The 110641-nt window shown below is 71.8% G+C and carries 111 protein-coding genes and 2 pseudogenes (2 of these 113 only partly in view); 65 read left to right on the forward strand and 48 right to left on the reverse strand.

The genetic code is table 11. The features are described 5' to 3' along the window. Window positions 1-2291: the 3' portion of a hypothetical protein gene (locus ACGFML_RS24790; protein ID WP_393547117.1), read on the forward strand. Its footprint begins 2134 nt before the window's first position; 2291 of the gene's 4425 nt are visible here — the last part of the coding sequence; its start codon lies beyond the left edge, outside the window; its stop codon occupies window positions 2289-2291. Between the two features lie 115 nt (window positions 2292-2406). Here ACGFML_RS24790 and ACGFML_RS24795 read toward each other — a convergent pair whose 3' ends face one another. The 3 genes from ACGFML_RS24795 to ACGFML_RS24805 are packed head-to-tail and all read right to left on the reverse strand — an operon-like array spanning window position 2407 to window position 5296. After that, window positions 2407-3414, reverse strand: a complete 1008-nt coding sequence (locus ACGFML_RS24795) for an alpha/beta hydrolase fold domain-containing protein (RefSeq protein WP_393547119.1) — start codon at window positions 3412-3414, stop codon at window positions 2407-2409. Then, the gene (locus ACGFML_RS24800) at window positions 3414-4163 is read right to left on the reverse strand and encodes a glucose 1-dehydrogenase (RefSeq protein ID WP_393547120.1); all 750 of its coding nucleotides are present in this window, start codon (window positions 4161-4163) and stop codon (window positions 3414-3416) included. Before ACGFML_RS24800 ends, ACGFML_RS24795 begins: the two co-directional genes overlap by 1 nt. Further along, a complete protein-coding gene (locus tag ACGFML_RS24805; RefSeq protein WP_393547122.1) occupies window positions 4160-5296 on the reverse strand; it encodes an LLM class flavin-dependent oxidoreductase in 1137 nt (378 codons plus the stop codon). Before ACGFML_RS24805 ends, ACGFML_RS24800 begins: the two co-directional genes overlap by 4 nt. A 134-nt stretch (window positions 5297-5430) precedes the next feature. Here ACGFML_RS24805 and ACGFML_RS24810 point away from each other — a divergent pair, with 134 nt between their 5' ends. Beyond that, window positions 5431-6036, forward strand: coding sequence for a helix-turn-helix transcriptional regulator (locus ACGFML_RS24810; RefSeq protein WP_393547124.1), 606 nt, complete (start codon window positions 5431-5433; stop codon window positions 6034-6036). Here the strand turns inward: ACGFML_RS24810 and ACGFML_RS24815 are convergent. Beyond that, on the reverse strand, window positions 5964-6551 hold the full coding sequence (locus tag ACGFML_RS24815) for a flavin reductase family protein (RefSeq protein ID WP_393547125.1): 588 nt from the start codon (window positions 6549-6551) through the stop codon (window positions 5964-5966). The two genes, ACGFML_RS24810 and ACGFML_RS24815, sit on opposite strands and share 73 nt — an antisense overlap. Before the next feature lie 138 nt (window positions 6552-6689). On the opposite strand from ACGFML_RS24815, the gene ACGFML_RS24820 reads away from it, so the two are divergent. The 5 genes from ACGFML_RS24820 (at window position 6690) to ACGFML_RS24840 (ending at window position 12752) form a co-directional block, all read left to right on the forward strand. Further along, window positions 6690-8345, forward strand: coding sequence for a FadD3 family acyl-CoA ligase (locus ACGFML_RS24820; protein ID WP_393547127.1), 1656 nt, complete (start codon window positions 6690-6692; stop codon window positions 8343-8345). Beyond that, complete coding sequence (locus tag ACGFML_RS24825; RefSeq protein ID WP_393547129.1) at window positions 8342-9409, forward strand: acyl-CoA dehydrogenase family protein; 1068 nt, start codon at window positions 8342-8344, stop codon at window positions 9407-9409. The genes ACGFML_RS24820 and ACGFML_RS24825 overlap by 4 nt, the downstream gene beginning before the upstream one ends. Before the next feature lie 365 nt (window positions 9410-9774). After that, on the forward strand, window positions 9775-10104 hold the full coding sequence (locus tag ACGFML_RS24830) for an ArsR/SmtB family transcription factor (RefSeq protein ID WP_393547131.1): 330 nt from the start codon (window positions 9775-9777) through the stop codon (window positions 10102-10104). Beyond that, window positions 10101-10328: a hypothetical protein gene (locus ACGFML_RS24835; RefSeq protein ID WP_393547133.1), complete on the forward strand. Its 228-nt coding sequence runs from the start codon at window positions 10101-10103 to the stop codon at window positions 10326-10328. The genes ACGFML_RS24830 and ACGFML_RS24835 overlap by 4 nt, the downstream gene beginning before the upstream one ends. Window positions 10329-10472: 144 nt before the next feature. Further along, complete coding sequence (locus ACGFML_RS24840) at window positions 10473-12752, forward strand: MMPL family transporter (RefSeq protein WP_393547135.1); 2280 nt, start codon at window positions 10473-10475, stop codon at window positions 12750-12752. Here ACGFML_RS24840 and ACGFML_RS24845 read toward each other — a convergent pair. Genes ACGFML_RS24845 through ACGFML_RS24855 form a run of 3 tightly spaced genes read right to left on the reverse strand, consistent with a single transcriptional unit; the run spans window position 12696 to window position 15729 of the window. Continuing rightward, window positions 12696-13676 (reverse strand): acyl-CoA dehydrogenase family protein, encoded by a 981-nt coding sequence (locus tag ACGFML_RS24845; protein WP_393547137.1) that lies wholly within the window; start codon window positions 13674-13676, stop codon window positions 12696-12698. The two genes, ACGFML_RS24840 and ACGFML_RS24845, sit on opposite strands and share 57 nt — an antisense overlap. Further along, window positions 13676-14845: an acyl-CoA dehydrogenase family protein gene (locus tag ACGFML_RS24850; RefSeq protein WP_393547139.1), complete on the reverse strand. Its 1170-nt coding sequence runs from the start codon at window positions 14843-14845 to the stop codon at window positions 13676-13678. The genes ACGFML_RS24845 and ACGFML_RS24850 overlap by 1 nt, the downstream gene beginning before the upstream one ends. Next, on the reverse strand, window positions 14845-15729 hold the full coding sequence (locus tag ACGFML_RS24855; RefSeq protein WP_393547141.1) for an enoyl-CoA hydratase: 885 nt from the start codon (window positions 15727-15729) through the stop codon (window positions 14845-14847). The genes ACGFML_RS24850 and ACGFML_RS24855 overlap by 1 nt, the downstream gene beginning before the upstream one ends. A 65-nt stretch (window positions 15730-15794) precedes the next feature. Between ACGFML_RS24855 and ACGFML_RS24860 the strand changes: the two genes are divergently transcribed. From ACGFML_RS24860 to ACGFML_RS24880, 5 genes are read left to right on the forward strand one after another with little or no spacing between them, the layout of a single operon-like run. Next, a complete protein-coding gene (locus ACGFML_RS24860; protein ID WP_393547143.1) occupies window positions 15795-16985 on the forward strand; it encodes an acyl-CoA dehydrogenase family protein in 1191 nt (396 codons plus the stop codon). Continuing rightward, window positions 16982-17773 (forward strand): SDR family oxidoreductase, encoded by a 792-nt coding sequence (locus ACGFML_RS24865; protein WP_393547145.1) that lies wholly within the window; start codon window positions 16982-16984, stop codon window positions 17771-17773. The genes ACGFML_RS24860 and ACGFML_RS24865 overlap by 4 nt, the downstream gene beginning before the upstream one ends. Further along, on the forward strand, window positions 17766-18377 hold the full coding sequence (locus ACGFML_RS24870) for a TetR/AcrR family transcriptional regulator (RefSeq protein WP_393547146.1): 612 nt from the start codon (window positions 17766-17768) through the stop codon (window positions 18375-18377). The genes ACGFML_RS24865 and ACGFML_RS24870 overlap by 8 nt, the downstream gene beginning before the upstream one ends. A 12-nt stretch (window positions 18378-18389) precedes the next feature. Continuing rightward, window positions 18390-19547, forward strand: a complete 1158-nt coding sequence (locus ACGFML_RS24875; RefSeq protein WP_393547148.1) for an acetyl-CoA C-acetyltransferase — start codon at window positions 18390-18392, stop codon at window positions 19545-19547. Beyond that, the gene (locus tag ACGFML_RS24880) at window positions 19547-21118 is read left to right on the forward strand and encodes an FAD-binding protein (protein ID WP_393547150.1); all 1572 of its coding nucleotides are present in this window, start codon (window positions 19547-19549) and stop codon (window positions 21116-21118) included. The genes ACGFML_RS24875 and ACGFML_RS24880 overlap by 1 nt, the downstream gene beginning before the upstream one ends. 22 nt (window positions 21119-21140) lie before the next feature. On the opposite strand, the gene ACGFML_RS24885 is transcribed toward ACGFML_RS24880, so the two are convergent. The 5 genes from ACGFML_RS24885 to ACGFML_RS24905 all read right to left on the reverse strand — a co-directional run bounded on the left by ACGFML_RS24885 (window position 21141) and on the right by ACGFML_RS24905 (window position 25591). Further along, window positions 21141-22079 carry a tyrosine-protein phosphatase gene (locus ACGFML_RS24885; RefSeq protein WP_393547152.1) on the reverse strand — a complete coding sequence of 313 codons (939 nt, stop codon included), beginning with the start codon at window positions 22077-22079 and terminating at the stop codon, window positions 21141-21143. A gap of 124 nt (window positions 22080-22203) precedes the next feature. Further along, window positions 22204-23247 carry an NAD(P)H-dependent flavin oxidoreductase gene (locus ACGFML_RS24890; RefSeq protein WP_393547535.1) on the reverse strand — a complete coding sequence of 348 codons (1044 nt, stop codon included), beginning with the start codon at window positions 23245-23247 and terminating at the stop codon, window positions 22204-22206. 2 nt (window positions 23248-23249) lie between these two features. Beyond that, window positions 23250-23990, reverse strand: coding sequence for a CoA-transferase subunit beta (locus tag ACGFML_RS24895; protein WP_393547154.1), 741 nt, complete (start codon window positions 23988-23990; stop codon window positions 23250-23252). Then, a complete protein-coding gene (locus ACGFML_RS24900) occupies window positions 23987-24826 on the reverse strand; it encodes a CoA transferase subunit A (protein WP_393547156.1) in 840 nt (279 codons plus the stop codon). The genes ACGFML_RS24895 and ACGFML_RS24900 overlap by 4 nt, the downstream gene beginning before the upstream one ends. A 3-nt stretch (window positions 24827-24829) precedes the next feature. Then, complete coding sequence (locus ACGFML_RS24905) at window positions 24830-25591, reverse strand: enoyl-CoA hydratase family protein (RefSeq protein ID WP_393547157.1); 762 nt, start codon at window positions 25589-25591, stop codon at window positions 24830-24832. An 82-nt stretch (window positions 25592-25673) separates the two neighbouring features. On the opposite strand from ACGFML_RS24905, the gene ACGFML_RS24910 reads away from it, so the two are divergent. From ACGFML_RS24910 to ACGFML_RS24950, 9 genes are all read left to right on the forward strand, one after another. Then, window positions 25674-26471 carry an SDR family oxidoreductase gene (locus ACGFML_RS24910; RefSeq protein WP_393547159.1) on the forward strand — a complete coding sequence of 266 codons (798 nt, stop codon included), beginning with the start codon at window positions 25674-25676 and terminating at the stop codon, window positions 26469-26471. A gap of 1 nt (window position 26472) precedes the next feature. Further along, window positions 26473-27384, forward strand: a complete 912-nt coding sequence (locus tag ACGFML_RS24915) for an SDR family oxidoreductase (RefSeq protein WP_393547161.1) — start codon at window positions 26473-26475, stop codon at window positions 27382-27384. 195 nt (window positions 27385-27579) lie between these two features. After that, a complete protein-coding gene (locus ACGFML_RS24920) occupies window positions 27580-28362 on the forward strand; it encodes a 2-keto-4-pentenoate hydratase (protein ID WP_393547163.1) in 783 nt (260 codons plus the stop codon). 4 nt (window positions 28363-28366) lie between these two features. Next, on the forward strand, window positions 28367-29308 hold the full coding sequence (locus ACGFML_RS24925) for an acetaldehyde dehydrogenase (acetylating) (RefSeq protein WP_393547164.1): 942 nt from the start codon (window positions 28367-28369) through the stop codon (window positions 29306-29308). Then, a complete protein-coding gene (gene dmpG / locus ACGFML_RS24930) occupies window positions 29305-30342 on the forward strand; it encodes a 4-hydroxy-2-oxovalerate aldolase (protein WP_393547166.1) in 1038 nt (345 codons plus the stop codon). The genes ACGFML_RS24925 and dmpG overlap by 4 nt, the downstream gene beginning before the upstream one ends. Window positions 30343-30352: 10 nt before the next feature. Further along, the gene (locus tag ACGFML_RS24935) at window positions 30353-31489 is read left to right on the forward strand and encodes a Rieske 2Fe-2S domain-containing protein (protein WP_393547167.1); all 1137 of its coding nucleotides are present in this window, start codon (window positions 30353-30355) and stop codon (window positions 31487-31489) included. A 1-nt stretch (window position 31490) separates the two neighbouring features. After that, a complete protein-coding gene (locus tag ACGFML_RS24940; protein WP_393547169.1) occupies window positions 31491-31799 on the forward strand; it encodes a hypothetical protein in 309 nt (102 codons plus the stop codon). Further along, on the forward strand, window positions 31792-32829 hold the full coding sequence (locus ACGFML_RS24945) for a 2Fe-2S iron-sulfur cluster-binding protein (protein ID WP_393547171.1): 1038 nt from the start codon (window positions 31792-31794) through the stop codon (window positions 32827-32829). The genes ACGFML_RS24940 and ACGFML_RS24945 overlap by 8 nt, the downstream gene beginning before the upstream one ends. Window positions 32830-32969: 140 nt before the next feature. Continuing rightward, window positions 32970-33746 carry a phosphotransferase gene (locus tag ACGFML_RS24950; protein WP_393547173.1) on the forward strand — a complete coding sequence of 259 codons (777 nt, stop codon included), beginning with the start codon at window positions 32970-32972 and terminating at the stop codon, window positions 33744-33746. Here the strand turns inward: ACGFML_RS24950 and ACGFML_RS24955 are convergent. Further along, a pseudogene (locus ACGFML_RS24955) lies at window positions 33685-34473 on the reverse strand (hypothetical protein); the annotation flags it as partial. The gene ACGFML_RS24950 and the pseudogene ACGFML_RS24955 overlap by 62 nt on opposite strands. A 202-nt stretch (window positions 34474-34675) precedes the next feature. Between ACGFML_RS24955 and ACGFML_RS24960 the strand changes: the two are divergent. Next, complete coding sequence (locus ACGFML_RS24960) at window positions 34676-35281, forward strand: hypothetical protein (protein ID WP_393547175.1); 606 nt, start codon at window positions 34676-34678, stop codon at window positions 35279-35281. 184 nt (window positions 35282-35465) lie between these two features. Here the strand turns inward: ACGFML_RS24960 and ACGFML_RS24965 are convergent, their stop codons facing one another. After that, complete coding sequence (locus ACGFML_RS24965; RefSeq protein WP_393547177.1) at window positions 35466-36344, reverse strand: IclR family transcriptional regulator; 879 nt, start codon at window positions 36342-36344, stop codon at window positions 35466-35468. A gap of 238 nt (window positions 36345-36582) precedes the next feature. On the opposite strand from ACGFML_RS24965, the gene hsaA reads away from it, so the two are divergent. The 6 genes from hsaA to ACGFML_RS24995 are packed head-to-tail and all read left to right on the forward strand — an operon-like array spanning window position 36583 to window position 42549. Beyond that, entirely contained in the window at window positions 36583-37752 is a 1170-nt protein-coding gene (hsaA, locus tag ACGFML_RS24970; RefSeq protein WP_393547179.1) for a 3-hydroxy-9,10-secoandrosta-1,3,5(10)-triene-9,17-dione monooxygenase oxygenase subunit, read from the forward strand. Further along, complete coding sequence (gene hsaD, locus ACGFML_RS24975; RefSeq protein ID WP_393547181.1) at window positions 37749-38597, forward strand: 4,5:9,10-diseco-3-hydroxy-5,9,17-trioxoandrosta-1(10),2-diene-4-oate hydrolase; 849 nt, start codon at window positions 37749-37751, stop codon at window positions 38595-38597. Before hsaA ends, hsaD begins: the two co-directional genes overlap by 4 nt. A gap of 31 nt (window positions 38598-38628) precedes the next feature. Continuing rightward, the gene (locus ACGFML_RS24980; RefSeq protein WP_393547183.1) at window positions 38629-39525 is read left to right on the forward strand and encodes a VOC family protein; all 897 of its coding nucleotides are present in this window, start codon (window positions 38629-38631) and stop codon (window positions 39523-39525) included. Next, a complete protein-coding gene (locus ACGFML_RS24985) occupies window positions 39513-39998 on the forward strand; it encodes a flavin reductase family protein (RefSeq protein ID WP_393547185.1) in 486 nt (161 codons plus the stop codon). The genes ACGFML_RS24980 and ACGFML_RS24985 overlap by 13 nt, the downstream gene beginning before the upstream one ends. Then, window positions 39998-40876 carry a MaoC/PaaZ C-terminal domain-containing protein gene (locus ACGFML_RS24990; protein WP_393547187.1) on the forward strand — a complete coding sequence of 293 codons (879 nt, stop codon included), beginning with the start codon at window positions 39998-40000 and terminating at the stop codon, window positions 40874-40876. Before ACGFML_RS24985 ends, ACGFML_RS24990 begins: the two co-directional genes overlap by 1 nt. Further along, window positions 40876-42549, forward strand: a complete 1674-nt coding sequence (locus ACGFML_RS24995; protein WP_393547188.1) for an FAD-dependent oxidoreductase — start codon at window positions 40876-40878, stop codon at window positions 42547-42549. Before ACGFML_RS24990 ends, ACGFML_RS24995 begins: the two co-directional genes overlap by 1 nt. 65 nt (window positions 42550-42614) lie before the next feature. On the opposite strand, the gene ACGFML_RS25000 is transcribed toward ACGFML_RS24995, so the two are convergent. Further along, complete coding sequence (locus ACGFML_RS25000; protein WP_393547190.1) at window positions 42615-42833, reverse strand: ferredoxin; 219 nt, start codon at window positions 42831-42833, stop codon at window positions 42615-42617. 5 nt (window positions 42834-42838) lie between these two features. Continuing rightward, window positions 42839-44029 (reverse strand): cytochrome P450, encoded by a 1191-nt coding sequence (locus tag ACGFML_RS25005; protein WP_393547192.1) that lies wholly within the window; start codon window positions 44027-44029, stop codon window positions 42839-42841. A gap of 113 nt (window positions 44030-44142) precedes the next feature. Between ACGFML_RS25005 and ACGFML_RS25010 the strand changes: the two genes are divergently transcribed. Continuing rightward, on the forward strand, window positions 44143-44784 hold the full coding sequence (locus ACGFML_RS25010; protein ID WP_393547194.1) for a TetR family transcriptional regulator: 642 nt from the start codon (window positions 44143-44145) through the stop codon (window positions 44782-44784). Window positions 44785-44816: 32 nt separating this feature from the next. Here the strand turns inward: ACGFML_RS25010 and ACGFML_RS25015 are convergent, their stop codons facing one another. Continuing rightward, entirely contained in the window at window positions 44817-46946 is a 2130-nt protein-coding gene (locus ACGFML_RS25015) for an FUSC family protein (protein ID WP_393547196.1), read from the reverse strand. A gap of 203 nt (window positions 46947-47149) precedes the next feature. On the opposite strand from ACGFML_RS25015, the gene ACGFML_RS25020 reads away from it, so the two are divergent. The 3 genes from ACGFML_RS25020 to ACGFML_RS25030 all read left to right on the forward strand — a co-directional run bounded on the left by ACGFML_RS25020 (window position 47150) and on the right by ACGFML_RS25030 (window position 49835). Next, a complete protein-coding gene (locus ACGFML_RS25020) occupies window positions 47150-48607 on the forward strand; it encodes an SDR family NAD(P)-dependent oxidoreductase (RefSeq protein ID WP_393547198.1) in 1458 nt (485 codons plus the stop codon). A 136-nt stretch (window positions 48608-48743) separates the two neighbouring features. After that, window positions 48744-49316 (forward strand): hypothetical protein, encoded by a 573-nt coding sequence (locus ACGFML_RS25025; RefSeq protein ID WP_393547200.1) that lies wholly within the window; start codon window positions 48744-48746, stop codon window positions 49314-49316. A gap of 159 nt (window positions 49317-49475) precedes the next feature. Beyond that, entirely contained in the window at window positions 49476-49835 is a 360-nt protein-coding gene (locus tag ACGFML_RS25030) for a hypothetical protein (protein WP_393547202.1), read from the forward strand. Window positions 49836-49898: 63 nt separating this feature from the next. On the opposite strand, the gene ACGFML_RS25035 is transcribed toward ACGFML_RS25030, so the two are convergent. Next, a complete protein-coding gene (locus tag ACGFML_RS25035; protein WP_370454205.1) occupies window positions 49899-49976 on the reverse strand; it encodes a 50S ribosomal protein bL37 in 78 nt (25 codons plus the stop codon). Window positions 49977-50082: 106 nt separating this feature from the next. Then, window positions 50083-51282 carry an MFS transporter gene (locus tag ACGFML_RS25040; RefSeq protein ID WP_393547203.1) on the reverse strand — a complete coding sequence of 400 codons (1200 nt, stop codon included), beginning with the start codon at window positions 51280-51282 and terminating at the stop codon, window positions 50083-50085. 63 nt (window positions 51283-51345) lie between these two features. Here ACGFML_RS25040 and ACGFML_RS25045 point away from each other — a divergent pair, with 63 nt between their 5' ends. From ACGFML_RS25045 to ACGFML_RS25060, 4 genes are all read left to right on the forward strand, one after another. Then, window positions 51346-52530 (forward strand): MalY/PatB family protein, encoded by a 1185-nt coding sequence (locus ACGFML_RS25045; RefSeq protein WP_393547205.1) that lies wholly within the window; start codon window positions 51346-51348, stop codon window positions 52528-52530. 127 nt (window positions 52531-52657) lie between these two features. Beyond that, on the forward strand, window positions 52658-53845 hold the full coding sequence (locus tag ACGFML_RS25050; RefSeq protein WP_393547207.1) for a DUF1266 domain-containing protein: 1188 nt from the start codon (window positions 52658-52660) through the stop codon (window positions 53843-53845). A 213-nt stretch (window positions 53846-54058) separates the two neighbouring features. After that, entirely contained in the window at window positions 54059-54634 is a 576-nt protein-coding gene (locus ACGFML_RS25055; protein ID WP_393547209.1) for a hypothetical protein, read from the forward strand. Between the two features lie 153 nt (window positions 54635-54787). Next, entirely contained in the window at window positions 54788-55516 is a 729-nt protein-coding gene (locus ACGFML_RS25060) for a L,D-transpeptidase family protein (protein WP_393547211.1), read from the forward strand. 59 nt (window positions 55517-55575) lie between these two features. On the opposite strand, the gene ACGFML_RS25065 is transcribed toward ACGFML_RS25060, so the two are convergent. From ACGFML_RS25065 to gntA, 4 genes are all read right to left on the reverse strand, one after another. Further along, window positions 55576-55974: a thiol-disulfide oxidoreductase DCC family protein gene (locus ACGFML_RS25065; RefSeq protein WP_393547212.1), complete on the reverse strand. Its 399-nt coding sequence runs from the start codon at window positions 55972-55974 to the stop codon at window positions 55576-55578. Between the two features lie 129 nt (window positions 55975-56103). Next, complete coding sequence (locus tag ACGFML_RS25070; RefSeq protein ID WP_393547214.1) at window positions 56104-56607, reverse strand: hypothetical protein; 504 nt, start codon at window positions 56605-56607, stop codon at window positions 56104-56106. 134 nt (window positions 56608-56741) lie between these two features. Further along, window positions 56742-58550: a TIGR03767 family metallophosphoesterase gene (locus tag ACGFML_RS25075; RefSeq protein WP_393547215.1), complete on the reverse strand. Its 1809-nt coding sequence runs from the start codon at window positions 58548-58550 to the stop codon at window positions 56742-56744. 248 nt (window positions 58551-58798) lie between these two features. Next, on the reverse strand, window positions 58799-59458 hold the full coding sequence (gene gntA, locus ACGFML_RS25080) for a guanitoxin biosynthesis heme-dependent pre-guanitoxin N-hydroxylase GntA (protein WP_393547217.1): 660 nt from the start codon (window positions 59456-59458) through the stop codon (window positions 58799-58801). Window positions 59459-60050: 592 nt separating this feature from the next. Between gntA and ACGFML_RS25085 the strand changes: the two genes are divergently transcribed. From ACGFML_RS25085 to ACGFML_RS25100, 4 genes are all read left to right on the forward strand, one after another. Continuing rightward, the gene (locus ACGFML_RS25085; RefSeq protein ID WP_393547218.1) at window positions 60051-60923 is read left to right on the forward strand and encodes a polysaccharide deacetylase family protein; all 873 of its coding nucleotides are present in this window, start codon (window positions 60051-60053) and stop codon (window positions 60921-60923) included. Between the two features lie 670 nt (window positions 60924-61593). Beyond that, entirely contained in the window at window positions 61594-61854 is a 261-nt protein-coding gene (locus tag ACGFML_RS25090) for a hypothetical protein (protein WP_393547220.1), read from the forward strand. Window positions 61855-62210: 356 nt separating this feature from the next. Further along, window positions 62211-62741: an HPP family protein gene (locus ACGFML_RS25095; protein WP_393547222.1), complete on the forward strand. Its 531-nt coding sequence runs from the start codon at window positions 62211-62213 to the stop codon at window positions 62739-62741. 655 nt (window positions 62742-63396) lie between these two features. Further along, the gene (locus tag ACGFML_RS25100) at window positions 63397-66180 is read left to right on the forward strand and encodes a SpoIIE family protein phosphatase (protein ID WP_393547224.1); all 2784 of its coding nucleotides are present in this window, start codon (window positions 63397-63399) and stop codon (window positions 66178-66180) included. A 67-nt stretch (window positions 66181-66247) separates the two neighbouring features. On the opposite strand, the gene ACGFML_RS25105 is transcribed toward ACGFML_RS25100, so the two are convergent. Further along, window positions 66248-68083, reverse strand: a complete 1836-nt coding sequence (locus tag ACGFML_RS25105; protein ID WP_393547226.1) for a glycoside hydrolase family 15 protein — start codon at window positions 68081-68083, stop codon at window positions 66248-66250. A gap of 195 nt (window positions 68084-68278) precedes the next feature. Continuing rightward, window positions 68279-68581 (reverse strand): hypothetical protein, encoded by a 303-nt coding sequence (locus ACGFML_RS25110; protein WP_393547227.1) that lies wholly within the window; start codon window positions 68579-68581, stop codon window positions 68279-68281. A gap of 830 nt (window positions 68582-69411) precedes the next feature. Here ACGFML_RS25110 and ACGFML_RS25115 point away from each other — a divergent pair. The 6 genes from ACGFML_RS25115 to metC all read left to right on the forward strand — a co-directional run bounded on the left by ACGFML_RS25115 (window position 69412) and on the right by metC (window position 76618). Then, window positions 69412-70647, forward strand: a complete 1236-nt coding sequence (locus ACGFML_RS25115) for an ATP-grasp domain-containing protein (protein WP_393547229.1) — start codon at window positions 69412-69414, stop codon at window positions 70645-70647. A 176-nt stretch (window positions 70648-70823) separates the two neighbouring features. After that, window positions 70824-72092 (forward strand): radical SAM protein, encoded by a 1269-nt coding sequence (locus ACGFML_RS25120; RefSeq protein WP_393547231.1) that lies wholly within the window; start codon window positions 70824-70826, stop codon window positions 72090-72092. Between the two features lie 14 nt (window positions 72093-72106). Beyond that, window positions 72107-73321 carry an acetyl-CoA carboxylase biotin carboxylase subunit family protein gene (locus ACGFML_RS25125; RefSeq protein ID WP_393547233.1) on the forward strand — a complete coding sequence of 405 codons (1215 nt, stop codon included), beginning with the start codon at window positions 72107-72109 and terminating at the stop codon, window positions 73319-73321. Beyond that, on the forward strand, window positions 73285-74184 hold the full coding sequence (locus ACGFML_RS25130; protein WP_393547234.1) for a sulfurtransferase: 900 nt from the start codon (window positions 73285-73287) through the stop codon (window positions 74182-74184). The genes ACGFML_RS25125 and ACGFML_RS25130 overlap by 37 nt, the downstream gene beginning before the upstream one ends. Then, window positions 74184-75434: an MFS transporter gene (locus tag ACGFML_RS25135; protein WP_393547236.1), complete on the forward strand. Its 1251-nt coding sequence runs from the start codon at window positions 74184-74186 to the stop codon at window positions 75432-75434. Before ACGFML_RS25130 ends, ACGFML_RS25135 begins: the two co-directional genes overlap by 1 nt. After that, entirely contained in the window at window positions 75431-76618 is a 1188-nt protein-coding gene (gene metC / locus ACGFML_RS25140; RefSeq protein WP_393547238.1) for a cystathionine beta-lyase, read from the forward strand. Before ACGFML_RS25135 ends, metC begins: the two co-directional genes overlap by 4 nt. 134 nt (window positions 76619-76752) lie before the next feature. Here the strand turns inward: metC and ACGFML_RS25145 are convergent, their stop codons facing one another. Beyond that, window positions 76753-77256: a carboxymuconolactone decarboxylase family protein gene (locus tag ACGFML_RS25145; RefSeq protein ID WP_393547240.1), complete on the reverse strand. Its 504-nt coding sequence runs from the start codon at window positions 77254-77256 to the stop codon at window positions 76753-76755. Window positions 77257-77622: 366 nt separating this feature from the next. Here ACGFML_RS25145 and ACGFML_RS25150 point away from each other — a divergent pair, with 366 nt between their 5' ends. After that, window positions 77623-77928: a hypothetical protein gene (locus tag ACGFML_RS25150; protein WP_393547242.1), complete on the forward strand. Its 306-nt coding sequence runs from the start codon at window positions 77623-77625 to the stop codon at window positions 77926-77928. A gap of 328 nt (window positions 77929-78256) precedes the next feature. Beyond that, complete coding sequence (locus ACGFML_RS25155; RefSeq protein ID WP_393547243.1) at window positions 78257-80083, forward strand: hypothetical protein; 1827 nt, start codon at window positions 78257-78259, stop codon at window positions 80081-80083. A 10-nt stretch (window positions 80084-80093) separates the two neighbouring features. Here the strand turns inward: ACGFML_RS25155 and ACGFML_RS25160 are convergent, their stop codons facing one another. The 6 genes from ACGFML_RS25160 to ACGFML_RS25185 form a co-directional block, all read right to left on the reverse strand. Beyond that, the gene (locus ACGFML_RS25160) at window positions 80094-80576 is read right to left on the reverse strand and encodes a peroxiredoxin (RefSeq protein ID WP_393547245.1); all 483 of its coding nucleotides are present in this window, start codon (window positions 80574-80576) and stop codon (window positions 80094-80096) included. A 228-nt stretch (window positions 80577-80804) separates the two neighbouring features. Beyond that, window positions 80805-81722: a hypothetical protein gene (locus ACGFML_RS25165; protein ID WP_393547247.1), complete on the reverse strand. Its 918-nt coding sequence runs from the start codon at window positions 81720-81722 to the stop codon at window positions 80805-80807. A gap of 58 nt (window positions 81723-81780) precedes the next feature. Continuing rightward, window positions 81781-82959 carry a DUF2306 domain-containing protein gene (locus tag ACGFML_RS25170; RefSeq protein WP_393547248.1) on the reverse strand — a complete coding sequence of 393 codons (1179 nt, stop codon included), beginning with the start codon at window positions 82957-82959 and terminating at the stop codon, window positions 81781-81783. Between the two features lie 96 nt (window positions 82960-83055). Next, window positions 83056-83571 carry a helix-turn-helix transcriptional regulator gene (locus ACGFML_RS25175; RefSeq protein WP_393547250.1) on the reverse strand — a complete coding sequence of 172 codons (516 nt, stop codon included), beginning with the start codon at window positions 83569-83571 and terminating at the stop codon, window positions 83056-83058. Window positions 83572-83626: 55 nt separating this feature from the next. After that, on the reverse strand, window positions 83627-83770 hold the full coding sequence (locus ACGFML_RS25180; protein WP_393547251.1) for a hypothetical protein: 144 nt from the start codon (window positions 83768-83770) through the stop codon (window positions 83627-83629). A 144-nt stretch (window positions 83771-83914) separates the two neighbouring features. Then, on the reverse strand, window positions 83915-84766 hold the full coding sequence (locus tag ACGFML_RS25185) for a calcium-binding protein (RefSeq protein WP_393547253.1): 852 nt from the start codon (window positions 84764-84766) through the stop codon (window positions 83915-83917). Window positions 84767-85171: 405 nt separating this feature from the next. On the opposite strand from ACGFML_RS25185, the gene ACGFML_RS25190 reads away from it, so the two are divergent. After that, on the forward strand, window positions 85172-85324 hold the full coding sequence (locus ACGFML_RS25190; RefSeq protein WP_393547255.1) for a hypothetical protein: 153 nt from the start codon (window positions 85172-85174) through the stop codon (window positions 85322-85324). Window positions 85325-85363: 39 nt separating this feature from the next. Next, window positions 85364-85609, forward strand: a complete 246-nt coding sequence (locus ACGFML_RS25195; protein ID WP_393547256.1) for a hypothetical protein — start codon at window positions 85364-85366, stop codon at window positions 85607-85609. 190 nt (window positions 85610-85799) lie between these two features. Here the strand turns inward: ACGFML_RS25195 and ACGFML_RS25200 are convergent, their stop codons facing one another. Continuing rightward, a complete protein-coding gene (locus ACGFML_RS25200; RefSeq protein ID WP_393547258.1) occupies window positions 85800-86291 on the reverse strand; it encodes a peptidylprolyl isomerase in 492 nt (163 codons plus the stop codon). Window positions 86292-86533: 242 nt separating this feature from the next. Further along, window positions 86534-86710, reverse strand: coding sequence for a hypothetical protein (locus ACGFML_RS25205; RefSeq protein ID WP_393547260.1), 177 nt, complete (start codon window positions 86708-86710; stop codon window positions 86534-86536). Between the two features lie 210 nt (window positions 86711-86920). Here ACGFML_RS25205 and ACGFML_RS25210 point away from each other — a divergent pair, with 210 nt between their 5' ends. Then, complete coding sequence (locus tag ACGFML_RS25210; protein ID WP_393547261.1) at window positions 86921-88237, forward strand: glycosyltransferase; 1317 nt, start codon at window positions 86921-86923, stop codon at window positions 88235-88237. Window positions 88238-89062: 825 nt separating this feature from the next. Continuing rightward, on the forward strand, window positions 89063-89986 hold the full coding sequence (locus ACGFML_RS25215) for an aminoglycoside phosphotransferase family protein (protein ID WP_393547263.1): 924 nt from the start codon (window positions 89063-89065) through the stop codon (window positions 89984-89986). 73 nt (window positions 89987-90059) lie between these two features. Here the strand turns inward: ACGFML_RS25215 and ACGFML_RS25220 are convergent, their stop codons facing one another. Then, on the reverse strand, window positions 90060-90671 hold the full coding sequence (locus ACGFML_RS25220; protein ID WP_393547265.1) for an HD family hydrolase: 612 nt from the start codon (window positions 90669-90671) through the stop codon (window positions 90060-90062). Window positions 90672-91224: 553 nt separating this feature from the next. Between ACGFML_RS25220 and ACGFML_RS25225 the strand changes: the two genes are divergently transcribed. The 4 genes from ACGFML_RS25225 (at window position 91225) to ACGFML_RS25240 (ending at window position 93299) form a co-directional block, all read left to right on the forward strand. Beyond that, window positions 91225-91401, forward strand: a complete 177-nt coding sequence (locus tag ACGFML_RS25225; RefSeq protein WP_393547267.1) for a hypothetical protein — start codon at window positions 91225-91227, stop codon at window positions 91399-91401. 202 nt (window positions 91402-91603) lie between these two features. Next, on the forward strand, window positions 91604-92041 hold the full coding sequence (gene sufU, locus ACGFML_RS25230; protein WP_393547269.1) for a Fe-S cluster assembly sulfur transfer protein SufU: 438 nt from the start codon (window positions 91604-91606) through the stop codon (window positions 92039-92041). A gap of 226 nt (window positions 92042-92267) precedes the next feature. After that, the gene (locus ACGFML_RS25235; RefSeq protein ID WP_393547271.1) at window positions 92268-92564 is read left to right on the forward strand and encodes a hypothetical protein; all 297 of its coding nucleotides are present in this window, start codon (window positions 92268-92270) and stop codon (window positions 92562-92564) included. Between the two features lie 450 nt (window positions 92565-93014). Then, window positions 93015-93299 carry a hypothetical protein gene (locus ACGFML_RS25240; protein WP_393547273.1) on the forward strand — a complete coding sequence of 95 codons (285 nt, stop codon included), beginning with the start codon at window positions 93015-93017 and terminating at the stop codon, window positions 93297-93299. A 127-nt stretch (window positions 93300-93426) separates the two neighbouring features. On the opposite strand, the gene ACGFML_RS25245 is transcribed toward ACGFML_RS25240, so the two are convergent. The 5 genes from ACGFML_RS25245 to ACGFML_RS25265 all read right to left on the reverse strand — a co-directional run bounded on the left by ACGFML_RS25245 (window position 93427) and on the right by ACGFML_RS25265 (window position 97587). Next, window positions 93427-93858, reverse strand: a complete 432-nt coding sequence (locus tag ACGFML_RS25245; RefSeq protein ID WP_393547275.1) for an ATP-binding protein — start codon at window positions 93856-93858, stop codon at window positions 93427-93429. A gap of 437 nt (window positions 93859-94295) precedes the next feature. Continuing rightward, window positions 94296-94718: a TIGR03668 family PPOX class F420-dependent oxidoreductase gene (locus tag ACGFML_RS25250; protein ID WP_393547277.1), complete on the reverse strand. Its 423-nt coding sequence runs from the start codon at window positions 94716-94718 to the stop codon at window positions 94296-94298. 25 nt (window positions 94719-94743) lie between these two features. Beyond that, window positions 94744-95568, reverse strand: a complete 825-nt coding sequence (locus ACGFML_RS25255; RefSeq protein ID WP_393547278.1) for an LLM class F420-dependent oxidoreductase — start codon at window positions 95566-95568, stop codon at window positions 94744-94746. A gap of 706 nt (window positions 95569-96274) precedes the next feature. After that, the gene (locus ACGFML_RS25260) at window positions 96275-96997 is read right to left on the reverse strand and encodes a hypothetical protein (protein WP_393547280.1); all 723 of its coding nucleotides are present in this window, start codon (window positions 96995-96997) and stop codon (window positions 96275-96277) included. Between the two features lie 98 nt (window positions 96998-97095). Next, window positions 97096-97587: a MarR family winged helix-turn-helix transcriptional regulator gene (locus ACGFML_RS25265; protein WP_393547282.1), complete on the reverse strand. Its 492-nt coding sequence runs from the start codon at window positions 97585-97587 to the stop codon at window positions 97096-97098. A gap of 69 nt (window positions 97588-97656) precedes the next feature. On the opposite strand from ACGFML_RS25265, the gene ACGFML_RS25270 reads away from it, so the two are divergent. Then, a complete protein-coding gene (locus ACGFML_RS25270; RefSeq protein ID WP_393547284.1) occupies window positions 97657-98793 on the forward strand; it encodes a hypothetical protein in 1137 nt (378 codons plus the stop codon). A gap of 146 nt (window positions 98794-98939) precedes the next feature. Here ACGFML_RS25270 and ACGFML_RS25275 read toward each other — a convergent pair whose 3' ends face one another. The 4 genes from ACGFML_RS25275 to ACGFML_RS25290 form a co-directional block, all read right to left on the reverse strand. Next, window positions 98940-99323: a hypothetical protein gene (locus ACGFML_RS25275; RefSeq protein ID WP_393547286.1), complete on the reverse strand. Its 384-nt coding sequence runs from the start codon at window positions 99321-99323 to the stop codon at window positions 98940-98942. A 225-nt stretch (window positions 99324-99548) separates the two neighbouring features. Continuing rightward, window positions 99549-100013, reverse strand: coding sequence for an SRPBCC family protein (locus ACGFML_RS25280; protein ID WP_393547287.1), 465 nt, complete (start codon window positions 100011-100013; stop codon window positions 99549-99551). Between the two features lie 179 nt (window positions 100014-100192). Further along, on the reverse strand, window positions 100193-100684 hold the full coding sequence (locus tag ACGFML_RS25285; protein WP_393547289.1) for a hypothetical protein: 492 nt from the start codon (window positions 100682-100684) through the stop codon (window positions 100193-100195). Between the two features lie 54 nt (window positions 100685-100738). Next, the gene (locus ACGFML_RS25290; RefSeq protein ID WP_393547291.1) at window positions 100739-101293 is read right to left on the reverse strand and encodes a hypothetical protein; all 555 of its coding nucleotides are present in this window, start codon (window positions 101291-101293) and stop codon (window positions 100739-100741) included. A 392-nt stretch (window positions 101294-101685) separates the two neighbouring features. Here ACGFML_RS25290 and ACGFML_RS25295 point away from each other — a divergent pair, with 392 nt between their 5' ends. The 3 genes from ACGFML_RS25295 (at window position 101686) to ACGFML_RS25305 (ending at window position 103461) form a co-directional block, all read left to right on the forward strand. Beyond that, on the forward strand, window positions 101686-102012 hold the full coding sequence (locus tag ACGFML_RS25295) for a plasmid stabilization protein (protein WP_393547293.1): 327 nt from the start codon (window positions 101686-101688) through the stop codon (window positions 102010-102012). Between the two features lie 173 nt (window positions 102013-102185). Further along, window positions 102186-102920, forward strand: coding sequence for an HAD family hydrolase (locus tag ACGFML_RS25300; protein ID WP_393547295.1), 735 nt, complete (start codon window positions 102186-102188; stop codon window positions 102918-102920). Window positions 102921-102966: 46 nt separating this feature from the next. Next, window positions 102967-103461, forward strand: coding sequence for a hypothetical protein (locus ACGFML_RS25305; RefSeq protein ID WP_393547297.1), 495 nt, complete (start codon window positions 102967-102969; stop codon window positions 103459-103461). Window positions 103462-103676: 215 nt separating this feature from the next. Here ACGFML_RS25305 and ACGFML_RS25310 read toward each other — a convergent pair. Then, window positions 103677-103859, reverse strand: a pseudogene (locus tag ACGFML_RS25310) (hypothetical protein); the annotation flags it as partial. A 950-nt stretch (window positions 103860-104809) separates the two neighbouring features. On the opposite strand from ACGFML_RS25310, the gene tgmA reads away from it, so the two are divergent. Both tgmA and tgmB read left to right on the forward strand, forming a co-directional pair. Further along, window positions 104810-105001, forward strand: a complete 192-nt coding sequence (tgmA, locus tag ACGFML_RS25315) for a putative ATP-grasp-modified RiPP (RefSeq protein ID WP_393547299.1) — start codon at window positions 104810-104812, stop codon at window positions 104999-105001. Between the two features lie 6 nt (window positions 105002-105007). Next, complete coding sequence (tgmB, locus tag ACGFML_RS25320) at window positions 105008-105937, forward strand: ATP-grasp ribosomal peptide maturase (RefSeq protein WP_393547301.1); 930 nt, start codon at window positions 105008-105010, stop codon at window positions 105935-105937. 71 nt (window positions 105938-106008) lie between these two features. Here tgmB and ACGFML_RS25325 read toward each other — a convergent pair whose 3' ends face one another. From ACGFML_RS25325 to ACGFML_RS25335, 3 genes are read right to left on the reverse strand one after another with little or no spacing between them, the layout of a single operon-like run. Beyond that, on the reverse strand, window positions 106009-107232 hold the full coding sequence (locus ACGFML_RS25325; RefSeq protein WP_393547303.1) for a cytochrome P450: 1224 nt from the start codon (window positions 107230-107232) through the stop codon (window positions 106009-106011). Window positions 107233-107244: 12 nt separating this feature from the next. Next, window positions 107245-108597, reverse strand: a complete 1353-nt coding sequence (locus ACGFML_RS25330) for an NAD(P)/FAD-dependent oxidoreductase (protein ID WP_393547305.1) — start codon at window positions 108595-108597, stop codon at window positions 107245-107247. Beyond that, window positions 108594-108848, reverse strand: coding sequence for a ferredoxin (locus ACGFML_RS25335; RefSeq protein ID WP_393547307.1), 255 nt, complete (start codon window positions 108846-108848; stop codon window positions 108594-108596). Before ACGFML_RS25335 ends, ACGFML_RS25330 begins: the two co-directional genes overlap by 4 nt. A 177-nt stretch (window positions 108849-109025) precedes the next feature. Between ACGFML_RS25335 and ACGFML_RS25340 the strand changes: the two genes are divergently transcribed. From ACGFML_RS25340 to ACGFML_RS25350, 3 genes are all read left to right on the forward strand, one after another. Further along, window positions 109026-109691, forward strand: a complete 666-nt coding sequence (locus tag ACGFML_RS25340) for a TetR/AcrR family transcriptional regulator (protein ID WP_393547308.1) — start codon at window positions 109026-109028, stop codon at window positions 109689-109691. A gap of 127 nt (window positions 109692-109818) precedes the next feature. Continuing rightward, entirely contained in the window at window positions 109819-110493 is a 675-nt protein-coding gene (locus ACGFML_RS25345; protein ID WP_393547310.1) for a hypothetical protein, read from the forward strand. A 146-nt stretch (window positions 110494-110639) separates the two neighbouring features. Beyond that, window positions 110640-110641, forward strand: a 2-nt sliver of a protein-coding gene (locus tag ACGFML_RS25350; RefSeq protein WP_393547312.1) for a gas vesicle protein. The gene runs 313 nt beyond the window's last position; just 2 of its 315 coding nucleotides fall inside the window; only part of the start codon is in view: it crosses the right edge, with 2 bases visible at window positions 110640-110641; its stop codon lies off the right edge, out of view.

The raw sequence follows: 110641 nt of genomic DNA on the forward strand, positions 1-110641 counted from the left end.
GCGACGCGTCGTACGGGCCGCGCGGCTTCCCCTGGTTCGCGCGCGCGGCGCGGCACGGGCTGCTCGCCCCCGAACGGCTGGTCGACACCGCCCGCCCCGCGCTGCCGGTCCTGACGACGCTCCAGCAGGCCGGCGGCGACGACGAGGACGTCCACACGGCGGCCCGCCGGTCCGCCGTCGACCTCGCACGGGAACACCTGGCGGGCCACCCGGACGCCTGGGCCGTCGCGCTCCAGTTGCTCGGGACCTTCGCCGGCACGCTCGCCGAGCTGATCACCGTCGCCGCGCAGGTCGCCGGCCCCCGGCCCGACGCGGGGGAACTCGCCCGCCTCGACGCGAGCCGGCACGCTGCCGACGCCCGCACGGCGGCGCAGGAGCCCGCACCGACTCCGCCCGCGCCGCAGATGCACCCCGTCGACCGGCGACGCCTGGACGAGGCCATCGACACCGGTGCCGCGGTGGGTGCCGTCGACCTCCTGCGCAGCCTGGATCCCGAGGCGCCGGTGCCCACCGACCCCGACGTGCTCAAGTCCCTTGCGAGCACCCATGCCTCCGACATCCCCGGCCTCGTCCACCCGGACTGGCTGGCCGCGGCGTGCCGGGCGCACGCCGCGCCCGAGACCCTCGAGCTCCTGGCGGAACGGACGCGCCAGGGGCCCGACGGCCATCCCGGTACTACGGTCAGCGCGCTGGCGGCCTGCCGGAACGGACGGATCGCACCCAGCGCCATGGTCGCCCGGCGGCGCGCCGAGGAGCTGGACCCGCTGCCCAAGTCCTGGTTCTCCCGCGGCAAGGCCGCGGTGCCGCTGCGTGCCGCGCGCCACCTCGTCGCCGACCGGCTCGGCGCCGATCCCGTGCGATGGCTGCGCGCGCTCGCGGCCATGGACACCCCGGCGGCCGGGCGCCCGTTCGGCGACCTGCTGGAGTACGCCGCCGCCACGCCCACCGCCGCCGACGCGCCGTGGACCCCGATCCTGACCCCGGCCGCCGCAGGCCTCCTGCTGCACGCGGACACCGATGCCCTCGCCGCGGTGCTGCCCCGGCTGGACCCGGACGCGGCGACCACACTCACCACGAAGGCGTGCGAGCGCGGGCACGTGACCGACGCCCTCGTGGACCACTTGTTCGCCGCGGACGACCGGGCCGCGCTGCTGGTCCTGGCCAGGTCGGGGGGCAAGCAGTGCGACCGGATACGCAGGCTGCGGCTGCTGACCCTGGACGACCCCGCGGTCAACCACGCGCTGTACGGGGGCTCCTCGAGCGAGATCCGGCGGATCATCCTCTCCCGCCGGCCGCAGGGGAGCGCCGCCGGTGGCCCGGACGGCCTCCTCCCCCTGGCACCGCAGCTGCGGGTGCGGCTGCTCGGGAACTTCACCTTCATCGGGCGGAACTATCTGCACGAGTACCGCGTAGCGGTCGAGGCGGCCGATGCCGAGATCGTCGAGCACGCACTCACCTCCTGGGGCAAGCACGTCCCGCTTCCGGACCATCTCCTGGCCGCGCGCAACGCCCTGCGCCACGGTGGGCCGGACCACCTGCGCTCGCTGATCGACCGGGGGCTGCTGAGCGTCGGCGCCGCCAAGGTCGCCGCCAAGGCACTGGCCGCGCCCGACGGGGACGCGGTCCTGACCGCCCGCCTCGACCGGGAGTTGAGCCCACAGCGGCTCGTCACCAAGCTCCGGGCCGCCACGGGGTACAGCCGCGAGAGCGAGGAGCTCCTCGATCTGCCCTACGTCCGCGACTGGGACGTCCTGGTCCGCGCCCACCGAGAGCAGCCGTTCCCGCTGAACGCCTGGCACGCGCTCGGCCGGCTCCCGGACGCCCCCGAGGACGTCGCGGCGGATGCCGTCGTGCGCTGGTCCCCCATCCCGGCCCGCGCCCTCGCCGACGGCAGCGCCCGCCTGGCCCGCGCGGCCCTCGCCCATTCCGTCGGGCAGGACGAGCGCCCCGAATTCGCCGCCCTCCTGGACGCCTTTCTCGAACGGGGCCTCCTCACCGCCGACGACCTCCTGCACCGAACCGACGGCGCCAACCGCGTCCTGCACTACCTGGGCGAGACCGCGCTCCGCCAGGAACTGCCCACGCCGGTACGGTCCGTCACCCGAGCGGCCACCGAGGAGCTCGCCGCCCTCCTCACGCGGCACCTGGGCACCGACCGGGCGGCCTGGCAGCGCCTCTTCGCCGCCCTGACCCGCAAGGACCCCCACTGGCCGCCGATGCCGGGATCGCCGGCCACCGTGGGGGCTCTCCTGACGCACGTGGCCAAGGAGCCGATGGCAGGAGTGAGGTGAGGGCCGGATGCCTGCCGCCGGTGCCGGCACCGGCACCGGGTGGACGGCCGCCGCCACGTGGGCGCACCTCGTCAGCGGACGAGCCGGGGCGCGGCGCCCGCCCGGTGCGCTCCCCTCACGCCGAGGACCCGGCCGGCACCCCCGCGAGCCACTCGCTCGCCGCGTCCACGGCGGCCTCCGCCGCCGGCAGGAACCCCAGCGCCCCCAGGAAGCCGTGGAAGGTGCCGCCGTGTTCGTCGACCCGGGCCTCGACGCCCGCCGCGCGCAGGGCGAGGGCATAGGCGCGCCCCTCGTCCCGTAGCGGATCGCACTCGGGCAGGACCAGCAGGGCGGGCGGCAGGCCGGTCAGGTCCGGGGCGAGGCCGGGGGAGGCGTACGGGTGCCCGGGGTCGCCCCCGGGGCCCAGATACTGCTCCCAGTACCAGCGCATATGAGCCGTGGTGTGGAAGAAGCCGGTCGCGTAGGCGGTCGCCGAACCGCCGGTCAACCGGTGATCCAGGGCCGGGTAGAGCAGGAGTTGGGCGGCCGGCCGCCGACTGCCGCGGTCGCGGGCCATCAGGGTGACGGCGGCGGCGAGCCCGCCCCCGCTGGAGTCGCCGCCGACGACCACCCGGGCCGGATCGCAGCCCAGCTCGGCGGCGTGGGCGAGGGCCCACTGGGTGGCCGTGTACGCGTCCTCGGCGGCGGCCGGGAACGGGTCCTCCGGTGCGCGCCGGTAGTCCACCGACATCACCGACGCACCGCTGCGCAGCGCCAGTTCACGGCACAGGCCGTCGTGCGTGTCGAGGTCGCACATCACCCAACCGCCGCCGTGGAAGTAGCCGAGGAGGGGGCGGGGAGCACAGGCTCCGGTGGCGGGGCGGTAGAGACGGACGCGGATGCCGGGCGCTCCCGGCGGCCCCGGGACGGTCCGGTCCTCGACCGCGACGCCCTCCCGAGCGGGACGTGCGGCACCGGTGCCCGTGGCGCGGCGCAGGGACGCCGCGTCCAGCGGCCCGTGCCTCGGGTCGGGGAAGCCCGCCGTCATCGCGTCGCATATCCGGCGGGCGGCGGGGGAGAGCGGGTCGGGGGAGGGGGTGCCCGGGGAGGGGGTGCCCGGAGACGAGGCTGCGGTTGCGGTCATCAGGTGGTCAGCCCTCCGTCCACGGCGAATTCGGCGCCGGTGATGTACGCGGACGCGTCCGAGGCCAGGAAGCGGACCAACTCGGCCACTTCCTCCGGCCGTCCGATGCGCCGCAACGGTGCCCGCGGATACTCCTGTTCGCCACGTTCGGGCCCCAGGGCGCCCGCCACCATCGGGGTGTCGATCATTCCCGGGTGCACCGAGTTGACCCGGATCCGGTCGCCGGCCAGGTCGATGGCGGCCGACCTGGTCAGGCCGCGCAGCCCGAACTTGCTCGCCCCGTACGCCGCGTGCTGCGGCAGGCCCTTGAAGCCGGCCGTGGAGGAGATGTTGACGATCGAGCCGCCGCCCGCCCTGCGCAGCGCCGGGACGACCGCCTGGACGCCGAGGAACGGGCCGAGCAGGTTCACCCGGAACAGCAGCTCGAAGTTGGCCGCGGTCTCGGTGTCGACGGGAGCGGTGTGCCACAGGGCCGCGTTGTTGACGAGGATGTCGAGCCGGCCGAAGGACGAGAGGGCGGTGCCGGCGACGGCCGCCCACCCCTCGGCATCGGTCACGTCGTGCCGCACGAAGACGGCTGCTTCGCCCAGCCCGTCGGCGACGGCTCGGCCCTCCTCCTCGCGTACGTCGGTGAGCACCACGCGCGCGCCCGCTTCCGCGAACAGCCGCGCCTCGGCCGCGCCCTGGCCCCGCCCGGCGCCGGTGACCACGGCGACCTTGCCGTCCAGACGCTGTCCGTCGGCGCTCATGCGCGCTGCTCGAGGGCCCGGAAGTGCGGGATGACCGTCTCGCCCCACTGCCGGATGGTCTCCATGCACGCCTCCTGCGGCACGGTGCCCATCTGGATCAGGCACATCACCTCGTCCACCCCGATCGCGCGGAGCTGTTCGACATAGGCGATGGCGTCCTGCGCGGTGCCGTAGGCGTGCTGCGCGTTGTAGGCCCCGGTGTCGTTGGGGCGTGCCGGGATGTTCGCGTCGTGCAGCTTGGCGACCAGCCGCTCGCGGCCCTGTTCCATGGCCGCCACGTGGTCCGCCGCTTCGATGTCCTCGTCGTAGCCGGTCGGCGCGGGGCCGTTGCCGTACCAGTGGGCGATGGACTCGGCGAAGAACCGCTGGCCGCGGGTGCCGATCCGGTACGCGGCGGCGGCGTCGTCCAGTACGACGGTCGGGCACAGCGCCGAGAAGTGGTCGTTGACCTCGCCGGAGACCAGCCGGTCGCCGTCGCGGGTGGCGATCGCCTCGTCGTAGACCTTGCGCATCTCCCGGACGTCGTCGGCCCCGGCGAAGCCCATCACCAGTGCGCCGATGCCCAGTTCGGCGGCGAGCCTCAGAGTGTCGTGCTTGCTGCACGCCATGAAGAGCGGCGGGTGCGGGCCCTGGACGGGGCGGGGCAGGATCGCGCCGGGGCCGATGTCGATCGACCCGTGCCACTCGAACTGCTCCGTGCGCCAGGCGTTGGCGAAGATCCGCAGCGCCTCTTCCATCTGCGGGTAGGTGTCCTCGGGCCGGACGCCGTACATGGACATCTCCTGCTTGGTGGCGCCGCGCCCCGCGCCGATGTCGACGCGGCCGCCGGAGAGCACGTCCAGCATGGCGGCGCGCTCGGCGACCCGGACGGGGTGCTGGTAGCCGAACGGCATGGTCACCACTCCGTGACCGATGCGGATGCGGGACGTCCGCGCGGCGACCCAGGTGAGGAAGATCTCGGAGGCGCTCATGTGCGCGTACCGGGTCAGCGCGTGGTGCTCCACCGCCCAGATGCGGTCGAAGCCCATGTCCTCCGCGTACACGGCCTGTTCGACGCAGTCGTGGATGACCTGCCGTTCGTGTTCGGGAGTCGGATCGGCGAGCTGGGCCTCGAAGATCATCGAGAACTTCACGGGGAACTGCCTCCTGGAGACGCCGGATAGTTATTTCGAATAGGAATATGTCTAGCAGGAATACGAGGGCGAAGGAAGTGGGGTCGGTGATGTCCGGTCGGGGCGATCCGGGCGTGGACCGTAGACTGCGGAACGTGACGGAGAAGAAGGCGAGCGGGGCCCAGGCCGGCGATGGCGAGCGTCCGGCGCTGCCGGCGACGAGCTGGGCGGTCCTCGGGCTGCTCTCGTTCGGCGAGGAACTGTCCGGTTACGACCTGAAGAAGTGGTCGGACTGGTCGCTGCGCTTCTTCTACTGGAGCCCGTCCTTCAGTCAGATCTACGGCGAGCTCAAGCGCCTGGAGAAGGTCGGCTACGTCACCTCGCGGATGGTCGCGCAGGAGACCGGCAACCGCGACAAGCGGGTCTATGTGATCACCGACGAGGGGCTGGACGCGGTCCGTCACTGGGCCCGTGAGGCGTCGGTGGAGCCCCCGGTCCTCAAGCACGGCGTGATGCTGCGGCTCTGGCTCGGCCATCTGCTCGAGGGTGACCGGATGCGTGAAGTGCTCGGCCGGCACCGGGAGTACGCGGAGACCATGCGGCAGCGCGCCGAGGTCGATGCGGCGGGCGCCCGGGACAAGGAGGAGTGGGTCTACCCGTCGCTCGTCCTGAAGTGGTCGGAGCGCTACTACGCCTCCGAGCGGGATCTGGCCGATGCGATGCTCGCCGACCTGGACGAGATGGACCGCAAGCGCCCGTAGGTGCGGCGGAAGTAGAGCAGCGGGTCGGCGTCCCGCACCCGGCCGGCGGGGGCGAGGGCGGTGACCCTGCCCAGTGCGATGACGTGGTCGCCACCCGGCAGCGTGTCCACCAGGTCGCACTCGACGGTCGCGAGCGCGGCGGTCAGCAGCGGCGCGCCGTTCCGCCCGGGCCGCCAGTCGACCCCGGCGAACTTGTCCCCTCCGGTGACCGCGAACTGGCGGCACAGCGCCTGCTGGTCGGCGGCGAGCAGGCTGACCGCGAACCGCCCGGCGGCGCTGATCTCCGGCCAGGTGGTGGAGGTCTGTGCCGGGCAGAAGCAGACCAGGGGCGGATCGAGCGACACCGAGGCGAAGGACTGCACCGCCATGCCGGCCGGCCGTCCGTCGGGCCGGAGCGCGGCGACCACGGCGACGCCGGTGCAGAAGCTGGCGAGGGTGTCGCGCATCGCCGCGCCGTCGGCGGGGTGGACCGGTGGGGCGGGCGGCGGAGGGGTGTCGGGGGTGAAGGTGGGCACGCTGCCTCCCGAAGTTATTTCTACTAGGTATATGTCTAACCGAAACACTGTGATTGGATACCGGCCACGTCCGCACGTCAAGTAGGCGGCAGCGCGCGGGACCGCGGCCGCCACCTCCGAGCAAGGGAGCGGGAGGCCATGACCAGCGCACACGTCAACCAGCAAGGGCCGCCGGATCAGTTGGAGCCGGTCACCATCGCGCAGCTCACGCGCTACGCCGCCCGGAAGTACGGCGACCGGGAGGCCCTCGTCGACGACGAGGTCCGCTGGACCTTCGCCGAGCTGGGCGAGGAGACGGCCGCCGCGGCGCGGGCCGCGATCGCGCACGGTGTGCGGCACGGTGATCGGATCGCGGTATGGGCGCCCAACAGCCGGCAGTGGATCACCGCGGTGCTCGGCGCGGTCTCCGTCGGGGCCGTGCTCGTCCCTCTCAACACCCGTTACAAGGCGGCCGAGGCCGCCGACATCGTGCGGCGCAGCGGGGCGCGGTGGCTCTTCGCCGCACGCGGCTTCCTCGGCTGCGACTACGACACGATGCTGCTCGACTCCGGTGAAGATCTCGGGCGGTTGAGCGGAACGGTCGTCCTGCGGGACGACGGAGGGCCGTCGTCGGAACGATCCGGAGCAGGCCACCCGGCGAGCGTGGCCTACCGCGACTACCTGGCGTCCGGCCGAGAGGTCACCGACGCCGAACTCGCCGCCCGGACCGAAGCGGTCGACCCCGACGACCTCGCCGACATCCTCTTCACGTCCGGGACCACCGGACGCCCCAAGGGGGTGCCGGCCACCCACGGCCAGACCCTCCGCGTCTTCGGCGCCTGGTCCCGCCTGGTGACGCTGCGCGAAGGCGACCGCTACCTCCTCGTCAACCCGTTCTTCCACACCTTCGGCTACAAGGCCGGCATCCTCGCCTGCCTGCTGCGGGGCGTCACCATGCTGCCCGAACCCGTCTACGACACCGACCGCGTCCTGCGGCGCATGGCGGCCGAATCGGTCAGCGTGCTGATGGGCCCGCCGACCGTCTTCCACGGCCTGATCCACCATCCGGACCGCGACCGCCACCTGCTCACCGCGCTCCGGCTCGCCGGCACCGGAGCGGCGAGCGTGCCCGCGGAGCTCGTCCGGGACATCCGCGAGGAACTCGGCGCCCCGGACGTCTTCACCGCGTACGGCCTGACCGAATCGGGCGGAGTGGTCACCGTCTGCCCGACCGGCGCCGACGCCCGGACCCTCGCGCACACGGTCGGCCTCCCGCTGCCCGGCACCGAACTGCGCATCGTCGACCCGGCCGGCGACCCGGTGCGCACCGGTGAGCCCGGCGAGGTGGTCGTCCGCGGCTACCACGTCATGCGCGGCTACCTCGACGACCCGGCCGCCACCGCCCAGGCCGTCGACGCCGACGGCTGGCTGCACACCGGCGACGTGGGCGTCCTGGACGACCGCGGCTTTCTCGCCATCACGGACCGGATCAAGGACATGTACGTCGTCGGCGGCTTCAACACCTACCCGGCGGAGGTGGAACAGGTGCTGCGCGGGCACCCCGACATCGCCGACATCGCCGTCGTCGGCGCCCCCGACGAACGGCTCGGCGAGATCGGCGTCGCCTTCGTCGTCCCCGTGCGGGGCGCCGCCCCCGATCCCGGCGAGCTCACCGCCTGGACCCGCGAGCGGCTGGCCAACTTCAAGGTCCCGCGCCGCTATCACCTGCTGCCGGAACTACCGCGCAACGCCGGGGGCAAGATCCTCAAGGGCGAACTGCGCCGCACCGCGAGGAAGGGAGCGTCCGGCGCATGAGGCCGACCGGTGAACACGAGGAACTGCGCTCGGCCGTACGGGCGTTGCTCGCCCGACAACCGGACGCTTCGGCCTGGCGTCCGCTGACCGCGCAGATCGGCGCCGCGGGGTTGGCGGTGCCCGAGGAGTACGGCGGCGCCGGCTGCGGCGCCCTCGAGGTCCACGTCGTGATGGAGGAGCTGGGGCGCGCGCTGGCCCCCGTACCCTTCCTCGGTTCCGCCGTGCTGACCACCCAGGCTCTGCTCGCGTGCGGCGACCCGGCACGGTTGCCGGAGCTGGCCGACGGGAGCGTGGTGGGCGCGCTGGCCTGGGCGGAGAACGGCTCCTGGGAGCCGGCTGCGGTACGCACCGAGGCCCGCCGCGGGGTGGACGGCGCATGGCGGCTGACCGGGGTCAAGGAGCATGTCCTGGACGGGGCGGACGCCGGTCTCCTGATCGTGGCCGCCCGTACCGATGCGGGCCTCTCGCTGTTCGAGACGGCGCCGGACGCCCGCGGGCTGCGGCGCGAGCGGCTGGTGACCATGGACTCCACCCGGCCGCAGGCGCGGATCGTCCTCGACGGCACGGTGGGGCGCCCGGTCGGGAGGGACGGCGACGGCGCGCGCGTGCTGCGCCGGGTGACGGACCTCGGGTGCGTGGCCCTCGCCGCCGAGCAGGTGGGCGCGGCCGAGCGATGCCTGGAACTGACCGTGGCCTACGCCCGGGAACGGGTCCAGTTCGGCCGCCCCATCGGCTCCTTCCAGGCCGTCAAGCACCGGCTGGCGGACGCGTATGTCCGGGTCGAAGCGGCGCGGTCGGCCGCCTGGGGCGCGGCCTTCGCGGCCGCCGAGGGGGCGGCGGAGCTGTCCCGCTTCGCGGCCGTCGCCAAGTCCGCCTGCTCGGAGGCGTTTTCGGCGGTGGCGGGGGAGATGGTGCAGCTGCACGGCGGGATCGGGATCACCTGGGAGCACGATGCCCACCGGTACTTCAAGCGGGCGCACGGCTGCGGCCAGCTCTTCGGTGCCCCCGCCCGGCACCGTGAACGGCTCGCGGCGGAGCTGGGGCTGACGGCGGGCCGGGGCTGACCTCGAGCGCCAGGTCCACACCCGATGGGTGCGGTCGGCGCTGCCGGTCACGGCGCTCACACCCTCCTCGCCGCTGCCGACGGCGAGCGGCCCTCCCTCGTACGGGACGGTCGTGAGCGAGCCGATGCCCAGGCCGTGGCCGGTCGGAGGCTTGCCGATCCTGCGGCCGGTCCGCAGCTCCCGGACCCGCACGGCCCCGCACGGCCCCGCGCTGCGTGTCGTCGAAGTCGGGATGCGACGGGTCGAACCGCCGCCTCTGACAGCCCGGTTGCCCGTAAGGCGCCGCACACAAGGACGTGCGGCCGACTGCCTGCCATGGCAACTAGGCACCTGCTAACGTAAGTTGGCATGTGCTGGAGGCTGTCATGAGAGACCCCACGCCGACCGGTGACGAGCTCGTCCGGATACTGGCGACGCTGTCCAACCCCCACCGGGTGCGCGTCGTCGCCGCCCTCCTGGAAGGGCCGCGCTACGTGAGCCAACTGGCTCGCGAACTGGGCATCTCCCGGGCGCTGCTTCAGGTGCATCTGAAGAAACTCGAGGCGGCCGGTCTGGTCTCCTCGCGGATCCAGGTGTCGGACGACGGAAAAGCCATGAAGTTCTACGAGGTGAACCCGTTCTCGGTTCATCTCACGCCCGAGCGGCTCGCCACTGCCGTGGAGACGCTGACCATCGAGAAGGGACCGCCGCGATGAACTACCACCAGTGGCAGGAAGTCATAGCGACCATCGGGATCTTTGTCCTGCTCACCGCCGCCGTGGTCACCGTCATCCGGCAGGTCGCGATCACTCAGCGGGCCAAGGCGCAGCTGACCAGGGAGGCCGCGTACAAGAAGCTCGTGGAGGACGGGGTGGCGGGTCAGGAGCGCATCGAGCGGCGGCTGGAGGCGATCGAGCGGGTCCTCAAGGACGTCGAATAGGTCCCCGCACCGCGGTACCCACCGACCATCACACGGCCGCAGGGCCGTCGAGCGGCAACTCGACGGCCCCGTAACGGCGGCCGGAACACCTCGCCGACAGGCGGGTTCCCACGAACCGATCCACCAGGAACAGGAGGGTAGTTCATGCTGCCCGAAACCGAACCAGATGCCCGGCCCGGCCTGGTCACCGCACTCGCCGGCTGGTCGACGCGGCATCGCGCGGCAGCGATCGGCGGCTGGCTGGCACTGGTCGTCCTCGCCGTCCTCGCCGGCGCACTCGCCGGCGGTGAGGGCGCACATGCCGTCGACCCCGGTGAGGCGGGGCGCGCCCAGCAGCGGGTGGACGCGCTGCACGCGGACGACTCGGTACGGGAGAACATCCTGATCCGACCGGCCGGGAGATCCGGGGCCCCCGGCTTCTCCGGTGATTCCCGCCTCGAATCGGCGGCACAGGACCTGGTGTCCGAGTTACGCCGGTCACCGCAGGCCGTGCACGACGTCGGCTCGCCCCTGGGTGCCCACGGCGCCCGCTGGATCTCCCGGGACGGCCGCTCCGGGCTGGTCACCTTCGAAGTCCGGGGCCCGGACGAGAGCTTCGACGGCCACGTCGCGGCCGCGGAGCACGCGGTGGCGGTGGTGCAGAAGCGCCACCCCGGCGTGCGCCTCCTCCAGGCGGGCGACAGCTCCCTTTCCGCCGCCGTGAACGACGGGATCAAGGGCGACCTGAAGAACGCCGAGACGACGTCCCTCCCGCTCACCCTCCTCGTCCTGCTCGCCGTCTTCGGCTCGCTGATCGCCGCCGGGATACCCCTGCTGGTCGCGGCGACCACCGTGGCCGCCACCTTCGGCCTGCTGCAACTGGTCGGCCGATGGGTGCCGTTCAACAGCGCGGCCTCCGCGATCGTGCTGCTGATCGGCATGGCCGTCGGCATCGACTACTCGCTGTTCTCGCTGCGGCGCGTACGGGAGGAACGGGCCGCCGGGCACGAGGTGCGGGAGGCGTTGCGGATCACGGCGGCCACCTCGGGCCGTGCCGTCGTCGCGTCCGGGCTGACCGTGATGATCTGCATGCTCGGTCTGCTGTTCACCGGCGTGGACGTCTTCACGGGCCTGACCGTGGGCACACTGCTGGTCGTCGGCCTCGCGGTGCTCGCCTCGGTCACGGTCCTGCCCGCCCTGCTCTCCGCGCTCGGCGACCGCGTGGACAAGGCGCGGATACCGTGGCTCGGCCGCCGTATGACGGTGCCCAGGGAGTCGAGGTTCTGGGGCGGGGTGACACGAGCGGTCGTTCGGCGGCCCGTTGCGGCCGGCGGCTCGACGGCGATCGTGCTGGTTCTCCTGGCGGTGCCCGCGCTGGGGCTCCGCCTTCAGGACGCGCCGGTGACCGCCAGCCTGCCGGCCGGCGCCTCGGCCGCGGTGGACGCCGCACGGCAGATGCAGCGGGCATTCCCCGGCGCGGCGACCGCGGCGCGGGTGGTCCTCGACCGGAAGGACGGGGCGGCGGCTGACGGGCCCACCGTCCGCAAGGCCCTCAAGGGGCTGCACGAACAGGCGGCCGCAAGCGGGGGAGCGCTCCGCGAGCCCATCACCGCGGTGCCGGTCGGCGACGGCCTGGTGGTACGGGTGCCGCTGGGCGGCGCCGTCACCGACCCGGCCGCCGACCGCGCCCTGACCACGCTGCGCGAGCGGGCGCTGCCGGCCACCGTCGGGGCGGTCCCGGGCCTGCGGTACGCCGTCGCCGGAAGAACCGCCATGCCGCACGACTTCGCCGAGCAGGTGAACGCCAGGACTCCGCTGGTCATCGCCTTCATCCTGGCCCTGGCGTTCGTCCTGCTGGCGGCGGTGTTCCGGTCGTGGACCATCCCGTTGGCCTCGATCCTGCTGAACGCGCTGTCCATCGGGGCCGCGTACGGAGTGCTGGCATGGGTGTTCCAGGGCGGCAACCTGGAATCCCTCCTCGGATTCACGTCCTACGGAGGCGTCGTCAGCTGGCTGCCGCTGTTCATGTTCATCATCCTGTTCGGGCTGAGCATGGACTACCACATCTTCATCCTGAGCCGGATCAAGGAGCGCCGGCTCGGCGGTGCCCCGCCCAGGGACGCCGTCGTCTCCGGCGTCGCCGCAAGCTCCGGGGTGGTCAGCAGCGCCGCGCTGATCATGACCGGTGTCTTCGCGGTCTTCGTGACGCTGTCGGCCATCGAGTACAAGATGCTCGGCCTGGGCATGGCGCTGGCGGTGCTGCTGGACGCCACCGTGGTGCGGGGCGTGCTGCTGCCCGCCGCCATGGCCTTGCTGGGAGAGAGGGCCTGGCCCGCGCCCCGGCCCACGGCGTCTCCCGTACCAGGACGCCGGGGGCCGGGCGGGGAATCAGTCCGCCAGCACCCGGGTCCGGCACTCGGCGGGCGTCCCCCAGGCGTCCCGTAGGGCGCGGGCCTTGCGGATCCACAGGGAGAGGTCCAGCTCGTCGGTGTAGCCGAGGGCGCCGTGGAGCTGGAGTGCGGCGCGCGCCGCGGCATGGCAGGCCTCGCCCGCCGCGACCTTCGCCGCGGCGATCTCCCGGCCGGCGGACGGGGCGTCGGCCGCCAGGGCCAGCGCCGCCGCATGCACCAGGGGCTGCGCGAACTCCAGCCCGACGAGGGTGTCGGCGAGCCGGTGCTTGACCGCCTGGAAGGAGCCGATGGGCACCTTGAACTGGGTGCGCTGCTTGACGTGGGCGACGGTCCCCGTGAGCAGGGCGCGGCCCAGGCCCAGCGACTGCGCGGCGGTGGCCAGCCGTGCGACGCCGAGGGCGTGCGCGGTGGCCGCGGTCACCGCCGGGCCCTGGGCGAGGACGGCGCCGTCGAGAGGACGGGCGAGCCTGCGGGCGGGATCGAGGGACGGCTGGACGGGGCCGTGGTGCGTGGCGAGCCGTACGGTGTCGTCCTGGAGGACGAGGACGACGTCGGTCGCGTCCGCGTCCAGGGCGAACGGAGCCTGTGCGCAGAGGCCGACGACGGCCTCACCGGAGGCGATCCGCGGCAGCCACTCCCGGGCCGCCCCGCTCTCTCCCAGGTGGTTCAGGAAGGCCGCCGCGGCCACCGTTTCCACCAGGGGGCCCGGCACCGCATGGCGCCCCAACTCCTCGACGGCCACGACGAGTTCGACGGGGAGCAGCCCCGTCCCGTCGTACGCCTCGGGCACCGCGAGGCCGAACACCCCCGCTTCCGCGATCCGGGCCCACAGTTCGCGGCCCGGCTTGTGGTCGCCGGCCGCCCAGGCCCGGATGACGGCCGGGGTGCCCGAGGCGCCGAGCATGCCGTCCACGGTCCGGCCGAACGCCCGTTGTTCGTCGGTCAGGAGGAACCGCATCACCGGCGTCCCTTCGGCAGGCCGAGCAGTCGCTCGGCGATGATGTCGCGCTGGATCTCGTTGGTGCCGGCGTAGATCGGGCCGGCCAGGGAGAAGGTGTACCCCTCGGCCCAACTCCCGTGATCGGGCGCTTCCGCGGCGTCGTCGGCCAGGGTGCCGTACGGGCCGAGCAGATCGAGGGCGGTCTCGTGCAGGGCGATGTCCAGCTCGGACCAGAAGACCTTGTTGAGGCTCGACTCGGCGCCGAGGGAGCCGCCGTCGGCCACCCGGGAGGCGTTGGCGTAGGTGAACAGCTGGTAGGCGCGGGCGCCGATCACGGCGTCGGCGACCCGGTCGCGCAGCGCGGTGTCGGAGGGGGCCACGCCCGCGCGCCAGAGTCCGGTCAGCCGGTCGGCGGCCGCCGTGAAGCGGCCGGGGCTGCGCAGGGTGAGCCCGCGTTCGTTGCCGGCCGTGCTCATCGCCACCCGCCAGCCCAGGCCCGCCTCGCCGATGACGTCCGTATCCGGTACGAAGACCTCGTCGAGGAAGAGTTCGGCGAAGGCGGGCTTGCCGTCGAGGCGGCCGATGGGACGGACCGTCACGCCCGGCGCGTCCAGCGCGAACATCAGGTAGGTGAGTCCCTGGTGCGGCTTGGGGGTGCCCGGTTCGCTCCGGAAGAGTCCGAAGGCGCGGTCGGCGAAGGCGGCCCGGGACGACCAGGTCTTCTGTCCGCTCAGCAGCCAGCCGCCGTCGGTCCGGACGGCCGTCGAGCGCAGCGATGCCAGGTCGGAGCCCGACTCCGGCTCCGACCACGCCTGCGCCCAGATGACCTCGCCGCGCGCCATCGGGCCCAGGACGCGGGCCCGCTGTTCGTCCGTGCCGTGCTCGAAGAGGGTGGGGGCGAGGAGGTTGATGCCGTTCTGGCCGACCCGGCCGGGCGCGCCCGCGGCGTAGTACTCCTCCTCGAAGATCAGCCACTCGAGGAGCGAGGCGCCCCGGCCGCCGTACTCCCGCGGCCAGGAGACCGCCGACCAGCGGTCCGCGGAGAGTGTGCGCTCCCACCCGCGGTGGGCGGCGAAGCCCTCCTCGGTCTCCAGCGAGGGGAGGGGATCGGTGGGTACGTGGGCGGCGAGCCAGGCGCGGGCCTCGGCGCGGAAGGCGTTCTCGTCGGGGGTGAAGTCGAGGTCCATCAGGCTTCCGCCTTCCCGGGCTGTGCGGGACGGTTCCCGGAATGCCGCCGCATCGCCTTGATGTCCATGCCGCCGAGCGAGTCCTGGGCCGTCTCGGCGTTGTGTGCATGCGCGAGGTGGTGCAGGCCGAAGACGGAGTCCAGGCCGCCGTGCAGGCCCTGGAGGTCCTCGGCCTGGTTCACGGCGCGCTTGGTGAGGGCGAGGCCGAGGCGCGGCATCTCGGCGATGCGCAGTGCCAGTTCCTCGGTGCGGGCGGCGAGTTCGCCGGGCGGTACGACGCGGTTGACCATGCCCACCTCGTACGCCCGCCGGGCGCTCATCCGGTCCCCGGTGTAGAGGAACTCCTTGGCGATGCGCGGCGGCATCACCCACGGGTGCGCGAAGTACTCGACTCCGGGGATCCCCATCCGCACGACCGGGTCCGCGAAGAAGGCGTCCTCGGAGGCGACGATCAGATCGCAGATCCAGGCGAGCATCAACCCGCCCGCCACGCAGGCGCCCTGTACGGAGGCGATGACCGGCTTGGGCAGTTCCCGCCAGCGGCGGCACATGCCCAGATAGACCTCGGACTCGCGGGCGAACCTGCTCTCGGCCCCCGTCTTGTCCGAGTGGTCCCACCACAGCCCCGCCTTCCGGTCGAAGGGCAGGTGCGCGTCGCGCTCGGGGGTGCCGATGTCGTGGCCCGCGGAGAAGTGCCGGCCCTCGCCGGCCAGCACGACGACCTTGACCTCGCTGTCGTCCGCGGCGCGGTAGAAGGCGCGGTCCAGGGCGTAGGTCATCGCGGAATTCTGGGCGTTGCGGTAGTCCGGCCGGTTCATGGTGACGGTCGCGATCGGCCCTTGCCGGGCATAGCGCACGGGCTCGTCGTCGTGGGCAGCGGTCATTCTCCGCCCCTCCTTCCCTCACAGGCAGCTTCCCTAACAAGTGTTTGGTAGGTTAACGTACCGCCATGAGCAGCGTCGAGGCCCCATCCACCGTCGAGAGCTTCCGCACCGCATTCCGCACCTGGCTGCGGGCCCACCTCACCGGCGAGTTCGCCTCGCTGCGCGGCCGCGGCGGCCCCGGCCGGGAGCACGAGGCGTTCGCCGAACGCCTCGCCTGGGAGCGGCACATGGCGGCCGCCGGCTGGACCTGCGTCGGCTGGCCGGTGGAGTACGGCGGCCGCGGTGCGACCCTGGAACAACAGGTCGCCTACCACGAGGAATACGCCCTCGCCGACGCCCCGGCGCGGGTCAACCACATCGGCGAGCAACTGCTCGGCCCCACCCTCATCGCCTTCGGCACCCCCGAGCAGCGCGCCCGCTTCCTGCCGTCGATCGTCGCCGTGGAAGAACTGTGGTGCCAGGGATACAGCGAGCCGGACGCGGGCTCCGACCTGGCGAACGTCCGCACCCGCGCGGTACGCGACGGGCCCGGCGGCGACTGGATCGTCGACGGGCAGAAGATCTGGACGTCACTGGCCCACGAGTCGCAGTGGTGCTTCGTCCTGGCGCGGACCGAGCCGGGCTCGGCCCGCCACCGCGGCCTGTCCTACCTCCTGGTCCCCCTCGACCAGCGCGGCGTCGACGTCCGGCCCATCGTCCAGCTGACCGGCACCTCCGAATTCAACGAGGTGTTCTTCGACGGGGCCCGGACGCCCGCCGAGCACATCGTGGGCGCCCCCGGCGACGGCTGGCAGGTGGCCATGGCCACCCTCGGCTTCGAGCGCGGGGTCTCCACCCTCGGCCAGCAGGTCGCCTTCCGCCGCGAACTGGAGAGCCTGATCGACTTGGCCCGCCGCAACGGCGCGGCCGACGACCCGCTGATCCGCGACCGGCTGGCCCAGGCATGGATCGGCCTGGAGACCATTCGTTTCAACGCCCTGCGGATGCTCGACGGCGCCGCCGCCGGCGCCCCCGGACCCGAGGCGTCCATCGGGAAGATCTTCTGGGCCACCTGGCACCGCGACCTGGGCGAACTCGCCATGGACATCTGCGGCGCGGGCGGCACGCTGGCCGCCGGCGCGCCCTACGAACTGGACGACTGGCAGCGGCTGTTCCTGTTCTCCCGCGCGGACACCCTCTACGCCGGCTCCAACGAGATCCAGCGCAACATCATCGCCGAGCGCGTGCTCGGCCTGCCCAAGGAGGCCCGCGCATGAGCTCCGCACCCCCGCCCGCCTACGTGCCCGGTCATGACCTGCTCGCCGGCCGGACCGCCGTCGTCACCGCCGCGGCCGGCGCCGGGATCGGCGGCGCCACCGCCCGCCGCCTCCTCGAAGAGGGCGCCCGGATCGTCGTCGGCGACGCGCACGCGCGGCGGCTGACGGAGAGCGTGGCCGCGCTCGCCGCGGAGTTCGGCACGGACAGGGTGGCCGGCCTGCCCTGCGACGTCACCGACGAGGCGCAGGTCGAAGCCCTCCTCGGCCTCGCGGTGGAGCGCCACGGCCGCCTCGACATCGTGGTCAACAACGCCGGGCTCGGCGGCACCGCCGACCTCGTCGAGATGACCGACGAGCAGTGGGACAAGGTCATCGACGTCACCCTCAACGGCACCTTCCGCGCCACCCGGGCCGCCCTGCGCCGGATGCGGGCCGCGGGCAACGGCGGCGTGATCGTCAACAACGCCTCCGTCGTCGGCTGGCGCGCCCAGCGCGGCCAGGCCCACTACGCCGCCGCCAAGGCCGGCGTGATGGCCCTGACCCGCTGCGCCGCGATGGAAGCCGCGGAGTACGGCGTACGGATCAACGCGGTCTCGCCCAGCCTCGCCATGCACCCGCACCTGGTCAAGGTCACCACCCCCGAGTTGCTGGCCGAACTCACCGAGAAGGAGGCGTTCGGCCGCTACGCCGAACCCTGGGAGGTCGCCAACGTCATCGTCTTCCTGGCCGGCGACTACGCCTCGTACATGACCGGGGAGACCGTGTCCGTCAGCTCCCAGCATGCCTGAGACCCGCCGGCGCCAACTCCTCGCCACCGCCGCGGAGGTGTTCGCCGCCCAGGGCTACAACGCGACCACCGTCCGGCAGATCGCGGACGCGGCCGGCCTGCTCGCGGGCAGCCTCTACTACCACTTCGACTCCAAGGAGTCGATGCTCGACGAGATTCTCGCCACCTTCCTGGACGAACTGCGGGCCGGCTACGACGCGGTGCTCGCCGCCGGCCTCCGCCCGCGCACCACCATCGAGGCCCTGGTCACCGAGTCCTTCCGGGAGATCGACCGGCACCGCGCCGCCGTCGCCATCTACCAGAAGGAGGCCAAGCACCTGGCCGCCCAGCAGCCCCGCTTCGGCTATCTCGCCGACGCCCAGCGCCACTTCGAACGGGCCTGGCTCGGCACGCTGGAGCGCGGCGTGGCCGCCACCGACTTCCGGGCCGATCTCGACCTCCGGCTCACCTACCGCTTCGTCCGCGACACCGTCTGGGTCGCCGCCTCCTGGTACCGGCCCGGCGCGGAGCACAGCCCCGAGGAGATCGCCCGCCAGTACCTCGCGATGGTCCTGGACGGCATCGCCGCACGGAAACCGACCGGCACATCCGCACCATCCGACTGAGGAGAGAACCGCATGACCGAGGCGTACATCGTCGATGCGCTGCGCACACCCGTCGGCAAGAAGGGCGGTGGGCTGGCCGCCGCCCACCCCGCCGACCTCGGAGCCCACGTACTGAGGGCGCTGATGGCACGGACCGGTGCCGATCCGGCCGCCGTCGAGGACGTCGTCTTCGGCTGCCTGGACACGGTCGGGCCGCAGGCCGGGGACATCGCCCGGACCTGTTGGCTGGCCGCCGGCCTCCCCGAGGAGGTGCCCGGCGTCACCGTCGACCGGCAGTGCGGCTCCTCGCAGCAGGCCGTCCACTTCGCGGCCCAGGGAGTCCTCTCCGGCACCCAGGACCTGGTCGTCGCGGGCGGCGTCCAGAACATGTCGCAGGTCCCGATCGCCTTCGCCAGCCGTCAGGCCGCCGAACCGCTCGGCCTGATCGACGGCCCGTACGCCGGCTCGCGTGGCTGGCGGGCCCGTTACGCGGACGCCCCCGTCAACCAGTTCCACGGCGCCGAACTGATCGCCACCAAGTGGGGCATCTCCCGTGCGGACATGGAGGAGTTCGCGCTCCGCTCCCACCGGCGGGCCGTCCGCGCCATCGACGAGGGCCGCTTCGAGCGGGAGATCGTCGCCTACGGCGACGTCACCGTCGACGAGGGACCGCGCCGCACCACCTCGCGGGAGAAGATGGCCGCGCTGGCGCCCGTCGTCGAGGGCGGCCGGCTGACCGCGGCGGTCTCCTCACAGGTCTCCGACGGCGCCGCCGCCATGTTGCTGGCCTCGGAGCGGGCGGTGGCCGAACACGGCCTGACCCCGCGGGCCCGTATCCACCACCTCTCGGTGCGCGGCGAGGACCCGATCCGGATGCTCTCCGCCCCGATCCCCGCCACCGCGTATGCGCTGAAGAAGGCCGGCATGGCGATCGGCGACATCGACCTGGTCGAGATCAACGAGGCGTTCGCCCCGGTGGTGCTGGCCTGGCTGAAGGAGACCGGCGCCGACCCGGACCGGGTGAACGTCAACGGCGGCGCCATCGCGCTGGGGCACCCGCTCGGCGCGACCGGGGTCCGGCTGATGACGACCCTGCTGCACGAACTGGAGCGCACCGGCGGCCGGTTCGGGCTCCAGACCATGTGCGAGGGCGGCGGCCAGGCCAATGTGACCATCATCGAGCGCCTGTGATGCGCTGGGACGCCGAGACCGACCTGTGCGTCGTGGGATTCGGCGCCGCCGGAGCGTCCGCGGCCATCGAGGCGGCGGACGCGGGCGCCGAGGTCCTGGCCCTGGACCGCTTCGGCGGGGGCGGCGCCACGGCGCTGAGCGGCGGCGTCGTCTACGCCGGAGGCGGCACCCCCCAGCAGCGCGCGGCCGGAGTGAGCGACACCCCGGACGCCATGTACGCCTACCTCCAGGCCGAGACCCAAGGCGTGGTGAGCGATGCGGTACTGCGCAGGTTCTGCGCGGACAGCGCCGCCAACCTGGCCTGGCTCCAGGAGAAGGGGGCCGTCTTCGAGGGCACCCTCTGCCCGTTCAAGACCTCTTATCCCACGGACGACCACCTCCTCTACCACTCGGGCAACGAGCAGTTCCCGCCCTACAGCGACCTCGCGCCGCCCGCACCCCGCGGCCATCGCAACAAGGCCCGGGGGCTCGCTTCGGGCAAGGTGCTCTTCGGCCATCTCGCGTCGGCGGCACGGGCCCGTGGCGTCACCCTGGCCCCCCGGGCCCGCGCGCGGCGGCTCCTCCTGGACGGGGACCGCGTCGTGGGCGTGGAGTACAGCCGGCTGACCGGTGCCGCGGCCCGGGCACACCGGGCGCTGTCCGCGCCCTTGGGCAAGGGCGGCAACTACTACCCGCAGGGCGTGCGCGCCCTCGCCCGTGCCGTGCGCCGGCTGGAGCAGGGCGCCGCGACCTTCACCGTACGGGCCCGGCGTGGGGTGGTGATCGCGGCGGGCGGCTTCGCCTTCGACCCGCGGATGATGGCCGAGCACGCCCCGCAGTACCTGGCCGGCCGTCCACTCGGCACCATCGGTGACGACGGCGCCGGTATCCGGCTCGGGACTTCGGCGGGCGGCGCGACCGCGCATCTGGACCGGGTGTCCGCCTGGCGCTTCTTCTCCCCGCCGGCTTCGCTCGGTCGCGGACTGCTGGTCGACCGCGCGGGCCGGCGCATCTGCAACGAGCTGCTCTACGGCGCCGAGATCGGCGACCGCATGGTGACCCACCACGGAGGACGGGCGTACCTGGTGGTCGACCATGCGGTCTGGGAGCGGGCGAGGAAGGAGCTGCGCACCCAGACGGTGTTCTTCCAGAAGGCGCAGATGGGCTACCTGTTCGCGCTGGGCCGCCACCGGGCCGCCACCCCCGCGGCCGCCGCGACCCGCGCCGGAATCGACCCGGAGGGCCTGACCCGCACTCTCGCTGCCTACAACGCGTCGGCCCGCGCGGGCCGCCCGGATCCGCTGGGCAAGCCCGCGGACCACGTCCAGGCGCTGGACCGGGGCCCGTACTACGTCCTGGACTGCTCGCTGGGCAGTTCGCTCTTCTACCCCTGCCCGGTGCTCACACTCGGTGGCCTGCGGGTGCACGACGACTCCGGGCTGGTGCGGCGCGCGGACGACTCCGTCATCGACGGGCTGTACGCGGCGGGCCGCAGCGCCGTCGGGGTCTGCTCCCACAGCTATGTCAGCGGCCTGTCTATCGCCGACGCGGTGTTCTCCGGACGCCGTGCCGGGGCGCACGCCGCCCGCTGAACGGGCGGCGGCCCCGGGCCGGTCAGCGCAGCAGGCGGGCGCGGATCCGGCCCAGGGTCGCCTCGTCCAGCCCCAGACCCTTGGTGAGATAGCCCTGAATGCCGCCGTACTCCTTGCGCAACGCCGACAGGCCCGCTTCCAGGTAGCTCGTCCGCACGTCCTGGAGCGGCCGCAGCAGATCCGTGTCCCGCATCATCCCGGCCTTCCTGAGCCCGGCGTTGACCTTGGCGTCGGCCGGCCGCCGGAGGGTGTTGGAGAGCAGGTAGTCCTGCACGGCGGCGGAGTGCGGGACACCGAGCAGGCGCAGCAGGAGATAGCTCAGCCAGCCGGTGCGGTCCTTGCCCGAGGTGCAGTGGAAGAGCAGCGGGAGCCGCCCGTCGTGCGCGATGTCCGCCAGGACGGCCTTGAAGTGGGCACGGTTGCGGGCGTTGGCGACGAACCCCGGGTAGATCTCCCGCATCCGGTGTTCCGCCTTGCCGTCGCCGAGCCGTTTGCGCTGCTCCGCAGGGTTCCTGGTGGCGACGGCGGACTGCATCGCCTGGAACAGGCCGGTGTCGTCGACGGGACGCGAGGTCACCGTGAGGCCGTGCGGCAGCCGGTCCGCACCGTCGAACCGCAGCTCCGCCGGGACGCGCAGGTCCACGACGGTGTGCAGCTGGAGAGCGGCCAGCGTCCGCAGGTCGGCCGGGGTCAGCTTGGCGAGCGAACCGGCGCGGAAGACCCGGCCGTGGCGGACCACGCGGCCGTCGGCGGTGCGGTAGCCGCCGAGGTCCCGGACGTTGACCGCGCCCCGGAGCTCGACGCGGTGCACGTGGGTCGTCCCGGCGGCCGGGGTGTGCCGCGCGGATGCGGGCTCTCCGTCGGACTTCTCGGGCTTGTCGGATCCGCAGGCGGTGAGTCCGCCGACGCCGAGGGCGGAACCGAGGAGGAGGGCGGTGGCGCGGCGACGGGTGGGAGACACGCGGCGGCTCCGGGTGTGGGAGGGGAGGGGACGGGAGGAAGGAGAAGAGGGGCCCGCCGGACCGGCGGAAGGTGTCGCCGCCGGCCCGGCGCTGCGGAGTGGAGAGGTGTGCCAGGAGAGTGGGTCAGCGTGGCAGGGCGGCGAGGGTCGCGTCCGCCTCGGCCATGATCCGGTCGACGAGTACGGCGCAGGAGGGCAGATCGTCGATCAGCCCGGCGATCTGGCCGGAGGCCATCACGCCCAGGTCGGTACGGCCGTCCACCATCGAGGCTTTCAGCAGCATCGGGGTGTTGGCCGCCAACAGGACCTGGCTCCACGTCAGTTCTTTGCCGTGTTTCATCGCCAGGCCGTCGCGGACCAGCTGCGCCCAGCTCAGTCCCGACAGCTTCTTGAACGAGGCCGCGTGCCGCACCGCCTTGACCAGCGCGGCCGTGCGCCCGGACCGCTCCAGCGCCGCGACCAGCTCGCTGCGCAGCATCCGGTGCGGCAGGCCGTCCACCTTCGTGGTGACGGTGATGTCCTTGACCGATGCCTCCAGATAGCGGGCCTGGACGGCCTGCGGCACGGTGCTGTCGGAGGTCAGCAGGAAGCGGGTTCCCATGGCGACCCCGGCCGCGCCGTATGCCAGCGCGGCGACCAGGCCGCGCCCGTCGAAGAAGCCGCCGGCGGCGATCACCGGGATGTCGACGGCGTCCACGACTTGGGGGAGCAACACCGTGGTGGCGACGTTCCCGGTGTGACCGCCGCCCTCGCCGCCCTGGACGACGACCGCGTCCGCACCCCAGGCCGCGACCTTCTCGGCGTGCCGGCGGGCGCCGACGGACGGAATGACGACGACCCCCGCGTCCTTGAGCCGGGCGATCAGCTCACGGGAGGGCGCCAGCGCGAACGAGGCGACCCGCACCCCCTCCTCCACGATGATCCGCACGCGGTCCCCGGCATCCCCCGCGTCCGCGCGGAGATTGACCCCGAACGGCTCGTCCGTCCGGGACCTGACCTCGCGGATCGAGTCCCGCAGTTGCGCGGGGGTCATGGTGGCCGAGGCGAGGACGCCCAGGGCGCCCGCGTTCGCGGCGGCCGAGACCAGCCGCGGCCCGGCCACCCATCCCATGCCGGTCTGCACGATCGGATGCCGCACACCGACCAGCTTCGTCAGCGGCGTCGAGATGCTCACGAGGGCACCTCGCGGTCGCGCAGGCCCTTCGGGTCGATGACCTCGCGGATCAGGCGCAGTTCCTCGGCGGTGGGCTCACGGGTGCAGGGGACCTCGTCGGGCCGGGACAGCGGGAAGCCGGTGGCCTCCTGGAGCTCTTCCGGCGTCACGCCGGGGTGCACGGACGCCAGCCGCATGGTGCGCTCGGGGGTCTCGAAGTCGAGGACGCCGAGGTTGGTGACGACCCGCGGGATGCGGTGGTAGCGGGTCGCCGACGGCCCGGCCCCGGCGGCGCTGTCGTATCCGACGCCGCTGATCATGTCGACCTTCTCGACGAAGACCCGGGTCGAGTGCCGGGGGACCCAGTAACTGACGGGATTGTTGAGGGTGTTGACGGGTGCGCCGCGGACGCCGAGGAGTTGGCGGGCGGGCTGCCGCCAGTCGCCGATGCAGGAGATGTTCTGGTTGCCGAACCGGTCGAGCTGGCTGGCGCCCATCATCACGTGGCGTTTGCCGCCGGTGACCATGGCCAGGTGCTGGCGGTACGGCAGCCACCCCTCGACCTCGCCGTCGAGGCCGACGATCATCGCCTCGCCGTCGGTGAGGAGCAGGTCGGGGGAGAAGGTGCGTTTGGCGAGCCGGGCGCCGATGGCGGGGATCGTGCCCATCGGGCTGGCGAGCACCTCACCGTTGTCGCGCCAGGCGTCGGCGCAGGCGACCACGGAGTACTCGGCCCGGGTCGTTGTCGTCGTCCTCACTTCTGCTCCTCGTGCCAGGCGTGGACCGCGGACTGGTAGGTCTTCTCGTCCCCGTGCAGGAACCGCTCGGCGAACTCCGGCCAGGGGGTGGTGGCGTACAGCTTCTGGAAGGGCTCGTCACGGTCGTAGTCGGGGACACAGGAGGTGAAGTGCGCGCCGTGCGGGGTCTCGACGACCCCGGTGACCGTGTGGCGCTTGACGAGCAGGCTCTGCGGGGCGGCATCGGCGAAGGTGTCCACCAGCCGCTCGCAGGAGACGTACGCGCTGTCCGCGGCCTCGCAGAACAGGTCGTCGAAGTACGGGTCGGGGCCCAGGTACTGGCCGTTGCCGAGCCGGTCGGCGCGGTTGACGTGCACCAGTGCCGCGTCCAGGCGCAGGGCCGGCATCGCGACGAAGGTCTCGCCGTCCTCGTACGGAGAGGTCACCGTCCTGAGGTCGGGGTTGACGCGCATGACGTCGGAGCCGAGGCCCGCGCGTACGGGGAGGAAGGGCAGACGGTTCGCGGCGGCGTGCAGGCCCCACATGAACATCGCCTCGTCGACCTCCCGCAGCGTGAACGCGCCCCGCTGGCGGGCCGCGCGGAAGTGCGGTTCGAGGGGGATGGAGTCCAGCGTCGCGAACGGGGCGACGAGGGTGGCGATCTTCCCGGCCGCCGCGAGCAGGCCGACATCGGGGCCGCCGTAGGAGACGACGGTGAGATCGGTGATCTCGGAGCGGAGCAGCGCCCGCACGAGCGCCATCGGCTTGCGGCGTGCGCCCCAGCCGCCGATCCCGACGGTCATGCCGCTGTCGAGCCGGGCGACGACGTCCTCGGGTGTCATGGTCTTGTCGGTCAAGGGTCAGCCCTCCTTGTTGTCCGTGCCGAAGGTGTCGCGGACGCGGTCGGCGACTCCGCTGAGGTTCGCCTCGAAGGTGAAGCCCTGCTCGAAGCGGTAACTGCGGTGGACGTCGACGGGGTCGATGCCGTTGATGGCGGCCTTGGCGAGGCGCAGGAGAGTGCCGTCCTTCCGGGCGATCTCGCGCGCCAACTCCCGTGCCGCGTCCATCAGATGAGCGCGTGGGACCACCTTCCAGACGGAGCCGTGGGCGTGCAGTTCGGCGGCAGTGGCGGTGCGCGAGGTGTAGTAGAGCGTCCGCATCAGGTGCTGGGGGACGAGCCGGGCCAGGTGGGTGGCCGCGCCGAGCGCCCCGCGGTCCAGCTCCGGCAGGCCGAAGGTGGCGTCCTCGCTCGCCACGATCGCGTCCGCGTTCCCGGCGAGCCCGACGCCGCCGCCCAGGCAGAAGCCGTGCACCGCGGCGACGACCGGCACCTCGCACGCGTAGACCGCCGAGAACGCCGCCGCACAGCCGTGGTTGGCGCCGATCAGCGCGCCGTGGCCGCCGGCCTCGGTGTCCCGCTGCATCTCCTTGATGTCGACGCCCGCATTGAAGCCGCGCCCCTCGGCGGCGAGTACCACGCAGCGCACCGCCGGGTCGCGGCCGGCCGCGCGGACGGCGTCCGCGAGGTCGTACCAGCCCTGGACGGGAAGGGCGTTGACCGGCGGGAAATCGACGGTCACGACCGCGATGCCCCGGTCCGGACCGGAGGTGGAGACACCCATGAGCAGATCAGCTACCTTTCCACCAAGCGTTTGTTAGGTAGCGAAGTTAGCAGCGGATCGCTCGCTGCGGGAGGGGTGTCCCATGAGCCTGACCCTCGACCTGGCCGGCCGGGTGGCGGTGGTCACCGGCGGCACCAGAGGCGTCGGAGCGGGCATCGCCCGCACATTCCTGCAGGCCGGGGCGGAGGTCGTGGTCTGCGCCCGCAGACCCCCCGACACCCCCGTCGAGGCCGGCGGCCGCACCGCACATTTCCGCTCCGTCGACCTCCGCGACCCGGCCGCCGTACGGGACTTCTTCGCCGACGTCGCGGCCGAGCACGGCCGCCTGGACTGCCTCGTCAACAACGCCGGAGGCACCCCCTACCGCCTCCTCGGCGAAACCGACGCCGCCCGCCACGCCAGGGTCGTCGAACTCAACCTCACCGCCCCGATGACCGCCTCACTCGCCGCGTACGACGTCATGCGCACCCAGCACGGCGGCGGTTCGGTCATCATGATCGGCAGCGTCAGCGGCACCCGCCCCTCGCCCGGCACCGCCGCCTATGGCGCCGCCAAGGCGGGCCTGGACAACCTCGCCCGCTCCATGGCCGTCGAATGGGCCCCCGCCGTCCGCGTCAACACCCTCGTCCTGGGCATGGTGCGCACCGAACTCTCCGCCCTCCACTACGGGGACGAGACGGGTCTCGCGGCCGTCGGCGCCACCGTCCCGCTGGGCCGGCTCGCCGAGCCCGCCGAGATCGGCGACGCCTGCGTCTTCCTCGCCTCCGACCGCGCCGCGTACGTCAGCGGCGCCAGCCTGCTCGTCCACGGCGGCGGGGAACGCCCCGCCTTCCTGGACGCCGCCACCGCCAACCACCCCGAAGACCGCAAGGAGAAGTGACATGACCGGAATCTGCAGCGGACGCGTCGCCGCCGTCACCGGAGCCGGCCGGGGGCTGGGCCGCGCGCACGCGCTGGCCCTGGCCGCCGAAGGCGCACACGTCGTGGTCAACGACCTCGGCGTGGCGGCCGACGGCGCCGGGGCCAGCGCGGGGCCCGCCCAGCTGGTCGTCGACGAGATCCGCGCCCTCGGCGGCAAGGCCGTCGCCCACACCGGCGACATCACCACCACCGACGGCGCCGCCTCGCTGGTCGCGACCGCGCTCGACACCTTCGGCCGCCTCGACGCCCTCGTCAACAACGCCGGATTCCTGCGCGACCGGATGCTCGTCAACCTCGGCGAGGACGACTGGGACGCCGTCCTGCGGGTCCACCTCAAAGGTCACTTCCTGCCGCTGAAGCACGCCGCCGCGCACTGGCGCAGCGAGGCCAAGGCCGGCCGCACACCCGACGCGCGGGTCGTCAACACCAGCTCCGGCGCCGGCCTGCTCGGCAGCGTCGGCCAGGGCAACTACGCCGCCGCCAAGGCCGGCATCCTCGGCCTCACCCTCGTCGCCGCCGCCGAGATGGGCCGCTACGGCGTCCAGGTCAACGCCCTCGCCCCCTCCGCCCGCACCCGGATGACCGAGCAGACCTTCGCCGAGGCCATGGCCGCGCCCGGCGCAGGGGAGTTCGACGCGATGGCACCGGAGAACGTCTCGCCCCTGGTGGTCTGGCTGTGCTCCGCCGCCAGCGACCAGGTCACCGGCCGGGTCTTCGAGGCCGAGGCCGGCCGGATCACCGTGATGGAGGGCTGGCGCCCCGGCCCGACCGTCGACAAGGGCGCCCGCTGGACCCCGGCCGAGGCCGGCGACACCGCCCGCGAGCTGCTGGCCGCCGCCGAGCCGCCGCAGCCGGTGTACGGGGCGCGCTGACGGCCCCGGGCGCGCGGCCCTCCGCCCGGAGCCGCCCGCCCGAGCGGCGGCCACCGACGGAAAATCCCGCACGGCGCCGACGGAAAATCCCGCACGGCGCCGAATTCCCGCTCAGCGGGAACACACCCTCCCCGCCCGCAGCCCACCCCGCTTAGCCTCCCCGGACGAACCGACCGCCCCGCGGAGGACCACCCCATGCTCACGGACCGCCAACGGCACCTCGCGGCAGAACTGCTCCGCGACGCCGAGCGCACCGGCGCCCCCGTCGCCCCTCTGATCGACGTGTTCCCGGGCATCGACGCCGAGGACGCCTACGAGATCCAGCTGATCAACATCCGGGAGCGGTGCGCGGCCGGCGCCGCCGTCACCGGCCACAAGGTCGGACTGTCGTCCCCGGTCATGCAGCAGATGATGGGCGTCGACGAACCCGACTACGGCCACCTCCTCGACGGCATGGAACTGCACCAGGACCGGCCCGTGCCCGTGAGCCGCTACTGTGCCCCGCGCATCGAGGTCGAGGTCGGGTTCGTCCTCGGCGACGACCTGCCGGGCGAACGGTGCGAGGTGGCCGATGTGCTCGCCGCCACCGAACGGGTCGTGCCCGCACTGGAGTTGATCGACAGTCGGATCCGCGACTGGCACATCGCCCTGCCCGACACCATCGCCGACAACGCCTCCTCCGCCGGATATGTCATCGGCGACGGTCGCGACCCGCGCGAACTGGACCTCAGGGCGATCGACGCGGTGCTCACCGACGGCACCCGGCAGCTCGCCGCGGGCCGCAGCGACGCCGTCCTCGGCGATCCGGCCATCGCCGTCGCCTGGCTCGCCCGTACCGTCGCCCGCTTCGGGGTGCCCCTCAAGAAGGGGCACCTGGTGCTGCCCGGTTCCTGCACCCGCGCCGTCGAGGTGACGGCCGGAGCGACCTTCACCGCCGACTTCACCGGGCTCGGCCCGGTCTCCCTCTCCTTCACCTGAGGTGATGATGACCAGCAAGACCACGACGCCGGACGGGACCGTGCCACCGGTCCCGTCCAAGGCGACCGCCGCGATCGTCGGATCCGGCAACATCGGCACCGACCTGCTCTACAAACTGCGCCGCTCCCCGTACATCGAACCCCGCTGGATGATCGGCGTCGACCCCGGGAGCGAAGGGCTCGCCCGCGCCCGCGGCGCCGGCCTGGAAGCCAGCCACGAAGGCGTCGACTGGCTCCTCGCCCAGGACGACCGGCCCGACATCGTCTTCGAGGCCACCTCGGCCCCCGTCCACCGCGCCAACGCCCCGCGCTACGCGGAGCTCGGCATCAAGGCCGTCGACCTGACCCCGGCCGCCGTCGGCCCCGCCGTCGTTCCGCCCGCCAACCTCCGCGAGCACCTCGACGCCCCCAACGTCAACATGATCACCTGCGGCGGGCAGGCCACCATCCCCATGGTGTACGCCGTCTCCCGGGTGGTCCCCGTCCCGTACGCCGAGATCGTGGCCTCGGTGGCCTCCGTCTCCGCCGGGCCCGGCACCCGCGCCAACATCGACGAGTTCACCCGCACCACCGCACGCGGCATCGAGACCATCGGCGGCGCGGGGCACGGCAAGGCGATCATCATCCTCAACCCCGCCGAGCCACCGGTCATCATGCGCGACACCGTCTTCTGCGCCCTTCCCGAGGACGCCGACCGGGCCGCCATCGCGCAGTCCATCAAGGAGACCGCCGAACAGGTCGCCACCTACGTACCCGGCTACCGGCTGCGCACCGAGCCCCAGTTCGACGATCCGACGCCGGTCAGCGGCGGTATGGCCAGGGTCGCGATCTTCCTGGAGGTCGAAGGCGCCGGCGACTTCCTGCCGCCCTACGCCGGCAACCTCGACATCATGACCGCCGCCGCCACCAAGGCCGGCGAGGAGTTCGCGAAGGGCATGCAGGCATGACGACTCCCAGGACCTACTCCGACACGCTGGACATCCGCGTCACCGACTCCTCCCTGCGCGACGGATCGCACGCCAAGCGGCACCAGTTCACCGGCGAGGACGTACGGTCCGTCGTCGCGGCCCTCGACGGCGCGGGCGTACCGGTCATCGAGGTCACCCACGGCGACGGGCTCGGCGGCTCGTCCTTCACCTACGGCTTCTCCCGCGCCCCCGAACAGGAACTCATCAAGATCGCGGTCGATACCGCACAGCGGGCGAGGATCGCCTTCCTCATGCTGCCCGGCCTCGGCGTCAAGGACGACATCCGGGCCGCCCACGGCAACGGCGCACGCATCTGCCGGATCGCCACCCACTGCACCGAGGCGGACATCTCCGTCCAGCACTTCGGGCTCGCCCGCGACATGGGCCTGGAGACCGTCGGGTTCCTGATGATGGCGCATTCCACCACCCCCGAGCAGCTCGCCCGGCAGGGCCGCATCATGGCCGACGCGGGCTGCCAGTGCGTCTACGTCGTCGACTCGGCCGGCGCCATGGTCATGGACGACGTCGCCGACCGGGTCACCGCCCTGGTGACCGAGCTCGGCGACGACGCCCAGGTCGGCTTCCACGGCCACGAGAACCTCGCACTGGGCACCGGCAACTCCATCGCCGCCATCAGGGCCGGCGCCCTCCAGATCGACGGCTCCACCCGGCGTCTGGGCGCGGGTGCCGGCAACACTCCCGTCGAAGCGCTGGTCGCGGTCTGCGCCAAGATGGGCATCCGCACCGGCATCGACGTCCTTCGGATCATCGACGCGGCCGAGGACGTGGTCCGCCCTGTGATGGACGAAGAGTGCCAACTCGACCGGCTCGCACTGCTGATGGGCCATGCCGGCGTCTATTCCAGCTTCCTCAAGCACGCCTACCGGCAGGCCGAACGCTACGGCGTCTCCGGCGCCGACATCCTGCTGCGGGCGGGCGAACGCCGTCTCGTCGGCGGCCAGGAGGACCAACTCATCGACATCGCCGTCGAACTCGCGGCACAGAAGCAGTAGGGAGAACGCGATGACCGCACTCAACGAAGAGGCCCGTGTCATCGAGGCGGCCGCGCCGCCCACCCGGTTCGCCCGGGGCTGGCACTGCCTCGGCCTCGCGGCCACCTTCAAGGACGGTACGCCGCACGGGATCGAGGCGTTCGGCACCGAACTCGTCGTCTTCCAGGGCGAGGACGACGGCGCACTGCACGTTCTCAACGCCTACTGCCCGCACATGGGCGGCAACCTGGCCCGCGGCAGCATCAAGGGCGACACCGTCGCTTGCCCCTTCCACGACTGGCGCTGGTCGGGCAACGGCCGCTGCGCCGCCATCCCCTACGCCCGTCGCGTCCCGCCCCGCGCCCGCACCCGCGCCTGGACCACCCTCGAACGCAACCAGCAGCTCTACGTCTGGCACGACCCCCAGGGCAACCCGCCGCCGCCCGGGGTCACCATCCCCGAGATCGAGGGGGTCGGCGGCGACGAGTGGTCCGACTGGTCCTGGAACGCCCTGCGCGTCGAGAACTCCAACTGCCGCGAAATCGTCGACAACGTCGTGGACATGGCGCACTTCTACTACATCCACCACTCGTTCCCGACGTACTTCAAGAACGTCTTCGACGGCCATGTCGCCACCCAGTACATGGAGTCCACCCCGCGCGGCGACATCGACCTCGGCACCCTCTCCTCCACCGGGGCGCTGCGCTCCGACGCCTCCTACCACGGCCCCTCCTACATGATCGACAAACTGTGGACCGATGCCGGCGACGCGGGCGAGATGGAGTCCGTCCTCATCAACTGCCACTATCCGATCGACGAGAACAGCTTCGTGCTGATGTACGGCGCGAGCGTCAAGAAGCTCCCCGGCATGAGCGACGACCAGGCCGCCGAGGCCGCCCGGCTCGCCTCCGAGGGGCTCAAGGTCGGCTTCGAGCAGGACGTCGAGATCTGGCAGCACAAGGCCCGCATCGACAATCCGCTCCTCACCGAGGAGGACGGCCCCGTCTACCAGCTCCGGCGCTGGTACCAGCAGTTCTACGTCGATGCCGCCGAGGTCGAGGACGAGATGGTGCGCCGCTTCGAGTTCGAGATCGACACCACCCGGGCCAACGCGGCCTGGCAGGCCGAGGTGGCCGACAATCTCGCCCGACGCGCGGCCGGAGCCTGAGATGCGGCCCGTGGCGTGCGGGGCCTGCGGGAACCAGGTCCTGTGCGAGAAGTTCAGCCCCGCCCACACCCAGGTGCAGTGGACCGGCGACGCGGCCGAGAGCTGCCCGCGGATCCGCGCCCGGGTGGCGGCGGGGGAGCCGAGCGCCACCGTGCGCTCCTGCGAGGCGCTGCGCGCCGCCATCGCCCGCGCCGTCGAGGAGGGGGCCCTGCCCCAGGACGGGACCCGGCCCGACGGCGGGACCTCGCCCGGGTTCGGGCTCCCGGCCGGGGACGGTACCCGCGACACCCCGGTGGTGCCCCATGGCTGAACCGCGCATCCATCGGCTGCGGATCGCCGAAGTGATCGAGGAGACCGCCGACGCCCGCTCCCTGGTGTTCGAGAGCGCAAGCCAACTCCCTTACCGACCAGGTCAGTTCCTCACCTTCCGGCTTCCCGGGGCGGACCCGGGCGCGGAGACGGCTCGCTGCTACTCCCTCGCCAGCTCGCCGCACACCGGCGAGCCGCCGAAGGTCACGGTCAAACGCGTCCCCGGTGGCCTCGGCTCCAACTGGCTGTGCGATCACGCCGTACCGGGCACCGAAGTGGAGGTCCTGCCGCCCGCCGGCACCTTCACCCCGCCCGGACTCGATGCCGATCTGCTGCTCGTCGCGGGCGGCAGTGGCATCACCCCGGTGATGTCGATCCTCAAGTCGGTGCTCACCCGGGGCCGCGGACGGCTCACCCTCCTCTACGCCAACCGCGGCGAGACCTCGGTCATCTTCCGCGACGAACTGCGGGAGCTGGCCGAGGAGTACCCGGACCGGCTGCTGGTGCTGCACTGGCTGGAGAGTGTCCAGGGCCTGCCCGCGGTCGCCGGACTGGCCGCGCAGCTCGCCCCGTACGCGGAGCGGGCCGCCTATCTGTGCGGCCCGCAGCCCCTGATGGACGCCACCGAGGACGCCCTGCGCTCCCTCGGCGCGACCCGGGACCGGCTGCACCGCGAACGGTTCTTCTCGCTCTCCGGCGAGGTGTTCGCGGCTCCCGCCGTGCCGGAGGTGCCCGCCGCGCCCGCCGCCGACGAGCGGACGACCACCGCGGAGGTCACCCTCGACGGAGTCGTCCACCGCATCGACTGGCCGTCCCGCACCCCGCTGCTGGACGCGCTGCTCGCCGCCGGCGTCGACGCCCCGTACTCCTGCCGGGAGGGCGCCTGCGCCGCCTGCACCTGCCGGGTGGTGGACGGCGAGGTGTCGATGGCGCGCAACGAGGTGCTGGACGACACCGACCTCGCCGAAGGCTACGTCCTGGCCTGCCAGAGCGTGCCCCTGACCGAACGGGTCGAGATCACCTACTCGTGAGGATGCTCTGGTGGTCACGGCCTGACCTGGGCCGGGCCCAGCCTGCTGGTTCCCCAAGTCGCCCCGCTGTAGTCCGCAGCTTTCCGATCGTGCTCCTGCCATCTGGCACGGATCCGGCACCGCCGGGTACGGTCGATCGCATGATCTCGGACCCCGTCACGAGTCCAGACGCACCGCGGGATTTCACGGCAGAGGGCATGGAAGCCGTGCTCCGCGAGGCGTGCGAAGTGGCCCGGATCGATGCGTCCGGGGCGGAGCTGCTGCGACTCGGATCGAACGCCGTCTACCGGCTGCCGTCCGCTCCGGTGATCGTCCGCATTGCGCGAGATCCAAATGCGGCGATGGAGATGGAACGGGCTGTTCAGGTCGCCCGCTGGCTTGAGTCGCAGGATTACCCGGCAACGAGAGTGCTGCCCGGCGTGTGTCAGCCGCTGTCGGCCGGCGGCAGAGTCGTCACGTTCTGGGAGAGCGCCCAGGACCGCGAGGAGTACGCGACGGTGACCGAGCCGGCAGACCTGCTGCGGCGGCTGCACTGGCTTGAGCAGCCTGAATCGTTGCGTCTGCCGTACTTCGATCCGTTCGCCAAGGTGTGGTCCTCGTTCGAGGCACTCGATGGCGTCTCGGCGGACGACATGGCCTTCCTGGAGCAGCGGGCTCGGCGACTGGGCAAGGAGTACGACCGGCTGGACTTCGTGCTGCCGTACGGCCTGATCCACGGCGACGCCGGCAGGTCGGCAGCAGCGAGAAGTCTGCCGCCGAGTTCAGCCGCCGGATGCATGCGCTCCGTACCGGGGGCAGCCGCCGGGACTGGAGCCCCTTCTGACCTGACCGGTACAAAGTCGTCAGCGCTTGCCCGCTTGCGATCCACAAACGGTGTTCCGCGGCCTGCTCGTGGAAATCGCGGGCGGCCGCGGTAGGCCCTGACACCGCGAGGTGTTGGCGGAACTCGGCAAGGTAGGCGACGCATCGGGCGGACCGAAGCTGTTCTTCGAGATCAAGGGCGTCCAAGGCTACGTTGCAGGCTTCCTCTGCGTCCCCGGCGTGGAGGTGGGCGTCGGCCAGGACCATGGTGGCGAAGAAGTCGGTGCGGACGTGACTGCCGCTCATTGCGTTCTCCGCGTATGAGACGGCCTGACGAGCGCTGCGTACGTCGCGGAAGCAATGGGCGGCCTCCGCCGCCAGTTCGGCAGCGTCGAAGTAGGTGATCCACTCAGGCTCGTCTTCCGTGTTGCCGCTCTCCAGCGCCTTGGCGGCTGCGGCGAGCGCACTTTCGCACGCGTGCCGGTCACCGGTGCGCGCCAGCGCCCGAGCCTCCATCGCGTGGAACTGCGCCCGCAGGGTCGGAGTGGCAACAGCGGAGATACCCATCAGGGCCGCGCGAGCGAGGGTGGCACCATGAGTGAACTGGCCCAGGAACGTGGCCTGGTGGCTCATCGCGGACAGGATGCTGCCGGCCAGGCGCCGATCGTTGCCGTCTTGGGCGAGTCTGAGTGCCTGGAGAAGGTACCGCTGTGCCAGCCCGTGCTGACAAGCGTCGTACGACATCCAACCAGCCAGCAGGGTGGCTTCGGCAACGGTCGGGAACAGGGGGTGTCCAACCGACTCGGTGTACCGGCCGGAGAGCAGAGGCGCTACGTCCCGGCTGTTGCCAAACGAGCCGAGAACCTTTCGCCGGCCAAGCCGTGTATACGCGGCTGGGCCGAAGCGATGAATGGTGCTGATGCGTTGCCCGAAGAACGTGCGCCGTTCGTGCGCCCATGCCCTCTTGTGCACCTTGCAGGCCCATCGCATTGTTTGAGTGAAAACTGCTCGGCGTTGTTACGCCCCAAGGGGAGGGCGGTGCGGTGTGGACTCAGTAACTCCGTGGGCGAGTGAGACATTCGGCAGTCTGGCCGGCCAGCTGGCCGAAGCCATCCCGGCCTGCCTCGTGCAGGCCCACGACAGAGCCCGCCATGGCCATGAAGGCGTCAACACTCAGACACTGGAAGCGTACGGTCACGGGCTGCACGCGGTGCAGTACGAGGCGCTGGCAGCTGGCTTGACGCCCTTCGAAGGTGCAACGGCCATGCGACTACAGGGCCGCACGGTGATGGTCATTGGCGACAACCTCATCTACCCCATCCGGTACGCGAAGAAGGATGTCCCTGTCACCTCGGCGCGATTGCGTAGAGCCGTCGGCTTCCGCGCTGACCTGATCAGGCGCCACGGGCCTGAACCCAGGCAGCAGGCGCTTGACCTGGGCCTCGATGAACTCGATGAACCGGAGGTGCACCCCGACATCGCGCTCCTCCCACCGGAGTTTCGGTTGATCACCGTTGCGTACGCCTGCTCCATGGAGCGAGGCGTCATGCGCGTTGAATGGGGCGCCGCAGAGCTACGACGCGAGGACCGCTACCTCATCTGGCACAAACACGAACCATTGCTTCCACCCGCCGGCCCTCGCGCCGCGTAGGCACGCCGGCCAGATGTCCCACAACTCAACGCGTGTGGCTGCTGCCTCTGGCTCCGCATTCGGTCAACGCTCTGACCGGCTGCTGAGCTGTCAGCGTTGGTCATCCTTGAGCACCCTTCCACGGCCCCGGGGAGCGCGCGCCGCTGAGTGATGACACCCGCTTCAGGAAGGCGGTGTCCCGCACTCACAGCCATTCGCTGTCGCGGATCCAGGCCAGGGTGTTGTCCATCGCGGCCGCCGACAGCCTCGGCCCCGTGGGGGCGGCGGCCCGCGGCGGCCGGGCCGGACGGCCGGACCGCCGCCCCGGCCCGAACAGCGACTGCCACACCGCCCGCGCACAGTCCGCCACCGCCGGAACCAGCCGGTCCAGTTCGCGGTGCGTGCCATTGCCGGACAGCGAGACCGCGGCGATGGCCCGGCCCGCCCCGCGCAGCGGGACGGCGACACAGGACACGCCCCGGTAGGACTCCTCGCGGTCGAAGGCCGCGCCCCGGTCCCGCGCCGCGAGCAGCTCGCTGCGCAGCCCCTGCGGGCGGCTGACCGTGCGGGGCGTCCGGGCCCGCAGCCCACGCCGGATCACCTGCTCCACGAGCGCGTCGTCGCTGAACGCCAGGATCGCCTTGCCGGCCGCGGTGCAGTACGCGGGCAGCCGGCCGCCGACCCGCGAGGGCACCGCGGTGTCCATCGCCCCGCCGATCCGCTCCACCACGACCACCTCGGCGTCGTCGAGCACCGACAGATGCACCAGATGGCCGGTGGACTCGTGCAGATCGTGCAGATGCGGCAGGGCCGCCCGGCGCAGCCGGTGGTGGTGGGAGGCCAGCGCCCCGAGCTCCAGCATGCCCATGCCCAGGCGATAGTCGCGGCCCTCCCGCTCCAGCCAACGCAGTTGCATCAGCTGGTCGAGGATGCGGTGCGCGGAGGATCTGGGCACCCCCGAGCGCTCCACCACCTCGGTCAGCGTGAGCCGGGGATCCGTGCTGCTGAACGCGCTCATCACCCGCGCGGCCTTCTCCAGCAACGACAGCGGCGGGCAGTCGCCCTCCAGGGACTGCTGCGTCATCGGCATACCTCCCAAGGAACCCCACAGAACGGCCAACACCCCGGCGGCGCACCGTTGGTACGGACCGGGGAAGGGTCGTGACCAGGTTTTTTCCGGGGTTGCGGGGAGACTGCCAGCCCTCCCGCTGAGTGGGAAGAGGGTATTTCGTTTCGGAATAGTAAAGCGTACGTTCCTCCCACCCCCTGTCGCGGGACGGAGCGGCAGGGGGCCCATCCGTACGACCCGAGAGGGGATGCGCATGCGCGACGACGACGTACTCGCAGCGGTCCGCGAACTCGCCCCCACCCTGCGTGAGCGCGCCGCGGAGGCCGAGACGCTCCGCAGAGTGCCCGACACGTCCATCAAGGACCTTCAGGAGGCCGGCTTCTTCCGGCTGCTCCAGCCCCGCGCCTACGGCGGACTGGCCGCCGACCCGCTCGTCTTCTACCGATGCGTCAAGGAGATAGCCAGGGCCTGCGGTTCGACCGGCTGGGTCGCCTCCGTCGTCGGCGTCCACCCCTGGCACGTGGCGCTCTACGACCGCCGAGCCCAGGACGAGGTGTGGGGCGACGACCCGCACGCCCGGATCTCCTCCTCGTACGCCCCCACCAGCCAGGTCACGCCCGTCAACGGAGGCTTCCGGGTATCCGGGCGCTGGCACTTCTCCTCCGGCTGCGACCACACCGACTGGGCGCTGCTCGGCGGCCTGGTCACCGACGACGACGGCAAGCCGATAGAGGTCTACACCTTCCTGGTGCCGCGCACCGACTACCGCATCGTCGACGTCTGGGACACCGTCGGCCTGCGCGGCACCGGCAGCAACGACATCGTGATGGACGACGTCTTCGTCCCCGAGCACCGCGCCCTCGGCTTCGGCCCGGTCAGCGCCCTCGACTGCCCCGGGCACCAGGTGCACTCCGACCCGCTCTACCGGCTGCCGTACGCCGCCGTCTTCACCACCACCATCGCCACCCCGATCGTCGGCATCGCCGAAGGCGCCTACGACGGTCATGTCGCCGCCACCCGCGAGCGATTCCGGGTCTCCTTCGGCCAGCAGGTCGCCGAGGACCCCTTCGCGCAGCTGCGGATCGCCCGCGCGGCCAGTGACATCGACGCCGCGTGGCTCCAACTGAGCCGGAACATAAGCGAGTTGTACGAGCTCGCAGTGCGCGGTGAGTCGCTGCCGATGGCGCTGCGCACCCGCACCCGCCGCGACCAGGTCCTCGCCACCGAACGCGCGGTCGGCGCCGTCGACCTGCTCATGGAGAACGCCGGCGGCGGCGCCATGCGCACCGGACCGAACGCCGTCCAGCGCGCCTGGCGCGATGTGCACACCGGCCGCGGCCACGCGGCCAACGACCCCGAGCGGGCGCTCGTCCTCTTCGGCCAGGGCGCGCTCGGCATCGACATCCAGGACACGATGCTGTGATCACCTACGCGAACACCTCGAAGACCGCGAAGACCGACGGCCTGACCCTGCACTACAACGAAGCGGGGCCCCAGGACGCGCCGGTGGTGATCATGCTGCACGGCGGCGGCCCCGGCGCCTCCGGCTGGTCGAACTTCGGCCGCAACCTGCCCGTCTTCGCCAAGCGGTTCCGCACGCTGCTCATCGACCAGCCCTGCTACGGCGCCTCCGACAAACCCGAGCCGGACCGGGACTTCTTCTCCTTCGCGGCCGGTGCCGTGGCCGCCCTGATGGACCGTCTCGGCCTGGAGAAGGCCCACTTCATCGGCAACTCGCTCGGCGGCGGCACCGCCACCCGGATGGCACTCGACCACCCCGGCAAGGTCGACAAGCTCCTCCTGATGGGCCCCGGCGGCATCTCCGTCAACCTCTTCTCGCCCGACCCGACCGAAGGCATCAAGAAGCTCTTCGCCTTCAACACGACGGCCGCGCCGACCCGCGAGATGATGCGGGACTTCCTGCTGACCATGGCGTACGACCCGGCGATCGTCACGGACGAGTTCGTCGAGGAGCGCTACGCGCAGGCCGCCGACCCCGAGGCCAGGCTGGGCACCGCGCGGATGGGTGCCTCCTTCGCCAAGTGGCCGCAGGACACCATGCTGTGGCGCGAGGCCCACCGCATCGCCTGCCCCACGCTGATCACCTGGGGCCGCGAGGACCGCACCAACCCGCTCGACGGGGCGCTGGTCGCCCTCAAGACCATCCCCGACGCGCGCCTGCACGTCTTCCCGCACTGCGGCCACTGGGCGCAGACGGAGCGGTTCGACGAGTTCAACCGCCTCGCCATTGACTTCTTCTCGCACTGAGCGCCACCGAGAACCTCCGAGGGACTTCACCATGGACATTCGCTCGCTGGGCTATCTGCGCCTCGAGACCGCCACACTCGCCGAGTGGCGTACCTACGTCCTCGACATCCTCGGGATGTCCGAGGCCGAAAACACCACGGACGAGGTGCTCCACGTCCGGATCGACGACCGCATCCGCCGCTTCTCCTTCGTCGCCGGATCGCAGGACCGGCTGATCGGCGCCGGTTTCGAGGTCGCGAACGCCCGGGCGCTGGCCGACGCCGCCGCCGAACTCGAAGCCGCCGGCGTCGCCGTCGAGCACGCCGACGACGCCACCCTCGCCGAACGGCGGGTACAGGGCCTGATCCACTGCGCGGACCCGGCCGGCAACCCCCTGGAGCTCTACTGGGGCCAGGCACAGGACCACACCCCGCTCGGCACCCCGTTCGGCAACCGCTTCGTGACCGGCGACCACCTCGGCCTCGGCCATGTCGTGCTGCCCGCACCCGACATGGACGCGGCCGTCGACTTCTACGAGAACCTGCTCGGCTTCCAGCTGCGCGACCGGATGAAGCTGCCGCCCGCCGCCGTCCCGACCGGCGAACCGGGCCGCGACTTCCACTGGATGAACTTCCTCAGCCCCAACGCCCGCCACCACAGCCTCGGCCTCTACCCGGGCGCACTCCCGCCCGGCATCGTCCACTTCATGGTCGAAGTGGAGACCCTCGACGACGTCGGCTTCTGCCTCGACCGGATGCACCGGGCGGGCATCCCGATCGCCTCCTCGCTCGGCCGGCACTCCAACGACCACATGGTGTCGTTCTACGCCCAGGCCCCCGGCGGCTTCCAGGTCGAGTACGGCTGGGACGGCCTGATCGTCGACCCGGCCCTCTGGACGGCGAAGGAGATCACCGCCGACAGCTTCTGGGGCCACCAGTGGAACGGCTGATCGACCCCGCGGCATTCCGCGACACCGTCGGGCGCTTCGCCAGCGGCATCACCGTCGTCGCCACCCTCGGCGACGACGGCGAACCGGCCGGCCTGGCCTGCCAGTCCTTCGCCTCGCTCTCCCTCGACCCGCCGCTGGTCATGCTCTGCGTCGGGAAGTCCTCGACGAGCTGGCCCAGGATCGAGGCCGCGGGACGGTTCGCCGTCTCCATCCTCGCCGAGGAGCAACAGGACGTCTGCGCCGCGCTCGGACGGCCCGGCCCGGACAAGTTCGCCACCGTCGACTGGCGCCCCTCCGCACACGGCACCGTGCACATCGCCGGCGCCCTGGCCACCGTGGACTGCGTACCGGAGGCCGTCCACGAGGCGGGCGATCACCTCGTCGTCACGGCGCGGGTGCGGGAACTCGCCGCCCGCGACGGCGGATCGCCGCTGCTGTACTTCCGCGGCGCCTACGCGGCCGGAGCCTTCTGATGCCCCTCGACGCCGCGAAGCTCACCGCCGCGCCGCCCGTCCGTACCCAAGTGTGCTGGGACGACCGTGAAGTGCGGCTCTACCACCTCGCCCTCGGTGCGGGCGTCCCCGAGACCGACGAGCGCGAACTGGCCTACGTCTACGAGCGGCACGCCCGCGGCCTGGCCGTCCTGCCCACCTTCGGCACGGTCGCAGGCGCCACCGGCGGCATCGGGTTCCAGGTCTTCGACCTGCCCGGAGCCGACATCGACCTCGCCCAGGCGCTGCACGGCGGGCAGGAGATCACCGTGCACCGCCCGCTGCCCGCCGCCGCCCGTGCCACGGCCGTCACCCACGTTCCCGCCGTGTACGACAAGGGCAAGGCCGCCGTCATCGTCCAGGAATCCACCCTGTACGACGAGGACGACCACCCCCTGCTGACCCAGCGCAACCAGATCTTCGTGCACGGCGCCGGCGGCTTCGGCGGCGACCGCGGCCCCGCCCTCCGCACCCCCGTCCCCGACCGGGCCCCCGACCATGTCTTCGACGTGCCCACGCTGCGCCAACAGGCCCTGCTCTACCGCCTGACCGGCGACTGGAACCCGCTGCACGCCGACCCGGCCACGGCCCGCGCGGCCGGCTACGACCGCCCCGTCCTGCACGGCCTGTGCACCTTCGGCATGGCCGTCAAGGCTCTCACCGACCGGCTGCTGCACAGCGACCCCACCCGGGTCACGGCCTGCCGCACCCGGTTCGCCGGGGTGTTCCTCCCCGGAGAGACCCTGCGGCTGCACGTCTGGCGGCACGCCGACGGCTTCGTGTTCCGGGCGAGCGCGGCGGACCGGGACGAGGCACCGGTACTGACCGAAGCAGGTGTCACCATCCGAACGGAGCCCTGATGAGCAAGAGTTGGGACCACACCTACGACGTCGTGGTCATCGGGTCCGGTGCGGCCGGTCTCGCCGCCGCCCTCACCGCCCGGCTGCGGGGGCTGAGCGCCCTGGTCGTGGAGAAGACCGGATTCTACGGTGGATCCACCGCCCTGTCCGGCGGCGCCGTCTGGGTGCCGACCAACTTCCACCTGGACGCGGCGGGCCTGGGCGACACCCGGGAGAAGGCCCGCGCCTACCTCGACGCCACCGTCGGCGACCGCGTACCGGACGCCCTCAAGGACGCCTACCTCAGCAACGGCCCGCGCATGGTCCGCGAGTTCCACGACCGCACCGACGTGAAATTCGTCTACACCCCCGGCTACTGCGACTACTTCCCCGAAAGCCTCGGCGGCTACCCCCAGGGCCGGTCCGTCGAGCCGGCCATCTTCGACTTCCGCACGCTCCGCCCCGAACAGCGCCGCACCATGCGCCGGGCCGGCCTGCCCACGTACGGGCTGACCATCACCAGCCACGACTTCCGCTACCTCAACATGGTGGCCCGCACCTGGGCCGGCCGCCGCACCTCCGCCAAGGTCGGCCTGCGGGCCGCCAAGGCGCTGGTCACCGGCAGCAAACCGCTCTCCCTGGGCGAAGCGCTGATCGCTCGGATGCGGCACTCTCTCGACCGCCTGGGCGGCGGCCTGTGGCTGTCGGCACCCCTGACGGCACTGGTGGAGGAGGACGGCCGGATCACCGGCGTACGCGTCCGGCGCGACGGCAAGGAGGTCACCGTCGGCGCGCGCGGCGGCGTCGTCCTGGCCTCCGGTGGCTTCTCCCACAACCAGCGGCTGCGCGAGAAGCACCTGCCGGCCCCCACCTCGTCCGTCTGGTCCTCCGCCTCGGAGGGCCAGACCGGCGACGCACTGGAACTGGGCATCGAGGCGGGCGCCGCCACCGACCTCCTGGACAAGGTCTGGGGCGCCCCCTCCGTCGTACCCCCCGGCGAGCGCCCCTTCTTCCTGGTCGCCGACCGCGGCATCCCCGGTATGGTCATCGTCAACCAGGCGGGGGAGCGCTACGCCAACGAGGCGGCGCCCTACCACCGGTTCGTCGACGAGATGTACGCCCACCACACCCCCGAGGCGTCCACCGTCCCGTCCTGGCTGATCCTCGACGCGCGCGCCAAGTCCCGCTATCTCTTCCTGGGGCTCTTCCCCGGCCAGCCGTTCCCCAGGAAGTGGCTGGCCGACGGCTTCATCAAGAAGGCGGACTCGCCCACCGAACTGGCCGCCCTCATCGGCGCCCCGCCCCGGCGCCTGAACGCCACCGTCGACCGCTTCAACGGCTTCGCGCGCGCGGGCCGCGACGACGACTTCCGGCGCGGCGAGAGCGTCTACGACCGCTACTACGGCGACCCCACCCTGCCCAACCCCAACCTCGCCCCGCTGTCCAAGCCCCCCTACTACGCCATCCCCGTACACCCCGGAGACATCGGCACCAAGGGCGGTCTGCTCACCGACGCCGACGCCCGCGTGCTCCGGGAGGACGGCGGCCCGATCGCGGGGCTCTACGCCTCCGGCAATGTCTCCGCCGCGCCCATGGGGGAGACCTATCCGGGGCCGGGGGCGACGATCGGCCCCGCCATGACCTTCGGTTGGGCCGCGGTCAACCACATCGCGGAGGCGCTCCGGGCCGACTGAACGCGGGCCCGCCCGTCACCGCCGGGTGCCCGGCGCCGGATTCCCTCCGGCGCCGGGCACCCACACTACGGTCGGGGGCCGATCTCGTTGTGGGCGTCGTCCCACACGCTGATGGCCATGGCCGGACACACATCGGCGGCGTCCAGCGCCCGCTCGTCCTCCTCGATCGCGTCACTGACCGGGCGCGAGTGGCTGGCGCCGAGGACGAAGAGCTCCGGCGCGATGTTGGCGCACATCCCCGATGCCATGCACTGCCGCGGGTCGACCGCCACTTTCCAGGTCACCGCACTCACCACCCCACCGGCATGACCCGCGGACCGCGCACCAGCATCTGGCTCTTCCACTCCACATCGCCGGCCAGACGCAGAGCGGGGAAGCGCGTGATGAGGGCGCTGAGGGCTTCCTGGAGCTCCAGCCGCGCGAGCGGCGCGCCCAGGCAGTGGTGCACCCCGTGGCCGAAGCCCAGGTGCTGGTTGCCGTCCCGGGAGATGTCCAGCGTGCCCGGCGCACTGAACCGCAGCGCGTCCCGGTTGGCGGCACCCACGGCGACGAGGACGGGCGATCCGGCGCGGACCAGCGTCCCGCCGACATCGATGTCCTCCTTCGCGTAGCGCGGCTGGCCCGCGCCACTGCCCAGCGGGACGAACCGCAGCAGTTCCTCGACGGCCCCGCCGATCAGCTCCGGCCGCTCCCGCAGCAGGGCGAGCTCCGCCGGATGATCCAGCAGCGCGAGCACGAAGTTGGGGATCTGGGTGGCGGTGGTCTCATGGCCCGCGACGAGGATCCCGACACAGAGGTCGACGAGTTCCAGCTCGGAGAGCCGGTCGCCGACGTCCCGGGCGTCGATCAGCGCCGTCATCAGGTCGTCGCGCGGCGACTGCCGATGCTCTTCGATCAACTGGCCCATATAGGCGCGGAGTTCCTCGATGTTGGCGTCGAACTCCGCCGCCGTCAGCGAGCTGGTCGACAGCGCCGCGTCGCTCCACACCCGAAACCTCGGCCGGTCCTCGGCCGGCACCCCGAGCAGCCGGCAGATCACCGCGACGGGAATGGGCAGCGCATACCGGTCGACCAGGTCGGCGGGCGGCCCGGCAGCCTCCAGCTCGTCCAGCAGCTCCCGCGTGAGCTCCTTGACCTGCGGCCGCAGCTTCTCGACCTGACGGACGGTGAAAGCCTTGGCGACCAGGGAGCGCAGCCGGGTGTGGTCGGGCGGATCCATGCCGAGGATGCCGCTGTTGCGACGCCCTTCGGATGCCCGCGGCTCGTCGTGCAGCGCGCCCTCGGCCCGGCTGAACCGCTGATCGCCGAGAACCAGCCGAGCCTCGGCGTACCGCGTGACGAGCCAGGCCGGCTCCCCGTAGGCCATTTGTACTCTGAGCAGGCCGGGGCGGTTGCGCGCCCGCTCGTAGTCGTCGGCGAGCTCAAGGCTCTCGGGCGTGTTGAAGGGGTAGGAGAGTGGTGCTGTGTCGGCCGTGGTCATGGTGACCTCCCTCATGTAAGCACCTGCTTACACAAGGTAGGCCGCTCCCTCCGGGGCGGTCAACGACGCATTGTGGCCGTCATGGTGACGTGCCGCCGGAGAGGAGCGTGGCAATGGGGCGCACCCCGCACGAGAGCACCGGTGCGGCGAAGGAGCGCCGCCGGGACGCGCACGGCACCCGGCTGCGGCTGCTCGACGCCGCGTGGGAACTGTTCGCCGAACGCGGCTACGAACGTGCGACCGTCCGCGACATCGCCGCCCGCGCCGACGCCAACCAGGCCCTCCTCTTCCGCTACTTCGGCTCCAAGAAGGCCCTGTTCGGAGAGGTGATGGCACGCGGAGGCCAGGAGCAGCTGCGCACCACAGCGCCGGACCGGCTCTTCGAGGTCGCCCTGCGCGGCATGCTCGCCACCGACGGCTCGGCCAAGGACCGTTCGCTGGAGGTCTGTCTGCGCTCGATCGGCGGCAGCGACGAGATCGCGGAGGCGCTGCGGGGGCTGGGGGACGAGTACGCGGAAGTGCTGGCGACCCTCTCCTCCGCCGAAAACGGCGACCTGCGGGCCGATCTGGCGCTTTCCTGGCTGCTCGGAATTGGCTTGATGCGGGTGGTTGTCGGAAAGCAACCACTGGCGAGCGCCGACCCGGACGCGATATGCGCCCTGGCCGGCACCGCCCTGCGCACCCTGCTGGACGAGACCCAGGCTCCCGCACCGCCGAAGGAGCCGGCGCCTGCCGAAGGAGAACACCGGGCGTGACGGTGACGCCGGGCCCGGGCCCGGGCCCGGCGTCACCGTTGCGGTCGGTCGCCCCGCCGCTCCGGAACGGACAGCTCGGTACGGATCCGGCGCAGGTCGGCCGTGAGGGTGTCCAGCCAGATCACCGAGTCGACGAGCAGTGCGGCGGACACGGCGCGCACGTCCGCGTCCGACCGCGCATCCGCGGGCGGCGGCTGGGCGACCGCCAACAGCCCGCGGATGTCGAGAGGTTGAGGGGGGCCGGGCGCGGCACCACCGCCGTCGCTCGTACGCAGCTGCGCGGCGAGGCCGCGGTACTCCGCCGCGGTCTGCTCGGCCGCGTGCCGCAGCCAGCCGCCCACCGCCCGATCGGTGATCCGCCCCGGGCGGCCGGGCAGCAGCCGTTCGCCGCGCCGGGCGTGTGTCCCGGCGGCCAGCACCTTCGGCCAGTCCGGCTGCCGGGACGAATCCTCCCGCGGCTCGCTCTGATACTGGGCCAGGCTCTCCTCGGCGAGGATCATCGCGCGGTTGACGGCGATGACGCCCGCGTCGTCCGTGTCCGTTCCGGCCCTCTCCAGGACCCGCGTCGTGGTCCGCCCCACGGCATCGGCGACCGCCGAGCAGACCCCCGCCATGCTCCGGCGCACCTCGTGACCCGCACCCTTCGGCCAGGCCAGCAGCCCGCACGCCAGCCCGATCACACTCCCGGTGAGCACATCCGCGAAGCGGGTCGGAGCCAGCTGCCACGTCACGGGTGCGACCTGCGCGAACAGCGTCGCCACCACCAGCGTGAAACCGCCCTGTGCCCAGGCCGGCCCGCGCAGCGGCCCCACGGTGAACGCCGAGATCATCACCACCGGCAGCACGATCACGTACACCGCGGTGCGGTGCTCCACCAGCGCGAGCAGCACCCCGGCCGCCACCGCGCCGACCAGCGTCCCCACGAGCGCCTGCCGGACCACGGTACGGGTCTCGAGGCTGGTCGTCCGGGTGAGCGTCAGTGTCGCGAGCAGCACCCAGAAGCCGTGGGACAGGTCGAGCATCCCGGCGATGGCCCGCGCCGCGGCCAGCCCCAGGGCGAACCGGCAGGCGTTCTGGAAGATCACCGAACGCGGGGTGAAGTGCGTGGTCAGCCGCCGCTTCCACAGCTCCCACGGGTGCGCCCGCGCGTAGGCGAAGGCGTGTCCGGCAGGGTCCACGCCGACGTCGCGGTCCCCGAGCAGCAGCCGGGTCGCCAGCACCAGCACCACCGCCGAGTCGCCCGCCTGCACCGCCACCGCCCGCCGCCGCAGATACTCCAGCCGTTCGTCGGCCTCCAGCCGCTCCAGCGCGGCCACCGCCCGCCGGGTGCGTTCGGGAGCCAGCTCGGCCTGCAGCGCCACCGCGGAGGGCCCCGGCCGTCGGCCCTCCCGCAGCGCGGCTGCCGTCTGCCGTACGGCGTCATCGATGGCCTGCAGCAGCGCCACCGTCTCCGGCCGGTACGTCCCGTGCGGACTGGCCCCGCCCCCGCCGTGCAGTGCCGCCAGCTGCGCCAGCAGCGTGCGGACCGCCTCGGCGGCATGCGCCATGGCCTTGTGCGTCACGGTGGGTGAGCCGGGGAGGTCGGCGGGCGGCACCCGGGACGGACGCAGCCGGTCCGCGGCCGTGCGCGCCCGTGCGAGGGCCTCCTCCGGAGCGGGCCCGCCGTGGTGTTCCGCCAGGGCCCCGGCCGCGTCGGCGGCATCGGCCAGCAGCGAGCGGAAGGACGGCGTTCCGGGCTCCGGCAGGACGAACCGCTGCGCCGCCGCCAACAGCACCGCACCCAGTAGGAACCCGTAAACCCGCTGGTCCAGGGTGTTCGGCTCATACGGCGGGAAGCACGGCAGGATGTACAGCAGTTGCATCCCCGGGGCCGCTCCGGCGATCCGGGGGCCCGCGATCCCGGCGTAGGCGACCATGAAGCCGATGACGAGCATGCCCAGGACGGCCGCCCAGGTGCGGACGGCGAGCAGCGTACCCAGCGTGACCAGCGCCGTCCCCGCGGGGATCGCCATGAGCGTGGTGGCGGCGCGCTGCCGTCCGGAGCCCGGGATGGCGGCGAGCGCGCCCAGCGCCACCACCGCAAAAGCGGCGTAGAGGGCCATGACCGACGCGCCGAGCCCGTAACGGCACAGGTAGAAGGCGACGCAGGCGGCAACCGTCACGCGGGCCGCATTGCTCACCACGGCCCGGTGCCCCCACAGTCCAGGTCCGCCGCGCTCCACCACTCCACTATTGGCCGTCCGGCCCGCCCGCGCACCGCGGAGCCCGGAGCGCAGACCGGGTTTGGCGGACCGGCCCCCGGCTACGTACAGTTCCGCCGAAGCGTGAACAGAACACACAATCCCAGGAAAGCGGCGCAGCGGCGATGACGGTGACCGAGGAAGGCCGGGCCGACGGCGCGGGTATCGATCTGGAGCGGATGGCGGTCTGCCTGAGCGTGCTCGAAGAGCTCGACGCGCTGCCGCTCGACCACCCCGACGCGATCGCCATACGGCGCGCCACCGCGGGCATCTACCGCAAGGTCAAGCAGCGCCGCCGGCAGGAGCGCCGGTCCGCCAAGACCGCCAACGACCACGCGGTCACCGCCGCCACCGCGACCGGAGCGCCCGACCGCATCGACGACGAGACCCAGGGCCTGGCACTGGCCAGCTCCGTCACGAGCGAGATCGCCGGCATCCTCCAGCGGCCCCGGTCCTGCTACGTCTGCAAGAGCCGCTATGTCGAGGTCGACGCCTTCTACCACCAGCTGTGCCGCGCCTGCGCCGCCGAGAACCGGTCGCGCCGCGACGCCCGTACGGACCTGACCGGCAGGCGGGCCCTGCTCACCGGCGGCCGCGCGAAGATCGGCATGTACATCGCGCTCCGCCTGCTCCGCGACGGCGCGCACACCACGATCACCACCCGCTTCCCCAACGACGCGATCCGGCGTTTCACGGCGATGCCGGACAGCGCGGAGTGGCTGCACCGGCTGAAGATCGTCGGCATCGATCTGCGCGACCCGGCGCAGGTGATCGCCCTCGCCGACGAGGTGAGCGCCGAGGGACCCCTCGACATCCTGATCAACAACGCCGCGCAGACCGTCCGCCGTTCCCCCGAGGCGTACGGGCAGCTGGTCACCGCCGAGTCCGCCCCGCTGCCGGCCGGCGAGCTGCCCGCCTCCCTCGTCCTCGGCCACTTCGGCAGCGGCGCCCCCGCCCTGCCCGCGGCCGGCGCCGAGCACGGCGGCCTGACCGCCGAGCACCTCACCGCCCTCGCCCTGACCAGCGGTTCCGCCTCGCCGGCCCGGATCGAGGCGGGCACCGCGATCGACGCCGGTGGTCTCGTACCCGACCTCCACGCGAGCAACAGCTGGATCCAGAAGGTGGACGAGGTCGACCCGGTCGAGCTCCTGGAGGTCCAGCTGTGCAACATGACCGCGCCCTTCCTCCTGGTGAGCAAGTTGCGCCCGGCGATGGCCGCCGCCACCGCGCGCCGTAAGTACGTGGTGAACGTCTCCGCGATGGAGGGCCAGTTCAGCCGCGGCTACAAGGGCGCCGGGCACCCGCACACCAACATGGCCAAGGCGGCCCTGAACATGCTCACCCGCACCAGCGCCCGCGAGATGCTGGAGACCGACGGCATTCTGATGACCGCCGTGGACACCGGCTGGATCACCGATGAGCGCCCGCACCCCGACAAGATGCGGCTGGCCGACGAGGGCTTCCACGCCCCGCTCGACCTGGTCGACGGCGCGGCCCGCGTCTACGACCCGATCGTCCGCGGCGAGCTGGGCGAGGACATCCACGGCTGCTTCCTGAAGGACTACGCCCCCGCGGCCTGGTGACCCCACGTCAGGTGAATCGGCGGCCGGCCGTGCAGGGCCCGCCGCGGGCGGATCGGCGGCCGGTCGGACCAATGGCCCGGCGCAGGTGGTCGGTTGCCGCCCGGCCCGGCCGTGCCGCCCGCTATCGTGCCCCGGTATGGATCATGCCGAGCCGTTCATCGATGCCGCCGCCGAGCACCAGGTCTGCTGGTTCTGCCCGTCCCTGCGGCTGCCCGCGGGCGGCTTCGACGTGCTGGCGGCACCGAGCCGGGACTATCCGTTCGATGCCGCCGACGGATTCCGCTACCACCGCGTGACGCGGGTGCCGGCGTGCGTCCATCCCGGGAAGGTCGGCCTGGCGGCGGGCGCCTACCGTTCCGAGGGCCGGCTGCCGGAGCTGCCCGAGACCGCTGAGCCGGTGGCGGCTCCGGCTCCCGCCCCGGCACCGCCCCGCGAGCCCGATCCGGCCCCCGTACGGGCGCTGTTGGAGCGACGGGCCCGGCGCTCGAAGCGGCGCAGCATCCACGAACCGGCCCCGTTCGAGGGCCCGTTGCCGCCCGGTGTGCCGGACCGGGTCGACGACCTGGCCCCCTGGATCCGGTCCCTGATGGCCGCCGCGCCGCCCGACTCACTCGCCGAGGTCCTGGCCGGCGCGGAGACGGCCGCCCGCGAGCGCTTCCCGGACGAGGCCGTGCTGGACGTGCTGCGGCAGGTGCTGGCGGGGGACTGAGCGGGTGCCGGCGGGAGAGTGAAGGGCGCCGCACACGCACGAGCCGGCGCGAAGGCCGTGCCGGGGGAGCGGGCGGGCGGAGCGGATCCGGCCGGAACTGAACACCGGCGCCGCTCGGTCCGTACTACCCCTCATCACTCATCGTCTGAGGAGGGGCACATGAACGAGCCCACCACGCCATCGCTGGCCGCGCTGCCCGACGGAGAGGCCGAACTCCGTGTGGTGCTCCGGCTGCAGTGGGAGGACGTCGCCGCGCTCGGCCAGGAGGCGGGGCGGCTGGCCGCGCGGTTGCGGCGGCCGGTGAGTCTGGACGAGGCCGCCAGCCACCGGCTGCGCGGGCGGCCCATGGGAGGCCACGCCAAACCCGCGGCGCCGGAGCGCTCCCAGCCCGCCGTGGCGCAACCCGCGGCCGTCGCGCAGCCGGCGGCCGTGTCGACGCTGCCCGGTCGGTCGCCGGGGGAGCAGGCACGCCAGGCGATCGAGAAGATCACCGGAGGTGTCGGCCACGAGACGGCCTGACCGGCCCCTGGGGCTCCCCGCCTTCTGGTGCGCGGGGAGCCCGGGGCCGGACCGGCCCGGGGGTCAGGACTGGGGCCGCTTGCCGTGGTTGGCGCCGTTCTTGCGGCGGGCCTTCTTCTTGCGGCGTCGCTTGGAGGACATGCCGGCTCCTTTCTCGATGAGGGCGCTTCCCCTCCTTCCTACCATTTCGCTGCGTGGAGGACCCGGCCCCCCGGTCACGTTCACCCGTCGCATTCCTCCGTCGCATTCACCCGTCGGCCGGCGGCCGCCGCAGCACATAGACGCCGACACACACCGCGAGCACGATGACGCAGCCGGCGAACACCAGACCGGCATCGCGCAGGCCCAGTGCCTGCGAGAGCGCTCCGACGCCCACGACCGGCAGCGAGATGCCCAGGTAGGCGACGAGGAAGAAGGCCGAGATGGTGCCGCCCCGGTGCTCGGGGGGCGCCGCCGCGCCGACGGCGGTCAGGCCCGCGCGGAAGGCGAGACCCTGGCCGGTGCCGCCGCACACCGCTCCGATCACCAGCACCGGCAGCGACTGCACCGCCAGGGACGTACCGACCAGCACCAGGCCCACCACCAGCACCAGGCAGCCGCCCGGCAGTGCCCGCCGCACCCCCAGCCGGCCCGCCAGCAACTGGCCGAGGGTCGAGCCCAGGAAGACGGTGAAGACGGTCGCCCCGGACACGGCCAGGTTGTGCACGTCAAGGGTCTGGCTCTCGAAGCTGGGGGCGACGGCGGTGAACAGTCCCAACAACGAGAACCCGGCGAACGCCGCGACCGCGGAGGGCGTGAACACCCCTCGTACCTCGGCCGGCAGGTGCAGCCCCGCCGGCCGCAGCCGCGCGGGCCGCTGCCGGCGGCGGACGGTCTCCGGCAGGAACCAGGTGAGGACCGCGGCCACCGCCACCAGCAGCAGATGCGTCAGGAACGGCAGCGCCAGCGGCCACGGCGCGTACTGGGCCAAGGCGCCCGCGAGCAGCGGACCACATCCCAGGCCGCCCATGTTCGCCGCCGTGGCGGCGAATCCCGCACGCTCCTCCTGCCCGGGTTTCGCCAGTTCCAGCACCGTGGCGGTCGCCGCGCCGCTGAACAGGCCCGCGGCGAACCCGGAGAGCACCCGCCCGGCGAACAGCGCCGGCAGCCCGCCTTCGAAGAGGAAGCACAGGGCGCTGGCCGCGGACAGCCCGAGGGCACACAGCAGTACCGGCCGCCGGCCGATCTGGTCGGAGACATTGCCCGCGAACAGCAGCACGGCGATCACCCCGAGCGCGTACGCGGCGAAGACCACGGTGACCATCAGCTCGGAGAACCCGAGCTCCTGGCGGTAGAGCCCGTACAGCGGTGTGGGCAGGGTGGTGCCCGCCATACCGATGGCGAACACCCCCGCGGCCGCGAGATACCCCAGGTGTCGTCCCGGTCGGCGATCTGTGTGAAGGAACATGACGCCAACCGTAGGAGCCGGTCGCACAGGTATCCCGCTCCCTCGCGCCTATCTTGTGCCTTCATGGACCGCATCTCGCGCGCGACGCCCGAAGAGACGAACCCCCTGCGCCTCCTCTCCCTCGACCGGCTCCGGCGGCGGACCAGCATGAAATGGCGCAGATACCCGCCGGACGTGCTGCCGCTGTGGGTGGCCGAGATGGACGTCCCGCTGGCCCGGCCGGTGGTACGGGCGGTCGCCGACGCGATGGAGCTCGGCGACACCGGCTACCCGGAAGGGTCTGCGTACGCCGAGGCGCTGGCGGAGTTCGCGCGGACGCGCTGGGGGTGGGACGGGGTCGCCGTCGCGCGGACGGCGATCGTGCCCGATGTGATGCAGGGCGCCGTCGAGATGCTGAAACTGGTCACCGGCCCCGGCGACCCGGTGGTGGTCAACTGCCCGGTCTACCCGCCGTTCTACCAGTTCGTCACGCACATGGACCGGAGTGTGGTCGAGGCGCCGCTGGGCGGGGATCAGCGGATCGACCTCGCCGCGCTGGACACCGCCTTCCGGCGCGCCGTCACGGGCGGGCGGCGCGCCGCGTATCTGCTGTGCAGCCCGCACAATCCGACCGGTACCTGCCACACCGCCGACGAACTGGCTGCCGTCGCCGCACTGGCCGACCACCACGGCGTGCGGGTGGTGGCGGACGAGGTCCACGCCCCGCTCGTGGCCTCCGGGGTGGCGTTCGTGCCGTACTTGAGCGTGCCCGGCGGGGAGCGGGGCCTGTCGCTGATGTCGGCGTCGAAGGCATGGAACCTCGCCGGGCTCAAGGCCGCCCTCGCCCTCGCCGGTCCGGCCGCGGCCGAGGACCTGGCGCGCCTGCCGGAAGAGGTCTCCCACGGCCCCAGCCACGTCGGGGTCATCGCCCACACCGCCGCCCTGGGCGACGGCGTCCCCTGGCTCGACGCCCTGCTGCCCGGCCTCGACGACAACCGCCGCCTGCTGAGCGGCCTGCTGGCCGAGCACCTGCCGGCAGTCCGCCACCGGCCCGGGGAAGCCACCTTCCTCGCCTGGCTCGACTGCCGCGCACTCGGCCTCGGCGACGATCCCGCGGCCGTCTTCCTGGGACGCGGGCGGCTGGCGCTGAGTTCCGGCACGGCCTTCGGGACCGGGGGAGCGGGGCATGTGCGGCTCAATCTGGCGACCTCACCGGAACTGATCACCGAGGCGGTACGGCGGATGGCGGCGGCCGTGGCCGGCGTCTGACGCCCTCCGGGCGGACGCCGGGACTTCGGCCGCACTCCTCTAGGCTTCTCAGTCCCACACGACACACGAACACCAGTGCAATCGGATTCACCGGCTCTTGCAGAGCGATCAGGGGGAAACGGGGAACATGGCAAACGGTTGGATACCGCCGACGGATGTCGAACTCGACCTGTACGAAGCGAAGTCGTGCGAGGACTGGGACGCCTACAAGCGCATCCTGCTGGCCGCCGACACCTTCACCTACGCGGACAAGGAGGAGGTCGACGAGGTCGGCGGCAAGGCGTCGATGCTGCTGTTCAAGGCCCCCGACGGCGGGCGTTGCTTCGTCGTCCACACCCGCGGCCGGATGCCGGACCACCATCCGAAGCTCGTGCTGTGCACGATCCATCTGCCACCGGTGTCCGAGACGGACGAGGTGGACGAGGACGGCCGGCTCCCCGGACTGCTCGTCAACCCCGGGGCCCCCGAAGGGGCGTTCTTCCCCGGCTACCACGGTCAGGACGCCGACTGGCAGGCGCTCGTGGACGACGTGCCGGAGCGCGGGCACGACGACGATGAGCTGATCACCAAGTACTCCGGCCCGCTCCAGGGCCCGCTCGCACACGGCCTGGCCTGCGGCGCACACCTGGCCGTGCACAACCAGGTGGTGTGGAACGACCTGGGCGACGTGTGCGGCGACTACCTCCGTGACGTTTCCACACTGCGCGACTCCTGGGACGTCGAGGACCGCGAGCGGTGGCTCGACCAGCTCACGTACCTGCTGGAGGGGCGCAACAGCCCGCCCCTCCCGGAGTTCGCGCTGATGGTCCGTCGTGAGCTCGCGCGCCGTCAGCCCGGTGCGCACACCGACCCGCAGGTATGGCGCCGGGTGACCGCCGTCAACCTCCGTGAACGCGGTGCGGACGACGAGACGGTCACCGAGGCCACGGCGCTCATCGGCCGGATCATCCGCTACGAATCCCGCTTCCGTGCCGACGGCATCCTGCCTCCGGACGGCTGGGTCACCTCGGCCCTCGGCTACGACTTCGGGCGCGCGGTCAGCTTCGCCCGCTGGGGCCTGGGCGCCCGCTTCACCGACGAGCCCGAGACCGAGAAGGCCGTGATCCGCGCCGGCGAACTCTGCCAGGAGCACTACGCGACATGGGAGGAGTTCTCGGCGGGCTACATCCTCGGCCGCGCCCTCCGCTTCGACGAGGAGTCCTTCGGCCACATGTACAGCTCCGCGCTGACGCCGCACCGCATCCTCACCGAGGACCTGGCCGGCCCCTGGCGGACCATCCCCTTCCGGTCGGGACCTGATTCCAGGGCGGGATGACGGGCGAGGCGGTTCCCCGGGCGGGACGTCCCACCGCCCGGCAGCTCCCCGCCGACCATCGACCGAGCAACCGCCCTGATATCGAGCAACTGCCCTGATTTCGCGACAACTTAGCCCATGTGCTGGCCGAAACCCGGCCGGTGTGCAACGCCGCCGTCACCTCGCCCGTCCTCCCGCATGCACCTGTAGGCAATTCTTCTGTGGAGGTACCTCTTGCGACGGTGGGGAACAGCAGCCGCGGCACTCGTACTGGCTGCCGCCGGGCTGGCGACCACGGCCGGGGCGGCCGCCGCCGCGACCGGCCCGGTGGGCGGGGCCGGCCGGACCGGGGCGTGCGCGACGGCCTGGGGCAGCGGCGACAAGTCGGCCACGGACGCATACGCCGCGCCGCTGACGAACATCAGGACCAGCCGGAACGCCTGCTACGACCGCATGGTCTTCGACATCGGCGGGGCGAGCGGCAAGGCCGGCTACCACGTCGGCTATGTCAGCGCCTTCCACCAGGACGGCTCCGGCGAGCGGATACCGGTCAAGGGCGGCGCCATCCTGCAGATCTTCGTGTCCGCGCCCAGCCACGACCCGTCCAGCGGCAAGCAGACCTACGCCGCCCAGGCCGGGAAGCCGCTGCCGGGCGTGCACCTCGCCGGGTACCGGACCTTCCGGGACACCAGGTTCGGGGCGAGCTTCGAGGGCCAGACCCAGGTCGGCCTGGGCACCCGGGCCAAGTTGCCGTTCCGGGTGTCCCGGTCCGGTCATGAGCTGATCGTGGACGTCGCGCACACCTGGTGAACCGCCGCGCCGCCTCGGGCCGCCCGGCCGCACCCCAGTGGTGGCCGGGCAGTCCGGTCCGGCCGCCGGACCGGATGGCCGAAGTGCGACGTATCCAATATTCCGGGTGGGTCCGCCTGCAACCGGCACGTCGGGCAAATAGTCATACCTGACATGAACCGACTACTGAACCTTCGTGGACGGCGGTGGGGCACCGGCCGCCGCGCCGGTGCGGCGCTTGCCGTCGCGGCGCTGACGGTGCCGCTGACGGTGGCCCTGAGCTCTCCCGCCTCCGCCGCCGCGTCCCCGTGCAACGCCCTGCGCGGTCCGTATCAGCAGCAGGCCGAGAAGTTCCTCGGGCTCCGGGTGGACGGGCGGCAGTCGGCGTCCGACTGCCGGGCGATCCGGGCCTTCCAGACCGGCCACGGCATCAGCCCCAACATCGGCTACGCCGGCCCCGTCACGTGGGGCGTGATGCGCCTCGTCGCGCAGCAGCAGGCCGCCGGGCGCACCCCGAACAAGGCCCACAAGTGCCCGACGAACAAGGGGCGCACGGCCTGCGTCGACCTGACCCGCCAGATCAGCTGGATCCAGGACGGCTCGAAGCTGGTGTTCGGCCCCGTGCCGGTCCGCACCGGCCGTGACGGCTACGAGACCCGCACCGGCGCCAAGAAGATCTACTGGCGCCATCTGCACCATGTGTCGACGCTCTACGACGTCGCCATGCCGTACAGCCAGTTCTTCGACGGCGGCCAGGCGTTCCACTCCATCAGCGGCAGCGTCTGGTCGGCGCCCGGCTCGCACGGCTGCGTCAATATGCGCGACAAGGACGCGAAGAAGTACTGGTCCCTGCTCAGGAACGGCGACGACGTTCACGTCTACGGCCGCAAGTCCGGCACCTGAGCCGTCCGACGGCTCCGCCGTGCCCGTCCACCGGTCGGGCACGGCGGAACAGCGCCCGGCTATGCCGGATGCCGGGTGGTGCGTGAGGCGGCGGGCAGGGCACAGGCGGCCGTGCCGCCCGGCAACCGGTGGCGGTTGCGCGCGATCAGCCGGTAGACGCCGTGCGCGGCCCAGCGCGCCGGCGGGAGGGTGAGCACCGCGCCCACCAGCGGCCAGCCGCCGGGTGCACTGAGGAGAAGCTTCGCGACGGCCTGGGCGCCGCCGTACACGTCCCCGGCGGGCGTCACCCACAGCACTTCGTGCTCGGCCCGCTGCCCGCTGATGCCGAGCGCGTCGAGATCGGTGAACTGCCACGGCGTCGCCGTGCAGCGCGGCCGCAGACGCCGCTCGGCGAACCGCACCGAGGATGTACAGAAGGCGCAGTCTCCGTCGTAGACGAGTACGGGTTGTTTCCGCACGGGCCGTCCCCCTTCGATGTGCTGCCGGCGCCGGCACCCGAAACGTTACCGCGAAGGATCCCGGGTGGAACGCCGGCCCCGCCCGAGCAGATCGGGACGGGCGGGGCCGGAGGGGATGGGGCCGGCGGATCAGCGCGCGAGCAGGTTGTACAGCGCCATCGGGGTCACATAGCCGGGCCAGCGGTGGTCGGCGAAGAGATGCACCCCGGCATCCTGATAGCACTGGTCGGCGAGTTGTGAGCAGATCATGTGGCGGGTGCTGGCGACGTAGCGGCGCAGACCCGGCACGGGCAGATGGAAGCGGTGCGCGGCGATCGCCGCGTAGTCGAGGAAGCTGTACGGCACTCCGACGTACCGGGTGGCCGCTTCGCAGATGGCGGTGCGTTGCTGCTCGGTGAGCCCCTCGGGGCAGACGTAGAGCACATCGGCGTCGCTGTACCGGTCGAGGGGGCTGATGCGGGCCCCGCCCGGCTCGGCTTCCAGCAGCCGGTCGCCGGGCAGGACCACGAAGGCGTGTTCGTAGTCGGCGAAGCCGTCCTTGTTGATCCACTGCCCGAGGCGGATCAACTGTCCGGTGACACCGGATATTTGGGTGAGTCCGATGTCGCCGGGCAGGGGATGGGTGTGCTTCATGAGCAGCTCCCGGGGGCGCCGAGGTGAATTACCCCGGGTGATACCCGATGTGCACAGGGTGATAACCGAAGTGCGGCCGGGGCGTGCGGGATCCGGCCGCACCGCCCCGCATCCGGCCGCGCTCCGCCCGTGCGTCACGCCCGGCGGACGACCAGCTCCGTGTTCCGGTCCGTCGCCGCTCCCGCCATCGACTCCCGCACGCCCCCGGACAGGCCGGCGCCGAGGCCCGGAGCGTTGTACGACAGCTCGCGGTAGAGGGAGGCCAGCCCGACGGCCGACAGGTCGTGGAGGTCCGTGCGGTGCGGTGCGGCGGACTCGATGAGGGTGGTGAACAGCGACACCGTCCCGTCATGGTTGTCGGCGAGTTCGAAGAGTCTCGCGTGGTGCGGATAGTCCACGTGCGAGGCGGTGTTGACCTCCCAGAAGGAGCGGGAGGCCGTGGGGTGGGGGTGCGGTGTGATGCGGTTGATGTGGCTGTGGCCGTTGATCCAGGCCACCACGTTCGGGAACCGCCCGAGCAGCGCGATCACCTCGTCGCCGTCGTGCCGCTTCTCCTCCGTGCGCGCCGCGTCGGGGCGCCGCGTCATGCTGGGGCTGTGGTGGTGGCTGAAGACGAGGATGTGCGCGTCATCGGCCCCCGCATTGCGCGCCGGCCGCCCGTCCGCGTCGTGGTAGCGGGCGCTGTGTGCGACCAACGTCCGCTCCAGCCAGGCGAGTTGTTCGCTGCCCAGCGATCCCTCGTAGTGGCCGCTGCGGTAGGTGGTGTCGATGCTGATGCCGATGACACCGTCCGCGACGTCGAAGGAGTAGTACATCCGCTCGCCGTCCAGGTGGTTCTCGCTGTATCCGTGTCCGGCGGGCCCCGCCCCCGCGAAGGCCGGGTCCAGGTGCGCGCGCAGATACTCCTGCGGCGTGATCATGCGCCGGCGCTCGTCGGGCGTCACGGTCTGCGCCCGGGAGGCGTTGCGGCGCAGCATGTCCTTGAGGACGGTGCTCTTGGGGTCTCCGCCGGTCTTCAACGCGCGGGCGACGGCGGCCACGTCGGCATCCGGCAGGGAGAACACCTTGCGTGCCCCGGTGACATGGTCCCGCAGTACGGGATCGTGCGGCGACAGGCAGCCGCCCGGCAGATCGTCGTGGTTGCCGGGCGTGGAGTACCAGGGGATGTGCAGTCCGGGGCTGACCACCGGGCGCAGCGCGGCGTCCAGATAGCCGGGTATCTCGGGCAGACCGCGTCGTTTGTCCTGGTCGCGCAGGCCGCTTTCCGGATGCCAGTACAGCGGGAGGCCGGAGTTCTGCACCCCTTCGTACGACCTCGGGTCCCCGGTGTTGGGCGTGACGCGGCCCCCGCTCATGACCGTGAGGAACCACTCCAGCTCCACCGCGGAGTGGTTGTCGATGTTGTCCCCGGTGGACATCACGAACGCCGGCGGCCGGCCGGTATGGGGCCCGCCGCCGAGCGCGTTGACCTGCTCCACCAGGGAGACGCAGCCGGCCACCGACAGCGCCTCCTGCGCCCGCCAGGACCCCGCCGACCGGGCACGCAGGAACTCGGTGCGCAACGGGTTCTGGACGTCGGCCACGTGAAGGTCGGTGAACTGTACGAAGCACGCCAGCGGTGTCCGCCGGTCCGCGCGTCCGCCGCGGGCGGTGGCGAGCTCGGGCCGGACCACCACCGGCCAGCCGGGGCCGGAGACGATACGGCGGTAGCCGCCGTGACCGGCGAGACGCGCCGTGGTCTCCAGGGTGGTGGTGCCGTACGGTGCCGCTCGCCGGACGGCCGGTGGCGCCGGGGGAGCGGACGCCGTGGGCGGCGGGGTGTCGGCGGACGCGCTGTCCGTGCGCCGGCCCGGCAGGGCCCAGGCGGCCCCGGCCCCGGCGACGGCTGCGCCTGAGGTGAGAAGGAATCGACGACGGTTGGTGGTGGTCTCGCTACCGGCCATGTGGCCCTCCGTGCGGTGACCGGCGTACCGGTCACAGCGGTGTCACCAAGCGGAACATCTCCTTCCGAAAGCCTTGGTGGCGAAGGGGACCGGCACCTGAACGGCACCGGAACGCGCCGCACCCATCACCCGTCGGCATTCCCCGCCGACAAGCGTCGGCGCCACCGCGGAGGCCGTGTGCGGCTCGTCGCGGTAGCGCCGGGTTCGGGGCGGGCCGATGTGGGTTCGGGCCCGGGCCGAGGCCGGGTTCAGACCCGGGCCGAGAAGGGGCAGGCCCAGTCGGCGGGCTTGCGGCGGCCCGAGTACCGCCGGGCCTCGGAGAGCATTTCGTACTCCACGAGGTTGGGGTTGATGTCACCCTGCAGCTCGATGTCCTGCTTGCGGATCTTCTCCTGCAGCCGCTCCCACAGGCCCGCGGCCTTGATCCGGTCGAACTGGGCGTGGGAGTTGAAGGCCAGCATCGGGAAGGGCGGGCGGCGGCCGATCCGGCTGTGGGTCTCGTGCAGTCCGATCACGAAGAACGGGTGGCCGGCCACGCTGTAGGCGAACGCACCGGAGGACGGGTCGGGGTCGTAACCGTCGGCCCAGGAGTGCGTGCGGCTGTCATGATCGTGCACTGCCTGCAGCTGCCGCCACATCAGCTGTTCGAACTCGACCTCCGAGACCATCAGCGGACCGGAGAACGTGGCGACGAAGCTGGTGAAGGGCTTGGCGCTCCAGTCCACCGCGGCCACGTACGCCTGCAGGTCGGCCGCCATCTGCTGGGCGGCTCCGTCATCGCCGAACCACGTGTAATGGTGGTGGGCTATGCCGCCCTGCCGCCATGCCGAACGGCCGGCCAGGCAAGGGAACGAGTCGCCGAGCAGGAACTGCCCGACTTCAGTGGCGGCGGAGACGTCAACCGTCATGTTCGCGATACCTTTGGTCAGAGGGAAACCACCCGTGGTGGGGACCACGGCAGTCAAGATCGGACGTGGCCGTTTCGTCAAGCCAGGAACGGAGCACCCCGTCCGCTTCCGGCACCCGCACCGCTCTGACCAGGGCTTCAGCGGTCGGCTCGGGCATCCGCTCAGCACCGCCGACGACCGCCCACGACACGCGAGAAGCGCCCGGCTCCCGGCGGTCGCCCGGCCCGGGACGCACTGGGCGACCGGGGCCGGGCGACTGGTCCGGCCGGAGCGCACCGGGCTGCGGCCGGGCGGGGGCGATGACCCCGGCGGGGCGGGCCAGGGCCCCCTCGTGCGCGGCCGCGTGGTGACCGGTGCGGGTGCGGTGGCCGAGGCACCGGGAGCAGCACCCGACAGCCCCTCGGACGGCGCTGCCGGGCGCAGCGTCGGAGGCGGGCGAGAACGGAATCGCAGGAACGGGGGACCCGGCACCCCCGCGGCCCGCGAGTGGCCGGCGTCACATTCCCCCGTATTGACCTTCACATCAATGTGAAGGTTCGAGCATGGCCATCAAGCGAAACCGCCGCACACTGCAGACACGAGGTGAGCTCTGATGGACAATCAGCTCTTCGACTACAGCCCGATCGTCGAGCGGGAGCCGATCCGGTGGCCGGGTGGCGCCCGGCTGGCCTTCTACGTCGCGGTGAACGTCGAGCACTACCAGGTCGACCGCCCCTCGACGAGCATCTTCCCCGGCACCGCGGAGCTGGCACCGGACCCGTTGAACTACGGCTGGCGCGACTACGGCCCCCGGGTCGGCATCTGGCGGCTGATCGAGAGCCTCGACCGGCACGGGCTGCGCGCGAGCGTGATGCTCAACTCCGACGTCGCCGAACGCTACCCGCAGATCATCCGGGCGGGCCGCGAACGCAACTGGGCATGGGCCGCACACGGCAGGAACAACTCCGTCTTCCAGGCCGACATGACACCCGACGAGGAACGCGCCTATCTGGCCGACGTCGTCCACACGATCGAGAAGGCCACCGGGCGGGCGCCGCGCGGCTGGCTGGGCCCGGCGCTCACCGAGACCTTCCGGACGCCCGAACTGCTCGCCGAGTTGGGGCTGAGCTATGTGATGGACTGGTCCAACGACGACCAGCCGTACCGCCTGAACGTGCCCGGCATGCTGAGCGTCCCGTATTCCATCGAGGTCAATGACATCAGCCTGTTCGTCGGCAAGAGCCTCAGCGGGCCCGACTTCGTCCGGATCGTCAAGGACCAGCTGGACCAGCTCTACGAGGATGCGGCCGACAGCGGCCGGGTGATGTCGCTGGTCCTGCACCCGTTCGTCATCAACCAGCCGTTCCGGCACAAGTACTTGGACCAGGCGCTCGCGTACATCGCGAACCATCCCGGCGTCTGGCTGACGACCAGCGACGAGATCGCCGCGCACTACGCCGGAACCCTCGGCGGTGCGGCGGCCTGACGGCCCGGGCCGACGGCCCGTTCCCGCGGATGATCCGCGCAGGGCGGTGAGCGGGAACGCTCGAGGCGGCGCCGGCGGGTAGCCGGATGCTCGGGCCACTACACCGCCTCCCGCCGGGCCGCCGTATCCCCTGCGCCGCGCTCCGCTGCCGCCGCTGTCGCCGCTGTCGCCGCTGTCGCCGGGAACAAGGAATTCCCGGATGGGGCATTCCCTCCCTTGCTTCGTATTTCCTCTTGACTCTGCCTGAGCAGGGAGGAAACTGGTTATTACACCAGACAGCCGGAGAGCCCCACCGTCGACAGAGACGTTTGTTGGCAGGCGACCCTTGACGTGGCCCTGGCCAGGCCCCCGGAGGTCCCCGGCGCCGGAGACTCAGCGACGACTGAGACAGATGGCGACGAGGTGGACCACCGGGGACTGTGTTGCGCTCACGCGCGCGTCGGCCACGTCAGGGAGGCAGGCGCCGCACCGCGCAGAGCCGGGCAGCTCGCCGCGGTCCGCTCGTGTCGCCGTCCGGCCGGAAGACGGAGAACTCCCGGCAGCGTGGGCCCCTCCCGCAACGGCAAGGGCACCGACCGTGGCCCGCCCGGCCCGTACGGTGCCCCCTCGCCGCCGTCCTGCTGCGGCCCGGCCCGGCCCGGCCCCTCGCCCGCACCGCCAGGAGCAGCCCATGAATGCCCAGCAGGCCCGAGAGCTCGTGCACGCCGTCTTCGGCGCCCGGATCCATGCCGAGGTGACCGGATTCCCGGGCGGCAACCTGTCACTCGCCATCACCGGCAGCCTGCACTCCGCCACCGTCGACGGACACCCCGACACCGGCTGGGCCTACAGCATCGACCCCGCCGAGGACGACGGATTCACCGGCCACGACAAGGTCGCGGACACCCTGGAGGAGGCGCTGCGCGACATCCGCGTACGGCTCGCCGGCTGACCGGAGAGTCGCGGCGGACGAGACGCTGCTCGATCTGTTCCAGCGCCCACCGGAGAAGCCGACGGGTGGTCCGCACCCGGTGCGCAGGGTGGCGGCGAGGGCGATGGATCCGGCAGCCGCGCGGGAGCAACGCGCCGGCCCGGCGTGGACGGGGCGGGCCCGGCTCCTGGTGAGAGGGGTGATGCGGGTAGATTGAGTGCCGGACTGTGCCGCCCGTACCCGGAGACGTGCGCAAGGCCGCCCTTCCGTCGAACACGTGGGCGCGCTGTCGGAAACCGCCGACAGTGCCGAGCCGCTCCACCCCGCCCGCCCACCGCCGACACCGTCGTGTCCGGCACGTTCCGGAGTCCGAAAGCTTGAGCACCGAGTACGCCACGCGTCGCCCTGCCCCCACGAGACGACTCGTCGGGCGCGCTCCGGCCCCTCCGGCACCGAGGGCGCTGCTGCGCACCACCGCGTGGTCGATATCGGTCCTGTTGCTGGTGGTCGCGGCCGGGGCCGTGCTGCACGAACCGATGCTCATTCCGCCGGTGGCGGCCAGTGCCGCGCTGGTGCACAGCACTCCGTCGCTGCCACTCGCCCAGCCGCGCAGTGTGGTCGGCGGCCATCTGCTCTCCGCCCTCACCGGCTCCGGGGTGCTGGCCGCGTGGGGCTCCTCGCCGTGGGCGGCGGCCCTGGCCGGTGGCCTCGCGCTCGGCGTCATGATGCTCACCCGCACCCCGCACTCACCCGCGGTGGCGACCGCCGTGATCGTGGTCATGCAGTCCCCACCGCTCGGGCGGTTCACCGCACTGCTGGGCCTGGCGACGGTCGTGGTGGTCTCGTCCGGCATGCTGGCCGCGCGCGCCAGGCGCACCACCCACCGCTACCCCGCCTACTGGTGGTGACCCGAACCTGCCTCCGCGACGCCCTGTCCACACCCGCGCAGCCCGATCCGGCGGTCGTCGACGCCGGCGAGCCCACCACACCGGGGGCTCAACGTGCCTGTCGCGGAAGGAGATACCGGCGTCAGTCGTGTGCTCGCCTTGCCCGACAGGCCCAGAGCCACCCCGAAACGGTCCAGTTCCCCGAACCGGTCGAGTGCCACCGCGCCCACCCGGCGGAGCGCCGCCGCTCCGCCGGGTGGCACCTGCTCGCGGGCAGGCCCCTGTCGCACGCCCCGTCATCGACCCCAAACGCTGTGCCCGTGAGCCGAGTTCGGGGACGTCCCGACTCCTCGACGAGGTCGCGGCCGTCCGTCATCGGAGCATCGCCTGCCGACGAGCCCACCCGCCCGGACGGCCACCGTGCGCGGGGCGGCCGTGGCGTGATCCGGTCCTCGACGCCGGCGGCCGTGGCAGGGTGCCCGTCGTTGCCGGGTGCCCGCCCGGTTCGTGAGCCGGCTGCCCGTCGGTCTGCCGGGAGCGGCGCCTCCCGGTGAATGGTCCGGTGGCGGCGCCCGGTCCAGGTCGCCGGGCCGGCTGTCGTCGCTGTCGTCGCCGCAGGGGCCACGCTCCGGCTTGTTGGACGTGACGGGAGCCGCGGCGTGTTACAAGTATCGACATGTGGCGTAAATCGGGTCGTTTTGGTGCGCTGCTCCGCCGACGGCGGGCTGCCCGAGCAGCGGCCGACACCCACGCGTGTCGCCACCAGGAGGGGGCGCCCGCCTCCGCACCCCATGGCGCCGACCCCGTTGCGGGCGACGCGACGCCGCGTCGTGACTGGCGCGGGCTGCGGAGCATCGCCGGCCAGGTCTTTCTGCTGCAGTCGGTCATCGTGCTGGTGCTCGTCACGGCCGCGGGCGTCGCGGAGGTCGTGCACGCACGTCACGACAGTGAGAGCGCTGCGCGCATCCGTTCGCTCAGCGTGGCGGAAGGTTTCGCCCATGCGCCCGGGATGGCGCGGGCAGTGCAGTCCGCCGACCCCACAGCCGAGCTACAGCCCCTGGCGGAGGAGGCACGGCGAGGCTCCGGGGTGGATTTCGTCTCCGTTCTCAGCCGTTCGGGCATCCGCTACACCGATCCCGCCCCCGGCCTGATCGGTCGTCCGGCATCCGGCGACTGGCGCCGGGCGTTGAGCGGTGAGTCGTTCACGGAGAAGTTCACCGGAGCACCCACCGAGGCGATCCGGGCGGTGGTTCCGGTCACCGACGCCCAAGGCAAGGTCGTCGGCGTGGTCACCTCGGGTGTCCAGATCACCACCGTCTCGGGCACGGTGTGGCAGGAGCTGCGTCTCCTCCTCGGCGCGGGGGTGGCGGCCCTCGTTCTGGCCCTGGGCGGCGCGGCGCTGGTGAGTCGCCGGCTGGGACACCAGACCCGCGGGCTGGGGCCGGCGGAGGTGACCCGCATGTACGAGCATCACGATGCGGTGCTGCACGCCGTGCGGGAAGGCGTCCTCATCATCGGCGGCGACCAGCGGCTGACGCTGGCCAACGACGAGGCGAGGAGACTGCTGGAGCTGCCTTCGGTCGCCGAGCGGCGCGATGTTCGTGATCTTGGTCTCGACCCGGGTTTCGCCGAGATGCTGGCCTCGTGCCGCGAGGCCACGGACGAGGTCCACCGGGTGCACGACCGGCTGCTGGCCGTCAGCTGCCGCCCTGCCGGCCCCATGGGCGGAATCGTCGCCACGCTGCGCGACACCACGGAGCTGCGTGCGCTCACCGGGCGCGCCGAGGTGGCCCATCAACGGCTCCAGCTGCTCCACGACGCCAGTCTGCTCATCGGCACCACGCTGGATGTCACCCGCACCGCCCAAGAGCTGACGGGGGTGGCCGTCCCGCGACTCGCCGACGCCGCGACCGTCGACCTCCTGGAGTGGGTCCTGCGCGGCGAAGACCCGGCAGCGGGCGCAGGGATGAGCCGCGCCGCCGCGGCACACGCGCCGGGCAGTCCGCGGGTGCCGGACGAGCCCACCGTCGTTCCGCCCGCCTCGCCGCAGACGCAGCCAGGCCCCGTCAGCCGAGCGGTACTGGTGTCCGACCTCGGCACCGGCGGCGGAGGGCGGACCGCCGGCCCGCAGCGCGCCCAGGAGCTTGTCGAGCGCGGGCTGCGCTCACTGATCGCCGTCCCCATTCGTGTGGGCACCTACGAACTGGGCGTCGTCCACTTCTGGCGCACCAAGGAGTCCGCCCCGTTCGAGACGGACGACCTGTCCGCCGCCGAGGAGCTCGTCGCCCGGGCGGCACTCTGCATCGACAACGCCCGCCGCTACACCCGCGAGCACACCATGGCGGTGACTCTCCAGCGCAGCCTGCTCCCGCGTGGCCTGCCCGAGCAGAGTGCCCTCCAGGTCGCCCACCGTTATCTGCCGGCCCGCGCCGGCGTGGGCGGAGACTGGTTCGACGTCATCCCGCTCCCCGGCGCGCGGGTGGCACTGGTGGTCGGCGACGTCGCGGGGCACGGGCTGCACGCCGCAGCCACCATGGGCCGACTGCGCACCGCCATCCACAACTTCTCCAGCCTCGATCTGCCCCCCGATGAACTCCTCAGCCACCTGGACGAGTTGGTGGTCCAGATCGACCGCGACGAGACCGCCGCCGGCCAGGAGACGACCGTCACCGGCGCCACGGCCCTGTACGCCGTCTACGATTCGGTCTCCGGCGAGTGCACGGTGGCCAGGGCAGGGCACCCGCCACCCGCCGCCGTCCACCCCGACGGCACCGTGGCGTTCTTGGAGGTGCCGGCCGGACCGCCGCTCGGGGTGGGCCAGCTGCCCTTCGAAGCCAGCGAACACCTGCTCCCCGAAGGCAGCCGACTCGTCCTGTACACCAACGGGCTCATCCACAGCCGCGAGCGGCACATCGACGACAGCCTCGACGTCCTGCGCCACGCCCTCACCCGGGTCGGCCAGACCCCCGAGCAGACCTGCGACGACCTGTGCCGAGCACTGCTGCCCCGTGCTCCCGAAGACGACGTCGCCCTGCTCGTCGCCCGCACCAACCGGCTCCCCGCCACCCAGGTCGCACACTGGACCGTCCGTCACGATCCCGCCGCGGTCGCTCCCGTCCGGGCGGCCGTCACCCGGCAACTCGCCCAATGGAACCTCGACGACATCGCGTTCACCACCGAACTCATCCTGAGCGAACTGATCACCAACGCCATCCGATACGGCACCCCACCGGTCACCGTCAGGCTGCTGCGTGATCGCGTCCTGACCTGCGAGGTCTCCGACACCAGCAGCACCTCCCCGCACCTGCGCTACGCGGAGACGACCGACGAGGGCGGACGGGGCCTCTACCTCGTCGCCCACCTCGCACAGCGCTGGGGCACCCGCTACACCCCGCAAGGAAAGATCATCTGGACCGAACAACCTCTGACCGAGGGATACCACCAGCTCTCCCCCGAGTGAGTCCGCCGCGTCACACGCCGAGTGCCGGCGCCGCACCTGTCGGTGGACGGTGCCGCTGCGCCGCCGCTCAGCCCAGCTTCCGGTCGAGGTTGAACGCGGCGCTGATGAGGGCGAGATGGGTGAACGCCTGCGGGAAATTGCCGATCTGCTCGCCGGTGTGGGCTATCTCCTCGGCGAAGAGACCGAGGTGATTGCCGTAGGTGAGCATCTTCTCGAAGGCGAGCCGGGCCTCGTCGACGCGGCCGGCGCGGGAGAGCGCTTCGACGTACCAGAACGAGCAGATGGAGAAGGTGCCTTCCGCTCCCCGCAGGCCGTCCGGGCTGCTCCGGGGGTCGTAGCGGTAGACCAGGGAGTCGGAGACCAGGTCCTCGCCCAACACGTCCAGTGTGGAGAGCCATTTCGGGTCGGTGGGGGAGATGAACTTGGCCAGCGGCATCATCAGCACCGAGGCGTCCAGGACTTCGTCGCCCTCGTGCTGGACGAACGCCTTCCGCTCGGCGGACCAGCCGCGCTGCATGATCCGCCGGTAGATGGCGTCGCGTGTCCCCGCCCAGCGCACCATGTCCGCCGGCAGGCCGCGATGCGAGGCGATCCGCATCGCCCGCTCGATCGCCACCCAGCACATCAGCTGTGAGTACAGGAAGTTCTGGATTTTGCCGCGGGTCTCCCAGATGCCCTCGTCAGGCTGGTCCCAGTTGGTGCAGACCCAGTCCACCAGCTGTCCGATTGTGTCCCAGTGCGCGCTGGAGAGCGGCTCACCCCACTTGTCGTAGAGGTAGAGGGAGTCGATCAGGGCGCCGTAGATGTCGAGTTGGAGCTGATTGACGGCGTTGTTGCCGACCCGGACGGGCGCTGAACCGAGGTGCCCTTCGAGGTGCGGGAGTTCTTGCTCCGGGAGCTCGCTGCGTCCGTCGATTCCGTACATGATCTGGAGCGGCCCGCGGGAGGTGCCGTCCTGGCAGGTGTTCGCGGACAGGAAATGAACGAATGCCTTGGCCTCGTCGGTGAAGCCGAGCCGGAGCAGCGCGTAGATGCAGAACGCGGCGTCGCGGACCCACACATAGCGGTAGTCCCAGTTGCGCTCGCCGCCGATCTGCTCGGGGAGGCTCGTCGTGGGAGCGGCGACGATGGCGCCGGTCGGGGCGTAGGTCAGGAGTTTGAGGGTGAGCGCGGAGCGGTGCACCATCTCCCGCCAGCGTCCCCGGTAGCGGGACTGGGAAAGCCAGGTGCGCCAGTACCGGACCGTGGCGGCGAACAGCTCCTCCGCCTCGGTCAGCGCGCAGTGCCGCGGTTCGATGTCTTCGCCGAGCCGGTCGAGGGCGAAGACGGCGGACTCGCCCTCGTCCAGCGTGAAGGAGGAGCGGGCGTCCGGACCGTCGATGTCGACCGGAACGCTGGATGTCAGGGCGAGGGAGAGATCGGGGGATTCGAAGATCGTCTGGCAGTCCCGGGTGCTGACCGTGTGTGTGCTCCGGCCGTAGTCGAAACGGGGCGCCACGCGGGCGGTGAACGGCAGCGATCCGCGTACGCACAGCACCCGCCGGATCAGCCGGTGCCGGCCCGCCTCGCGCGAGTCGTCGACGATGGGCATGAAGTCCTGGACCTCGCCGACGCCGTTGTCGGCGAAGAACCGGGTGATCAGGATGTTGGTGTCGGGGAAGTAGAACTGCTTCGTGCGCGCGGGCACGGCGGCGGACAGCTCGAAGGCACCGCCCCGGTCCGCGTCGAGCAGCGCCGCGAAGACGCTGGGGGCGTCGAACCGCGTGCAGCAGTACCAGTCGATGGTGCCGTTCGTCCCGACGAGCGCGGCCGTGCGCATATCGCCGATCAGCCCGTGCTCGGCGATGGGGGTGTAGCGGGGCGCGTCCGCCCTGCTGGGGCGGAGGCTCTCGCGGTCGGTCATGTGACCTCCCCGGCGCTGGGGGCGGGATCGCTGTCTTCAGGTTACCTCCGGGGGGTGGGGGCGGCGAGTGACGATGCAGGTGGGGCGGGGGAGGGAGAGGCCGGAGCCCCGGGGGAGAGGGGCGGAGCGCGGTGGCATGCGGCGAGCCGGCAGACGAAGCGGCCGGCCGCCGACGGCGGACGGTCGGCGGGGAGCCTATTGGAGCCCCGTCTCCGCCTTGCTGAAGAGCACGCCCTCCGAGTAGAAGAACACCGCACTGCTGCTGCCGTCGGCGCCGTAGCAGGTCCAGGTGGTGGGGTAGCCGTCGGCGGGGCCGGTCTCGCTCTCCTTCTGGCAGGTGCTGGCGAACTTCAACAGCGCCTTCTGGCGGCTCCCGGCCTTGATTCTCTGGAACTCGGCCAGGGTCAGCGGGTCGCTGGTGAGGGCGCTGCCTTCGTAGGCGCCGGCGATCACGAGGAGGCCGAGGATGCTGACGCCGGCTATCGCGCTCTTCTTCACAGGAGGAGTCGTCCTTATGCGGGTGTGGGGCGGGGCGCGGCAAGGGGTCCGATGAGTCTTCCGTGCACCGTGTCGAGGGGTGGTGCGCTGATACGCAGCCTCGTCCCGGCTTCGTGAACCGACGCGGGACCGGCCCGCACGGGACGACGCGGGACGGTTCCTGTGCCGTCCTCACGCACCACAGCGCGGGGCGAGCCGCGGCAGGATTATTTCACTGCCGCGCACCGCCCGGACCGCCGGGTTCCACACGGGCCCGACACTTGCCCGGAATCGGCCATGACCGTCCGGGCGGGCGCGGGGGGCTCATCGCGCGGCGCTGGGGTCACCGGAGGAAGGCCGGGTCCCAGTCGTCAAGTGTGTCCCTCAGGGTTGGCCGAAAGCCGAGCCGGGCGGACCGGCGATTGTCGTGCGCGCTCGCTGTGTCGGCCGGGCGTTCGCTGTGTCGGCCGGGTGTCGTAAGGCCGATGACGTGGAGCCTCGGGGCCTGAGGGGGAGGCCGGGGTGTCGAGGAAATCGGCCGGAATGCATCCGGGGCGAATATCGGTCGGGTGGCGCGTACTTTCGGACAGATCTGCATTCGGTAGACCCTGGTGCAGGTCAGACCCTCTTTCCGGATAAGTCAAGCTTTTCGTAAGTCTGTTGACAGCGACGGAGTGGCACTGCGACCTTTTCATCGCCCTCACCACTCGAACGGTCGGTCGTCCCGCCGCGGCGCCGTGGTGACGGCCTGGCACGAGTGGCCCCGGTGACGTCGGCGGACGTCCACCCGGACCTGGAAGAAAACGGGGGGCAACCATGTACCGCAGGATGCACATCAGAAAGACCTTGTCGTGACCCTGGTGGTCATCGGCGCCAATCCGACGGTCGCCCGTGCGGCCGAAGCGTTGCCCGGTGACCTCGTCCACGTACAGCTGCCCGGAGCCCCGGCGCTCCACCGGTGGCGTGAACGGACTTCGGGAGTGCGGCAGGTGTACACCGCCGATTTCCAGGACGGACCGGCCTTCCTCGCGTTCGTCGACGAGGTGCTCGAGCCGCTGTCGCCCACCGCCGTCGTCTCGCTCACCGAGCTCGGCCTGGAGCCTGCGGCCGCGGCCGCGGCCCGCCTGGGTGCCCGCGGCGTCGCTCCCGAGGTCGTCCGGCGCACCCGCGACAAGCTGGAGATGCGACGCGTCCTCGCGCGAAGGGCGGGACACCTGAACCCGGCCTTCGCGTCCGGTGACGACGCGGACGCGGTGGCGCGGCTGTTCGCCGCGCACGGCCCGGTGGTGGCGAAGCCCGTCAACGGCGTCGGTAGCAACGCCGTGGCGCTGCTGCACTCGTCCGCGGACCTGACGCCGGACCGCCGGACTGCCGGCACCTTGCTCGAAGCCTTCGTCGCAGGGCTGGAGTTCAGCGTCGAGACGCTGTCAACCGGCGGCCGGCACACCGTCGTGGGCATCGCCCAGAAGGGGACGACGGGTGGCTTCGTCGAGGTCAGCCACATGATGCCGCCGCCGTCGCTGGACGCCCGCCGGCGCGCGCTGGTGACCGAGGCCGTCGGGCAGTTGCTGGACGCCGTCGGGCTGACGGACGGGCCGAGCCACACCGAGGTCAAGGTCGACGGCGACCGTGTCGTCGTGATCGAGACGCACAACCGCCTCGGCGGCGACGGCATCGCCGACCTGGTGCGGCTCACGACCGGCATCGACTGGCGTCGCGCCGCCCTCGGGTGGGCGGTCGGCGCGGGGCTGCCGTCCGCGCGGGCCGCAGCCACCGCGGCCGCGACGGTCTTCTTCACGGCCCCGCCCGGCGAGGTCACGGCCGTCGCACCGCAGCCGTCCCTGGTCCACGGCACGGTCGTGGAGTGGGACGTCACGGTGGAGCCGGGTGACGAGGTCCGGCCGCTGCGGTCGTCCACCGACCGCCTGGGGGCCGCCGTCCTCACCGCCACCGATACGCAGGCGTGCGTGGCGGCGGTGGCGGAACTGACGGCCCTGCCCGTCGTCACCACACAGCCCTACGGCGTCGCGCGGCCGGGCACCACGGCCCTGCCGCACGGCGCCCCACAGCCCGCGCCCGCCGGATAACCGGACAGCACGCACCGCCCCACGCACAGCCCCACGCACCACCGCATCACCCCACACCCTTCGGTCCGGGCCGGTCACCCCGTGGAAGACCGCGCCCCGAAGGGTCGAGCGCAGCCTCACCTCACCTCACCTCTCATCTCCTCATCCGCCTCACCTGACCACTCCCTGGGGGGACCATGTCCGTCGACAACACGCCGATTTCCTACGATTTCCATGGAGACGCGCCGTTCACGACGCCGTTCCAGGAGCTCAGGCCCGAGGAGATCCACATCTACCTCGACCTGGACACCAAGGTGGGAAAGAACACCTGCGGCCAGAAATGTACGCACTGTTGGTTCGTCAACTACGAGAAGGTCTACGACAAGTCGTTCGCGATGGAGGAGGGGCCGCGGATCCTGTCCGGCCTCCAGTCGCACGGCTACCACGTCTACCCGCGCTACGTGGACAGCTTCGCGTACGACGGTGAGTTCATGCGCATCTACGGGCCCGCCAACAACCGCGAGTTCCGGCAGGAGTCCGACCACAAGCCCACCGAGACGATGGAAAAGGGCGACGCGTGGACCAGCGGCCGCCCGCTGCTCGCCGACAACTACATGGAGCTCCTCGACCTCGCCCGGGTGAACGGCTACGGCACCATCTCCATCACCTACCACGGCGTCATCGACGAGAACCTCCACGTCATCGACGACGGCAGCTACCCCATCAAGGGAGTCTTCAGCGGCGCGAACACCGAGGAGGTGCTGCGCCGGATCGACCGCTACAACGCGCACCACCGCGCGGGCCTGCCCGCAGGCACCGAGGAGCCGGACGCCTTCCGGGTCAACATCGGCGTCACCGTCGGCCGCCACAACCACGGCCGCCAGTCCCTGGAGCGCTACGCCCACTACTTCAACACGCTGGGCGTCGACACGGTCCGCTTCAACAACTTCTCCGACCACGGCGGCCGCCACCCCGAACTCCAGCTCGACCACGAGGAGATCGAGCAGGCGTACCGCGACTTCAAGTGGCTGCACGAGAACGTCGAGCTCGCCTTCCAGCTCGGCGTGAGCGAGGACTTCGGGACCTTCGGGATCAAGGCGATGGGGTTCCCCGGCCACGTCGGCTGGTGCCGGGCGGGCCGGCAGCTGTTCGCCGCCATCCCCACGGAGGAGAAGGTCCTGTCGGAGTCCGACGGCGAGCGCCGCGAGAAGATCGGCGACATCGTCGGCTGCGTCAACACCTTCGAGCCGCACCTGGGCATCCTCGTCCGCACCGTCGCCGACGGAGGCCAGGACGTGCGCTACGACCTGGAGTTCGACCACGCGGAGATCGAGGCGTTCACCAACAAGCGGCTCTCGGGCGTCTACAAGGACGGATGCTTCGCCAGAGAACTCTCCCAGGAGCAGGGACTGATCTCACGGGTCCCCGCGCGCCGCCGGCTTCCCCTCGTCGAGACGACGGGTTGAGGGAGAGAACGCACATGCAGCACGTCCTCGTCTTCGCCAAGACGGCCCACGCCAAGACCCCGTACGACCGCTGGCTGGCCGGCACCGGAATCGCACCGGTCATCCTCACCACCACCGACTTCGCCGCGGGCTACGCCCATCTGCCCCACGTGTACGCCTTCGACGACTACGACACCAACCAGCTGGTCGAGAAGACGGCCCTGCGACTGGCCCGCGACCACGCGGTGCGGGCGGTCTTCGCCCGCGCCGAGGCGGACGTGGTCCGCGCCGCCCAGCTGCGTGACCTGCTGGACCTGCCCGGTCAGCGGACCGCGAGCGCACTGGCGTTCCGCGACAAGGTCGTCATGAAGGACCACCTCGCCGGCGGGCCGGTGGAGATCCCCGCCTACCGCCCGCTGGACTCGGCGTACACCGCCGTCGAGTTCGTCGCCGAGCACGGCTACCCGGTGGTCATCAAACCGGTGTCGGAGTCCGGTTCCCTGGGGGCGCACATCATCCACGACGAAGCGGAGCTGGACGCCTATCTCGCCCACCCCTGGCGCGGCGCCAGCGAGATCGAGGCGTTCGTCCCCGGGCAGATGTACCACGTCGACGGTCTGGTCGCCGGCGGCGAAGTGGTGTTCCTGCACCCCTTCCGCTACCTCAACGACTGCCTGTCGTTCCGCGCCAACGACTGGGTGGCCAACGTTCCGCTCACCCCGCAGGACCCCGTCCACGACCGGCTCATCAAGGCGACCAAGGCGGTCCTCGCGGAGCTTCCCACGCCGCCGCAGACCGCCTTCCACGCCGAACTGTGGATCACCCCCGACGACCGGACGGTCTTCTGCGAGATCGCCAGCCGGACCGGCGGCGGGATGATCAGCGGCATGGTCCGGCACGCATTCGGCATCGATCTGGACAAGGAGTGGCTGTACGCCGAGTGCGGCCTCCCCCTCACCCTCGGCACCCCCTCCTACCGGCCCGCCGGCGCCCTGTGCATCCCGCCGTCGAACGGTGTGCTGACCCGTCTGCCCTCCGGCGACGAGCCGCAGTGCGTCAAGGAGGTCGCGCTGACCGGCGCGGCCGGGCAGGAGTTCCACGGGGGAGTGAAGTCCGGCCTGTTCCTGGCCGGTTACGTCGTCGACGGCGACACCGAGGAGGAGGTGGCGGCCCACCTCGAGAAGGTCGCGGCCTGGTTCACGGACCAGGTCGAATGGCGACCCACCGCACCCGAGGGAGGCGCGCGGTGAACGGGCACCGGCGCGGTCCGCTGCCCGGCCCGCTCGTCGGCACCGACTGGGTGGCGCCACGGCTGGGCACCGCGGGCCTGGTCGTCCTCGACGCCTCGATCGGCGCCCACCGGGACGCCGACGAACGGATTCCGGGAGCACGGCCCTTCGACATCGACGGCGCGCTGTCGGACCACGCCGGCCCGCTGCCGCACACCATGCCGGACGCCCGGCACTTCGGCCGCGAGATGCGCGCGCTCGGCGTGAACGACGGCGACACCGTCGTCGTCTACGACGCGGCGGGCATCTACTCCAGCGCCCGCGCATGGTGGATGCTGCGCGCCATGGGCTTCGACCGGGCGGCCGTGCTCGACGGCGGCCTGCCCGCCTGGCGGTCCGCCGGGCTGCCGCTGGAGAAGGGCGGGCCGGTGCCCGTGCAGCGGCCCGGCGACTTCACCGCACGGCCACGGCCCGGTCTGATCGTCGGCAGCGACGCGGTGACGGCGGCCCTGGCCGACCCGGCGTCCGCCGTCCTCGACGCCCGCTCCCGCGACCGCTTCTCCGGCACGGCCGCCGAGCCCCGCCCGGGGCTGCGCGGCGGCCATATGCCCGGAGCGGTCAACCTGCCCTTCGGCGACATCCAGCAGCACGGCCGGATGCGCCCGCCCGCGCAGCTGCGCGCCGCGTTCTCCCCGCTCGCCGGGGACCGCCGGCGGCTGGTCCTCAGCTGCGGCTCAGGCGTCACGGCGTGCATCCTGGCGCTGGGGGCCGCGCTGGCGGGGTACGACGAACTCGCGGTGTACGACGGGTCCTGGAGCGAATGGGGCCTGCCCTCCGACCGGCCGGTGGCCACCGGCCCGGGGAGCGGAGGCCCGTTGTCGTGATGGCCCCGCTCCTTGCCAAGTGGCGCACGTTCACAGGACTGTCGCCGAGCCTCAAGGCCCTCATCGTGCTGTCCTTCGTGGTGGCCCTGGGCAGTTATATGGTCACCCCGTTCATCGGCGTCCTCATGGTCGACGGCGTGGGCCTGGACGTCCGCCTGGCCGGTGTGCTGGTGGCCGTGGCGACGTTCGTCCAGTTCGGCGGCAGCATCCTGGGCGGCCTGGTCGTGGACCGGCTCGGCCTCAAACGGACGATGGTGTGCTCCCTCGCCCTGCGCACCGTGGGCCTCCTCCTGCTGGGGCTGGCCGTCAAGGTGCCGTGGGTCGCCTACCCGGCGGTGCTCTTCGTCGCCGCCGGGCCGGCGCTCTACCTCCCGGCGAACAAGGCGTACATCGTCACCTGCGTCGCGGACGACCTGCGGCCGTTGTTCCTCGGGGTCAGCAGCGCGGCCCTCAACGCCGGAATGGGGCTGGGGCCCCTGCTGGCCGCCGTGCTGATCGACGCGGATCCGGTGGTGCTGCTCATCGGCGCCGCGGCACTGTTCGGCCTGATCACCGTGGCGCACCAGCTCAGCATGCAACCCCTCGAACGCCCCGCCCCCGCCCCTGGGGGCACGGCGACCACCACGCCCGCACCCGCGGCAAAGCGCCGGGCGCTGCGCGGTGCGTTGCGTCCGGTGCTCTTCACGGCGCTGGCCTTCTACCTCTACTTCTTCTTCCAGAGCTTCCTGGGCCTGTACGCCGCCGGCGTGCACCACATCCAGGTGCTCGGCTGGGCCATGCTCGTCAACTGCACCATGATGGTGGCGCTCCAGCCACCCCTGTCGGGCTGGATCGCGCGGGCCGACTACCGCCGGCTGGTGGCCGGATCGTTCGCCCTGATGGCAGGCGGGACGGCGGTCATGTCCCTGGGCCACACCGCCGCCCTGCTGGGCGGGACGGTGCTGTTCAGCCTCGGTGAGGTCTTTCTCTTCCTGCGCTGCGACCTGGAGATGGTCGACCGGATACCCGGTAACCCGGCCTTCGCCTTCGGCGTCCAGCGGCTGACAGCCGGGGTCGGCGGTCTCCTCGCCGGCGTCGTGGGCGGCTTCCTCTTCGCCCACTACGAGGACGCACACGAACTGGGCATGTTCTGGGCCGTCGTCGCCGTCCAGTGCGCCGTCGCGACGCTCATCGCTCTGGTACTCGGCGGCCGCAGGTCCGCGGGGCGGGCGGCACCGGCCACGGATGCGGAACTGGAAGTGGTGTCATGACCGCCGAACACTCCCTCGAAACCCGGCTCGTCCACGCCGGATCGGACCCCCAGAAGCAGCACGGCTACGTCAATCCGCCCATCCACCGCGCCTCGACCGTGCTCTACGAGGACGTGGCGGCGATGGACGCCTCGCAGGCCGACCCCCTCAAACGGAGCATGCCGGTCTACGGCCGCTTCGGCACGCCCACCGGCCGCGCCTTCGAGGCGGCGCTGACGGATCTGGAGGGCGGCCACGACGCCGTCGCCACCTGCTCGGGACTCGCGGCGATCACCACGGCCATCCTCTCGTTCGTCCGGTCCGGCGACCACATCCTCGTCAGCGACTCCGTCTATCTGCCCACCCGGAGGTTCTGCGACTCCCTGGCCGGCCTGGGGGTGGAGACCGAGTACTACGACCCCCGCGCGGACAAGGACATCGTGGACCTGCTGCGGCCCCACACCCGCCTCGTCTACCTGGAGTCGCCCGGCTCGACGACCTTCGAGGTGCAGGACGTACCGGCGGTGACGAGTGTGTGCCGTGCGCACGAGGTCGTCACCGTCATCGACAACACCTGGGCCACACCCGCCTTCCACCGCCCCCTGGAGCTCGGCGCGGACGTCGTCGTGCACTCGGCGACGAAGTATCTGACGGGCCACGCCGACAGCATCCTCGGTGCCATCGTCTGCACCGAGGACACCTTCGCCGCGGTGCGTGGCACGGCCATCAGACTGGGACAGTGCGCCGGCGCGGACGATGTCTACATGGGGCTGCGGGGGTTGCGCACGCTGGGGGTCCGGCTGTGGCAGCACCAGCGGCAGGCCGTCGGCCTCGCGTCCTGGGTACGGGAGCAGAACGGGGTCCGCAGCGTGCTCTACCCGGCGCTGCCCGGCGACCCCGGCCACGACCTGTGGCGCCGCGACTTCACCGGCGCCGCGGGCCTCTTCGGCCTCGAACTCGAACCCGGCACAGGCAGGTCCGCCGTGGACGCCCTGCTGGGAGAAGTGCGGCTGTTCGGCCTCGGCCACAGCTACGGCGGCTACGAGAGCCTGATCGTCCCGGCCGATCCGGTCACCCACCGCCTCCCGGGCACCTGGGCCGGCCGCGGACCTCTGCTGCGCATCCATGCCGGCTTCGAAGCCCTCGACGACCTCAAAGAGGATCTGGCCAGGGGCTTTGACGCGTTGGCCGCCCATCTGCCCTAGGGCCTGATCCGAACGACAGGCTCTATGTGTGCTGTCCCGGGACGTCGGTGACGCGGCCGGCTGCCGATGCGTCTGCGGGTTGGCCGTTCGGATCCTGCGGGGGACCCGAACGGCCAACCCCTGCCGGGGCGACCTCACTTCCACGGGTCGGTGAACGACCGACCGGGCACCGGCTTGGCGATGAGTGCCACGGCGATGAAGAAGTTGACCTGGCCGATCGCGAACATCAGGGTGGCGAGCGCCTTGGCCTCATAGTGTGCTGCTGCCTGGGCGTACAGCTCGTCGGAGACCCTCTCGCCGTGGGCGGACGGCTGAAGGACGGCTTCCACGAGTGCCAGCGCGGCACGCTCGGCACCGGTGAAGTACGGCGAGTCCTGCCAGGAGGCCACCGACATGATGCGCTCCTCCGGCACCCCGGCCCTGTGCAGGAAGCCCGTGTGCAGCACGGTCAGGTAGGTGCTGCCGACGATCTGGCCCGCACGCAGCTGGACCAGGCCGATCGTGGAGCGCGGTACCGAACCGTTGCCGGTGACCTTGAACAGCGCCGCCGACACCGCCGCCAGCTCGGGTACGAGCTCCGCGGGGTCCTCGGCCATCCGCGGAACCATCGGGACCTCCGCCGTCGAACGTGTTTCCATCACCGTCTCCTTCGGGCCTTCATGTTGCTGTCACTGACCTGACGGAGCGCGACGGAGGGATGTGACCGACGGACGACAGTCGTTCGTGACCGCCGTGGACATCGAACCGACGGACAACCCACTCGCCCTGAAGGACTGGGGAAGCCGGGGAAGCCGGGGAAGCCGAGGAAGCTGAGGAAGCCGGCGGGTTGATATCCTGAAAGGCTTTCCACTCCCGTGGATGGTGTCCCGAAGTGCCGTCCGCGCCGGAGCCTGGACGGCGCGGTCGCCCTGGACGAAGGAAGGAGCGTGTCGCCGTGAAGTGGCGAACCCAGCCGCCCGCCTGGAAGGTCCGGGAGCTCGGGCGGCGGTTCCGGAAGGAACGAGATGTCCCGTACGGACAGGACGAAGCCGTTGTGGGTGCGCTCCGCGGAACACGACCCCCGGCCGGTCCACGATCACCGCTACGGCGCCTGCGATCTGCCGCCGAGCCCGACGGGGGAGGACGCCGAGGCCCGCTGCCGGTGGGAACACCCTGGCATGCTGCTGTTCGGCCGCACCTGCTGCTCGGGATGCAGCGTGCGTGGCTGCATCAAGGAGCGCCAGGGAATGGCCAGGACCAGGAACCGCAAGGAACGCTACGCAGGCCGGCGCGAGGCTCGCCGTGCCGCCGCCGGAGTGGACCGCGACTGACCCGCCCCGCATCGCCCAGGACCTGAAGCCGAGGCGGACCCGTCGGACCCGTTGCTTCTCTCGAACGGGGCCCGTCAGCCCCCTGACCGGTCGCCAGAACAGCGGTGTGGGCCGCCACCTCCATCGGGAGGGGCGGCCCACTGGCTTGGGCACACGGTCGCACCACCGCAACTCCGGCCCTCCTCATGCGAGTTGAGGGTGCGCCCGCTCCGTGGCGGGCGGCGCGAGTGGCGCGAGCGGCGCGAGCGGCGGTAAATCGCTGGCGCGGAGCCGGGCCGGCATGCCAACATCCCCGCATGATCTACGGAATCGAGACCCACCCCGCACGGTGAGCGCCCAGGAAGAGCGCAGCGCGCTCATCTCCCGGCCCTCCCTCTATGCCCACGCCCTGCGCCTGCACCGCGCGGAGCCCGACGGCCACCTTCCCCGGCGCGGCTACCCCCTCCCGGAACAGCCGGAGCGAACCGGCGCCCTCGACCAGGCGGAATCCCTGGTGGCGGTACGGGACGCCCTCGTCCCCCTGCTGACCGCCCCGGACACCGAGCGGGCCGCCGCGGAGGTCCATCTGCGCCTGCACGAACTGAGCGTGTGGGACCGACACATCCGCAACGCCATGGCGACGGTGCCCCTTGTGGACGAGACCGCGGCCCGTGCCCTCGGCCGCCGTCTGACGCGTGAGGGCACCAGCACCGCCGCCGTGAACGCCGGCCTCGCGCTCCTGGCCCGCGTCGGCGAACCGGAAGACGTCCCGTACCTGAGGGTTCTGGGGCTGCTGCGTGGCTTCACTCGCGCGGTCGTGGCGGTGCTCACGGCCCTCGACCGCCCCGCTGCGGCCCTGGTGTGGCTCACCGACCGCGCCGAGGGCCGAGAGCTGCGTCGTCTGGTGGAGGCTCTGGCCGCCGGGGACGACCGGGCCGCCCGCACTCGGCTGGCGGAGATCCCTCTCGACGCCCGTGCCACACCGCCCGGGACCGCCCGCCGGATCGCCGAGGCCGTCGGGCTCGCCGACCTCCTTCGGGAGGAACCGGCCGGTTCCCGGGTCGTGGCCCAGGCGGGCCGGCTGTTGTCACGGATGACGAGCCAGCGCGACTACCTGGCCGAAATCCTGAACTACGGGCAGGCCGTCGCCGCGTACGACGCCCTCATCCCGCTCGCCGCGCAACTGCCCCCGACCCTCGACCACTACGCGACCCTGCTCTCCCTCGCCCTCGATCTGCACAGCGGTCCCAGCGCGCTCCTCGACTGGCGGCCCGGACAGCGAGAGATGCTGCTGGAAGCGCTGGAGTCGCTCCTGGGGACGCCGTCCTGGGCGGCCGTGCCGGACCGCGAACCCACCGACCCCCTTGCACGCCGCAGGGCCCACTGGATACGGCGCACCGCACGACAGCCCTTCCGCCGGCCCGCGTCCTCGGCCGGGCTCCGGATTACGGTGACGGTGCGAGACCCCGCGGACGCGGAGACCGTCGAGACCCGCATCCTGATCGACGGGCGCCCCCTGGTGCCGGAGGCATTCGGCCGGGGACCGGGCAACTGCCCCGAGTACCTGCTCGACAGCGGCCGACTGCGGGCCACCGCCGAGCCGCGGCAGGTGCAGCTCGCCGAGGCGTACTGCACCGAGGGCTGCTGCGGCGCGCTCTACGTCACCATCTGCCGCGAGGGCGGGGAGGTCGTCTGGCGCGACTGGCGCTGCCCCTCCCCGCCCAAGGCCCCGCAGCCGCCGCTCCGGCTGTCCGAGTACCGCTTCGACGCGGCCGCCTACGACGCCGAGGTCGCGCGGGCCGAGCAGGACACCTCGTGGTCGTGGCCGGCCCGGTGCACCGCGCGCCGCATCGCCGCGGGGCTGCGCGAGCGGCCGGATCTCCTCGCTCGGTGGGACGCCCAACAGGGCTGGATCGGCACCGATTTCACCGACCCGGACACCACCGTGGTCTCCTTCACCTTCTGGCCGGGACTCGCCGCCGGACGGAAGCGGAAGGACGGCCCGTGGCTCCAGTTCCTCTGGAGCCTTCCGGACGACGGCACCCCTCCCGAGGAACGGGCCACCGCCGCGCTGCGCCGCCTCGCCACGGCCGACCCCAAGACCTACGCGGAGGTCAGGGGCGGCAGCCGCGAGTACGCCGAGCAGCTGGGCTTCCCGTGGCCGCAGGCGCGGTGAGACCGTACGGTCAGGCGGAGTCGAGCTCGGCGACGCGGTCGGCGAGTACGTCCAGCTGTTGGAACGTCGCGCCGAGCAGCGCCACATGCTTCCAGCGCAGGGTGCCGTCGGCGCCGATCAGAAACACCGCCCGGCGCACGCCGATTCCGGGCGCGGCGACGCCGTAGGCGCGGGCGACCTGGCGGTCCGTGTCGGCCAGCAGCGGCATGCGCAGGTCGTACTTGCGGGCGAACGACTCGTGGCTGTCGAGACCTTGGGGGCTGATCGCCCAGACCTCGGCGTCCTGCTCCTGGATCCGTTCCAGCCCCGAGGAGTACGAGCACAGCTGCTTGGTGCACACGCTGGTGTCGTCGCCGGGGTAGAAGGCCAGGAGGAGTGGCCGGCCGCGTCGCTGCGCGAGGGTGTGGTCACGGCGCTCGAAGGTTCCGCCGGTGAGCACCCCGCCGGGCAGGGTGAAGTCCGGTGCGGTCATGCCGTTGTGCAGTGCTGCCATCGTGCATCCCATCGGGTAGGGGTCGGCGGGCGGAGCCGGGCGTCGAAACGCCGTTGCGCGCTCCGCCCGCCGTCTTCGTCATGCGTCGGCGCTCGCGCCCCGGATGGGTGCGAGCGCCACCGGATCGTCCCGCACGGGAGTCTCCGGGGAGCGGGCCGTCCGGCGCGGTTTGGGTCCGGCCGGTATCCGGCGGGCCGCGGTGGGCGGCGTCGCGGTTCGGGACGGCGCTCAGGGCCGGAGGGCGGGGCGCCGGGACGCGAGTCGGCGGCCGGTCACGCCGGCCAGCAGCAGCCCGCCGACCATCGTGATCAGGGACAGGCCGGGGCCGGACGTCCAGTCGACGTCGGCGGCGCGGACGCCCAGCACGACGGCCACGCCGATCGCGGCGCCGGGCAGGGCGAGCAGGGCCGGACGGATCCGGCTGAGGTCGTCCTCGGCCAGTGCACCGAGGACGCCGACGCCGAGTGCGACCGCCCATACGCCCAGCGCCTGGGCGTCGGGACGGTTGAGGCTCCAGGGCACGAAGCCGGCCCAGAAGCGCGGTACGGCCAGCAGGCCCGCCCCGATGCCGAACCACGCCGATCCCAGCACGGCCAGGAGCGGCTTCGTCCAGCCGGGCAGCGGGGCGGTCCGGCCCTGGAGAGGCACGGCCGGCCTGAGGTACTGCCAGGCTACGCACACGACCGCGAACACGCCCAGCACCCCGAGGACGGCGATCCAGCCGAGGCTGAACATCACGAGGACCAGCGAGCCGCCCTGGGCCGCCTGGAGCGTTCCGGCGTTGAGCAGCGTGACGGTCAGCAGGCCCACGAGCACGATGGCGAGCGGGAGGACGAGGGTCCGGACCTCTTCCCAGACACGGGCCCGGCCGATCATGAGCAGGCCGGGCGAAACGCCCAGCATGGCCGCACCCACCAGCCCGGTGCTCAGCGGTCCGGGCGACTTCCAGGCCCCGAACACATGGCCCGTGAGGCTCACACCGGCCAGGAGCGCGCCGACCACGATGCTGATCACCGCGACGGCGGTGGCCAGCATCGCCACCCCCGGCGTCAGTTCGCGGCCACCGGCGGCCACGGACGGCCCGATACTGCCTCCGGTGCCGCCGGACTCCTCTGTCTCCTCGCCCGTCTGCGCTCCGTCACTCATCCCTGCTCCCTCTCCCGGCCGTTCCTCGGATGGCCCGGCAGCGGGCCCGTTGTGCCGGCTACGCGCTCGTCGACGAGACCTGCGGCGCGCGCCGGGTGGCGCCCGGCCGCTCCCGCTTGACCAGCTCGCGGCCGTACATGACACGCAGGCTGACCACGGTGGTCGCCGCGAACGCCAACATGCCGCAGCCGATGGCGACTCCCGCGGACAGCGCAGTCCGCGGGTCGAGCCCCAGGTACCGCTCGAACAGCAGCGCCGCTGCCGCCGAGAGCACGGGAGCCAGGCACAGCCCGGCCACATGCAGGCGCCACTCCTCACGGGCCCAGTTCCGTCCGTCCCGGCCCGCGCGCCGCTGGCGGACGAACATGACGGCGTACGTCGCGGCGTAGGGGATCAGGTACGCGAGCAACAGCCGTCGGCCTTGGGCACCCCACCCCAGGGCGGACCCGGTGATCCACACCAGGGCGATCGCGCCGGCGAGATGCGCCACGGCGAGGACGGGCCACGGCACCCAGGTCCCGGTCACCCCGGAAACCGTCGTGCGCCGGTCCATCGCACGGGAGGCGGCCAGCGCGCCGAACACGACCACGGAGCCGAGATGCATGATCGCGATGCGGTTGATGTCGGCCATGGACAGGCCCGGGAAGAACCACGGGAGCATGCCCCACTCGAGTCGCAGCAGCGGCGCGGTCATCAGGTAGCCGTAGCACAGCAGCATCCACCGCTGATGCAGGTCGGGGAAGTTCCCGACGGCGGCGAAGATGCCCCACGTCACGCTCATCACCGTGCCGACCAGGATGGTGGCGAGCACGATCCAGAAGGCCGCTCCGCTGAACGCGTCGCCGGGCGCGGTGCGCACCAGATAGACCGCGGCACCGGCCATCGAGACATAGACGGTGATCGCGAACACCACGCCCATGGCACGGTGCAGCCGGATGCGGCGCCGTACCGCCGAGAGCAGTTGGACCGGCCCGAGCAGCATGAGTGTCCCACCCAGCACCGAGTGGACGATCATCGCCGCCAGGCTGTGTCGGTAGGGCCCGATGCGGGTCGCGACGGCGTCGGCGACGTACCGCGGTGACACCGCACGGGTCAGGAACCACTCCCCGAAGGCCGGTGCGCCGGGGCGCGCGTAGGGCCACAACTCGGTTATCGCGACCGGCGCGTAGACCACGCAGACGACCACCACCGTCAGCCCGGCCACGCGGCGCCAGGCGACCTTCCTGAGACGGTTCACGGTGGCTCCCTCGGTCGCTGCCCTCGATAGTCCTGTCTGGACTATGGGGAAGGTAAGGGCGATCCGCCGTAGTGGTCAACGGCACGGACAGCGGCATCACGCATCGCGCTGCTGCACCCACTGCCAGAATTCGACCATCATCCGCTCATAACGGATCCCGAACTCGAGCGCCTCGCGCTGTCCGCGCGACAGCGCATCGCCCACGCCCTCCGCGAGTTCCTCGTAACCGGCGAGCCCCCGGCGGTGCTCGTCGAGCTGCACCGGGGCGAGCACCTCCGGCCGGGCCCCGAACCAGAGCTTCAGGATGCCGCGTTCGCGCGCCTCGACCGGCACGAACGCCGGGTCGCCGAGCCACTCGGCCAAGGCCGCCCCGCCCCGGGCGGTCAGCTTCATCAGCCGCCGGTTGCGCCCGCCCGTCTGCCGGACCTCCGACAGCAGCCCCGCCTCCACCAGGCGGTCGCACTGCGCGTACACCTGGGCGTGCGGCATCGACCAGAACGGCGCCACCGTGCGTGCGGCCTCGACCTTCACGTCGTACGGGCTGGCCTCGCCCAACTTGTCGATGATGCCGAGCACGAGGAACGAGGGCGTGGTCAACCGGAACTCAGCCATGCCGCGACCGTATCGCGGCGTCCCGCACCGGAACGCCGCCGCCCGGGAGGGGGAATCACTGCGGGGTACGTGCGGACGAGACCGTCACCTCGGACAGCCGGCGCAGCCGCTGGGTCAGCACGTTCGGTGTGATCCGCGCGATCCGGCGGCCCTGCGGCTTCGCCTCCCACGCGTACGCCTGGGCCGAATCCGTCCGCACCCGGCGGACCGTCACCGCGCCTTCGCCGACCGGGCCCGGCACCGGAACCCGGCGTCGTGACGCCGGCCGCCCGGCGGACCGGCTGTCGGTCCGGACCGGGCGGCCGGTGTCGTCACGGGTGGCGGTCGCCCCCGCGTACGCGACTTACTGGACGTCGACGAAGTCGCTGGTGGACGTCATCACCTGGGTGGTCGGCGTACCGGCGAAGGCATAGCGCCAGTAGCCGTCGGTGGCGGCCTTCACGGTCGTCTTCAGGTTGCCCCGGCTGTCCGAGGTGACGGTCTTGATCGTGCTGTAGCTGCTGGCACCCTTCTTGAGGAACTGCAGCTTCACGGGCTGCTGGGTGTAGCCCCCGTACTTGAGGGTGTCCCAGTTGGCCCGCGTCAGGGAGCCGGTGACCGTGAGGGTCTTGCCCTTCTTCACGGGCTCGGGCGAAGCGTTCGTGGTCAGTCGCGAGGCGCGCTTGACCCAGGCGGACTTGTAGGTGTTCTTGATGGAGAGGTCGCCGTCATTGCCCACCGCGGCCGCGTAGACGTGCCACCGGCCGGCGAGGACGTTGCCGTAGATGGTCGACTTCGGGTCGGCGACGAGGGTGACCGAGCAGGTGGAGGTCGTGGCGTTGACCTTCTTGCACGTGCCGTGGTCCGCGCTCGGGGTCAGAGCGCCGTCGACACCCTTCTTGGCGTCCAGATCGGTGCCGTGCCACAGGAACGCGTAGCCGTCGTATATGCCGGCCGGGTCGGTGGCGGTCACCGAGACGGTGAACGACTTCTTGAGGCTGGTGCCGACCACGATGTCCTTGCCGCCGTTGACGGTGACGTTCGTGATCTTGGTGTCGCCCTGCGTCTTGTCCGTCGCGGCACCGGCGACGAACGGCGCGCGCTGCGCCTTGGCGGCACCGGCGCCCGGGGCGTCCGCGGCCTGGGCGGCCGGGACGACGAGGGCGGAAAGGGCCAGGGCGCCGGACAGTGCGGCGGCAGTGGCACGAATGCGCATGTGTTCCTCGAAAGGGAAGGGGGCCCCGCGGTGCCATGACACACGGTCGGGCGGGGCCGGATCGGTCTGGAGTCCGCTGACTCCGCACAACAGACCTCGGAAGAATGTGAATGGTTGTACGCCGTTATGGACTTCCTGTGAACATCCACTGGCAGTGCCGATACCGACGCCCATGCCCACGTCCACGCCCCCATCCATGCCCACACCCGCACCCACGCCCTCGATCGCCCTCGACGTCCACGGTGATTGCGGCCTGTGGGGACGTCGCATCGATGGCGGCGGAGGAGAGCCGCCCTCGGCGGTTCGGTGTCACGGGCGCGAGCCTGTACTCGCACGTGAAGAGCCTTGGAGGGCGGCACGTCCGGGACGCTCCGCGGGCGAGCCGTGAGGGGCCGGACCGGATCGGTGAGTCGGTGGCGGGCCGGGCGGGGCGGGGCGGCGCTCGTCGCCTTCTCCGACGCCCAGCGGGACGGGGGCTGCCGCCGGCAGGGCAGGGGCCTCGACGCGCTCCGTAAGGACCCGGTCAGTGCCGCATTCGGCTTCTGGCGCCTGGGCTGATAGGGAGGGGGGATGAGTTCCCTACCTCCTGTTCTGACCGTGACCGCTGTCAGCACCGTCGAGGTCACCGACGCCCACGACGGCACCGACCCGGGCTCCTGGATGGTGATCGAGACCGCCGAACAGGGCCAGCTGCTGCTCAACCTGCCCGGCCCGCTCTACGACGCCATGGTGCAGGCGACCCAGGAACCCGACCACCGGCCCGGCCCCGGCCGCCTCGCGCTCACCCACGACGAGGTCGTCGCCTACCAGAACCGCGTCGATCAACTGACCAGAGCCCGGTAGCTCGCACGGAGAGAGCACCGGACAGCGCGGCGTCCGGTGCGGATATGTCGTCGGTGAGCGGCAAGTGGGGCCGGCTCGGCCCCCAGATGTGAGAGGGCGTCAGTTTTCCGTTCTCCCGGATCCTCCGCCGGGCCGGGGCGCGACGGAGGATCCGGTGCGGTGACGCGATGGTTACGCGGTGACGCGGTGGTTACGCGACGACGCCGGACTTGGCGATCTTGATCGTCGACCGGGTCTTGCCGCTGCCCGAGCCCTCGCCCTCGATCTTCTTCACGAGGTCCATGCCCGAGACGACCTCGCCGAAGACGACGTGCTTGCCGTCCAGCCAGTCGGTGACGATGGTGGTGATGAAGAACTGCGAGCCGTTGGTGTTCCGCCCGGCGTTGGCCATGGACAGCAGGCCCGGCTTGGTGTGCTTCAGCTGGAAGTTCTCGTCGGCGAACTTCTCGCCGTAGATGCTCTTGCCGCCGGTGCCGTCACCCCGGGTGAAGTCGCCGCCCTGGAGCATGAAGTTGGGGATGACGCGGTGGAAGCCGGAGCCCTCGTAGCCGAAGCCGTGCTCGCCCGTGGCGAGTTCACGGAAGTTCCTGGCGGTCTGGGGCACGACGTCGTCGTACAGCTTGAAGACGATCTGCCCGGCGGGCTCGTCGTTGATGGTGATATCGAAAAAGACGTTGTTCATGGATGCATCCTCACATCCCCACCCCCCTGCGAGCACACGAGGCCCCACCATCCGGCCGGTCGATATCGCCGACTCTTCGCGAAACTGGCAAGTCGGGCGAAGGGTGCGCATCGGGGAGAGGTGATCACTGTGCGTGGGTAGCCGACCACTGGCCGCCGTCCATCGGCTGCTGACGGAGGCCGGGTGGGCGTGCGAAGACCCCGTCGCGGTACGACGAGGCCTTCCGTTCCCACGGAGCGGCGTCAGCTTGCGGTGAACTTCTTGATCAGGCTCCAGATGACGGCGACCACGCCGACGGCCAGTATCGGCCACATCCACCACTCCATGGGGCCGCTGCTGCCGGCGTCGTAGGTGCCACCCGAGTGGTGATGGCCCCTTGCCAGGATGTGGTATCCGATGTCCCCCGCTGTGAATGTCATGGGCATGGACCCTAGATCACGTGGCAGGAAGCGCCAAATTCCCCCGGTGGCGAACCGGCCGGAGCGCGGGAGGGGCGACGAAACGGGCGATCAACGGTGGAGAGCGGCGGGCGATGTGCCGATGGGTGAGGGAGACGAACCATCGGGGGGAGCCCGCGAGGCTTCCTGGAGCTCTCCTCGTGCCCGACCTTCCGCGAAAAGTGAGCTCCGTTGAAAGCACTGCTCCTGACCCACGGTTCCCGGGGCGACGTCCAGCCCTTCGTCGCCCTGGCCTGCGGTCTGACGGCCGCAGGCCATGAGGTGTCGCTGGTCGGTCCCCGCGCCACGGCCGAAGTGGCGTGCTCCGCCGGCGTCCCCTACCTGCCCATCACGGACGGGCCGCTGGAACTGTTGAACGACCCCGTCATTATCGAGGCCAACCAGGCGCAGGGGCGCGGGCTCCGGGGTCAGGTGCTGGCCATGCGGTGGTTCCTACGGAACCGGCCGCGTTATGTGGACGTCCTGGCGGATCTGGTCAAAGCGGTCACCGCTGCGGGCCGTCCCGATGTCGTGGTCTTCCAGTCGTGGCTGCCGGCGCACCACCTCTCCGAGAGCCTGGGCGTGCCGGCGGTACCCGTGTGTCTGCAGCCCGGCTGGGTGCCCACACCCGACTTCCCCAATCCGCTGATGCCGGCCCGGGTCCCCCGCGCGTGGAACACCGTCTCGTACACCTTCGCGCCGATGATCACTCGGCTGCTGTACGGGCCCGCGGTGGAGCGGACGCGGAAGGATCTGCGGTTGCCGCGTCGCCGTGGACGGCACAACGTGCTGCTGCGTCCGGACCGCCAACCGGCCACCGTCCTCCAGGCGTTCGGCCGTCATGTGCTCCCCGGTACACCGCGCTATCCGGCGACCGCCCACACCACGGGTTTCTGGCACCTTCCCGGACCGGCCGACTGGCGGATGCCACCGTCGCTTCGCGCGTTTCTCGACGACGGGCCGCCTCCGGTGTACGTCGGCTTCGGCAGTCTGGCCGGACGCGACCCCGGACAGACCACCCGGACCGTGATGGCGGCGATCCGCAAGGCGGGGGTCCGTGCTGTGGTCGCCACCGGGTGGGGCGGCACCACCGAGCAGGAGGGCGCCGGCCCAGGAGGAGCCGATGATGTCTTCTTCGTGGATCAGGCGCCCCACGACCGGCTGTTCCCCCGGATGTCCTCGATCGTCCACCACAGTGGCGCCGGTACCACTGCCGCCGCGCTGCTGGCCGGGCGGCCGCAGGTCGTCTGTCCGTTCGCCTTCGACCAGCCGTTCTGGGCCCAGCGCATGCACGCATGCGGCGTCGCACCGCCACCCCTGCCGCAGCTTCGGCTCACCGTCGACGGACTGGCAGCCGCCATCCGGCGGTCCGTGTCCACCCCCGACCTGAGCCGGCGGGCAGCACGGTTCGGTGAGCAGACCCGGGCCCAGGACGGGGTGGGCAACGCCGTCCAGGTCCTCGAGGCAGAGGTGGCGCGGAGCGGCGCCGCGCCTCGGGCGGCGACGTAGGGACCCGGTGGCGGATGCGGGCCTCCACGCCCTCCCCGAGGTGCCCACGGGCCCCACCGGTCAACGCCCGTACACCCCGCGGCAGATGCGCAGCAGATCCGGCCGAACGCGCCCGGAGGCCATCTGGCACACCACCGTGCCGCTGATCGTCCGCTGCGGGCGCGGCGCGGCGGGTGCCCGGTGGCGCGGCGGCCGGTGCGCGTGCACCGGCCGCCGCTTGTGCACAGGCGCCGGCCGCCGCACCGAGGGGTGGCCGGCGTGGGGGCGCGGCACGGGCCGGGCAACCGACGGCTTCGGTCGGTGCGGCGGCGCGGCGTGCCGGCCATGCCGCGCCTTACGGGCCTTCGCCCCGCGGTGGTGCTGCGACGGGGTGCCGTGCACCATCGTCAGTTCTTCACGTGGCGGCCCCTGCGTGGGCGGGATCGGCGTCGCGGGACGGGCCGGGGCGATTGTCCGCCCGTCGGGAGCGAAGCGGGCCGGGCGACTGGATCGTCCGGTCGGGACGGATACACAACTGGTGGTGGTGAGGAGCGCCGCCACCACGACGGCGAGAAGACCAAATGGGCGCACGGTCTCAAGTTGTCCGAGGACGGGTGGTTGTCCAAACGACTCGCCGAGAGACCACGCGGACGAAGGACAGTTGCCTACCCGTCCCGTGACGCGGCCCTTCCCTTCCGGGGCGATCTCCGATCGACCGTGATCGAACGTGATCGGGTGTGGCTAAGGTGAAGTTGTGCTGTGATGCCGGCCCAGAACCCGGGCACCCCCGCGATCTCCTTCGTATGTCGCCTCCCGACTCCGTACGTCACGAAGGAGACCTTTTTCATGACCACGTCGACCGTCATCGATGTCCCCGACGCGTTCGCCGCGTCCTACCGCGAGAACGGCGCCGCGGCACGCGCCTGGATCGCCGAACTGCCGCGCCTCGGCGGCGACTTCCTGGGGCGCTGGGAGCTGCGGCTCGACGGGCCGGCCGCCCACGGCATGGCCTCGCTCGTCCTGCCCGTGCTGCGCGCCGACGGCGTGCCCGCCGTCCTCAAGCTCCAGCAGCTCCGGGACGAGACCGCCGGCGCCGCGGCCGGTCTGCGGGCGTGGCGGGGCGACGGCATGGTGCGCCTGCTCGATCACGACGACGACAGCGGCACGCAGTTGCTGGAGCGGCTGGACGCGACCCGGACGCTGTCCTCGGTGGCCGACGACCACGCCGCCCTGCGGATTCTGGCCGAGCTGCTGGCCCGCCTGACCTCGGTGCCCGCCCCGAACGGCCTGCGTCGGCTGTCCGACGTCGCCGCCGCCATGCTCGACCAGGCGCCGCAGGCCGCACCGGCGCTGCGTGACCCCACCGAACGACAGCTGGTGCACACCTGCGCGTCCGCCACGGCCGAACTGGTCGGCGAACCGGGCGATCGCCTGCTGCACTGGGACCTGCACTACGACAACGTCCTCGCCGCGGAGCGGGAACCCTGGCTGGCCATCGACCCCGAACCGCTGGCCGGCGATCCCGGATTCGAGCTGCTGCCGGCGCTCGACAACCGCTGGGCCGAGGTGGTGGCCACCGGCGATATCACGCGCACGGTGCTCCGCCGGTTCGACCTGCTGACGGAAGTCCTCGGCCTCGACCGGCAGCGGGCCACGGGCTGGACACTCGGCCGCGTGCTGCAGAACGCACTGTGGGACGTCGAAGACGGCAGGACCGCACTGGAGCCGGCGCAGGTGGCCATCGCCACGGCCCTGCTGCGTCACCGCTGACCCGTCCTCGGTGGCCCCGCGACCGCTGCCGGCCGGCGGTGGAGAGGGCGCGCCGCCGGGCCGGCCCCGGTGGTCAGGACGCGGCGGGGAGCAGCCCCTGCTTCACCGCCGCGTCCCGGACCTCTTCGTAGAGTGCGGTGAGCGTCGCGCTGACCTGCACACGCGGGAGTTGGAGGCGGTCGAGGGCCGCGGTGTCCGCGCCGACGTCCTGCCACCCCTGGCCGGTGAGAAGGCGCATCAGGGCGGGGTTGAGGCGGTCCACGCCCCGGACCAGCCGGGCCTCCGGTGTGCGGCCCTCCTCGTATTCGTGCCACAGGTCGAGAAATTCCGTGCCGAGCGGGCCCGGGAGGGAAGTGAAGCGGCGCACGGCGACCTCTTCCTCGACCTGGGCCTTGCTGCGGGTGCGCTCGGCGCTGTGCTGGGTGGTCCAGGCGGAGGGGTCGCCCGCCTCGATTTCCACGAGGTCGTGCATGAGGCACATCTTGAGCATCTTCTCCAGGTCCAGTGCATGGTCGAGTTCCTGCTCGAACCGCTGGTGGAGCAGCCAGCTGATGATTGCCAGGTGCCAGGAATGTTCCGCCACGCTCTCCTTGCGGTCGGCGGTGGCATTGTTGTGGCGTTCAACTTCTCGCAGTCGGGCGCTGAAAGCGATGAAGTCGAGCACTTCCCCGAGGTCGCCCCGCATGCCGTTTTCCCCAATCCTTAACGAATCCTTGATGCGGCCGCTGCCGCCGCCGCGCCGGACTTCAGCACCATGCGCGATGGCTGCCGATTCGGGCAGTTGGGGCGTCCCGCACCCTCGTCAAAGCATGTGGCCACCCGGCCCGACGCCTTGCCGTGAGTGTCCAGAAGCAATGGTTGACAGCGTTCTGGCCGATTTATTACGTTCCTGATTGATCTATTGAAATCCAGGAGATGAGCTCGTATGGCCAAGTTCTACGCCGAGTCCGAACTCGACGGAAAACTGACCGGTTTTCGTTCCCGCGGCCCGGCCGCGCCTGTTGAATGCCTGGCGCCGGGCACGCTGTGCCGGCCGGTATTCCCGTGCACCGTCCTGGCGCCCACCGGCAAAGGCTTAAGTGCCTTAACGAGAACGTGCCGGGCGGACACCCACCCCACGCATCGCCAGGTGATCAGCACGCCGACCAGCATGCCGATCAGCATGTCGCCGTTGGAATTCGCCCGACGTCACTCCGACGGCATTGCGCCATCGGAGACCGAGCCGTTTCGCCACGGGTGTGCGCACCAAGCACATCGAGAGCTCCGGCCCGAAGACCCCGGGCCGGGCGGACGAGGGCGACGGCGACCGCATGACCGTGTGTGCGCCCGGGCCGTGCCCGGAGACCACCAGCAAGGTGCTCACGGAAGTCGGTGCGGCCGGCGGGGCGGCCGGCACCACCGGTGTCCCGGCCTGACCGCGCCGCCGCCCTCCTCGGACTCCGCCCGGCCGACCCCGCCCGGGGGAGCCGCCCTCGACCCCGCCCTGATCCGTACGGACTTCCCGATGTGCGCCGGCTTCTCCCTCTCCGACGACCGAACCGGGATCGAAGAGTTGGCGGCGGGCATCGAGACGGCCCAGGCGCCCTTCGCCACCGGAGGCGAAGCGGAGGCCGCGGCATGCGGTTGACGGCGGCGAACCAAGCGGTCATTCTCGCCCACTACCGTGCCCCGTACCTCAGGGGTCTGCGGGAGCCGTACGACACCGAGGTCCGGCGCTACAACCCGCCGTGCGGTGACGAACTCACCCTCCGCACCAGGGTGTCCGGATCGGGGGCGGCCGCGGTGGTCGCCAACCTCTCGTACGACGTGCAGGGCTGCTCGATCAGCCAGGCGTCGGCCTCGGTGATGGCCGGGTTGGTCGTGGGTCGCTCCGTGCAAGAGGCCGACGAACTGAACGCGGAGTTCGCGGCACTGCTGCGCGGGCGCGTGACGGAGACCGATGCCTGGCCGCCCCGGCTCGGGCACGCCGCGGCGTTCCGCGAGGTCGCGTGCCACCCCGCGCGCATCACCTGCGCGTTGCTGGGCTGGGCCGCCCTGCACGACGCGCTCTCGTGAGCTGAGCCCCGAGCGGGGCCGGGATGGTGGCACGACAGTTCGTCGGCGGTATCCGGTCGCGCGTAAGGGCAGGTGCCACCGGCGTGCGTACCGCCGCAGCTCTGCGGGCGGATCGGGGACGGATCGGGGGCGGTTCAGGGGCGGATCAGGGCCGGATCGGGCACGGGTCCCGGTGGACGGGCGTGAGGCCGGGTTTCGACGGGGTGATAGCGGCAACCTGTTTGTCATGTCCAGACACACTCGAAACGGCAAGAGCGAAGCAGCGAAGGTCATCGTCGTCATCGCGGACCTCACCGCGGTGATCCTGGGGCTCTGGATCCTGTTCTCCCTTCTCGACGCGAACCGCGCCAACAACCTGGTCGGCTGGGTGCACGCCGCCGCGGGCTGGCTCGCCGGCTGGTCGTACAACCTGTTCACGATGAGCACCGACTGGGTGCGGACCGTGCTGAACTACGGGCTCCCCGCCGTGGTCTACGTCGTCCTCGGCCATGCCCTCGCCGCCCGGATCCGGCGCGTCCCCTGATCCGGGCCCGGTGACGCGACGCGCAGAGCAGCGGCCCCGGCCATCGTGATCCTGGAGCCCTGGAGCCCTGGAGCCCTGGAGCCCTGGAGCCCTGGAGCCCTGGAGCCCTGGCCTGGTGCGCGGCCGGGCCCTGCGGCACGCGCTGCCGCCGCGGCCGGAGCCGACCTTCGCCGTGTCCCTGTCGGTAGGCAGCCGCCGGCGACCACGTGGGAGGCCGGATGGCTGCGCCGGCCCGACTTCTGGCTCCCGAACGACCGGCACTATCACCGTCGCGCGGTGGCAACCCCCTGGCAGCAACGGTTCGTACGACAACTCGGGCACGACTGGGGCGTGTTGTGGCGGCCCGGCGGTGTCTCGCCGGCCCATACCCGACCCCGGCCGGCCTGCCACGCCTCCCGGTGGGTATGATCGGCACATAATTTGAACGAGTTCAAAAAGAGGGGGCAGGTCATGCCTGAACCGATCGTGCGCGACCGAACCGACACACCCGCCGTCGCCCTGGGCCCCACCGCACTCACCCTCGGCGTCCTCTCCACAGGCGCATGGGTACCCCCGCTCGTGCTCGCGTTTCCGTGGACGATCATCGCCGGAGCCCTCGCCGTCACCTTCGGCTTGTCGGGTATCCACTACGCCCGCCACGGCATCGGCCGCCTGTGGATCGCCACCGCCGGAACCATCCTCGGCGCCCTCGGGATCGCCGGTGTCATCACCCTCATCTGGGAGTTCAGCCTCTGAAGGGGCGTCTCGCACCGCTCCACCGACCGGTTCGGTGGGGCGCGGGCGGCCCGGACTGCCGTCGCCGGAGTGGAACACGACGCTCCAGGCGTACGGGGTCTGGTCTCCGGCTGCCTCTTTGCGATGCTCAGTTCAGGGGCTGCCGGGGGATGACGGCGTTGATGGTCTTGCCCTCGGGCTCCTCGGTGACGGCGACGGCTGTCGCCATCCGGCAGACCATCGACCAGCCGAAGCCGCCGCCTTCGCCCGCGATGTCCGCCTCGCGTGGGCGGGGCAGGACGTGGCTCTCGTCGCTGACAGCCACGGCTATGGCCTCGGAGCAGGCCGACAGACGCAGCGCACAGGCCCGTCCGCCGGAGTGCCGTACGGCATTGGTGACCAGTTCCGAGATGACCAGTACCACCACCTCGGCGGCGTCCTGGTCCAGGGCGGGGTCCAGGCCGTGCAGAAAGGCGCCCGCCAAATGCCGTGCGGTGCGCGGTGTTTCGGGACGGCATTCCAGTGCGACGTGCAGTGTTGTCGGCGCCGTGACCGTCTGCGCGGTCCTGGCGGTTCTCACGGTGCTCACCTCGTTCGCGTCGTCCATGTGCTGCGCCGGGGAGAGTGCCCCCACGCGAGCGGTGGACCAGCCGATACCGGCGGCCGGACCGGCCGTGCCGCCACGGGCGGGTGCCGTGCGCCGGGCACGGGCGGGCCGGGGGGCAGGGCGGCGGGGGACTCCCTCGCCCGGCGACATCCGCCTTCCGCGGCCGGCCGGCGCCGGCGTGCCGGGCCGACTGGAGCGTCCTTCGAACGTATGCGGGTGTGGCATGTGCTTCACCCCGTCAGGAGACTTCGGTGTGGCTGGCGTGACGTAGCGTCTACCCGCCTACGCCGCCGTGAAAAGGAAGTCCCCGCAGCGTTTTGGCTCGCGCCGTGGCGGCGCTCGACCTCGTGGCCTACGCCGCACCCCGCACCCTGCACCCCGGACCGAGGGCGCCCGGCGGGGCCGGGCCCTCAGGTGGCGTGCCAGCCGGACCAGCGGGACACCGAAATCTCCACCACGGGGCCTTCAGGGGGGCGCCCCGCGTACTGCTGCCGGTACTTCTCCGACAGGAGGCGTACGTACCGGGCGGACGCCTCCGACGTGGGGGCCGGTGGCAGTACGACGGCCGTGCCGTCCGCGCGCGCCCACCACAGGCGGTCCCAGTCCTCGTCGTATCCGTCGACGAGGAGACAGACCTCGGGGTGGGTACGGATGTTGGCCAGCCGCTTCAGCCGCGCGGACCGCTTCGGCTTGTGGTCCACGGCGAAGGCCACGGTGTCACCGGTGAGGGCGAACACCATGGGGACCAGGTGCGGGCGGCCGGCCGCGTCGATGGTCGCGAGCCGGGCGATCCGTGCCCGGGCGAAGCGCTCCCGGGCCTGTCCGCCCGTCATCCCCGGCACTGCGGCCCCGGACGGCTCACCGGAAGCGTGCCGCGACGCCCGCGACCTCATCGAGATACGCCAGCGTCTCGCTCTCCGGCATCGTCGGCAGATAGAACAGCAGCCGCTCCACATCGAGCCGTGTGTACTGCTCGATGACCTTCGGGTCCTTCTCCACCGCGTAGACGGTCACCGGCACCTCACGGCCCGCCATGCTCCGCATCCGGTCGATCTGCGGTCCCAGTTCCTCGGGTGGCACGCTGTTGGCCAGCCAGGCGTCGCCGAAGGCGGCCACCCGGCTGAAGGCGCCCTCGCCGCCACCCACGTAGATCGGCGGGTGGGGGCGCTGCACCGGCTTCGGCCAGGAGTAGACGGGGGCGAAGTCGACGAACTCCCCGTGGAATTCGGCCTTGTCCTTCGTCCACAGTTCACGAATGGCCTGTAGCCGCTCGTCCACGAGGCGGCCCCTGGTGCGCGGGTTCGTGCCGTGGTTCTCCATCTCCTCCCGGTTCCAGCCGACACCGACGCCGAAGACCGCCCGCCCGCCGGAGACCAGGTCCAACGACGCCACCTCCTTGGCCGTGACGATCGGATCGCGCTGGGCCACCAGGGCGATGCCCGTGCCCAGCAGGATCCGTTCGGTTACTGCGGCGGCGGCGCTGAGTGCGACGAACGGGTCGAGGGTGCGGTAGTAGATCTCGGGCAGCTCGCCGCCGCCCGGATACGGCGAGCGGCGGTCCACCGGGATGTGGGTGTGCTCGGCGATGAGCAGGGAGTCGAGCCCCCGCTCCTCCACCGCGGGGCCCAGCGCCGTCGGCGCGATGCCCTGGTCGGTGATGAAGGTCGCTGCACCGAACTTCACGACGGCTCCTTCGGTTCCCTGAATCCTGGGTTCTTGTGTTCCCGGGTGCGGTTCGCGGTCGATGGCGAGGTACCCCGACCTGCCCCGGCAACAACAGCCCGTGCGGCCGACTGGGCTATCACGACCTCGGCGGAGGGCGCGGGCCGTGCCGACGGTGAGGCCGGTGCGTCGAGTACGGCTGCCCCCATGGACAGACAGAGCAGGACACGGGGAGCAGCCGATACCACCTCAACCGGCGCGATGACTCCGGGCCTTGCCGCAGCTGCTGACCGATCAGCGGGAGGCAGGAGCAGGAGGCACCGCCAGGAAGCACCGGCAGGAGGCAGGGGCCCTGCTGCGCATCAAGGAGGCAGGGGCCCTGCTGCCGATCAAGGAGTCACAGAATCGCCCACAGCAGCCAGGCGACCAGCAGGCACCCCGCTGCGACAAGGCCGATCAGGGCACCCGTGCCCGGACGCGACATCCGCTCCTGTTCGGCACGCTGCTCCGACAGGAAAGCGGCTCGGTCTTCCGCTGTTCGGGTTCGTACCCAATGCCCGTTGCCCGGGCCGGGGGAGATCACGGCATTACCACCTCTCTTCGTCCGGCTCGGCGCCTCCCCCCTTTGGCAGGGGTCAAACTCGGTCCCGTGATCCGAACGGTCGCCCCCGCCTCGGGGCGCTCCGTTCGCGCGGGCCGGGCCCCGTGATCCGGTCCGGCTCGGGAGTCAGCCGCTCGTCCCCTCGGTCAGACCCGGCGGGTCCTGCGGGGCTCCGTCTCCGGTCGTCGGCAGATCGCCGCGCTCGGTCGCGCCCTGGCTCCCGCCGTGCCCGTTGCCGTCGTGCCCGCTGACGTCGCCCTTCGTCTTCGGCAGTACCGCGTCCAGTTCGGCGTTGCCGGCGCGATGGGCGCTGTGAGCCGCCTGGCGGAGCGTCTCGTCCTTGACGGTGGCGCGGTCGGCGCTGAGCCTGATGACCCGGGTGCCGTCCTGGAAGGCGTATTCGTGGGCCGACAACGACGTGCGGTACCAGAGCCCGTGATCGGACGCGCAGGACACCTTCTGGCCTGCGGAGCCGGGTATCTCGGGCGTGGTGCAGTGTGTGCCGTCGACGGCTCCGGCATCCACGACCAGCCGGATCATCCCGCCGTTCTTCGACGCGACGTACGTTCCCTCGAAGCCGTGGTCGCCGTGTACGCCGACGGACTGGGCCGCCAGCCGGTAGCCGGGCACCTCGGTGACGTACACCATGTCCAGCTCGGTACCCAACGCGCGTGCACGACCTGCCAGTTCACGCCGGCCGACGTCCGGTCCGCGGGCTTCTTCGGCGCCTTGTCCGGGGACCGTTGCGCGTTCCGTTCCGCAACCGGTCATCAGCACGCAGGACAGTACGGACAGCAGGGACAGCGCGGGCAGTGCGGGCAGGGGTAAGGCCCTTGGGGTGCGTGTCATGCGGCCATCCTGTCCTACGGGCCCGACGGTCGGCCTGCCGCTGCCGCTGCCCGTCCGGCGGGCGGGGTGACGTGCGGGTGCCCGCGAAGAGTTCGGGGTCAGTCCTGCACCTCTCGTACCCAGGCCCGGAGTCCGGCCAGGAACCCCGCACGCTCGTCGGCCGACAGCCCGTCCAGCGCGCGCAGCAGGGGCTCACCCCGTCGGGCGACGAAGGTTTCCAGGGGCGCGCGGTACGTCTCGGACAGCGACACCAGGGTCCGGCGGCGGTTCGTCGGGTCCTCCGTGCGTTCCACGATGCCGGCTCGGCTCAGCCCGCCGACCAGTTCGCTGGCGGTGGGCAGGGAGACCTGCAGCCGCCGGGCGATCTCGCCGACGGTCAGCGGCTGCGCGGCCAGGAGTTGGGGGAGTACGGCGCCGTGGCGAGGCGTCAGCCCGTGGGACTCCATCGCCTCGCGCAGCTGGTCCGGCATGAGCGCCCGTACCACCGCACCCCGGAAGTGCGGCTCCAACAGGGGGACGAGGCCGACGACTTGGACGTCCTGTGGGGTCGGCATCCGGGGAGCTTCCCCGGCCTCGTGGGTGTGGTGCATACTCCGAGTGTAGATGCTTTGGAAATCCAAACTGTTCGGATAACCGAATATTGAGGAGATGAGGGACCTGTGCCGTCGATCAGCTACCGCGACGCGGTCAACGACGCGCTGGAACGGATGGACGACCTCGGATACGAACGCGGGCAGGGGGTCGATCTCGCCAACCACGGCCCGATGGGCGCCGAGGCGCTCGCCGTGCTCGGACAGGAGGACGAGGTGGCCCGGTGGGTGGGCCGCTACCGGCGCGCGATGGAGCACCACGAACCGCCCGCCGCCCGCTTCGCCCTGGACCCCGCGGACGAGTCCTGCTGGCGCTCCGCGCTCGGGGACGTCGGTCGCGCCGGCGACTGGGAGCGTCTCTTCGGGCGCGAGCTGGCCGAGGCGCACTGGCGGGACGTCCTCGCCCGTTGGTGGCCGCGGCTGATCCCGGGGCTGTTCGCCGGGCTGACCCACGGCCTCATCCGCACCGCCCACGCCGTACGCGGCCTGTACGCGGCGGGCGGGGAGCCGACCGGGTTCCAACTGAAGGAACTGGCAAGGGGGTTGGCCTACTGGGCGGCCCGCTACACCGAGCTGCCCGGCCGACCGCGGCTGCGCGGCCGGTACGCACTGTCCGCCGCGGTCGCCGCGCTGCCCCGGGTGCCCCACGAGGGCGGCCTGGCGCCGGGAACGGCCCGCGAGCGCCTGGACGGCCTCGGGCGGCTCCCCGGCTATCACGAGGCACTGGAGTGGCTGGCCCCCGAGCAGGCGCCCCGGCTGTTGAGCGAGATGACCGTCCAGTTCGCCGACGTCTACCTCGGCCACCCCGAGGTCTACCCGGTACCGCTGATCCACGGCGTCACCGCACCTGCCGCCGTACGCCTGGTGCTTCCGCATCTGCCGCACGAGGTGCATGCGCAGACGGTGGCCCAACTCTGGCAGGTGCAGGCCGCGTTCCTGCTGGCGTTCACCGTCGACCGGCGCGACGAGGGGACGTCGGTGTGGCGGTCACAACTGCCGGATGCGCCGCCGTCGATGGTGGAACTCGGGGGACGAGCGGCCGAACACGGTGATGAGCATGTCATCAAGTTCACCGAGGCATGTCTGCGCGAGTACGCCCTGCGACCCGATCCGCGCTACCCGGCCGCCGCACTCGCCGCACAGCGGCGCATCCCGCCGCTGGACGGCGGCGGCGGAGTGGGAGGGCTGCGGCCCGACACCCCGTAGGCGGCGGAACCGTTCCTCGGCCGGGGCGGCCGGGCAGTGCGCCCCGGCCGTGGGCCGGGGCGCGGCGTGAGCCCCCGGTGACGCATCGGGGGCGACGCGGTGCGCGCCCGCCCCGGCCGCGCCCGGTGGCACGGCATGCCAGGGGATCAGGGGTTCTGCGGGTCGACACCGGTGTGGGACTCCGCGTCCCTGCCGCCGCTGGGCCGGCGTGAGGGGCCTTTCGCCCCCATGTCCCGCGTGCCCTTCTCGTCCTTCTCGGCGGCGCGCCGCTCGCCGCTGCGCGTCTCGCTCTTGACCTCGCTCGCCGGCGGCACCTTCTCCCGCCCGCCGCTCTCCTTGGTGCTGTCCTTCTCGTCACCGCTGCCCTTCTTGGGCGCGTACCGCTCGGGGTGGAACGACCGATGCGCACTCTCGTTCTCCTGCTGCTCGGTCTGGTCCACGTCGGATGCCCAGCCGTGCTGCTCGGTTCCCTTGTGCGTGCTCGGGCCCTCGCCCATCCTCGGGTGCGAGGACTTCCGGTGTCTGGTCACGTCTGCTCCCTGTGTCGAGCCTCGCCTGCGGAGACCGGGCGCTCACGAAGCCCCGGACGGGCAGCGGTGCCGTCCCCGCCAGGCGCGGAGCCCCTCGACGCGCACCGGGCCCGGGCCTGACCGACCCTGCCGTCCCGGTGGCGGAGACTCCTGTACTCCCAGGCTGAGGGCCAGCCGCGGCATCCGCATCTTCGCCCCGCACCGGCCGCCACCGGTCGTGTCCGGCTACGGCACCGCCCCGCCTGCCGGGGCTCTCCCCCCGGCGCTCTCGGCCACCTCGGCGAGCCTTTTGAGCATGCCGCGGTGGCGCAGCTGGAGGAGGGCGTCGAACGCCGCATTGTGCAGGCGACCGGCCGGCCCCGCCAGCGGGTGCTCGTCGAGGACGACCAGCGTGTGCGCGCCCCATGGGCGCACGTCGATGGCGACGCGTACGGTACCCAGGCGACCGCTGTCCACTTCCAGCTCGAGTTCGCGGGGCGGGATGCTGCGGCGGACGACAGTGTGGCCCTCGAGACTCCAGGGCCCCAGGCGCACCGTGTACACGATCGCGGAACCCACCTGCGGCCAGCTGCCGTCCTTGGGGCGCGAATCCTCGGTGCCCACCACCCAGTCCTCGTAGCGCGTGCCGTCCGCCAGTACCGCCCAGACCACCTCGGGCGGAGTTGTGATCAGCTGGTGCCGTACCGCCATGGGTTCGTACCGCCTCACCGATTGCCGGCCCCCGCCATCAGCCTAGGACTCCGCCCCGTGCGTGGTCGGTGCAGCCAGTCACCGCAGACGCGGCCCCCGGCACATGGTCGGCCGGAGGGCCGCCTCATCCGTGCCGGGGGCCGGGCGTGGCACGGACCATGCATGGCGACGGGACGGTCTCAGGTGTTGAGCAGCCGGTTGAAGAAGGATCGGTAGCGCTGGAGCGCGACGCGCAGATCCTCCGTCGCCACTTCCTCACCGCGGTGCCACTGGCTTTCGAGACCCGACTTGTGCTCGGAGAAGGTCGTGGCAAGCGCCTGCATGACTTCGGCGACCAGGGTGTCGGCCGCGCCCACGGCGTTGCGCGGGTCGTCGACGAATTCGCTCTGGATCCGCTGCCACCTGGTACGGAACTCGGACTGTTCGGGCCCGAGCAGCGGCTCTTCGGTCTGCTCGGCTCCTCCCCGGGTGAGCGGATCCGCTCGCCCCTCGCTCTCCTCCGGAGCGCGTCGGCCGGTGTCCGTGGCCTCCCCTGGAAAAGTGGGGGGCACCTGCGTCACGGGCTCGGTCTCGGGCTCGCCCGCCACCGCGCCGGTATCCTGCCGTGCACCGGCGAGGTCGTCTGTGGACAGGCCGCCCGCCCCGGGCTCGGGTACCTCTCTGCGCGCCATCGCTCCGCCTTCCTTTCTGTCCGGACAAGCCCTCCCGGGCCTCTGCCCGCTGGATCACGACCGGTCGTGCGGTCGCTCGCCGTTGTGCAGCAACTCGACGAACAGCGCGCGGTAGTGCACCATCGCCCCCCGCAGCTCCTCCGTCGTGGCTTCCTGCCGGTTGCTGCGGCCGTTGACCTCGTGGGCGGCGCGGTAGTGCTCCAGTGTCCGCCCGTGCTCGACCGAAAGGTCCTTGAGCTGCTGCTCGTAGCCCTCGGTGGGGTAGCCGCGCTCGCTCATGAGCGCCGTCACCAGCCGGTCTGCTTCCTGCACCGCGGTGTCCGGCTGATCCACGAACCGTTCCTGCACGCCGTCCCATTCGTGGGTGTACCGGTCGCGGGTGGTTGCGGACAGCGGTTTGATGTCCAGCGCGTCGTGGCGCTCCTCGCGCCCCCGCAGATCCCGCTCGGCCTCCTGACGGCTGTCCTTGGCCGCTACCGTCCGCTCGTACTCAGGGCCGAACTGCTGTTGCAGATGGCGGCGGCGCCTGACCCACCACGCCGCCAGCGCGCAGGCCAGCAGTACGACCACGACAAGCACGATGATCACGATAAGAGTCCCAGTCGACATCGGGTCCTCCGCTAGCTGTCGCCGAGGGAGCATCAGGATCGGCGAGGAACAGCCGTCCCGGTCCCCGTTCGAGCGTGCCGAGAACGCTCGTGATGCGTGCCGGCATCTCGCAAAACCGCTCTTCTCTCACTCTGATCTGCCAAGCGAGGGACGGCAACTGGTACCGGTGCGGCCTTCCCGGCCGGCCGGAGGAGAGGGGCCGGTCGGATTCGTCGGTGTCGCGGACGGCGGCATTTCGGCGTGAAGTGGTAGGAGCGTCCCCTGCGGCCGTAACGGTGCCGGATGCGGGAACGCGCCCTGGAACCGCACGCACCAGGTCTGCGAAACAAGGCCAGCAAGGCCAGCAAGGCCAGCAAGGCCAGCGAGGACTACGAGGACAACGAGGAGGGATCATGCCGGCAGGAGCCAGCGGAAAGCGTCAGCGGCAGTACGAGCACATCAAGGAGAACGCCTTGGAGCACGGCGTCTCGGAGAAGCGGGCCGAGGAGGTCGCCGCACGCACCGTGAACAAGGAACGGGCCCGCGCGGGCGAGGCGGAATCGCCCGGCAAGGTCTCGACCCGCGACCCGAAATCCGCCCCTCAGCGTGGTGGCGAACGCTCCCACAGCGGCCCGCAGGGCCCCACCAAGGACCAGTTGTACGAAGAGGCCAGGAAGAAGCACGTCGAGGGGCGCTCCTCGATGAACAAGCAGCAACTGCGCGAAGCCCTCGGCCGCTGAGGCCGCGCGTCTCCGCGAGTGTGGCACCGCCCGGGCGTCCACGGGGAGCCGCCGGCGGTGCCGCGCCTGTGGCGTTGCGCCCCGGGCGGAGCCCGCGGACTTCGGCCCGGCGGTGGGCGATCCGGGCCCTGCGCGGGCTGGTCCGGCCGCCGGGACTGCGGTAGGAAGATCGGATGCGTCGCATCCCCGTCTGCGGTCCGGAAGGGCCCATCCGCGCCTCCGCCGAACCGGACGGCCCCCGAGCCGCCGTCCGGGCGGTGCTCTTCGACTTCTCCGGAACGCTGTTCCAGATCGGGACCTACGCGGACCGGATCCGCGCGGCGCTGTCCCGGCCGGTGGACGAGACCACGATGGACCGCCTGCTGAGCGGGCTGGAAGCCGGGCTCCTCGATCCTGACGTAGTGGCGGCCCAGCGCGCCCGTGATGTGTCGTCGACCGCTCATCGTCACGCCTTCACGACGTGGTACGCCTCGGTCCCCGAGCTGGCGCCGGTCGCCGACGCGCTCTACACCCAGTTGATGTCGCCGGAGCACTGGGTGCCCTATGCCGACGCCGAGTCCACCGTGTGTCAACTCGCCGCCGAGGGGCTGGCATTGGGTGTGGTGAGTGATGTCGGGTGGGATCTGCGGGCCACCTTCGCGCACCACGGCCTGGACCGCTTCTTCTCCTCCTGGGTGCACTCCTACGAACACCGCACGGAGAAGCCGGATCCCGTGCTGTTCCGGCACGCGTGCCGTGAACTGGACGCCGAACCGGCCACGACCCTGATGGTGGGCGACCATCCGGCGAAGGACGGCGACGCGGCCGGTGCGGGCCTGCGCTCGTACGTACTGCCCGCGGGGGCGGCTCCCGGCTCGAACCGAGGACTGGACGCCGTGCTGCGACTGGTGGGGCTCAACCCGCCCTGAGACGGAGGGGCAAGGGGAGCGGTTGCCGTGCTGGGAGGATCAAGGGGTGCTGCGAACCGTTGAGATCACCGCCGAACTGGCATTGCCGCTCCATAGCGAGCGCTCCCACAACCTTCACTGGCAGAAGAAGCTCGAGCTGAACCTGGACTGCTTCATCTGCGGGCGCACCGGGCGCATCACTCGCTTCGAACACGGCGCGGAACTGGCCGTCTGCACGGGTGACAAGAGGTCGCCACACCCCACCGCGGCCCGCATCGCCGGCTTCGACGTCACCAGCAGGCGGGACCGGCTGATACTCCGGACCGTCGTCGACTACTGGTGGGCCCCCTTCCATGACACCGAGCGGGACCGGCCGGCAACCGCGCTGACACGCGCTCCGTGGGTCCGTATCTCTGCGGGATACGACTGCCTCCAGTCGCACGAGACAGGGTCCTTCAGCATTCAGAGCAACCAGGTCCGCCCGGTGAACGAGGTCTGTGCCCACTGCGCGGCCCCGCTCGCCACCGACGCCCGGTCTCCGGCCATCCGACTGCTGACCTGAACCCGGCTACCGCCGAGACAGCCGACACCTCCGCCGGCCTCGACCGCCCCGTTGCCGGCCCGGACGACATCACCGCGGCCCGGCTGTCGGCTCACGTACGAGCCCTGCACCGCATCCGACGGCGCGGTCCAAGGGATGACCCGCCGGGGACTGCGGGACGGCCCTTGGACCGCGCTCATCACCCCCATGGCGACCGCCTTCGTGAACGGGGAGCTTCATGCCTGGGGGGAAAAGCCCCGCAGCCGCAGCGAGTTGCCGACCACGGAGATCGACGAGAACGCCATCGCGGCACCGGCGATCATCGGGTTCAGCAAGCCGGCCGCGGCCAGCGGCAGGGCGGTCACGTTGCAGAGGAAGGCCCAGAAGAGGTTCGACCGGATCGCGCCGAGCGTTCTGCGTGGTCGCAGTGTTCATCGTCGAGCCGCTCGCGCAACTTCCTTCGGGCGTACAGCAGTCGGACATGGGTCCTTCTGAGGAGTCCTGGACTTCTCCTGGACTTAATCTATACCCCTTGGGGGTATAGATTCTCCGTCATGAATACCCTCACCCTGTGTCGCCGGCGGAGAATTCGATGAACGCCCCTTTGAGGATCACCGCCTTCGCCGCCGTGCTGGCCGCCGCATGCGGCGCCGCTTACGGGGTGGGTGATGCCGTGGCCCCGATCGGTGGCGCAGCCGAACCCGCGACCCACGCAGGGCACGACCGCACCGATGCCCCGGAGGAGGAAGGGAAGGGGAGGAAGGGGAGCAGACGGGAGGCGGTCGCGACATGCCGCCGGGCGGGTTGCAGGTCGGAGAGCGGTTACCGCCTCGACCTCAGGACCCCGCGCGTTCCTGCGGCAGAGAAGTCCAAGCTCCGCTTCGTCATCCGTGACGACGCCGGTCGGAAGGTCACGGCCTACCAGCGCGAGCACGACAGGGAACTCCATCTGGTCCTCGCCTCGCGGGACTTGGGCACCCGCCGGCACCTGCACCCGACGCGGTCGTCGGACGGCACGTGGAGTGTCGACGCCGAACGTCCGGCGGCCGGCGCCTATCGACTCTTCGCCGACTTCACACCCACCGCCAAGGGGGCGAAACCTGACCCTGGGTGCGAACCTCGCCGTCTCCGGCAACTACCGTCCTGCCCCGCTGCCCCCTCCACGGCAGTCGCCAAGTTCTCACCCTCCGGCGAAGGTGTCACTTCCTGAACGCATTCGAGTGTGAGCTCCGTCAAGTGAATCGCGGAAAACGAGCAAAGATGGCAACTCTTGAGCGAGTTGTTGCGTCATCTGTTCAGAGTTGTCCTGTGCGATGCCCGTCCCTGACCGTGGCTTGGAGGCGGAGTACGCGGTCTTAAAGGAGAAGGTATGCGTCCGTTTGCGTTGAACTACGCCCGGCCGGTGGTGAAGTCGGTGGCCGCCACCCCGTACAACTACGACGCCACGCGGCAACTCAACGTCCTGCCCGACGGCCGACCCGCCACCAGCAGTCGGGCGGTCCTGCTGGCCACCGGCACCACCGCGTCCACCGCCGGCTCCAAGACCCACTTCGACGACTGAACGCCCATGACCGTTTTGGTCCTTACCTGCGAGGAAGACTTGACCGCGGACATGGTCGTCGCGGCCTTGCACGACCTCGGCGCGCCGCTCGTCCGCTTCGACCCCGCCGACCTGCCCGGACGGGTCGACCTCTCGGCGGACTACGCCAGTAACGGCTTTCACGGCTACCTCAGGACGGACGAGCGGATGGTGAGCCTGAGCAGCCTGCGTTCGGTGTGGGTCCGCCGGCCCGGCACACCGGGTGCCCTCGCAGAGGAACGGTCGACCTGGCTCACCGCGGAGTCCGAGCAGGCGCTCTACGGCATGCTCACCTCTACCCGGGCGCGCTGGATGAACCATCCGGCGGCGGCCGGACAGGCCCGTCACAAGCCGTGGCAGCTCCATGTCGCCCAGCAGAGCGGCTTCACTGTGCCCGCGACGCTGATCACCTCCTTTCCCGAGGTCGCGCGGCAGTTCGCCGCCACCTATCAGGACCTCGTGGTCAAGTCGGTCTCCGGGAAGCATCCTGACGACCCTCCGATGGTGCTGCCCACCACGCGTATCAGCCCTGACGCGGACTTCACCTCGGTCGCGGCCGGCCCGACCCTGCTCCAGCAGCACGTCCGCAAGCAGGCCGACATCCGGCTGACCTGTGTCGGCGGTCACCTCTTCGCCGCCCGTAAGGAAGCCGACTGCGAGGAGGTGGACGGCCGCTTCACGGAGAGCGGCGCCTGGAAACCCGCCGAAGTCCCCGACCACGTCCGCCGGTCGGTGGCCGCCTATATGGACACCGCTCAACTTGCCTACGGAGCATTCGACTTCGCCGAGGACCGCAACGGGACCTGGTGGTTCCTCGAATGCAACCAGGGCGGCCAGTTCGCGTTCATCCAGCTCGCCACCGACCAGCCCATCGCCGAGGACATCGCCGCATGGCTGGCAAGGGACCACTTCGCCTGACCGGCGTCACGAACGTGGCGCGGTCGCCGTCTGCGGCCGCTTCGCCCGGGGAGGGGCCCTGAGCCGACCGATCAGGCCCCGCCGGCATCGGGTACGAGGCGGGTGAAGGAGACCGGGAGGCTCTCCGGGCCGCGCAGGATGGCGTTCTCCCGGTAGGGCGGGGGGTCGGCGACCAGGCGGGGGGACTCCAGACGGCGGGCGAGTGCCGTCAGGGCGATCTGCGCTTCGGCCCGGGCAAGGGTGGCGCCGATGCAGTAGTGGATGCCGCCGCCGAACCCGAGGTGGGCGTTGTCGGGGCGGTCGGGTACGAACCGGCCCGGGTCCGCGAAGCGCTGCGGATCGCGGTTGCCGGCGGTGAGGAGCAGACGGACGCGTGAACCCTTGGGGATGGTGGTGCCGGAGATGTCGACGTCTGCCAGGGTGCTGCGTCCGGACATCTGCACCGGCGGGTCGTAGCGCAGTACCTCCTCCACGAGCGGAGTGGCGAGGTCGGGGTCGGCGCGCAACCGGGCGAGGGCGTCGGGGTGGCGCAGCAGAGCGAGGGTGCCGTTGGCGATGAGGTTGACGGTGGTCTCGTGGCCGGCGATCAGCAGCAGGCCGAGCGTGACGCGGAGGTCCACGGGGTCCATCGGGCCACCGGTGTCCTGGCCGTACATCAGGCCGGAGAGCAGGTCGTCGCCGGGGGCGGCGCCGCACCGTGCGATGAGCCCTTCGAGGTACTGCTGCAACTCGGCCCGCGCCTGCTGGAGTTCGCGGATCTCGTCCTCGGTCTGGGTGTCGATGGGGTCCAGGCCCCGGGTGAGCCGGCGGGCGAGGCCGCCGAAGAGGGATTCGTCCTCGCGTGGCACGCCGAGCAGCTCACAGATGACGGTGACCGGCAGGGGATAGGCCAGGTCGGCGACGACGTCCAGCTGTCCCGGCCGCTCGCTGGTGTGCGCGTCGAGCAGCCCGGTGACGAGTGCGTCGATGTGGTCGCGCATGCCCAGGACGCGGGGAACGAACTGCTGGGTGACCAGGCGGCGCAGCTGGTCATGGCGGGGCGGGTCCTCGACCAGCAGGCTCTTGCGGATCGGCCGCTGGTGTTCCGGGGGGAGCCGGTCGGCGCTGATACGCGGGTCGCGCAGCAGCTGGTTGATCTCGCGGTGACCGGCGGCCAGCCAGGTCCCGTCGTCCATGCGCACGATCGGCTGCCGGAGCAACTGCTCGTAGTAGGGGTAGGGGTTCGCGCGGTGCTCGTGGCGGAGGGCCTGGGCGAACAGCTCCGAGGCCGTGTGCTGGTGGGTGGTTGAGGTCATGGTGGAGCTCCCTCACTCGTGTCCGGCCAGGACGGAAGGGGTGGACGGGAAGGACGGGATGCACCCACGACCCGGTGCGGGGGTGGTGGGCCGGGGGAACTCTGCGTCGAGCGGGACGAGCCGGCCCGGCCCGTCAGCGGCGTTGAGCTCCGGCGGGAAGGGGGCTCCGGCCTCGATGAGGGGGGCGTATCCGTCCAGCACACGGGGGGAGTCCGCCGCGACGGCGGCGACCAGGCGGCCGGACCGACCGTAGGCGACCACGAAGCGCCGCTGGTCGAGCGATCCCTGGGTGAGGACGACCTGATCGGCCGGCGCGGGCAGTCCCAGGCACTTGAGGTTGACCCCGAACTGGTTGGACCAGAACGCCGGCAGGGGGCGGTGGGTACGAGGCGTCCGCGCCTTGTGGGTCATGTTGTGCGCGGCGGTACGGGCCTGCGCGACGGCGTTGCCCCAGTGGTCCAGGCGCAGGAGCTGCCCGGGGTAGAGGGGGTGCGGCCAGCGGGCGATGTCACCGGCGACGAAGACGTCCGCCACCGGTGTTCCGTCGTCGGCCAGGGCCCGGCAGGCGTCGTCGCACACCACTCCGCGGACGTCGGCGGCCAGCCCGGAGCCGGTCAGCCACTCGGTGTTGGCGAGGGCGCCGGTGGCGACCACGGCCACCTCGGCCTCCACTACGGTGCCGTCGGACAAGGCCGCGCGCCGCAACCTGCCGCGGGCATCGCCCTCCAGGGCCCGGACCGTGGTGCTGAGCCGCAGGTCCACCCCTGCGTCGCGGTACCAGTGCGACACGGCGCGGCCGATGACGCCGCCCAGCGCGCTCTTCAACGGGGTGCCGCCGCGCTGGGTCACGGTCACTTCGAGGCCCGCGTCGCGGCAGACCGAGGCGACCTCGCCGCCGGTGAAGCCGGCGCCGATCACCAGCACCCGGGACGGCTTGGCGGCCAGCGCCGCACGCAGCCGGTCGGCGTCGTCGCGGGATCGCAGCACATGCACCCCGTGCAGGGCACCGCCCTGCTGCTGGGGCCAGCGCCGGGCCCGGGTGCCGGTGGCGATCAGCAGCCGGTCGTAGGGCACCTCCCGCCCATCGGCCAGCGCCACCTGACGTTCGCGCAGGTCAGCGCCTTTTGCGGGGGTGCCGAGCAGCCAGCGGGCGTTGATGTTGCGCACCCGGGGCAGCACGGTGTGGTCGGTGGGCAGCCAGCCGGACAGGACCGCTTTCGACAGCGGCGGACGGTCGTAGGGCGCGTGCGGTTCGTCGCCGATGAGCGTGAGCTCACCGGTGAACCCTTCGTCGCGCAGCGCCTCGGCGGCACGCAGCCCGGCCAAGGAGGCTCCGACCACGACGGCGCGCTCGGGGCCGTTCATCGCGCACTCTCCGCGGTCAGGGGTGCGGGCTCGGTGGCCCGGCCCAGGGTGATGGCCTGGACGGGACATGCCGCGGCGGCCCGTTCGACCTCTCGGCGCATCCGTGGATCGGGCGCGTAGTCGTATTCCACCGCCTCCTCGCCGTGGAACCGGAAGACGGCCGGTGCCGCGTAGACGCACTGTCCGTAGCTCTGGCATCGGTTCAGATCCACGATGAGCCGGAGCTCAGCGGGTGGCGAATCGGTGGGCATTTTCGCTCTCCTCCCAGTTCAGCGGGGGTTCGACGGCTCGTCCCGGACTCGTGTGGGGCGCATCGGGACCGCCTGCAACGTCGATCGCATCCACCATTTGAATAGCGAGCACTATTCGGACTGTACACGCTATCGGCGCATTGACATAGTGTTCACTATTCGAATAGCCTTCGCGACATGAGTACCGAGCAGGACGAACCCGCGCGACAGCGGCTCACCCGTGCGGAGGCCAAGGCCCGCACCCGGCGACTGCTGCTGGATGCGGCGGCGCGGGTCTTCGCCCGCAAGGGCTTCGCCGGCGCCTCGGTGGAGGAGATCGCGGAGTCCGCGGGCTTCTCCATCGGTGCGCTGTACTCCAACTTCAGCGGCAAGGAAGCTCTCTTCCTGGAGCTGATGGCCGAACGCGGTCTGGGCCGCGTCGCCGAGGCCGCCCAGACCCTCGACCGCCACGAGGCGGGCACCGGGGAGGCCGCCGCCGAGCTGGGACGCCTGTTGGTGCACGTCGCCGACAAGGACACCGACTTCGCACCGCTCCAGGCCGAGTTCTGGCTCTACGCGGTACGCAACCCCCACGTCCTCGACACGATGGCCGGCGCCCTGCGCGAACCGCGCCAGGCGCTGGAAGGCTTGATCGGCACCTGGCTCGCGGAGCAGGGCGCACCCTCCGAAGTCCCGACCGACTCCGTGGCCACGGTGGTGGTGGCGCTGTTCCAGGGGCTGGTGCGCCTGCGGCGCGTCGATCCGGACGACGTTCCCGAAGAGCTCTTCGGCCAGGCCCTGCGATGGCTGTTCAGCGGCATCAACGCGGACCCCGCAGCGGCCCGCCCCGCAGACCAGGACTGACCGGTACGGCTTCCCGGATCGCCCCGCGGCCCGCCGCCGACGGCGGGCATCCCGGGCCATCCCGCGCACGCCGTTTCCACGGCCGGCCCCCGATCGCCCGCAACTCCTCCCGCAAGGAGCCGCATTCATGAACCCGCACCTGCCACGGCGATCAGCCGCCCGGGGCATCCGCAGGGGCTATGCCGTGGCCGGCGCGGTCCTCGCCTTCATGTGGCTGGGGGAGGCCGACGAGCCGGCCTGGGCCCACGCGGTGCGCGCCGCCTTCCTCCTGCTGCTCATACCGCCCCTGCTCCTGCGGACCGACCGCCGCCTCACCGCCGCGTTCTACGAGTCCGCGCGCCCCGGCCGGGCGCTCGCCCGGCTGATCACCGCCCGGCTCCTCATCGTCTCCACGGCCCTTGCCGCCGGTGCCCTCCTCGGCCGGCTGATGGACCCGCACGCCGCCCAGGACATCACAGCGCTCGGCATCCGGGTGCTCTGCGTCCTGCTGACCGTCCCGTTGCAGATCCGCGCCGCACACCGCGCCCGGGCCGGGGGTGTGCACCCCTCGGCCCGCCCCACCCTGTCGGCACCCCGGGTCATCTGCGCCAAGCTGGGGCTCGTCGCCGCCGCACTGCTGGCCCAGATGCTGATCGATCCCTATGTGGCCGACGCCCAGGTGCTCACCGCCGCCGCCATCGCCGTCATCGTGACCGTCCTGGGCCCCAGAGTCCACGCCCGGCTGCTGATCGCCCCCAACTCCCGGACCACCACGTCACCGCAGGCCGACTCCCGCGTAACGACGTCCTCATCCTCCTGCTGAAGCTGCGGGGAGTGCTGCCCCGAGAGGTGCCGTGACACCCGGACCCGAGGCGCCGGGCGCCGGACGCGGCCGGCTCGGGTGCCGGACGGGACGCCGTTCGGACCTGCCCAGGGTGCGAGGGCCAGGGTGGCGATGAGACTTGGTACAT

The organism is Streptomyces sp. NPDC048650, assembly GCF_043199095.1.
In the GTDB taxonomy this organism is placed as follows: Bacteria; Actinomycetota; Actinomycetes; order Streptomycetales; family Streptomycetaceae; genus Streptomyces.

What these genes read in the sequence shown, in the direction of transcription:
- ACGFML_RS24795 (WP_393547119.1), bottom strand. Translation starts at nt 3,414, where the DNA reads ATGACCGCAACCGCAGCCTCGTCTCCGGGCACCCCCTCCCCGGGCACC.
- ACGFML_RS24800 (WP_393547120.1), bottom strand. Translation starts at nt 4,163, where the DNA reads ATGAGCGCCGACGGACAGCGTCTGGACGGCAAGGTCGCCGTGGTCACC.
- ACGFML_RS24820 (WP_393547127.1), top strand. Translation starts at nt 6,690, where the DNA reads ATGACCAGCGCACACGTCAACCAGCAAGGGCCGCCGGATCAGTTGGAG.
- ACGFML_RS24825 (WP_393547129.1), top strand. Translation starts at nt 8,342, where the DNA reads ATGAGGCCGACCGGTGAACACGAGGAACTGCGCTCGGCCGTACGGGCG.
- ACGFML_RS24830 (WP_393547131.1), top strand. Translation starts at nt 9,775, where the DNA reads ATGAGAGACCCCACGCCGACCGGTGACGAGCTCGTCCGGATACTGGCG.
- ACGFML_RS24835 (WP_393547133.1), top strand. Translation starts at nt 10,101, where the DNA reads ATGAACTACCACCAGTGGCAGGAAGTCATAGCGACCATCGGGATCTTT.
- ACGFML_RS24840 (WP_393547135.1), top strand. Translation starts at nt 10,473, where the DNA reads ATGCTGCCCGAAACCGAACCAGATGCCCGGCCCGGCCTGGTCACCGCA.
- ACGFML_RS24845 (WP_393547137.1), bottom strand. Translation starts at nt 13,676, where the DNA reads ATGCGGTTCCTCCTGACCGACGAACAACGGGCGTTCGGCCGGACCGTG.
- ACGFML_RS24850 (WP_393547139.1), bottom strand. Translation starts at nt 14,845, where the DNA reads ATGGACCTCGACTTCACCCCCGACGAGAACGCCTTCCGCGCCGAGGCC.
- ACGFML_RS24855 (WP_393547141.1), bottom strand. Translation starts at nt 15,729, where the DNA reads ATGACCGCTGCCCACGACGACGAGCCCGTGCGCTATGCCCGGCAAGGG.
- ACGFML_RS24860 (WP_393547143.1), top strand. Translation starts at nt 15,795, where the DNA reads ATGAGCAGCGTCGAGGCCCCATCCACCGTCGAGAGCTTCCGCACCGCA.
- ACGFML_RS24865 (WP_393547145.1), top strand. Translation starts at nt 16,982, where the DNA reads ATGAGCTCCGCACCCCCGCCCGCCTACGTGCCCGGTCATGACCTGCTC.
- ACGFML_RS24870 (WP_393547146.1), top strand. Translation starts at nt 17,766, where the DNA reads ATGCCTGAGACCCGCCGGCGCCAACTCCTCGCCACCGCCGCGGAGGTG.
- ACGFML_RS24875 (WP_393547148.1), top strand. Translation starts at nt 18,390, where the DNA reads ATGACCGAGGCGTACATCGTCGATGCGCTGCGCACACCCGTCGGCAAG.
- ACGFML_RS24880 (WP_393547150.1), top strand. Translation starts at nt 19,547, where the DNA reads ATGCGCTGGGACGCCGAGACCGACCTGTGCGTCGTGGGATTCGGCGCC.
- ACGFML_RS24905 (WP_393547157.1), bottom strand. Translation starts at nt 25,591, where the DNA reads ATGGGTGTCTCCACCTCCGGTCCGGACCGGGGCATCGCGGTCGTGACC.
- ACGFML_RS24910 (WP_393547159.1), top strand. Translation starts at nt 25,674, where the DNA reads ATGAGCCTGACCCTCGACCTGGCCGGCCGGGTGGCGGTGGTCACCGGC.
- ACGFML_RS24915 (WP_393547161.1), top strand. Translation starts at nt 26,473, where the DNA reads ATGACCGGAATCTGCAGCGGACGCGTCGCCGCCGTCACCGGAGCCGGC.
- ACGFML_RS24920 (WP_393547163.1), top strand. Translation starts at nt 27,580, where the DNA reads ATGCTCACGGACCGCCAACGGCACCTCGCGGCAGAACTGCTCCGCGAC.
- ACGFML_RS24925 (WP_393547164.1), top strand. Translation starts at nt 28,367, where the DNA reads ATGATGACCAGCAAGACCACGACGCCGGACGGGACCGTGCCACCGGTC.
- dmpG (WP_393547166.1), top strand. Translation starts at nt 29,305, where the DNA reads ATGACGACTCCCAGGACCTACTCCGACACGCTGGACATCCGCGTCACC.
- ACGFML_RS24935 (WP_393547167.1), top strand. Translation starts at nt 30,353, where the DNA reads ATGACCGCACTCAACGAAGAGGCCCGTGTCATCGAGGCGGCCGCGCCG.
- ACGFML_RS24940 (WP_393547169.1), top strand. Translation starts at nt 31,491, where the DNA reads ATGCGGCCCGTGGCGTGCGGGGCCTGCGGGAACCAGGTCCTGTGCGAG.
- ACGFML_RS24945 (WP_393547171.1), top strand. Translation starts at nt 31,792, where the DNA reads ATGGCTGAACCGCGCATCCATCGGCTGCGGATCGCCGAAGTGATCGAG.
- ACGFML_RS24950 (WP_393547173.1), top strand. Translation starts at nt 32,970, where the DNA reads ATGATCTCGGACCCCGTCACGAGTCCAGACGCACCGCGGGATTTCACG.
- ACGFML_RS24965 (WP_393547177.1), bottom strand. Translation starts at nt 36,344, where the DNA reads ATGACGCAGCAGTCCCTGGAGGGCGACTGCCCGCCGCTGTCGTTGCTG.
- hsaA (WP_393547179.1), top strand. Translation starts at nt 36,583, where the DNA reads ATGCGCGACGACGACGTACTCGCAGCGGTCCGCGAACTCGCCCCCACC.
- ACGFML_RS24980 (WP_393547183.1), top strand. Translation starts at nt 38,629, where the DNA reads ATGGACATTCGCTCGCTGGGCTATCTGCGCCTCGAGACCGCCACACTC.
- ACGFML_RS24990 (WP_393547187.1), top strand. Translation starts at nt 39,998, where the DNA reads ATGCCCCTCGACGCCGCGAAGCTCACCGCCGCGCCGCCCGTCCGTACC.
- ACGFML_RS24995 (WP_393547188.1), top strand. Translation starts at nt 40,876, where the DNA reads ATGAGCAAGAGTTGGGACCACACCTACGACGTCGTGGTCATCGGGTCC.
- ACGFML_RS25005 (WP_393547192.1), bottom strand. Translation starts at nt 44,029, where the DNA reads ATGACCACGGCCGACACAGCACCACTCTCCTACCCCTTCAACACGCCC.
- ACGFML_RS25010 (WP_393547194.1), top strand. Translation starts at nt 44,143, where the DNA reads ATGGGGCGCACCCCGCACGAGAGCACCGGTGCGGCGAAGGAGCGCCGC.
- ACGFML_RS25020 (WP_393547198.1), top strand. Translation starts at nt 47,150, where the DNA reads ATGACGGTGACCGAGGAAGGCCGGGCCGACGGCGCGGGTATCGATCTG.
- ACGFML_RS25025 (WP_393547200.1), top strand. Translation starts at nt 48,744, where the DNA reads ATGGATCATGCCGAGCCGTTCATCGATGCCGCCGCCGAGCACCAGGTC.
- ACGFML_RS25030 (WP_393547202.1), top strand. Translation starts at nt 49,476, where the DNA reads ATGAACGAGCCCACCACGCCATCGCTGGCCGCGCTGCCCGACGGAGAG.
- ACGFML_RS25035 (WP_370454205.1), bottom strand. Translation starts at nt 49,976, where the DNA reads ATGTCCTCCAAGCGACGCCGCAAGAAGAAGGCCCGCCGCAAGAACGGC.
- ACGFML_RS25040 (WP_393547203.1), bottom strand. Translation starts at nt 51,282, where the DNA reads ATGTTCCTTCACACAGATCGCCGACCGGGACGACACCTGGGGTATCTC.
- ACGFML_RS25045 (WP_393547205.1), top strand. Translation starts at nt 51,346, where the DNA reads ATGGACCGCATCTCGCGCGCGACGCCCGAAGAGACGAACCCCCTGCGC.
- ACGFML_RS25050 (WP_393547207.1), top strand. Translation starts at nt 52,658, where the DNA reads ATGGCAAACGGTTGGATACCGCCGACGGATGTCGAACTCGACCTGTAC.
- ACGFML_RS25060 (WP_393547211.1), top strand. Translation starts at nt 54,788, where the DNA reads ATGAACCGACTACTGAACCTTCGTGGACGGCGGTGGGGCACCGGCCGC.
- ACGFML_RS25070 (WP_393547214.1), bottom strand. Translation starts at nt 56,607, where the DNA reads ATGAAGCACACCCATCCCCTGCCCGGCGACATCGGACTCACCCAAATA.
- ACGFML_RS25075 (WP_393547215.1), bottom strand. Translation starts at nt 58,550, where the DNA reads ATGGCCGGTAGCGAGACCACCACCAACCGTCGTCGATTCCTTCTCACC.
- gntA (WP_393547217.1), bottom strand. Translation starts at nt 59,458, where the DNA reads ATGACGGTTGACGTCTCCGCCGCCACTGAAGTCGGGCAGTTCCTGCTC.
- ACGFML_RS25085 (WP_393547218.1), top strand. Translation starts at nt 60,051, where the DNA reads ATGGACAATCAGCTCTTCGACTACAGCCCGATCGTCGAGCGGGAGCCG.
- ACGFML_RS25090 (WP_393547220.1), top strand. Translation starts at nt 61,594, where the DNA reads ATGAATGCCCAGCAGGCCCGAGAGCTCGTGCACGCCGTCTTCGGCGCC.
- ACGFML_RS25100 (WP_393547224.1), top strand. Translation starts at nt 63,397, where the DNA reads ATGTGGCGTAAATCGGGTCGTTTTGGTGCGCTGCTCCGCCGACGGCGG.
- ACGFML_RS25105 (WP_393547226.1), bottom strand. Translation starts at nt 68,083, where the DNA reads ATGACCGACCGCGAGAGCCTCCGCCCCAGCAGGGCGGACGCGCCCCGC.
- ACGFML_RS25120 (WP_393547231.1), top strand. Translation starts at nt 70,824, where the DNA reads ATGTCCGTCGACAACACGCCGATTTCCTACGATTTCCATGGAGACGCG.
- ACGFML_RS25125 (WP_393547233.1), top strand. Translation starts at nt 72,107, where the DNA reads ATGCAGCACGTCCTCGTCTTCGCCAAGACGGCCCACGCCAAGACCCCG.
- ACGFML_RS25130 (WP_393547234.1), top strand. Translation starts at nt 73,285, where the DNA reads ATGGCGACCCACCGCACCCGAGGGAGGCGCGCGGTGAACGGGCACCGG.
- ACGFML_RS25135 (WP_393547236.1), top strand. Translation starts at nt 74,184, where the DNA reads ATGGCCCCGCTCCTTGCCAAGTGGCGCACGTTCACAGGACTGTCGCCG.
- metC (WP_393547238.1), top strand. Translation starts at nt 75,431, where the DNA reads ATGACCGCCGAACACTCCCTCGAAACCCGGCTCGTCCACGCCGGATCG.
- ACGFML_RS25145 (WP_393547240.1), bottom strand. Translation starts at nt 77,256, where the DNA reads ATGGAAACACGTTCGACGGCGGAGGTCCCGATGGTTCCGCGGATGGCC.
- ACGFML_RS25150 (WP_393547242.1), top strand. Translation starts at nt 77,623, where the DNA reads ATGTCCCGTACGGACAGGACGAAGCCGTTGTGGGTGCGCTCCGCGGAA.
- ACGFML_RS25160 (WP_393547245.1), bottom strand. Translation starts at nt 80,576, where the DNA reads ATGGCAGCACTGCACAACGGCATGACCGCACCGGACTTCACCCTGCCC.
- ACGFML_RS25165 (WP_393547247.1), bottom strand. Translation starts at nt 81,722, where the DNA reads ATGAGTGACGGAGCGCAGACGGGCGAGGAGACAGAGGAGTCCGGCGGC.
- ACGFML_RS25175 (WP_393547250.1), bottom strand. Translation starts at nt 83,571, where the DNA reads ATGGCTGAGTTCCGGTTGACCACGCCCTCGTTCCTCGTGCTCGGCATC.
- ACGFML_RS25185 (WP_393547253.1), bottom strand. Translation starts at nt 84,766, where the DNA reads ATGCGCATTCGTGCCACTGCCGCCGCACTGTCCGGCGCCCTGGCCCTT.
- ACGFML_RS25200 (WP_393547258.1), bottom strand. Translation starts at nt 86,291, where the DNA reads ATGAACAACGTCTTTTTCGATATCACCATCAACGACGAGCCCGCCGGG.
- ACGFML_RS25205 (WP_393547260.1), bottom strand. Translation starts at nt 86,710, where the DNA reads ATGACATTCACAGCGGGGGACATCGGATACCACATCCTGGCAAGGGGC.
- ACGFML_RS25215 (WP_393547263.1), top strand. Translation starts at nt 89,063, where the DNA reads ATGACCACGTCGACCGTCATCGATGTCCCCGACGCGTTCGCCGCGTCC.
- ACGFML_RS25220 (WP_393547265.1), bottom strand. Translation starts at nt 90,671, where the DNA reads ATGCGGGGCGACCTCGGGGAAGTGCTCGACTTCATCGCTTTCAGCGCC.
- sufU (WP_393547269.1), top strand. Translation starts at nt 91,604, where the DNA reads ATGCGGTTGACGGCGGCGAACCAAGCGGTCATTCTCGCCCACTACCGT.
- ACGFML_RS25235 (WP_393547271.1), top strand. Translation starts at nt 92,268, where the DNA reads ATGTCCAGACACACTCGAAACGGCAAGAGCGAAGCAGCGAAGGTCATC.
- ACGFML_RS25240 (WP_393547273.1), top strand. Translation starts at nt 93,015, where the DNA reads ATGCCTGAACCGATCGTGCGCGACCGAACCGACACACCCGCCGTCGCC.
- ACGFML_RS25250 (WP_393547277.1), bottom strand. Translation starts at nt 94,718, where the DNA reads ATGACGGGCGGACAGGCCCGGGAGCGCTTCGCCCGGGCACGGATCGCC.
- ACGFML_RS25260 (WP_393547280.1), bottom strand. Translation starts at nt 96,997, where the DNA reads ATGACACGCACCCCAAGGGCCTTACCCCTGCCCGCACTGCCCGCGCTG.
- ACGFML_RS25265 (WP_393547282.1), bottom strand. Translation starts at nt 97,587, where the DNA reads ATGCACCACACCCACGAGGCCGGGGAAGCTCCCCGGATGCCGACCCCA.
- ACGFML_RS25280 (WP_393547287.1), bottom strand. Translation starts at nt 100,013, where the DNA reads ATGGCGGTACGGCACCAGCTGATCACAACTCCGCCCGAGGTGGTCTGG.
- ACGFML_RS25285 (WP_393547289.1), bottom strand. Translation starts at nt 100,684, where the DNA reads ATGGCGCGCAGAGAGGTACCCGAGCCCGGGGCGGGCGGCCTGTCCACA.
- ACGFML_RS25290 (WP_393547291.1), bottom strand. Translation starts at nt 101,293, where the DNA reads ATGTCGACTGGGACTCTTATCGTGATCATCGTGCTTGTCGTGGTCGTA.
- ACGFML_RS25295 (WP_393547293.1), top strand. Translation starts at nt 101,686, where the DNA reads ATGCCGGCAGGAGCCAGCGGAAAGCGTCAGCGGCAGTACGAGCACATC.
- ACGFML_RS25300 (WP_393547295.1), top strand. Translation starts at nt 102,186, where the DNA reads ATGCGTCGCATCCCCGTCTGCGGTCCGGAAGGGCCCATCCGCGCCTCC.
- tgmA (WP_393547299.1), top strand. Translation starts at nt 104,810, where the DNA reads ATGCGTCCGTTTGCGTTGAACTACGCCCGGCCGGTGGTGAAGTCGGTG.
- tgmB (WP_393547301.1), top strand. Translation starts at nt 105,008, where the DNA reads ATGACCGTTTTGGTCCTTACCTGCGAGGAAGACTTGACCGCGGACATG.
- ACGFML_RS25325 (WP_393547303.1), bottom strand. Translation starts at nt 107,232, where the DNA reads ATGACCTCAACCACCCACCAGCACACGGCCTCGGAGCTGTTCGCCCAG.
- ACGFML_RS25330 (WP_393547305.1), bottom strand. Translation starts at nt 108,597, where the DNA reads ATGAACGGCCCCGAGCGCGCCGTCGTGGTCGGAGCCTCCTTGGCCGGG.
- ACGFML_RS25335 (WP_393547307.1), bottom strand. Translation starts at nt 108,848, where the DNA reads ATGCCCACCGATTCGCCACCCGCTGAGCTCCGGCTCATCGTGGATCTG.
- ACGFML_RS25340 (WP_393547308.1), top strand. Translation starts at nt 109,026, where the DNA reads ATGAGTACCGAGCAGGACGAACCCGCGCGACAGCGGCTCACCCGTGCG.
- ACGFML_RS25345 (WP_393547310.1), top strand. Translation starts at nt 109,819, where the DNA reads ATGAACCCGCACCTGCCACGGCGATCAGCCGCCCGGGGCATCCGCAGG.